Genomic DNA, 102,322 nt, shown 5'->3' on the forward strand with positions numbered 1-102,322 from the left:
AATCCTCTTCGCGGAGCCATTTTTAGTCTTACAAAGTAAGGCTTTTTTTATTTTTTGATAATATATTTGAAAAGTATGCAACATAGCTATTAATTAAATATTAGCTATGTTGCATACTTTTAATATTAGCTACCTTCATGTTCAGTAGATATCATTATTTGTTTTTATTATAATGTTTCCATTTATATCAGTCCTAAGTATTTTAGAATTTAGATTTTCCAATGCTTTTAAAGTATTTTTATGAGGATGACCAAAATCATTTCCCATGCCACAACTTATTACAGCTATTCTAGGGTTTACTTTAGATAAAAATCCTTTGGAAGATGAAGTCTTACTTCCATGGTGTGCTACTTTTAATACAGTAGATTCTAAAGATTTTTTACTAGCTAATAAAATATTTTCAACTTCTTCTTCCATATCTCCAGTAAACAAAAATGAGGTATTTTTATTTATATATTTTATTACTATAGAATGATTGTTTAAATTATCATCGGAGATATCACCGGTCCATAGAAAATCTATATAATTATCCTCTGAAAGTTGAATTTTAAGATCGTCATTAATATTTCTAATTGTAAGTCCTTTACTTTTAAGTGCGTTTACTAAGTTAGAAAAATTCTTATCTGTGGATAAAACTTTAGGCATAATAAACTCTTCTATATAAAAATTATTAACTATATCATCCATAGAACCAATATGATCTTCGTGAGGATGAGATGCAATAAGGTAATCTAATTTTTTAATTTTATATTTTTTAAGATAAGAAATTAAAGTGTCTTTAGCGCTATTTGGTCCACTATCTATTAAAACATTAAAATTATTATTCTCAATAAGAATAGAATCTCCTTGGCCAACATTTATAAAATGTATCCTAGTTTCTGAATCCTTCAATTTAGTATTAATACTATTTTTGCTAGTATAACCTAGTAAGAAAAAGGAGACAAAAAATATTATAGATAATATAAATAGAGTTCTATTACTTTTATAAAATTTTTTCATGAGACCTCCTTAAGTAGTACATGTAATATATAAAGTATTGACAAAATTTCAATATATACTTCACCAGAATAAATATTATTGATATAATTAAATGTAAACATTAAAAAAGGACGTGAATTATTTGAGAAAATTAAGATTTGGAATAAAATTTTCTTTTAAAATGCTTGAAATTGCCATTAAAAGAATTACATATTCAATATGTAAAAATAAATTAACAGAAGAAAAAAGGGAAGAATACTTATATAATTTAGAGAAGGACTGGGCTGCTGCTACAATTAAATATTCTGAATTAAAAGTTCATGTTGTAGGTAGTGAAAACTTATTAAATCAAACATGTGTTTATGTTTCAAATCACCAAAGTATGCTAGATATACCTGTAATAATGATGAATATAAAAGATACTGCAGGAGCTGTGGCTAAAATCGAAATGAAGAAAGTACCGGTTATATCCTATTGGATGAAGGAATTAGGATGTGTATTTTTAGATAGAGAAAATGGACGGGAAGGTTTAAAGGCAATCCTTCAAGCTATAGAAATAATAAAAAGTGGCAGATCTATGCTTATATTTCCAGAAGGTACAAGAAATAGAGACAAAGGTGTAGGTGATTTTAAAAAGGGAAGCCTAAAACTTGCAGTTAAGGCTAATGTACCAGTGATACCAATTACGGTAAATGGAACCTATAAGGGATTAGAGGGAGATCCAGAAGATTTAAAAGCTCAAATTATTTTTCATAAACCAATTTATATGGAGGACTTAAGTAAAGAGGAAAAAGCTAATTTATCTGAGATATGTAGAGAGATAATAGCAAGATCACAAGATGAGAATATATAATATATAAATAAAAAGCTTCAAGGAAAATTTCTTTGAAGCTTTTCTATTAAATTTAATTTAGTCTATGGTTAATACTATGGATTTAAGTCTAGTCATAGCTTCAATACTATATTTTATGCCTTGAGTACCCATACCTGAAGCTTTAACACCGGAGAATGGGAAGTGATCTGGTCCTCTTTCAGACTTATTATTTATTTGAACAGCCCCCACTTCTAATTTGTTAGCTACATAGAAGGCATCATTAATATTTCTTGTAAATACACTGGATTGAAGTCCATATTGAGACTTATTAGCAATTTCAATTGCTTCATCTTTATCCTTTACTCTAATTATAGGTAGTACAGGACCAAAAGGCTCTTCCCATGCAATACGCATATCACTAGTTACCATATCAAAAAGAGTTGGGTGTAGTAAGTTACCCTCTCGCTTATTACCATATAGTAATTTTGCACCTTTACTTAAGGCATCTTGAATAAGCTCTTCAACAAAATCAGCAGATTTTTTATCAATTAAAGGAGTAATTTTAGCTCCAGATTCAGGAGTGCCTATAGTGAGTTTTTTTACTTGTTCCAAGATTTTAGAGGATAATTCATCGGCAACATCTTCTGTAACTAATACACGTTTAATAGCTGTACATCTTTGGCCAGAATAACTATATGCACCTGAAACAATTTCTCTAGCTGTGTCATCTAAATCAGCATCTTTTAGTACAATGGCAGCATCCTTTCCACCCAGTTCCATAATCATAGGTACCATACCAGCAATTTTAGCTATATGTTTACCTACTTCTGTAGAACCAGTAAAGTTGATAAAGTTTATATTGTCGTTAGTAACTAGATAGTCACCTATTTCAGAAGATTTACCAGTAACAGAGTTTATTACCCCATCAGGAACACCTGCTTCTTGAAATATCCTAATAAGATGAAGAGCACTTACAGCACCCTGTGTTGGAGGTTTAAGAATAACACTGTTACCACCAACTAAGGCAGGAGCAATCTTGGAAGCTGATAGGTTAATTGGATAGTTAAAAGGTGATATAGCAAGGACTAAGCCTATAGGTACTCTTTGAACTAGACTCATCTTATTTTTTTTAAATCCTGGGAAAGTATCAGCAGCTATTGTTTCTCCTTCTAGATTTTTACCAGCATCTGCAGTAAATCTTATAAAATCTGCAGTACGCTTTACTTCAGAAATAGAGGAATTAATATCTTTGCCTATTTCCATCATAAGAACTTTAGATAATTCATCACAATTTTCTTCAAGCAAAGTTGCTGCTTTATGTAAGATTTCAGAACGTTTACTTACAGGTACATCACTCCAGGAATTTTGGCTTTCTTTAGCAAAACTTATTATCTTATCCACATCATCTTGACTCATTTGAGGTATAGTACCTATTAATGAGTTATCACTAGGAGAAAAAATATCTATAGTATTTTCAGTTGTCATCCATTGACCATTTACTAAATTACAGTAATGATTTTCTTTCTTTACACATTTGAACAAAGAAAAACCACCTCTTTCATATTTTTATTTATTAATAATATTATTATCAAAGAGGTAAGTTTAAATACTAGAAATAGAATATTAAGTTTTAATTACTATGCAATATTTGCAAAATTTTATCTTCAGAAATATCTAAATTGGAAAGTAATCCAGATACGCAGGTTAGATATTCTGGTGTTGAGTTACTGCTCCATTGAATTTTATCATTAATAATATTTTCCACTATTCCACATACATCAAAACCAAGACCTTCTAATGAATATCTTAATTTCCTTGGGAATATACAAGGCATGTTATTACTACGAGAGCAGTTGTTGCAAATTAGGCATCTTCCAGAAAATAGTGCAATGCTGTCATTATAATAAGATTCTAAGGAGAGTATTTTATTATCATTAAATTCTCTAAAACTATAATAAAGACCATTAAAAGTATTAGTAAATTCATCAGTGCTATTACTTATATCACTATATTTACTTAGAGAGTAGGTAACAATATTATTTAGTTCTTCCTTTGGAATTTGGTTTATATAGGTTTTACCACTAATTACATAACAATATTTGAACTTAGAAACATATTCTAAATCACTAAAAGAGAGTGGAGGACAAGACCATACCTTATTAAATTTATTACAACTTTCGCAGTATTTATTTACTATCTCAGGAGTATAATACTTTAATAATTCATCAATACTACACTTTTTAACATTATAAGAAATATATTTTATCATTTTTAACACCTCAGCTAAGTTTTTCATAGGATATTTAGGCATAGAGCATTTTTATATAAGTTAAAAAATTTATTTAAATTACATTATGCTATTGCCAACCTATCTAAACTATTATAAATTAAAAACAAAATAAATCCTATAAAATTATAAAATAAAAAAGCCGCAATTGCGGCTTTAGAAATTATTCCACATCAGTATATTTACTCTTTGCAAAGAATGATATAGCATAAAGACCTGCTAATCCTACTATGGCATAAACAATTCTACTAAATGTGCTTATAGCACCGAAGGCACTAGAACCTGCAAATAAAATTGCAACTAAGTCAAATTGGAATAATCCTATTAGGCCCCAGTTTACCGCACCAACAATAACTAAAATTAGTGCAATTGAGTCTAATACTTTCATAAAAACATCTCCTTTTAAATAGATTACAGTTGATAGTATTACCATTAGTTTTAAATTTTAAACAAAAAATCATAAAAAATCCTATTGTTAATATTTTGTGAACATATTAAAAATCTGTTATAGTAAGTACATTTTTATAGATATATATTATATAATACTATTTAGTTACAATATATTTGAAAGAAGGAATTTTATGAAAAATGTATTAATATTTTTAGGAAGTATTTTATTATTTTCAATTATAGTATTAGGTATATATGCTTTACTAAAGAAATTTGTATTTAATAAAATAAAAATAAACAAATGGTTAGTACTTATAATGGCTTTTATTGTGTTTGTAGTACCACCACTAGTATTTACAACATTACCAGTGTTAGTAACAAATTATGTAATACCAGGTATATTCGTTATATTATTTCTATGGTTTTGGGATTTGTGTGGCTTCATGTCTAAGACTCAAAATAAAATTGCCAAGGCTGCTTATAATAAACCTAAGAGTAAGAAAAATGATATAGTAATAAAACCAAAGGCAAAACCTAATAGAGTTAAAAATAATCCTAATAATAAATAAAAATATAGTTGAATTAGATAAAGAAAAGGATGCAAGTATAATTAAATACTTACATCCTTTTCTTTATTTTTTTATAAATATGCTATAAAACCTTTATTCCATTAACATAGGTTTCTAAAATTTTGGTTTCTTTAATTTTGTTTTTAGGTACAGCAGTTATATCTTGAGATAAAACTACAAAATCAGCTAGATAATTTACTTTAATTTTACCTTTTATATCTTCATCAAAGGACATGTAACTAGGTCCTGTAGTATAAGCTTTTAAAGCATCTAAAGGGGTAACACCTTCATCAATATTAAAGCCATCTACAGGTTTATTATTTAGATCTGTTCTATTTACAGCTCCATGGATTCCTTGGATTATATTAAAACTTTCAATAGGAGCATCAGAGCTAAAGGCTACAGGAATGCCTTTCTGTATCATAGAATTAAAGGCATAACTACTTTTAGTTCTAGCTTTGCCTACAGCTTTTTCAACTATAGGATAATCGCTCATAATAAAAGCTGGTTGTACATTAGCTATTACATTGAGCTCCTTGAATCTATTTAATAAATCCTCATTAGTAAATTGACAGTGAACTATAACAGGTCTAAGATTATCCTCAGTATCTTTAGAAATTTTTTCATAGGAGTTTAATATCATTTCACAAGCTCTATCTCCAATACCATGGATAATAATTTGAAATCCTTGTTTAAAACCCTTAGTAACAAAATTATCTAAATCCTCTTGAGAATAAATACTAATACCATTACCAGGAGTATCCTCATAGTTATCTATCATAGCTGCAGTACGAGCACCTAAAGAGCCATCTTGAAAAAGTTTAAGACCTCCAACCTTAAGAAAATCACTACCTACCTTTGACTTCAAACCAAAACTATTAGCTTCCTCTAATAATTCATCAGTATTAAGGCATAGCTGAAGAGTTATTCTTACAGGGAGGTTGCCTTCTTCTTCTAACTCTCTATAACTTTGAATTAAATTAGGTAAACTTCTACAGTGAGTTAAGTCTTCAGTTTGGACAGAGGTTATGCCACATTTAATTAAGTCATCAAAGGCGCTACGGAGTGAAGATTTTATCTCTTCTACAGAAGTGGTAGGAACCTTACTAAGTGCAATATTTAAAGCATTTTCACGAAGAATTCCAGTAGGAACTCCATTTTCTCTATCTATAGCACCGCCAGTAGGATTTTCTTTCATTTTATCTATACCTAAGAGTTCAATAGCTTTTGAGTTAATTACCCCTATGTGACCACATATTCTAGAAAATATAATTGGATGATCACAGGAGATTTTATCCAGATCATATCTATTAGGAAGTCGTTGTTCTTTAAAATAGTTATCATTCCAGCCTCTAGAAATTATGTATGTATCCTTTGGAATATTGTTTTTATTAAGATAAGACTTCACAACACTAATCATTTCATCTATGGAGGATAAGTTATTTAGCCTTACTGCAGTCTTTTGAAACCCATAATTAAGTAGATGCATATGAGCATCATTAAAACCTGGAACTACAGTATTGCCTTTTAAATCTGTAACTTTGTAGCCCTCTTTAGAAAATAATGACAGTAAGTCGTCATTACATCCTACCGCTAGAAATTTTCCATCTCTCACAGCAAAGGATTCATAAACCTTATTGTTATCCAAGGATATAACGTTTCCATTAACGTATATATCTATAGACATATAATCACCACCTATTATAATATAGTTAAATAATATATATAGTTATTCTTTAGAATAATATAAAATCCTCTTTAAAACTTGTAAAGGTTTTAGTTGTTGAGAAATTTTAAATAAATTGTAGTGTTATTTATACATATAACTTGTAAAATTATTATTATATGATAAAATTTAAATATAAATTATTTTAAAGGAGAGCATTATTATGTGTAGATGTTGTTGTTGCTGTTGTAACATATGTATAATTTAACAAGATACTACTGAGCTATAATAATGTAATTAATAATTGATATAAATTTTAATCGTTATTTAAGCTACAGTTGGTTCTGTAGTTTTTTATATTTTATACTAATATGATTTAGAATAAGAACAGTTTAATGTTATGTAAAGTATAAATATAGTTAAGCATATATTATATAGATAAGTTACAGAACAGTAATTATCATTAAAACATTAGTTATAAGAAATATGTAAAGGAGACATGAGATGAGTTTTTATTTATACAACACCATGACTAGAAATAAAGAAGAATTTATTCCTGCCAATAAAAATAAAGTTGGAATGTATACTTGTGGCCCTACTGTCTACAATTATGCCCATATAGGAAACTTAAGAACATATATATTTGAGGATGCATTAAAAAAATCCTTAGAGTATGTAGGTTATAAAGTTAAGCATGTTATGAATGTAACAGATGTAGGTCATCTTCAATCAGATGGAGATGAAGGTGAAGATAAAATGGCTCTAGGTGCAAGTCGTGAGCATAAAACAGTATGGGAAATCGCAAAATTTTATGAAGATGCTTTTTTTGAAGATTGTAAAAAGCTAAATGTAAAAAAACCAACAGTGGTATGTAGAGCAACAGAACACATAGAGGATATGATCAAATTTGTTCAAAAGCTTGAAGAACGTGGTTACACATATGAATCAAATGGAAATGTATATTTTGAAATAGATAAATTTGAAGATTATACAAAGCTTGCAAATCTCAGTATAGATGAGTTAGAAGCTGGTAGTAGAATAGAAATAGATCCAAATAAGAAGAATCCTTTAGATTTTGTACTATGGTTTACAAATTCTAAATTCTCCAATCAAATAATGCAATGGAATTCTCCTTGGGGTAGAGGATTTCCAGGATGGCACTTAGAGTGCTCAACCATGAGTATTAAATACTTAGGTGAGAATATTGATATTCACTGTGGTGGAATAGATCATATACCAGTTCATCATACAAATGAAATTGCTCAATCAGAAGCAGCTTTGGGTCATAAATGGGTAAATTACTGGGTTCATGGAGAATTTTTAGTGTTAGATGGAGGCAAAATGTCTAAATCAAGTGGAGACTTTTTAACAGTATCTAAACTTGAAGAAGAAGGATTTAGTCCATTAGATTATAGATATTTCTGCTTACAATCTAAGTATAGAAAACAACTGGTATTTAGTTTTGAAAGTCTAAAAGATGCCCAAAATGGCTATAAGGCATTAAAGAAAAAAATAGGGACTATATTAACTAATATTGATGAAACCAATAATATGAATAAGGAACTTATTAGCGGATATCAAGAAAAGTTTAAAACTCAAATAAGTGATGATTTAAATATAGCCAATGCATTTACAGTGCTTAATGAGGTTATAAAAGATGGTGAATTAAATAATAAAGAGAAAGCATTTTTAATTGAAGATTTTGATAAAGTTTTCTCACTTAATTTAATGACTATTGAAAAAGAGGCTATTGAAGTGGATGAGAAACTAATAAATCATCTTATTGAAGAAAGAAATATTGCAAGAAAAGAAAAAAACTATAAAAGATCAGATAAAATTAGAGCACAGTTATTAGAGATGAATATAGAGGTGCTAGATAGTAAAGAAGGAACTTCTTGGAGAGTAAAGTAAATAAAATAAAAACACATGGGGTGAATTTGAAAGTAACTCCATGTGTTTTTGTTAATCCTCACAATTGCATATGTTATTAATAAAGTTATATATTCTACATTCCAATACAGGATATATACAGTTAATTTGCTCAAGAATTTTATAGGCAGTTTTTTCAGCTTTTTTCAATTTAGAGGTTTTTCTTTTAGTGATAGTAGAATTATTTAATAATTGTGTTGTGCCCATAGTTAGATAAGAAGTATTAGAAAGCTGAATTAATATTTGAAGCAAAGGTGATATACAATTAGCTACATATAAAACTTCATAATCATTAAGAGATAATAAGTTAAGCTGAGTTTTTAGCACATTTAGGCTAGTAGTAATTTCAGTTAAAGAAAGCAACTCACTTTTAAGAGAAAGTAAAGTGCTGGGATCAGAAGCAGATTCTGAAGAACTTTCATTTATTTTATCTAGGCTAGATGATATTAGTGCTGTTAAATTGTCTATGCTAGTAGATATTTTGCTTATATCCTCCATAAAATACTCCTTGGAAATTTAAAATTCATATATTAAGTATATTAAATAGAGTATATATATATTCATTTTACATGTGATTTCAACTATGGCAAAATATATATAGGCAGAAAAATGTATAAAAATATAGATAATATTATTGACATGGGATAAATAATCGAGTAAAATAATAAAAGTCATTGAGAGTATTCGATGATAAAGAAAATAGTTATTTTCTTAACTGGGCGATGATATTGCAGACTTTTTCTATATGAGCAATATCCGTATATCAACAACTAAGTTAGTGGTATTATCGCAATGCTAATGAAAAATTAAAAAATTCTTCATTAAAGACAAACTTATTTAGTTTGTATAAGTACAAAGATAATTATAATTTCTATGTACTTATCTGGTAAGCATATCTTGAAGGTAACACCCGTAACCATGCCGAACACGACGGTTAAGCTTCAAAGAGCCAAAAGTACTGCACGGGAGGCTGTGTGGAAGGATAGGTTATTGCCAGGTAGTTTGGTTCACTAGCTCAGTCGGTAGAGCACATGACTTTTAATCATGGTGTCCGGGGTTCGATCCCCCGGTGAGCCACCAAAACACCTTATTTTATAAGGTGTTTTTTTTATAGGTTGATTACAAGGTCTTTACTCCTATGTCTTTCAAAGTGAGAGTAAAGAGGAGTTAAGTCCATAGATATCCATTGCTCCTAAAGGAGAACCAGTTCTAAGTATGGAAAAAGCTCTGTTGAAAATTACAGGGATAGAATATATTGCTTTTAAATTTTGAAATCGTATAGATAATCAATTTAGTATTTAATATTATAAAATGGCTTGATTTATATGAAAAATTCATATAAATTAAGTAAGGAAGAAAATTAAATTTAATATTGTATGGATGAATGTTATTGAAGATACTTAGTTTTTTAAAGACTAAGTAACCGTAGGAGAAAGAGTTAATTACAAGCTTTTAATTAACTTGAAACTTTCAGGTTGAATACAATAGCAGGACATAACCCTGGAGAGACTCTTTACATTAATAATTAAAGAGCATCAACGAAGCAACCTTTATAGGGAATCTTTCAGATAAAAGGACAGGGAGTAAAAAGCATTTATTAATTATGTTTTTTACTCCTTTTATAATGCAAAATATTAAATTGGAATATTATTACACATAAGTAGAGAGGAGAATATAATTATGCTATTAATTATTTTTGAAGTTGTTGGAACAGTGGCATTTGCATTTTCTGGAGCTTTAGTAGGGATGCAAAAAAAATTAGACTTATTTGGAGTTATATTTTTAGGAATTATTACAGCTATTGGGGGTGGAATATTTAGAGATATAACCTTAGGACAAACACCACCAACTGCTTTTATAAACCCTACTTATTTTATTATAAGTATAGTGGTATCTATTATGGCTTTTTACGGATATCCTAAATTATCTAGTATGTACACTACATCTAAAAGAAAAGAAATTATTTCTGAATCTCAGGGTAATAAATATATGAGTGAGGAACAAGTACTTAAAATAGCTAATAGGAGAAAGCAAATAGCTATCTTAAAAAAAGTAATATTAATTTTAGATTCAATTGGACTTGCTACATTTACAATATTAGGTGCAAATTTAGCTTTTAAGCAAGCTCATAGCAATATATTTTTAGTAGTTTGTATGGGATTAATTACAGGTGTTGGAGGCGGAATTTTAAGGGATACCTTTGTTCAGGATACTCCAATGATCTTTAAAAGGGAGATTTATGCAGTGGCATCAATACTTGGAGCATCGGTATTTTACTTATTTAACTATTATGAAGTGAATTACGATATAACTTTTTGGGTATGCTTCACAATAATATTATTATGCAGAGCTATATCTATAAGACTCAAATTAAATTTACCAATATCTAATTCTGACAAGTATGATATAAACTTATAGGGCCAATAATTAAGTAAAGAAAAAGCTCATATAGATTTTAATAGTACATTACGTGAATATATCTACTGGATATATTGCAAAAAGTAGTAACTTCTTATTTCTAATATTTTTTATAAATAAACATCACATAATTATTATGAGTACATATTATATTATTAGGAACAGCTATTGAAGCTAATTCTTAATGTAAATAAACATTAATATACTAGATCTAGACAGAAATATTTTATAGTATTATAGGTTCCTATAAAATGTTTAGTTGTTAGAAACTATTATAAAATTGATTAAAAAGTGGGGAGAAATATAATATGTTAAATAATAATGAATTCTTCTATTATGATGAAAATAATGAACAAGACTATTCAGCAGAAATGTTTGCTCAAGATTTCAGATATGGACAACCGGATGGAGTAGATTTTGAACAAGAGTCCTTTAGAGGCAAAGATGGAAATTGGGGACATGATTGTAAGCCATCACATCATAGACCATGTCCACCATGTCCAAGACCATGCCCACCATGTCCAAAACCATGCCCACCATGTCCAAAACCATGTCCACCATGTCCAAGACCATGCCCACCATGCCATTGTCAATGCTCAAGCGGAGATGATTGGTGGATAATTTTAATACTATTATTCTGCATATGCCCATTTGGTGGATTTTTCTGGTAAAATATAGTATTATCAATAACTTAAATGCAAATATTTATAGATAAAATATTAAAATAAACATGTATCAAATATAGAAATGGTCATCACTGTATATTAATATATATAGTGATGACTATTATTTTAGGAGGATTGTAAGATGACTAGACGAGAAAAATTGATAAAACTAATTGAAGAGAGGCTTAATAAAAATGAAGTTATAAATTATTATGTGGAAGGTGCTTTTGAAAGTACTGTAAATGGAAGACAAAATACAATGACAGGGATACTAGTAACCACTAATGAAAAAATCAGATTTTGTGGTAAAAGATTTTTCCTAGTTTATGATGACATTATAGAATATAAAGATATTGAATATGTAGAGGCTAATGAAGAAAAACTTGGCCATAAAATTTTTATAGCTGGAAAAGAAAAATCTTATTCAATGAAATTTATCATAAGCAAAGATGTACATAATTTTGTAGATAGTATAAATAAAAATTTATAATAAAATAAGTAGCCAAAAGAAACTTCAAGGTTTAATGATTATTATCTATAATAATAGTAAATAATAATAATAATTTAAATCTGGTGAGTATACTATTAGAGGCTACACCCGTATCCATTCCGAACACGTAAGTTAAGTTCTAATAGGCTATATATACTACATTAATGAAAATGTGGGAAAAGTAGTTATTGCCGGGTATAAAACAGAAGCTAAAAACTTTAAAGAAGCAAGATAAAAGGATGTATAATGGTTTATTATTAATATGCTTAACATATTTATTAATGAATCTATTAAAATCTTAAATTAACTAAAGATATAATATACGGTGACTTTAAAATATAAAGAAGAAGAGATAGTTTTTTATCTCTTCTTTTTTGTGCAAAATCAGCTATTATTAGCCAAGTTTATGTTATTAGACAATCATTTGTAAATAAAGATTAAAACTAAATATATAGGTAATGTAGATAAAAATAAATTTAAGATAAATTTAAGCTAAGTAATTTAGTATAGGATTGTACTAGATGACACAAGGAGGTGATTTATATGAAACAAGTTAAATTTAGACACGAGATAAAGCATTTAATAAATATTTCAGACTATTTGGCAATTAAAAACAGATTAAAAAATATTGCACAGTTAGATGAGAATGCAGGAGATAAGGGTACTTATACTGTAAAGAGTCTATATTTTGATAATATTAATAATAAGGCATTAATGGAAAAAATTAATGGAGTAAATAATAGAGAAAAATTTAGATTAAGAATTTATAATGATAACCATTCTTTTATAAAATTAGAGAAAAAAAGTAAAGTTAATGGATTATGCAGTAAGATTGCAACAAGTATATCTATGAATCAATGTGAAGATATAATAAAAAATAATATTGATGACATATTTAAATACAAGGAGCCTATTTTAACAGAGTTATACTCAAAGATGAAATATGATTTATTACGTCCTAAGACTATAGTTGAATATACAAGGGAAGCATATGTATTCAAGCCAGGAAACGTGAGAATTACCTTTGATAGTAACATTAAGAGTGGTTTATATTCACAAAATTTTTTTAATGATAACCTTGCTACCATAGGAATGCCAGGAAGGAGTCCTATAGTTTTAGAGGTTAAGTTTGATGAGTTTTTTCCTGAAATTATTAGAGATATGATTCAAAGAAAAGATAGAGAAAGTTCTGCTTTTTCAAAATATGCAGCTTGCAGAATTTATGAATAAAATTAAGTTATTTGGAGGAGATAAAAATGGATAAAGCATTAAGTTTTAATGATATTTTAAAATCAAGTTTTTTAGAAAAGGCATCAAGTTTTTCAATTGTAGATGTAGCTATAGCCCTAGGACTAGCTCTTGCTATTGGACTATTCATATTTTTAGTATATAAGAAAACTTTTAAAGGCGTAATGTACTCAGAAAGTTTTGGTATTTCACTTATTGCAATGAGTTTAGTTACAACATTAATTATTCTTGCAATTACTTCTAATGTAGTACTTTCACTTGGTATGGTTGGTGCTTTATCAATTGTAAGGTTTCGTACAGCAGTTAAAGAACCTATGGATATTGCATTTTTATTTTGGTCAATAAGTGTAGGAATTGTTGTAGGCGCAGGATTAATACCTCTTGCAGTATTTGGCTCAGCATTTATAGGAATTATGATTATGGTATTTGCAAATAAGAAAAGTATTGATAATCCTTATATCTTAGTTGTAAGTTGTAAGGGAGATAGAAGTGAAAATAATGCCATGGAGTATATTAATAAATATGTTAAAAAATATGTGGTGAAGTCTAAAACCGTTTCTGCAGGGAGCAATATTGAATTAACAGTAGAAATAAGATTAAAAGAAATGTCTACTCAATTTGTAAATGAAATTAGCAGTATATCAGGAGTAAACAATGCAGTGTTAGTAAGTTACAACGGAGAATACATGTCTTAATATTTAGGTGGTGTATGAAGTGATTTCAAATAAGTATATAAATATTTTTATAGCAATAATTATGGCATTAAGTCTGGCATTGGCTGGAGTAATGGCAACTATTGATATGTCTACGGTTGAAGCAAATGCTACAGAGAAAACAACCCGACCAGAGTATATAACAAATCTTTTTAACAAAGATGATATTATGGAAATTGATATAGATATAGATGAGAAACTTTGGAATGAACTAGCAGATAATGCTATGGAAGAAGAATATTATAGTGCCAATATAACTATTAACGGAGAAACTTACTATAATGTTGGGCTTAGAGCTAAGGGAAATACAACATTATCACAAATTGCTAATGATGATACTACGGATAGATATAGTTTTAAAGTTAAATTTGATGAATATATCGATGGACAAACTCTTAAAGGCCTTGAGAAATTAGCATTAAATAATATGATGCAGGATACAACTTATATGAAAGAATATCTTTCCTATGATCTATTAAACAAAATGGGAGTTTCTACTCCAGCGTTTCAGTATGCTAGCATCACCTTAAATGGAGAGCCTTGGGGTTTATACTTAGCCCTTGAGGTTATGGAAGAAAGCTATATTGAAAGATACTATGGAACAACAGGTGGAAATTTATATAAACCTGAAACTACTAATATGGCAAAAAACAATATGCCTATGGAAAAAGGCAAAGAAATCAATGGGCCTATGGGAAGAAATACTGGTGGAGCAGACTTAGTATATTCTGGAGATGAGCATTCTAATTATTCTACTATATTTGAAAATGCGATTTTTGATTATACAAATGAAGATGACTACGATAAAATAATAGCCATGATAAAAAGCCTTAATGAAGATATTGATGACATAGAAAAATATTTAGATGTAGATGAAGTATTAAGATATTTTGCAGTAAATACTTTTGTTGTAAATTTAGACAGTTATGCATCAAACATGAAACATAATTATTATCTATATGAACAAGATGGAATATGTTCAATACTTCCTTGGGATTATAATTTAGCCTTTGGAGCATTTCAAGGAGAAAGTGCAAGTAATGTTATAAACTTTTCCATTGATAATCCTGTAGCCGATAGTTTAGAAAGTAGTCCACTTATAGGAAAGCTTCTGGAAGTAGAAGAGTATAAAGAAAAATATCACGAGTACCTTAATGAAATAGTTCAGGATTATGTAAATAGTGGAGTATTTACTGAAACAATTAATAATATAGATAATTTAATTGGTGATTATGTGAAAAATGATGCTACAGCCTTTTATACTTACGAAGAATATGTAGCTTCTATTCCTGAGTTAATTACCTATGGAGTAGACAGAGCTAAGAGTATATCTGCTCAACTTTCTGGATCCCAGTCCTCTACTTCTACTGGAAATATGGCTACTAATTTAAATTTATCTGCCCTTGGTAGTCAAGGTGGTGGAGGTAATAGAGAGGGAAAGGATATTCCTCAAGATATAAAAGAGAATAATAATCCTGAAAAGGGAATGGGGATTGGAGAAAAATCCAACAATATGCAGAATAATCCTGAAAAAGGAGCTCCTCAGGGTACCTTTAAGCCAGGAAATAATCCAGGTGATATTAATAGAGAAAATTCTCTAAATAATATGAGGATAAATACGTCAAATGATACAAATATTAAATCTAATTTGATAATATATGGCATATGTCTCCTAGGAATTATTTCAGCAATAATAGTAGTGCTAAGGTTTAAAAGAAAAAAATATCATGTATAAAATACTAAAAGCTATCTAAGAGTATATATCTAAGATAGCTTTTAAACTTATATAATTTAGATTATAGTACTTTTCTGTGTTTAATTATAAATTCTCTTATTCTAAAATAGGAAGTTCAACAATAAAGGAAGTATCTTTTCCTGCATTACTTCTGGCATAAATCTTTCCTTTATGGCTTATTACTATAGAATTTGCAATAGCTAAGCCTAAACCATAACCACCAGTTTTCCGTTGTCTAGACTCATCAGAACGATAAAACCTTTCGAAAATTTTTTCTAGGTCTTTATCAGGAATTCCTTCTCCAGTATTAGTAATAATGATTTCCATCTTAGATTTTAATTTACTTGAAGTGATGGTAATAGTTCCATTTGGAAAAGTGTGTTTAATAGCATTATCCATTAGAATATTAAAAAGCTTTTTAATTTCTTCTAAGTCACCATTTATAAAAAAATTATCCTTTAAATTGTTTTGTAATTCTATTTTATTTTCAAAGAAAACTGCTTCAAAGGACATAAGTAAATTTTCTAGTATTTTATTTATATTTATAGGTTGTAGGTTAAGTACTTTTTTATCTTCATCAAGCTTTGCTAAGGAAAGCATATCATCTATAAGATGAGACATTCTATCAGTTTGTAGATCTATATAATTCATCCATTTGCCTTGACTTTCAATAGTTTTATCTTTATTAGATGAAACTAAAGCTAAATTAGTTTTAATAATAGCAATAGGTGTTCTAAGCTCATGGGAGGCATCTGCAATAAATTGTTTTTGTTTTTCGAATACCTCTTTAATTGGCACTATGGTTTTATAAGCTAGATAATAGCTTATAGTAAACAATATAATCAAACTGATAAAGCCAGTTATGAAAAAAGTCTTTAAAAGGTTTTTTAATAGATTTTGCTGAGGTGACTTATTTATTAAAGCAATTCTATTAATCTTACCATCTAAGCTTTTAAAGTATGCAAAATCAGTATTTTCAATTTTTATAACTCCTGATGAAGATTCTTTGGATAGAATATTAACTGCTAATTCAACAAGAATATCTTTATCAACATTATATGGAGTAATAATATTTATCACGTTTAAATTATGGTCAAGATTTATTAGTATACCATTGTTAAGAGGACCACCTTTACTGGGTCCACCATTGTTAGGTTCATGGATTAGTGCATTAAGAGAAAAGTTAATCTGTCTTTCTCCACTATTCCAAGTTATAAAGTATATGACTCCAAATATACAAAAAAATACAAAGGTTAAAAGAGACATATTTATAATAATAAATTTATATTTTAATTTTTTAAACATACTACTCCTCCAATTTATAACCAATACAACGAAGGGTAGATATTTTGGATTTAGAGCCCACATAGGATAATTTTTTTCTTAAAAAAGATATATAGACCTCGATATTATTATATTCAGCATCAGAGTCATAGCCCCAAACCTTTGTAATTAAATCATCTTTAGTAACTATTAAAATAGGTCTTTCCATAAAGTATTTTAGAATTTCGAATTCCTTTGAGGTAAGTCGGACAGAGTTACTATTTCCTTCAAGTTCATAAGTAGATAGATTTAAGGAAAAGTCACTAAAATGAAGAGCATTATCATTTATAAACTCAGCTTTTCTTCTACTAAGAGCTCTTAATCTAGCAAGAAGTTCTTCATGAGAGAAAGGTTTTACTAAGTAATCATCTGCTCCATAGTCTAATCCCTTAACTTTATCTTGAATTTCACCTTTAGCAGTGAGAAGAAGAATAGGAGTAGATACATTATTAGCTCTTAGCTCCTTTAGAATCTCTAATCCATTAACTTTGGGGAGCATTATGTCTAATATAATCAAATCATATATTCCTGTAAGACCATAATCAAGACCTGCTTCACCATTATAAATGCTATCTACTATATATTTATTTTTACTGAGAATTTCTTTTAGAGCTTCAGCAAGGTGTATTTCATCTTCAACTAATAATAATTTCATAATTCATCACCCTTTAATTACAAATTTTTAGATAATATTACGTTTTTTTATTTAATTTTATCATACAAATCTTAAATTCATATTAAAATTATTATTTATTTTTAGAAAATAGTAAAAGTACCATATCGTGTAGTAAAGGATATTATTTTTTGTTTCGATTATATCTATGTACAGAGTGTATATATAGCTGTAAATTTTTTTTGTATATAGTAAGGTGGGGAAGATATGAAGGTCAGGAAAAGGGCAAAGAATGAACTGAAAAGTAAGAAAATTAAAAATACTAAAAAAGGAAAACAGAAAAGGATTAGAGGAATAGGAATGCAACTTATGTTAAGTTTTACAGTAATCATAGTATTAGTTGCAGCATTTCTATCTGCTTTTTCTCTTTATATGAATAAAAAAATTATTACTGACAAATCTAAAAGTCTCCTAGAAAATGTAGCTACATCTATGGCAGGAGAAATAAATCAATTGACAGATAGTTATGGAGTTATAGTAAATCAAATAGCAATAAATGATTTTTTAATAGATGATACAGTAGATATGAAAGAAAAGTTAACAAAATTAAAGAATATAGCTGAAAAAATAGAGTTAAAAGAAATTGCTATAGTAGATGCTGAAGGGAATTGTGTAGATACTTCAGGAGAAAGTACTAATATTAGTGATAAGGACTATTTTTCAAATGGATTAAGTGGGCTTACATTTGTTAGTGAACCATACTTAGGTACAACTGATAGTATGTTAGAAATAGCTATAAGTACCCCAATAAAAGAAAATGGGAATATAAAAGGTGTTTTAATAGCTTATCTAGATGCTAATAAATTATCATCAATAATATCAAAGGTATCCATAGGTAAAAGTGGAAATGCTTATTTAATAAATAGGGAAGGAAATATAATAACTCATAATGATTCCTTGCTTATAGGAACTAAACTATTAGATACAGTTAAAGATAAAAATGGTTCTGAAAATATGAAACAGATTATAGGAAAGATGACATCGGGAGAAAGAGGAGCCAGTGAGTATAGACAAGGTGCAGATGAAAAATATATTGGATTCGCATTTATAGAATCAACAGGGTGGTCTGTAGGTGTAGAAGTAAGTGGAAGTGAGCTATTAGCAGAAATACCAGAACTTCAAATAAAAGTAGTAATTGTATGTATTATTTTTATAGTGTTAGGTCTAATATTTGGATACCTAGTAGCTAAATCTATGACTAAAAGATTAGGCAGAATAGGTACTATTGTAGAAGATATGGCAAAGGGTAATTTCACTAAATCCAATATAGGCAAAATGAACAATGATGAAATTAAAGATATATATACGGCTGTAGAAAAAAGCAAGGAAATTATAGGTGGAATGATTCTAAATGTTAAAGATAGTTCCATGGTTATTGAAAGCGAGGCTTCATCTCTAGCTGCTTTGGCAGAAGAATTTGTATCAGGAGCTCAAAGCATAAGTGAAAGTATAGAAGAAACTGCTACAAGCTCACAAAGGCAGGCAGAAGAATTGGAAGATGTAACTAAAGAACTAGAAGAATTCGATAATAAACTTTCTACTAATATTAGTAACATATATAATATTAGTGATATGGCGGAAAATATTAATAGCAAAGCGGATAAGAGTAATGAGGATATGGAAAAGTTAGCCATGGCCATGAATGAGTTAAGTAAATCCTTTAAAGAGTTTAATAGTTCTATATATAGTATGAAATCTAGTATGGAAACTGTAACAGAAATAACAGAAATTATTAATAGTATATCTGAACAGACAAATCTTCTAGCACTAAATGCGGCTATAGAGGCTGCAAGAGCTGGAGAAGCTGGAAGAGGTTTCTCAGTAGTAGCTGATGAAATTAGAAAGTTAGCAGAGCAAAGCAAGGAATCTACCCAAAATATTTATAATGTAATAAATAATGCTATTAAAGAGAGTGAAACTATAGAAATTAAAAGCAACAATATAAATGGTGAATTAAATAACGGACTAATTAGCGTAGATAATGCTATAGATTCATTTAAAAATATTGCAGCATTAGTTTTAGATATGGTACCTAAAATAGAACTTGTAGCAGTTAGCTCTAAAGAAATTATAGAAGATAAAAATTCTATTACTGAAAATATAGAAAATTCAACGCAAATATCTTCTGAGGTTTCAGGAAATACACAACTAATAGCTGCATCTACAGAAGAACTTACAGCTTCTAGTGATGAAGTTGCAAATGCAGCAGAAAAGTTACTTGGACTTACAGAAAATATGAAAGAGTTTATGGAACAATTTAAACTCTAGTATAAGGGTAGTCATCGGATAAACAGAGTTCTTAGCTTCTTTGAAGGTTAGAAATCGTTATCCAGGGACGTAGCAGCTCTTTACTCCCATTTTGAAGAAAATGGGGGGGTATTAGAGCTGGTAGTCATCGGATAAATTAAGACTTTAAAATAAATTAATTTTTATTTTAAAGTCTTTTTTGTTTATTTTATGAGAAAGGTGAAATACTAATTAATACATGAATTCTGATTTAAATAATAAAGTTATACATTGTTAGTGGAGGTATAATGGAAATATTAGAAGAAAAGCAGTTAAATCTTAAGTTTATTAGTATAACGGCTATTTTATTTATAGCAGGAATATGTATTAATTTATATTTTATGAATTTGCATGAAAATGAAAAAACTAAGGAAGTAGATAGTAATGAAAAAGATATAGTAGAGAATCATATACAAGTACCATATAGTGAAGAGATTGAAGCATATAGTGAAATCTATGGACTAGATCCTTATTTAGTTGCAGCTATAATCAAAACAGAAAGCGGGTTTGATAAGGATATTGTTTCATCTATGGGAGCTGTAGGATTAATGCAGATAATGCCAAGTACAGGAGAATGGATAGCCAGGCAACTAAATATAGAAAACTTCTCTATAGAAATGCTGAAGAATGAAGATGTGAATATAGAAATGGGGTGTTGGTATCTAAATTACTTAAAAAATCAACTTAAATATACAAATGAAATGCTAGCAGCTTATAATGGTGGCATAGGGAATGTATGTAAATGGCTTCAGGATCCTAGATATTCCAAGGATGGAGAAGTAGTTCATACAATACCATTTAAAGAAACCGTAAACTATATAGAAAAAGTAGCTGTAGTTTATAAAGAATATGTAGACTTGTATAAAAGTGAAAAGTAACTTTTATAAAGAACTATGCTGTAGTATTAAAATAAACCTCTGGAGATTATTAAAATAATTTCCAGAGGTTTATTGATTTTAGTTATAATATTTGAAAATGTGTATAGAATTATAGTAGGTTGATGTAAAATACTGTTAATGAGGTGATGAAATGAGTGATGACTTATTTTTACTTAACAAAGGAATAGGAAGAAAAAAATATAGTATCTATGTACTAGCTTTCTTAATAGGATTTATAATTTTAGAGATTATTGGAATATTTATTACTTTTAAACTTGAAAAAACTGATAATGGGTTGCTAATAGCGGCTTCCATGTCTTTTCAGATTACCCTGATAGTTTTTATAAATATAATGTTATTCATTTTAAGTTATAAAAGATTTAAGGATATAAATTTATCAGGTGTATTTGGAATACTTGCAGCTCTTATATTTGTTCAAATCCCAGTGATAATATTTCTAATGTTTTTTAGAGGAAAAGAAAAATGTGGAAAACAAAAGGAGGAAAGTATGGTAAATACCCTTGAGGAAAATGCAACAATAACGCTATGTGAGGGAGAAGAAATGGAAGTCAGAGAATCTAACTTAGGTCAATAATAAAAAGGGTTTTCACAAAATAAATTAATAAAAATAAATGTTGAGCATGTATTTAAATTATATAAGTACATGCTCAATATTCTATTCCAGATTAGTGATATATTTTGTGAAAGATCTTATTATTGTGATAATATAAAGATATAATATTTAGCAAAGGTGGAAATTGCATGCTTAATAACAGGGATGATTATTTTCTCAATATAAAATTACTTGGGCTCATATTTAGTATCTATGTATATATAAATTGTGGCGGCTTCCAAAGCTCTATAATTATAGGATTACTGTGTTTTATAATAATAAACATAGCTTTATATTACTTAGAGAATATTAAGATAAAGCTATGTTTATCAGCCATGTCTTTCTGTATTTCTTATGGACTAGGCATAAAATACAACAGTATATTTTTCGTATTAATACCATTTACTTTTTTTGATATAGGTATACTAATGAATATAAAGCTTATATATTCTTTTATAGGGAGTATCTTATTTATAACCATGATACCAAAAGACATAGTTATGAATTATTTATTGTTTGCAATATTTTACTATATAGCAGCAAAGATATTAATTAACAAAGTAAGTAAAATAGATAAAATATGGAAAGAAAACTTAATGTTAAGAGAAAAAATAGACAAGTATACTAAAGAGGTAGAAAAAGAAAAAAATTATTCAAAACAGATAATATATACCACAAAGTTGGAAGAAAGAAATAAGCTATCAAAGGAAATGCATGATAAAATTGGACATACTATAGCTTCTAGTTTAATGCATCTAGAAGCCACAAAGGTAGTAATAGATAAAGATAAAAATGAAGCTAAAAATATGATAAATACAACTATTCAAGTTCTAAGGGAAGGTATGGATGATATTAGAAAAACTTTAAAAATAATTAAGCCTTCCGAGGAACAATTAGGTATAAATAGAGTGAAATCTATAATGGATGATGCTTTTAGTCATAATAGTTATGGATATACCTTTAATTACTCTGGAAACATAGACAAGCTTACCTATAGTCATTGGAAGTGTATAATTAATAACCTAATGGAGGGAATCACAAACATAAAGAAACACTCTAGGGGTAACAGTGTTTATTTTAATATTGAAGTTCTAAATAAGATTGTAAGAGTATCTATAAAAGATAATGGTGATGGAGCAGTGAATATAAAAAAGAGCATTGGACTTAAGGCAATGGAGGAGAGAGTAATAGACATTGGAGGAAATATTAGTTTTAATGGAGAAGATGGATTTACTATAATAATGATTCTTCCTTTATCATAACAGAGCAATTAATAAGGGATTGCCTAAATAACTATTTAATTTATTTGGACAATCCTTATATTAATATTATATTTTTAATTGAGATCTTTCATTGAAGAAGCTTTTGTAGGAGATATAGGTTGCTATTAGAGTAGCAATGGAGGTTGAAGATAATATCATAAAGGTAACCATTATTTGAAATTTAATTGCCATAAGTGGAGATGATCCAGCTAAAATCAATCCAGTCATCATCCCAGGAAGAGATACAATGCCAAGGGTTTTAGCAGAGTCAATGGAAGGCATTATTGAGAGTTTTATACTATCTTTAAGAATCTCTTTAGATGCAACCTTAGATGTGGCTCCAAGAGCAAGTTTAACTTCAACTTCATTTCTCTTGCTACTAAAGGTAGTATTAAGGTTTTTGTAACTGAGATTTATAGCAACCATAGAATTACTCACAACCATACCGGCTACAGGTACTATTTCATTAGGAATAAAGTTAATAGCACCAGAAAGTACTAATATAGAAAGGGTTATAAAAGCACCTGAAAATAGAGCAATAAAGGATGTTCTAACAGGATTTTTTATGTTCTCACTACGCTTTTTGGTGTTAAGTGCTGCGTTGATAATCATTAGTGTAACTAATAAAATAGTGAATATAGGATTTTCTAAGCTAAATACAAATTGAAGTATATAGCCTACTATAACTAATTGTATTATGGCTCTAACCATACTAATAAGTATATCTTTACCTAGTCCTAAATCTTCTTTATAGGAGATGAAAATAGGAATACAAATTAATACTGAAGAAACTATAAGTGATAGAGTACTCATTAAAATCCCTCCTTAGAAATTATTGTTCCATCTTCTATAATAATCTTTTTATTGCTTAAGTCCTTTATTTGAGATAAATCATGGGTAATCCATAAGATTGTATGACCTTTATTATTCATATCCTTCATAATATGCTCAACTAAAAGTTTATTTTCTTTGTCTAGTGCTGAAGTAATCTCATCTAGTAGGAGAACAGGACCTGCATGGAGAAGAGAGCGAATAAGGGAAATTCTTTGTTTCTCGCCACCAGATAACTTGTTTATATCTTTAATTAAGTATTCCTTGTCTATATTAAACTTTTCTAAAAGCATATATATTTTCCTATCATCTATATTTTTCTTTCTAATTTCATAGGGAAAAGAAAGATTATCATAGACAGTATTACCAAACAAATAAGGTTGTTGGAAAAAATAATTTATTTCACTGCGCAGTTTAAGAGGGGGGATTTCAGAATAATCCTTATCTCTCAGGTATACATGACCAGAAGTTGGAGAAATTAAGTCCCCTAAAATTCTCAGTAAGGTTGATTTGCCACCACCAGAAGGACCTGTGATAGTTATAAAATCCCCTTCATTGATTTCTAAATTAATGTCCTTTAGAACTTTTGTATTAGCATCTTGAAAAGAAACATTTTTTAAAGATAATATACTCATTATATCCCTTCTTTCAAAGTAAAATTAAAAAATATTATTGCTTAATTATATCATTTAAAGATAAGAATACATATATAAACCCTCACTAATAAATTAAATTTCTTAGTGAGGGTTTATTATAATGGTCTTTAATACAGTATTTATAATACTTACATTAAATATAAAACTTTTATTGAAGTTTGAACTTAAGCTTATAGGCTGAAGCTAAAAATAGCGCAATGGAGAAGAGTAATAATATTCCCAAATTAATAATAATAGAATCTGTTCCCATACCCATCTGAAGTTTAGTTATCCCATTCATTACCCAGTACTGAGGAGTGAAGGGAGCTATAAATCTAACACTTTCAGGTAAAAAATTAATGGAAGTAAAAGCACCTGATACCATGGTAGTGATAGTAATTACAATGTTAGAAAACATACCGTATCCCTTAGAATTAAAAAATAAAGCTATGGAAAAAGTACCAAAGGCCACGGTAACTAGGGCTATTCCTAATAATAGAAGAAACAGAGGAATAAAGCTCACTCCGGTATATATATCTACAAAATAATTTAGAGTTATAAGGGTAATTAGAAGTTGAAAAGCTAAAAGTGAAAAGTTTGCTAAGATATTTCCTCCAATATATTGAAAGGAGGTAACTGGCGTAGTAAATATTCTATAGTAAGTTTTATTCCATCTTTCTGATAATACTATATAAGATATAGAAGATGCCCTCATCATGAGAAAGAAAATTACAAAGGCAATTGCAGTTTGAGTTAAATCAAAATCATTCTCTAAATCTGATAAGGTTTTAGAGGTTATTTTAACTGGATCATCACTATATTTTAATAAAAGTTTTTCATATTCATCATTGATTTTATTAGAATTAATGCCCAAGTTATATAAATCTTCTACTTGAAGATTTACTATGGAGGTAATAGCATCACCCATAGAACTGTCTTTTTCAGAAAGTACATTAATCTTTTTAGGAGTTCCATTTATAATACTTTCTTCAAAGTCTTTAGGGATTTCAATGGTGACAGGAATAGATGTCTCCATCATAGTTGATTCAACAGTAGAACTTTCAAGAGGTACTGTACTAATTGAAGAATTATTACTTAAACTACTTATTAAAAGCTTTGATGAATCAGAGCAATCTTCATCTATAATCCCGATTTTTACAGTTCCATTGCTGAAACTAAATAATTTTATACTAATCATTATTATTATTATAGGAATAAAAAGTTGTATTATAGAAAGCTTATCTTTAAATATAAGCCTTAGATTTTTTTCCGCCATAACTAATAAAATCTTCATTAATAAGCCTCCTGTTTATTTGATATAGAGAAAGTAAAAGCTAAAAATAAAATTCCCAGTGCTACAGAGTAAAGAATACTTATATAAAACTTAGAATAGTCCTCATAAAAAGCTATGGAAAGAATAGATTTATTTATTAAGGTTAAAGGTGAAATATAGCGTACTATATCAAGCAGCTTATTACCATCTTCTAAATATATATATCCTCCACCTAAAAATGTCATAACAGGTATAATTAAGGTATTAAGAAAGAAGGAACCATGTTTTTCTTCCTTAAAAATATATCCAAGTAAAATCCCAAGGGTAGTGCCAAAGAAATTTAAAGATAAAAGGAGTGCTATAACAGAGAAGTAATCCTCACCCCAATAAGCTTTTAAAACAAATATGGAGTAAAGCATTGCAGGAATTAGTGATATCGCTGTTACAATAAAAGTTGAAGTAACTTTAGTTATTATATAGGAATTTTTAGAAAGGTTCCCTTGAAAGCACCTAGCTTCTATTTTGTTTCTTCTATTATTATAAATGGTATAAAACCCATAGCCCGAACCATAAAGGACCATCATAGTTATTTCCACGATGCCATAATAATCATAGGAGGTAAACCCTTTTTTAGGCTGAAATTCAGTAGCAGTAGTAAAGCCTTCTTCTAAGGTTTCAATATTACCATTGGTGATACTTTTTAGAGTGACTTTTTTAGATATGGAAGTTAGCATACTTATAACTATATTTGTGGAATATTTATTCTTAGAATTTTTATAAACTATAATATTTTTATCCTTAAGTTCTAGGAATATAGAATTAGCGGTTTGAACTTCTTTTTGACCTTCTTCTACAGATGAAATTTCTTTAAAGGTTATATTATTATTTTTCCCCAGTTCTAAGAAATTGTTTAATATAAGTTTTTCTTCACTATAATCAGAAGTGGTAGAAAGATTGTTCACATATATCACTGTTTTAGGTTTAAATTCATAGCTTGAAGAAAAGGCTCCACTTAAAGTTATTCCAAGGGTAGTCATAAATAATATAGGGAAAATTATCATGGATAACATGGAGGTCTTATCCCTAACTAGGTCTAATATATCATAATAAACAACATTTAAAAATTTCATAATTTCCTCCTAATCCCTAAGCTTTTTGCCAGTTAAAGTTAAGAATACATCTTCTAAATCTAAGGTTTTATAACCCATATTTCTAATTTCTATATTATTAGAAGTAAAAAAGTTAATAATGGAACTTAAATTTGATACATCTTTACTGGAGGTTATCAGTACTTTATTTTCATTTAAGGAATAACTTTTTACTCCCTTTATTTCCAAAAGCTTTTCTAAAACAGATTCATTAATATCATAGCCTTCAATTTCTAAAGTGGAGTTATCAGAAATTAAAGAGATTAAATCATCCTTAGTTCCCTTTGCTATTAGCTTTCCATTATCCATAATAACAATTTTATTACACAGCTGTTGAACTTCTTCCATGTAGTGAGAAGTATAAATAATAGTGCAACCTTCTTTATTAAGCTCTTTTGCCATATTTAATATATGATTTCTAGATTGAGGATCTATTCCCACGGTTGGTTCGTCCATAATTATAATTTCTGGCTTATGAGCTATGGCGCAACCAATATTTAATCGACGCTGCATTCCACCAGATAGATTTTTACACTTAGTTTTTTTATGATCCTGTAAAGAGATAAAATCTAGAGCATAGTTTAAACCCTCTCTCAAAGAAGCTCCCCTTAACCCATAAAGTTTTGCAAAAAAACTTATATTTTCTTCTACTGTAAGGTTTTCGTATAAAGATATGTATTGAGGTACAATACCCATACGAGCCTTAATTTCTGATCCATACTTATAAAGAGACTTTCCAAAGATTTCTACATTACCTTTAGTAGGCTTTAGTATGGAGGTGATTATATTTATAGTAGTAGTTTTACCTGCACCGTTAGGACCTAAAAGACCTAGAATTTCACCTTTTTCAATGGAAAGAGTTAAGTTATCTACAGCAATATTATCACCAAAGTTTTTAGTCAGGTTTTCCATATTTATTAACATTATAACAACCCCTTTTTTAAGCTAAAAAATTATTAAGTATTTTCTAAAAATCATATTGATATTTCTTAGCTGAAATTTAAATATAATTAGAATATCCTATAATTAAATTATATAAAAAACCTTTCCCACTAATAAGTGGAAAAGGTCATAACTTTATATGACTTTAGTCATACCTAAATTTTTCCTTTTAAATAACAAACTGCAATTTGGGTTCTATGCTTTAAATTAGTTTTAGTTAATATGTTTGTAATATAATTTTTCACAGTACCTTCAGAGATATATAGCTTTTCAGAAATTTCCTTATTACTTAAACCTTCAGCAATAGATTCTATAATTTCCACTTCTCTTTTAGAAAAATTATTCATATTAGGGTTAGGACATACTGGAGAAGTTTTAGAAAGAAGCTTATCTATAATTCCATTTTCCACTACGTCACTTCCATTATGAACTACTTTTATGGTGTTAATAATAGTATTAGGAGAATTGCTTTTTAACAAATAACCCTTTGCTCCATTCCTTAATGAAGAAGAAATATATTCATCCTCATCAAAGGTGGTTAATATAATGACTTTAGTTGATGTGACTTTACAAATCTCCTTAGTTGCCTCTACACCATTTAATTTAGGCATACGAACATCTAAAAGTGCCACGTCCACAGAGTTATTACAGCAATATTTAACAGCTTCCAAACCATTTTCACAAACATGTACAACATTTAACTCCTCATCCATGGATAATATAATCTTTAAACTTTCTCTTATCAGTGCATCATCATCACAAATTAAAATTTTAATACTCATAATAACTCCTATAATAAAAAAATATAAACTTTTAATAAAAAACATGATATCTTCAATTAATGTATAATAGAAGATCAAAATTAATATGTATAAATTTAGCTCCATAGTATATAAATTAAATATTTCTATAAAAATCATTAAAAACCTTTATATTATAAAAATAAAATAGCGAGATTACCCTGGGGGTGGGTATCTACGCTATTTTAAGGCATTTATCCGATGACTACCAGCTCTAATACTCCAGTCTTCTTAAAAGAGGGAGTAAAGAGCTGTTACGTCCCTGGATAACGATTTCTAATCTTCGAAGAAGCTAAGAACTCTGTTTATTCTAGAGGGTTACAATATGGCTCAAACCATCCTTGAGGGAATTTACAAAGAGGACATACTTTAGGTGCAGTGTCACCTTCATGTATATATCCACAGTTAGTACATTGCCATAGAGAATCAGAATCTCCTTTATACAAGGTACAGCTAAGTAATCGGTTGTAAAGAGCACGGAATCTTAAATCATGCTCAGCTTCCACTTCTGCAAGTTCTTTATAGAAGTCTGCGATTTCTTCGAACCCTTCCCTTCTTGCGACTTCTTCATATTCTTTATAAATTGCAGTTGCTTCAGCAGTTTCGCCCATAAAGGCATTCATTAAGTTTTCTTCTGTAGAGTTTACTTCACCTAAAAATTCTCCAAATACCCTTCTAGCATGGGCAAGTTCATTAAATGCAGTTTCATCAAAAACTTGGGCTACATAGTGAAGACCTTCACTTCTAGCTTTTTCTGCATATAATGTATATTTAGTGTTAGCCTTACTCTCACCAGTAAAAGTCTTTTTCAGATTTTTTTCAGTTTGACTTCCGTAAAATTCCATATAAATCTCCCAAAAAGTACTATCTATATATAATATATTAGTAGGTACTTTAAAGGTTACAAAAAATAGACTATGAAACATGAAATTAAGTTTCATAGTCTATTTTTTATTTATGCACTCATCAATATCCATAATAAATCCTTACATAGAAATTTTACTCTTCATAGTAACTAAAACAATAAAATAAGCAATTTTTATAATGTGGTAGATCACTTTCAAGGATAACATGACCATTGTCAGGCATCTTTGAATAGAATTTCTTAGTACCATCTTCAAATCTAATTTCTATAGTTCTAAGTCTTTTGAAAAGTTCATTAGCTAGTTCATAATCAATAGGCTTAATTATTCTCCATGTATCATTAAGACTTACATGCTTATCTTTTGCAAGTTTTACACGTCTGTGAATGATAAATTTTTCTGGACCTCTAAGTTCTAAAGTATGACCTTCAGAATTAATAGCTCTGTAAGTAGGATGAGAATCTAAAACTTGAAAAGCTTCTAAAGTTGATAAATTGTATTCCATAATGTAATAACCTCCTTTAAACCATTTTTATTATATTAAGTTTACTCTTAATATATGAGTATAATACTATAATTATATCATAATATGATTATAAGTGCAGGTAAATATTAGAAAATATCTTATATTTAAATTTAAGAAACTTTAAAAAGTATAAACTAAAGATTTGTGGTTACTCTAATATTACAAAGGGGTGATACCGTGACAAATATGAAAAAAACACAAAATAATAAAAAAGAAGATGGACATTTTAAGAAAAAAAATATAAATCATGATCCACAAGTAGAAAGTGCTAAAGCTGTATTTAATGGACCTAAGGCTGAATACAATGGTCCTAAAGCAAAGGAGCATAATCCAAAGGATTTTATTATTTAAAGTAAGAATTAAAAGGTATATCATAGTGATGAAAGTCATTAGGATATACCTTTTATAAGTTATAGCTCTAATTAAATCCATTACTACTAGCTTTAATACTCCATCTGAAGCTAAAAACTCTGTTTACCAAAATTTAAATTCATATTAATTATTGCATGAGGAAGCTATATTATAAAAGTTTACAAATTACTCCCAATTTATATGTTATAATGTATAAGTAACACTGTAAAAGTAAAAATTCCACATAATTTATCAAAAATCAAAAGGATATGAATGATATATGTAGAATAAAATTAATGGTGACTATATTTTAGTGATAAAATGTATAATTATGTATAATAGGGGGAAAGAAGAGTGAAAAGAAGTAAAAGTCGTATTAGAAAGCTACTATGTGCAATAACTGCAATGTTAACAATTACTATGGTATCTCCAGTTAGTAGATTAGCTGCAGCAGAAGATGGTGGTATAAGTAATACAGAAAGTCAATTAAAAACTATACTAAGTGAAAATGAAGGGGCTAATGTACAAGTGAAAAATGGATTATCCATTGATGTTGGACAAGCAATTGACCATACTAGCCTTTTAGTAGAAGAAGAAGCTTCAATTCCTTTTAAATTAAGTTCTAGAGATGAAAGTATAGTCAAAGTAGACAAAAATGGAAAATTTGTGGGTGTAGCTACAGGGGAAACCTTTATAACCCTTGAAAGTGAAGGCGGTACTTATGTTTATGAAGTATTAGTAAAGGAGCCAACTAAAGAAGTAGCATCAGCTAGAACTTTAACAGCAACCACTGCAAAAGCTATAACAACTAACAGTAACTATAGAGTATTTATTGATGCAGGACATGGTGGTGATCCGAGATATGGTGGTGATCCAGGAGCTTGTGCGAATGGATTAGAAGAAAGACATTTAACTTTAGCGATAGCTCTTAAGGTTCAAAGAATTCTTCAATCTCAAGGAATAGAAGTAGTAATGAGTAGAACTACGGATAAGTTTTTGGAGCTTAGAGAAATTAGTTCCCTTGCTAATAATTCAGGAGCTGATGCCTTTGCATCAATTCATATAAATTCAGCAACTACAACTGCTGCATATGGAATAGAAACTTATTATTATCCTAATAGAATGGATTCAAAGCCACTTGCAGATTCTGTGCAAAAACAATTAATAAGCAGTACAGGAGCTTATGATAGAAAAGTAAAGACTGCTGATTTTCATGTGGTTAGAGAAACTAAAATGCCATCAATTTTAGCAGAATGTGGTTTTATAAGTAATAAAAGTGAAGCAATTAAAATGAGCACTAATTCTTATCAAGAATTATTAGCTAGTGGTATAGCTAATGGTATAAATAATTATTTAAAGGCTAATGTAACCCTTTCTTCAACCCCTGGTGAGAGAATATATGGAGCTACAAGATATGAAACTTCTTATTTAGTGGCAAAGAAGGGGTGGTCTTCTTCTGATACAGTTGTAATAGCACCTGGAACAGATTATCCAGATGCTCTATGTGCAGGTCCGTTGGCTGCTAAAAATAAAGCACCAATACTATTAGCTAGGAATCAATCTTTAAATGAACAACAAGAACTTAAAAATTTATTATCTAACCTAAAGGTTAAGAATGTATATATAGTAGGAGGAACTGGTGTTCTTTCATCTGCTTTTGAAAATCAAATTAAAGCAATGAATATAACTACAAAAAGGTTAGGTGGAGCAGATAGATATGAAACTTCTTTAAAAATTGCACAGCAGATTGGAATTCAAAGTGAAGTTGTAGTTACAACTGGGGAAAACTTTGCAGATAGTCTTTCCATATCATCCATTGCAGGTATTAAAGCCATGCCGATACTTTTAACTAGAGACAGCACTATACCAACTAATATAAAAAGCTATTTAAGTAATAAAAATATTACTAAAACTTATGTAATAGGTGGTTCTGGTGTTATATCAGATTACACAGCGAAAACTTTAATTAATTATGAAAGAATTGGTGGAGTAGATAGATATGATACAAATCAAAAAATATTTAATAGATTTAAAAGCATATTAAATATTAGTGAGATGTATACTGCTCTAGGAACTGATTTTCCAGATGCTCTTTCAGTATCAGCTTTAGCAGCACAAAGAAAATCTTTTGTACTATTGATGGATCCAACTGAGGTGAATATATCAGTAATGAATTTAGTTACGCAAAATAGAAATACTATAAATAAAATGTATATATTAGGTGGACCACAGGTAATAACAAGTACTATATTAAATAAATTAAGAATTAAATTATAAAAAATTAATTTGAAAAAATGTCTTAACTAAAGGTTAAGGCATTTTTTTATTAAAAATTAACAGGTGTACACAAGATTTATATGGGCAAACTAATATAAAGTTATTTTATTTAAAATATATTTTATAGAAGGGAGAAATGTTATGAAGAAAGTTATATATTTAATTTTAGTTTTATTATTAACTACTAATTTTCATGGAGCATTTGCCGTAGATACACACAGTGATCCTGATTCCGTAGAGATATCTTTACCAAGAATGGTTAATAATATACTGAAAGATGAAGAAGGTGCCACAATAGAAAACGAGGAAAAGGTATATTCTAATAAGTATGTATCTGTAAATATCAATAGGCCCATTGTAAAGATTGTTAAAAATAAAGAAGCAGAAGGGATTATAAATAATAAGATATCAAAAAGAATTAATGACTTTGAAGAATATATAACAAAGCTATCTATTAGAGACAATGAATATAATATAAAAGTTGGGTTAGAAACAAAACCCTATGTAATTAATGTAAACAATAATGTGACTTATAATAAGAATAATATCCTTTCAATAACACTAAACCTATATAGTTATACAGGTGGAGCTCATGGATCATCAGTAGATGAGTCTTTTAACTTTGATATAAATACAGGAAATAGAGGAGTCATTGAAGATTTCTTGGGTAATAATAGGAATTATAATAAAATTATTTTAGACAATGTGAAAGCTACTATAAATAAAAATCCTGAATTATATTTCAAAGAAGCTGTAGATAAACTAAATGTAATCCCTTATAATCAAAAGTTTTTCTTAACAGATAAAGGCTTAGTTATATATTTTGATGAATATGAAATTGCTCCCTACGTAGCAGGAATTCCTAAATTTTATATACCTCTAAGTAAATTTCCTAAAGGTTTAAATAAAGTAAATATTCAAGTGGAAGCCCCAATAATAAAAACAATAAATTATGAAGAAAGTAGTGAAGATTTTAATCAGTATTTATCTTATCCTAAAATTGAAAATATGATAAACAAGGATATAGAGATGAAAATTAATAACTATATTAAAGATGAAGTTTTTAAATTTATAAAAGATATAAAGGCATCAAACACTCAAAATAAAGATTCCGATAAATATGTAAAAGGAGTTACCACATACTACAAGAGCTTATTTAAAGATAAAAATAGCATAATTTTCTATATAACCTATTCAGGAAATAATAGAAGGGATGAAAATATTTTCTTAAACAATAAAATATATGAGGTAAACTTACAGAGTGGAGAAATTAAAGTAAAGAATCAGTAGATAATTAGGTTCTATATATTAAAATCTAATGAGAGTAATTTTAAAAAAATCATATAAATTCAAATAAAAATGTTGTAACACATTGGATATATGACTAGTAATATAATAAGTGAAGCATTCAATTTCGGAGGAGAGTATGCAAAATAAAACTAGTCGTAACATAATAGGTCCTGATTTAAATGAATATAGGGGCGATGTAAATTATACTCTACTTGCAACACAAACCCCATATGCTTATTTACGTGGTTCTGGTTATGGTACTGGTAGATTTAGAATAGACAGAAAATTTATTGAGTATGTAAACGGATTAAGAAATGTGGGAGTAAAAACAGGAGCATATCACTATGCAGTACCTTCCACAGATTTAACTACCGCAGATGTTCAATGTGATGGATTTATAGACATATTACAACAAGCTTATGGACCAGGAAGATATGGAGATCTATTCCCTGTAATTGACATTGAAGCACCACTAGATAAATCTATATCTACAGATGCATTACTAGATTGGGTAGACAGATTTAGAAAGAGATTTGAAAGAAAAACTAGAAGAAAAATGATGTTATATACTGGAGCATTTTTTATTGATTTATATAATAATTTCTACCATACTAAGAAAGGCTTTATTCTAGCAGATATGCCTCTTTGGATTGCTATGTATCCAGAATTACCAACAAATCCTCCATATCCAAGGGATCAAGGTGGATGGACTAGATGGAGAATGTGGCAATTTACTGAGAATGGAACCATGCCTGGAGTAAATCCACCAGTAGACTTAAACTATGGACCAGAAAATTTAGATTTATTAACGCAACCTAGAAGTGTAAGAGACTTTAGAGCAGTAGCAACAGGCCAAGAAATAAGAATGAATTGGACTAAAAATACTGATATAGATTTAGGTGGATATAATATATTCATAAACTCCAACTATGTAACTACATTAGGCAGAGATGCTAACTCCTATGTTTTAAAACTAGCTAACAAACCAAGTCTAGGAGAAAGGTATATAATGTCTATTGAAGCCTTTGATACCGACGGAGATTTTTCACAAGAGAGAGCTAGTGCTAATGTTACTTTTGGTAGGGAGATAGTATTTAATAATGAAAATTCCCATGAATGTCAATGTAATAACAGATGGAATGTAGATGATTATACTGATGTAAAATCTGTAGAATTTAAGGATCCTGTAGATGGTTTAGCAAAAAGATTTATTAAATCTGTTGAAAGAAAAGAAGATTTTGATATGTATGATGATTTTGTAGAAACAGATGATGAATTTGATGATATTTTATATATGAAGAGATTAGAAGCTGAAAGAGCATATAAAAAATATTATGATAATAGAGAATCTAGGAATAAATTTGGTCTTAATGAAGTTAATAGGGATTATAGATGTGAAGATGATTGTGAATACTTAGAAGAAAAATCTAAGTACATTTGTCCAAAATGTAAGAAGTGCAATGAAGAACACCATGAACACCATGACGAACATCATGAACACCATGAAGATGATCACGACCACCATCATGAACACCATGAAGAGCATTGTGATCACCATCATGAACACCATGACGAACATGATAAGTGGAATAAGGATGATTACCATTGCAAGAAAGAGTACTATAATGGCCAAAATAATTATAAAGATGATGATTATCTAGAAAATCATAACTTCCATAATAATGATGAGCTATATGAACACCATGAGGATAAATCAGAATTTATAAAGGAATGGGAGAAAAAACCTATAAAATGCAAATGTGAAAGAGAAGAAGATAATCAAGACATAGTTTTAAATGATGATTGTAATAGGTATGAAAAACCAGTATATGATGACATCCTAAGAGAAGAATATGAAGGAGACCGTCGTAGATTAGAAAATCGTGATCCAATAAGTTATAAGGTATGTGAGGAATGTGTGCAGCCTAAGAGCAACTGCATGAAGTGTGAATATTTACTTCAAAACATGTATCTAAATAATTGTGATTATGGACACAAACATCATAAAAAGAAATACTATGATTATAAAGAATATGATGAATGTTATCCAAGTAAGAAGAAGAGCAAGAAGAACAAAAAACATCATAAAAAACATCACAGATAATTAAAAAGTCCACTTTCTTTTAAGGAAGGTGGACTTTAATACATATTATACTTCTTTTGGTGTATCCGTAATAGGTTCAGTTTTTATAGCATACTGAAAAGCACCTTCGTCACTATCTTCATATTGTTTTATGTCAGGGAAAGCTTCATAATCAATTTCAGAATCTTCACCACAGTGACAAGCATTTAGATTTTCTTCATAGTCATCATCTAAGAAGCTACATTGACATAGGTCTGATTCTTCATCTCTATCTTCATCTTCATTTAAATCACCCTTCATAAGAGCCTCACTTATAGACTTTATGCTCTTGTTTGAAACGGCATTTACAATTTTATCTACAACCACAACAGCACCTACAATAGCTAAAGTATTTGTTATTAATTTTTTTAAATTCATAATATCATTCCTTTCTTAAGATTCCCATTTAGTTTATGTATAATATGAGAAATTATATCTAAATATTTATTAAAATATTTTTTATTGCATTATATTAGTTTTTTGTGCCCTTATTTTTTTCATAATAGACTCTAGATTAAACATATGGCTTTGAAGTATGTTAAGATTCTTACCTAAAATCATGCTTCTAGTTATTATTCCATCAAATAGATCTGATTCCTTTTGAGTAAGAGAATCCTTAAACCTTCCTCGTTGTTCAAAGTTAAGTTTTTCAAATTCTACAACAATGTGATAACAATACTCTAATAAGTTGCCATTAATATGACTAGCTCTATTTTTATAATTTCTCTTACAAACTAAAAATCCAATAATAATTATAATAATTACAACAACAAATGAATACATGAGCATAAAGCCTCCTTTTTAGCACACATTAATAAGTATAGGTTAAGGATAAGTTCCTGTAAAGAAAATTATTCCTAATATATAAAATATTTAATATTAGAATAGTTGTAATAACATTTTTATAGATACCGCAAGGGACATAGTAACAAAAATAGGCTTAATAACCTTTGAACCCTTATTAATAGCTAACTTTGTTCCAAGCTTAGCTCCTAATATCATAAATACACAAACAGGTATACCAATTAGATAATTTATGTTACCACTAAAGGCAAAGGTAACAAGAGCAGCAATATTACTAACAAAATTTAAAACTCTAGCATTTGCTGAAGCTTTAAGAAAATTAAAACCTAAAATATTAATAAGACCAAAGATTAAAAAGGAGCCTGTACCAGGTCCAAAGAATCCGTCATAGAATCCTAGTGAAAAAGCAAAGATTATAGAAATAGTCATATTCCTTTTATTTAATCCCTTAAAATTATCCTTTTCCCCAATGGATTTAGAAAAGAATGTATAAACACCTATGGCAAGAACCAGCACAAGAACTAAAGGTTGAAGAAAACTTTCATCCAATAGAAGTACAGCCTTAACTCCTAAAATAGAGCCTATTAAAGTGAAAGGTGCCACTATTTTAAGAAACTTAAAATTGCAGTTACCTGACTTTATAAAATTAATAGAACTAGTAAGCGAGGCCATAGAAGCTGTAAACTTGTTAGTTCCAAGAACCACGTGAGGAGGCAAACCAGCTATCATATAAGCAGGAACGCTTATTATCCCACCACCACCAGCAATGGAATCTACAAAGGCTGCCAGAAAACCTGCAAAGCATAAAAAAATAAAAGTAAGTGTATTCATAATTCCTCCAGAAATTTAATTTTTACAAGCTTCATATTAAAGAATATATTATAAATTTATGAAGCATAATCTACTCTTATATTATAAGGGGAAAAGGAAGAAAAAGAAACAGAATAGAATTTAAATTAATAACGAATATCTAGAAGCTTTTTCTTAAGCTCTCCTTCCATACGTCCAATTTCAAGTTCAGCCTCTTGACGTTTTTGACGGCCTCGCTCTTGGATTTTAACTACTTCATCTAGGGTAGATATAAGAGTTTGGTTAGTGTGTTTTAAAGTTTCAATATCTACAATTCCACGTTCACTTTCTTTTACAGTTTCAATAGTAGCTGTTTTTAATGATTCAGCATTCTTACGTAATAGTTCATTAGTCATATTTGTAACTTCTCTTTGAGCTGCCATTGCTTGTTGAGAATGAGCAACACCTAAGGCAATAACCATTTGACTCTTCCATAGAGGAATAGTATTGACTAAGGTAGATTGTATCTTTTCTGCCATAAGAGTATCATTATTTTGAACTAATCTAATTTGAGGAGCCATCTGAATAGATATTACACGAGTAAGTTCTAAATCATGAATTTTTTTCTCAAAACGATCACAAAGATTAGCCATGTCATTAGTAGCTTGAGAATCTTCAGGTAGATTAGATGTATTAGCCTTTGCAACTAATTGGGGTAACACTACTTTACGAACTTCCTCAAGTTTTTTCTTGCCAGCAAGGATATACATAGAAAGTTCTTTAAAATATACTAGATTTATACTATACATTTCATCTAACATGGCAATATCCTTTAATAGCTGAATTTGATGTCCTTCTAAAACATTACATATTTTATCTACATTTACTTCTGCCTTATTATATTTAGTTTTAAGATTTGATATATTATTAGCTACTTTTTTAAATATTCCAAAGATACCCTTTGGTTTTTCTTCAGTATTAAAGTCTTTAAGTTCACCAATTAAATTAGTTATCATATCTCCAACTTCACCTAAGTCCTTTGTTCGAACATTTTTAAGAGCACTTTCAGAGAATCCAGCTATTTTTTTTTGAGATGCAGCTCCATATTGAAGGATCATATTTGTATTAGTAATATCAATTTTTTCTGCAAAATCACTTACAATTTTCTTTTCATCATCACTTAATGAGCTATCATCAAGAACTTCAGGTTCCATATCTGGAGCTAGTTGTGGTTTAACTTCAGGAGTTGCCTCAGTAAAAGTATCTAAGGTAAGTGAAGGAACTATATTTGATGTATTAGAATTTGTATATAATATATCTTTGTTTTCAGTATTTGTCATTTAATTATCCTCCTTGATATTAAAATAAATATATTTCTCTATACTTAAGTAAGCATAAAATTTAAACACGTATAATTTGAAAAAATTTATATGAAACAAATTATTTCATAAAACCATCACTAGTTAGACCTTCTTGGACAAGCATAGCCTCTAGTACTTTAATGTCAGTAGATATATCTAGAGCATCATCAGCAAATAGATTATCTAATTGTTTTTCAAAGGCATCCGCTATAGTAGAAAGAATGCCTTCAATGTTTTCTATGGTAGTAGATATGTTACCACCTTTAATACATTGTCCATTTAAATTTATATATGAATTCAATAGTTTTAAAAGTGTAGGTAAATAATAGCTCATAAATTTACTTATTTGAGATGCATCTTCAGGATGTTTTGCAATGTATCTAAAAATCTTGTCAGTAGCTACTTCCATACGTGTAATTTGATTAGTAATCTTCTCATCAGGAATTTCATCATTTGCCTTTTTAATTTGATTAAGATAAGCAAGTCCTTCAGCAATAATAACATCTACAGCTTCATCACCAGAAGAGATTATTTCATCGGTAGAAGAAGGCAATTCTTTAGCAGAAGAAGTTGTTTTAACATTGTTCTTTTTCCTATAATTTTTATAAATAGAAGATTTAGAAACACGTTTTAAAAAATAAAAAAATAAAAATAAAAAAAGTAAAAATGCAAAAAGTAAAATTATTCCTAAATATTTCATAAAAGGTACGCCTGAGTTATCAGAATTACTTTTATTATAAGTATTATTTATATCATAAGAATTATTTTTATCAATAGTATCAATCTTAGTAGCTAAGCTTGATACCACATTGCTAAGATTGTACTTATTATTATGGGTACTTAGGGATGTAGCAAACTTTTTTTCTATAGATTTATAGACTGTTGAATCCGTTAAAGCACTTTTTAAACCAGTACCTGTAGCAATGAAAGTCTTATTTTCACCAGAAACAATAAGAAGTAATACTGCATTATTTTTTTCTTTTAAGTCCATATCCCATTCATCAAAAACTTTATAAGCATAGGTTTCTATGTCATTACCTTCTGGTAAATTTTCAATAGTTAACACTGAGATTTCAGCATCACTAGTTTCAGTAAACTTCTTGTTTCTTGTGATTATATATTTTATACTACTATCAGGCAATACATCAGCATTATCCGTTACCCACATAAGCTGAGAACGGGTAGGAATTAGTGAATCACTAGAACTCTTTTTAGATGTATTTATATCATTTTTAGCATCATTAGTTGCATATAAAAGTTCAGGGGAGTCAAGTATATTGGATTCAGCATTAGCAGATGTGTTAAAGAAACTTGTGGTAAATGCTAATACAATAACAAGTATTAAGGATTTTAAGTTTAAAAATTTTCGTTTCATAAATATCTCCTTTAAATAAAGATTAAAATAAATATAATATAGTTTATTAGTTATGTATTCACAACCTTTGTAAAATATATATTATAGATACTATAATTGTAAATACATTTAGAATTAGTGTCAATGAATATTGGGATTATAAGAATTTTACTAAATTAAAAATAAAAAAAGATTTTCGCAAATATATTACTAATCTTATATAGAATGCTGAGCTTGCACTTTATATTATTGTTTGCGCATGCTCAACACTTATCTTAGATTAGTTTATTAGCGAAAATCTATTTTATATAGTTGTTTTTATTTATTTTTACACATTAATTTTCTTCCCATAGTGGTTCTGCTCTCTTAGCCCAAGTTTCACCATAGTCTATAGTTTTAGCTACTAAATCTTCTACATTTTCAGGATCTACATACTCTGTAGACTTAGCCCCAGAAGCCTTAACCATTTCTGCAATCTTTGGAGCATTATCAAGAATTGGGCAAGGTCTAAATTGATTATTGTTAAAAGGTTGATTCTTTTGATATTCCATAAACAGTGGCTGTCCTAAAGCTTCAATTAAAGGAACTTCCTTTATATTAGCACTGGAGTAGTGGCAGAATACACAAGGTTCCACATCACCATTAGCATTAATATGGCAGTATCGTCTTCCACCAGCCACACAACCACCAACATATTCAGCATCGTGCCAGAAATCCATATTAAAGATTGGTTTAGTTGAGCGCCAACCTCTTATAGTACGATAAAGTTTTTCTCTTTGATCAGGATTAGCCATTAAGGAAGTATCTGTTTTGCATCCTATAGGCATAAAGGTGAAGTACCAAGAGAAATAAGCACCCATATCTATCATCATATCTATAAATTCTTCAGATAAAACGCTATCACAGTTATTAGTTGTAAAGCAAGTTGAGAATCCAAAAGGAACTCTATTTTCTTTCATAAGAGCCATAGCACGAGTAATATCCTTCCAGGAACCATTACCACGTCTTGCATCAGTAGCATCATCAAAACCTTCAACACTAATAGTAGGAACTATATTTCCAACTTCACATAGGTCTTCACAGAAAGCCTGGTCAATTAATGTTCCATTAGTAAATATCATAAACACACAATCATTATGTTTCTTAGCTAGTTTTAAAATATCATTCTTTCTAACTAAAGGCTCACCACCAGTCATTATATAAAAGAAGATACCCAAATCCTTACCTTGAATAAGTAAACTATCTAATTCATCATAGCTTAAATTTAAAGCCTTGTTATAATCAGCAGCCCAACAACCAATACATTTCTTATTACAAGCAGTAGTAGGGTCTATAAGTAAAGTAAAGGGAATTTCATATCCATATTCCTTAGATTTTTTCCTAGATTCACTCCAACCTCTAATAGAAGAATTAAGAAGAAAGTTACTAAACACAGTCTCTAAAATATGAGGATTCACTTCTTTGGCTAATTTAGTCATAAGCTCTACCCAGTTATTATCCTTCTCCTTTAAAAATCCTTCAACGGCATCATATTGAGGAGTATATAAATTTTCTGTATCAAACTTCCTTAACCAATGAACAATTTTCTCAAAGTTTTTCTCAGGATTTTTCTTTAAGTATCCAAGTCCCTGCTTTAAAGCAGCCTTTTCAATTTTATATTTTACATTTAACATAAGCCAACCCCCATTTTAAATAATTTTAAAGTAAGAAAGTATCATTTTTACTCCCATAATAAGTAATATAACGCTACCACAGATATTAACTGCAACTCTGTACTTATCACCCACACGGTAGCCTACCCTTAGTCCAATAATAGATGAAATCCCTGTTATTACAAATATGATAAACATATCTATAATAATTTCAGTGCGCAGTAGAGCAAAGCCAATTCCTAATACTAAAGCATCCAAACTAGTTGCAAAGGCTAAGGAAAAAATATTTCTATAATTAAAACTTTCCCTTTGCTCATTGATGGATTTAATAGTAAGTGCATTTTTTATCATCTTCAGTCCTAAGAAAATAAAAATAATTGCAGAAAACCATTGATTGATGGATTTAAAAGTTTCAGAATAAATTGAGCTTACTGGAAACTTGGTAATCATCATTCCAATAGTAAGCATAATAGCTTGTATTCCCCCAAATGCAAGGCCAACAATAAAATCCATACGCTTTTTAAGATAAGGTTGAGTTGCACCTGTACATACTGTCACTGTAAATGCATCTAAAGATAATCCTATTGATACTATGATTACTTCCAGAACACTCATAAGCATCTTCCTTTCATAATCTGTTTTCTTAAATTATAGCCAATGTAGATTTTTATGTAAAAATACACTTCGCCCTAAATGTATATCAAAAAAAACAAAAAGCAACTTATGTAGTTGCTTTAAAACAAATCTATTTAATTGTTTTATGATAGGTTAAGTAGGGGCTTTAACAAAATAAGCTAATCTAAATAAATATTGAATAAGCACTTATATTATTAACGCTCAGCCGTTTCGGAATATTGATTTACTAAAGCATTTATTCAAGGTAAAATCTACAACACAACAACTCGTATACACTCAAACAAGTTGTGTTGCTTAACGATTTTACCATTCATAAATACTAAGTAAATCTAATATCCCTGCAAATGGCATTCGCTAACAATAATATTAAAGTGCATCTTCAATATTTTATATAAGATTAGTAAGATATTTTGTTAAAGCCCATAACTTTTTATAATGGCTTGAATACAATATCTTCTAAGGAATTAGAAAGTAGTAAATAATATTTTTCAGCTAACTCATGAGCAGGAACTTGTACACCTTTTTTAAGCCAAGTAATTAAAAAATAGGTTAGACCTCTAGAATAGTAATTAGCAATTTCAGAAGCGGTGAGAATTCCTTCAAAATTCATATTTTCTATATCTAGCACAGAAAATAATTCTTCAAACATCTTAAGAAGAAATTTATATATTATACTCTCAAAGGAATTTTGTCCTTCTATTTTCATAGCTTTAACATAAAACTCTTTATTATTTTCTATCCTAGTAAGAATAAAAAGAATTGTCTCATTAAACATTTTATTATCTATAAGAAGGGTTGCACCTTCAAATATATCCTTATAACAAATCCATTCAAGTAATTCATACTTATCAGCAAAGTGGTTATAAAAGGAGGGTCTTATTAACTTTGCCTCATCAGTAATCATTTTTATAGTTATCTTATCAAAGGAATGTTGAGTCATTAACTTTTTAAAGCTATCAACTATTAGTGCCTTAGTATTTTCTTTTTTAGATCTCACAGTATAACCTCACCCCTTTAAAGATATTCTAAAAGTTAACTCAAAGTTTTCCACAGTTTTAACCATTATATCAACTTCCTATATTTTATGTCAATTAAGCCACATATATACCACAATACTAAGAGTTGCCACATTGAGTGTAAGGAGAAGCTTTAAAATTCCTAGGGATATACCATAAAAGCCTAGATAAAATCTGGGGGATAATATATAATAAACTAGGTAATTTCAAATAAACATATACCTATTTAACTAGGAAACAATATATCTAGAAAACTATGAACCTATAGATATAGTAAAATAGTTAAATAGGGAACAATAAAACAATATACCTATATAACTATATAACTAGGAAACTATATAACTAGTTAACTATTTGTTCTGTTCATGCGGGTTTCAGAGGTTTTTGTGATTTTCTGAGTTATATTTGGAACCCCCAAATAGAGGGTAAAATTACTTTAATAAAACTTAAAAGTATACCTAATAAATGAAATTATTTTAAAATAAAAAATTAAAATTAACATAGAATTTTATTAGATAAGGAGATAAAAATGAGAAAGAGAAAAGAATATGAATTTATCATAGAGGGTACAGAATTTCCAGGAAAGGGAGTTGCCTTCCATGAAGGAGAAAAAGTAGCTATAAAAAGTGCATTGCCCGGGCAAAAGGTTAGAGCAAGAGTAACTAAAAAAAATTCCAATGGAGTAGAAGCTAAACTTCTTGAAGTTTTAGAAGATGTAGATTACAAGGTAAAGCCAGCCTGCGATATCTTTGGAATTTGTGGAGGATGTAGCCAAGGAGACTTATCACTAGACACTCAACTTAAATTTAAAGAAGAACAAGTAAAGGCACTTTTAGCAAATAAGGGTATAACAGATTATGAGTACCTAGGAATAGAAAGCAGCCCACTTCACTATGAATACAGAAATAAAATGGAATTTACCTTTGGAGACTTTGAAAAAGGTGGAGAACTAACCCTAGGAATGCATGCTAAAGGAAAAAGCTTTGCCATAGTATCAGTACATAACTGTCAAATAGTAGACGAAGACTTCAGAGCTATAATAAATGCAACCATAAACCACTTCAGAGGAGAAAACCTTCCTTATTATAGAATCTTAAAACATGAAGGCTTTTTAAGAAATCTAGTAGTAAGAAAGGCTATAAACACAGGAGAAATATTAGTTAACATAGTTACAACTACCCAAGTAGAATATGACTTCACAGCCTTTGTAGATGCTTTAAAAGGATTAAATCTAAAAGGAGAGCTCACAGGAATAATCCATACTTTAAATGACTCTCTATCAGATGTAGTGCAAGCAGACTCTGTAGAAATACTACATGGAAAAGACTATATAATAGAAGAGCTTCTAGGATTAAAATTTAAAATAAATCCCTTTGCCTTCTTCCAAACTAACACAAAAGGAGCGGAGAAGCTTTACTCTATAGTAAGAGACTTCATAGGTGAATCAGAAGACAAAGTAGTATTTGACCTATACTGCGGAACAGGAACCATAGGACAAATAGTAGCTCCAAAAGCAAAAAAAGTAGTAGGCATAGAACTAATAGAAGAAGCCGTAGAAGCTGCAAAAGAAAATGCTAAAATCAACGGCCTAAACAACTGTGAATTCATAGCAGGAGACGTAGCAGTAACCATAAAAAACGTAACCGAAAAACCAGACATAATAATCCTAGACCCACCAAGACCAGGAGTACACCCAGTAGCCCTAGACTACGTAATAAAATTTGATGCCAAAGAAATAATCTACGTATCCTGTAACCCTAAAACACTAGCAGTAGATTTAGAGGTATTAACTGCTAATGGATATAAAGTGGAAAAGGTGAAAGTTATGGATATGTTCCCGCATACGCCGCATGTTGAGACCGTGGTGAAGCTGTTGAAGAAATAGACTGATATCAAAGGCTTTGAAGGTTTTTGAGTAAATATTGAAGTGTGTTTTATGTTCCCTCAGACTAATGGTTTGAGGGGATTTTGTTTTAGGGGGTCTAATAAATACACAGAACTAAAGAATTTGATTATTTGTATAGGTTTTGCAAATTTATATAAGTTGTAAGGGAAGGTGGTTTTCTATAATATATAATGTTTAGAATAATATTGGTTCAATATGTTAATAATTGTAATATTAATTGATTTAGGAGATTGATAAATTGTATTACAAGGGGATTAACTTAACAAATTTAGATGACTATGATATATATGATTTAGTACTTGAAAGGGAGATACCTAATTTTCCACCCGGATATTGGTGTTCAATATCAAAAGAGGAAGGAAAAAAAATATCTTTACAGTTACTAAGGTATCTTATTGAAACAAGATTAAACTTAAGTAGATATGAAATAATAAATAACTTATCTAAGGAGTTTATTTTAAATAATAAGCTCTGGACACCATGTAAACTTTATTTTGGAAGATCTGCCATTAAATATTTAATGGAATTGTATCCTAATGAATACAAGGCTTTTGAGTTTATTAAATGTAGAATACCTCAGGGTCATTGGTGTAAGAAGGAGAATAGAGTTGATGCTATAAAGTGGCTAATAGAAGAAAAACTAAAATGGAGATTAGATGATATAAAAGAAAAGTTTAGTAGAAAGTTATTGCTTGAGTATCGTTTAGCTACACTGATGAGATATTATTATAGTAGTTTTGATATTATAGATGAAATCTATCCTAATAAAGTCTACCCTTGGGAATTGAAAATGAGTTCTGTTTCATCAAGTTATTGGAGTGTTAAGGAAAACAGGATAATAGCTGTTAGATGGCTAATAAGAGATAAATTAAAGTTTTCTCACGATGAAGTATTAAATATTCTTTCACTTGAACATTTCTATGATAGTAAATTAAGTACATTAATATGTGATTGTTATAATAAATCAATTGCTAGTGCTATTACTGAAGCATTTGGAGATGAATTTATGCCTTGGGAATTTGGTTACCATCGATGGAATATAAATGATGCTAAGAAAGCTACAAATTGGCTTATTGATAAATTAAATAGAGAGGAAGGAAAACTTCCATTAGAAATAGATTATTATGATTTTATAAATAATAAGCTAAAAACTGTTATTGATAAGTTTTATGGGAGATCCCCTAAAAAAGCTATACTAGATGCAATTATTGTTTCATCTAATACTAAATAAAATGATTATTTTTAGTGAATTTTGAAAGATATATTCCCAAGCACTTATCATGTGGAGACGGTAGTATTGATGTCAAAAGTAAAATAGAAAAAGCCAGAAAGCCTGTAAATAAAAACGTCTAGAGGATTAGTGCTATTATAATAATAGCGATAGTCCTCTTATTTTATGTTCATGCTGTCAAAAAAATTGGAGGGGTTATGTAGATATGTGTGTTAATTATTAGGTTGTGTTGATAGGTTGTGTAGATAAATAGGCTGATTTTAAAAAGTATAAATAAAGTCATCAACTCAATATGTTGACAATATAATCTTATTTGTGCTATTATATTAAACAGATTTATAATCTACAGTACGTAAAGAACGGAGGCGGTTCTATGATAAAAAACAATATTGAAAAAGATATTAAAATAAAATGTGTGGAAGCTGATACAACACAAGCAGCTTTAGCTGAAAAAATAGGAAAAACCGTACAGTATGTAAATCGTATTGTAAAGAAAGATAATGGCGTTATAAATAAAACCTTTATTCAAATGATGGAAGGATTAGGTTATGACATTAGACTTACCTACGAAAAACGGGAGGAGAATGACGATGAATAAACAACAATTGGCTTCTACAATTTGGCAATCAGCAAATCAGATGCGTTCCAAGATAGAAGCAAACGAATACAAGGATTACATCCTCGGTTTTATGTTTTATAAGTACCTTTCAGAACGTGAAATTCAGTTTTTGATAGACGAAGGATATAAAGATGTCGATATAAAAAAAGTCAGTGAGGAGGATGTTCAACTAGCAAAGCACATTCGCCAGAATATCGGATATTTTATCTCATATAACAATCTGTTCTCCGCATGGCTTGAGAAGGGCGATGATTTTAATATCGCCAATGTTCGTGATGCTCTAAATGCATTTGACTTAAACATAGAGGAGACCTATAAGAAGATTTTTGAGAACATCTTTAAGACTCTGCAGTCTGGTCTTTCTAAATTGGGTGATACAGCTCAAAAACAGACTAAGTCAGTAAAGAGCTTGTTAAAGCTAATTAGACGAATTCCTATGGATGGGAAGCAGGATTATGATATTCTAGGATTTATTTATGAATATCTTATCAGCATGTTTGCAGCCAATGCAGGAAAAAAGGCTGGAGAATTCTACACCCCGCATGAGGTGTCAATTCTGATGTCTGAAATTATAGCTGAAAACTTAAAGAACAAAGAGCACATTAGAATCTATGATCCAACATCTGGCTCTGGATCTCTACTCATCAATATAGGTACATCAATTAGTCGATTTATCTCCGGTGAGAATAAGGTCGATTACTATGCGCAGGAGTTGAAGGAAAACACATATAACCTTACTCGTATGAATTTGGTTATGCGTGGTATCAACCCTCAAAACATTAATGTACGAAATGGCGATACCTTAGAGGATGATTGGCCTTTCTTTGAAAATGACCAAAATAGAGAGCGGACTTATCAGCTAGTCAAGGTGGATGCTGTAGTTTCTAATCCACCGTACTCTCAAAAATGGGACCCAAAAGATAAAGAATATGACCCTCGTTATAAAGAGTTTGGCGTAGCTCCAAAAGCAAAAGCAGACTATGCATTCTTGCTGCATGAGCTATATCATTTAGAAGATGATGGTATTATGACCATCGTTTTACCACATGGTGTATTATTCCGTGGTGGTGAAGAAGGTAAGATCAGAGAAACGCTTATCGAAAGAAATCACATAGAGGCCATCATCGGTTTGCCTGCAAACATATTCTTTGGAACATCTATTCCTACGGTTGTTATGGTGTTGAAAAGAACACGTAAGGATTCTGATGTGTTGATTATTGACGCTTCAAAAGGATTTGAAAAAGCAGGGAAAAATAACAAACTTCGTGCCTGTGATATTAAAAAGATTGCAGATGCTGTGAGACTCAGACTGCCTGTTGAAAAATATGCAGCTCTTGTGACCAAAAAGAAAATTCGTGAAAATGAATATAACCTAAATATTCCTAGATATGTGGATTCTTCTGATGATCCAGAAACTTGGGATATTCGAGCGACTATGTTTGGTGGCATTCCGATGCACGAAGCCGCATTACTTAAGGAGTATTGGGATACATTCCCTGGTCTTTTTGATGCGCTATTCAAAGAGATGTCTGAAGGGTATTTAATAATTCCACACGAGGACATCCAAGCTGTCACCCTAGAGGTTCCTTCCATTGAAGAATACAGACAGGTTTTTGCTTCGAGTTTTGATGGTTTTTATAAATCCTTGCATGATTCTCTCATCGAAGATATTTTGGATGTAAATGCGCAAGGCAAAAAGGATGAAGTGTGTCAAGAGATTTTCAATCGTATTTCAAAGGTCAAACTCTTGGATAAATATAAAGCCTACCAAATCTTATCGGAAAATTGGGACGTTATTGCGGCTGATTTAGAAATGATACAGAGTGAAGGGTTTGAAGCAATTTTCCAAGTTGACCCCAATATGGTTATTAAAAAGAAATCAGATGACGATGAAGAAGTGCCAGAAGTACAGGAAGGCTGGAAAGGTCGTATTCTTCCTTTTGAATTGGTGCAGCAAGAAATACACGCAGGTGAACTGAATGAGATTATCGATCTTGAAAATCGTTTGCGTGAAATCGCTTCTATCTATACTGAAGTTTTAGAGTCATTGGAAGATGACGAACTTGAAGGAAGCACAGTGACTGAAGAAAAGGATTCTTTTGTTGCGAAGGAAGTTAAAATTTTTGTCGCTGAGGCATTAAAAGACGTAAATAGCCCGGAAATTACAGCTCTTCAAAAATATACAATGCTTTCAAAAAAGAAGGATAAGTTGGATTATATTGCCACAACCAATCAAGTTATGTGGGATAAGATGAATGCAAATAATGATGGAACTTATGGCAAACCCGCTATTAATAGTCGCATTGCACAATTGCAGATGGAATATGATTTCCCGGCGAATTCTTTTGAGGCAAAAATGAAGCAAGTATTTATGTTGATGGAGGAAGAAACACAGAGCAAGCGTGAACTTCGAATCAAAAAGGATGAACTCCATCTAAAAACAAAAGAAACCATTGAACATATGGATGAAGATACTGCATTGCGACTTTTGGATTTGAAATGGATTGAACCGTTTGTAAGTGGAGTATTCCAGTTGCCAGAAGACATGATTAATCAGATGATTTCCAAAATCATCACACTGAACAATAAATATGCCACTACATTTGCAGATATTGAAGAAGGTATAACTGATACGAGCAAAACCTTGTATAAGATGCTTGGTGATCTTACCGGAAGTGTATCTGATATGGAAGGATTGGAAGAGTTTAGAAAGAGTCTGGAGGTTTAAGTATGGACGAAGAAAAATTAATACCAAGCCTTAGATTTTCTGGATATAAAGATGTTTGGGAAAGACATAAGTTGGAACATTATCTTAATGTTTCCACTGAAAAAAATACCGAAGAATCTTTTGGAAAAGAGGATGTCTTATCTGTATCTGGTGATTTTGGTATCATAAATCAAATAAAATTTCACGGCAGATCATTTGCAGGAGTTTCAACAGCTAATTATGGAGTGGTTAACACAGGTGATGTCGTATATACCAAATCTCCACTGAAAGCAAATCCTTTTGGTATTATCAAAACAAATAAAGGTCCTAGTGGAATTGTTTCTACACTTTATGCCGTTTATCATCCAAATGAAAATGTTTGTCCGGATTTCATCCAGGTTTATTTTGAACAACACGCTAGGATGAATCAATATATGCATCCTTTAGTTAATAAAGGTGCAAAAAATGATATGAAAGTATCAGATGCAAATGCGTTAAAAGGGCATGTCATATTTCCAAAAGTGGATGAAGAAGAAAACATTGTGGAGTATTTCTCAAATGTTGATCAACTTATTGCACTTCATCAGCGTGAGTATGATAAGTTGCATATCCTGAAAAAAGCTATGCTGGAAAAAATGTTCCCCGAAAAAGGGATGGATGTTCCTCAAATTCGATTTAAAGGATTTGCAGAATCGTGGGAACAGTGTAGTGCGAAAATTATATTTAGACCTGTTGTAGATAAAGGACATCCTGAGCTTCCTGTTTTATCTGCATCTCAAGAATATGGGATGATTAATAGAACAGAAACAGGACTAAATATTCATCACGATATAGAAAATGAGAGCGGATATAAAAGAGTTTTGCCAGGACAATTTGTTATTCACCTAAGATCATTTCAAGGTGGATTTGCTCATTCCAATATAGAGGGCATAACATCTCCTGCCTATACAGTTTTGTGCTTTCATGACCAAGAAAAACATTATGATTATTTTTGGAAATATGTTTTTAGTTCAGAAAGTTTTATAAGAAGGCTTAAGTTAATAACATATGGTATTCGTGACGGAAGAAGTATTAGCTATGAGGATTTTTCATCACTAGAATTTTTATATCCATCTTATAAAGAACAAAAGCAAATAGGAGTATATTTTCAAGAAATTGATCGTCTTATTATTCTTCATCAGCGTAAGCTTGAAAAGCTAAAAAATATCAAAGCCGGTTGCTTAGAAAAAATGTTTGTGTAAATTAGGGAGGTGAGTTATATGTCTGAAATTATATATACAGAAGAAAAAGACTTTGAAGATGCCGTCATTAAAGCCTTGATTGAATATGGCTGGGAACCGGATGTTATACGATATCCTACAGAAGAAGATTTGATTCAAAACTGGGCAGATATTCTTTTTAATAATAACAAGCAGAATACACGTTTGAATGATTGTCCTCTGACCGCAGGTGAAATGGATCAGATTATAAATCAGGTAAAGGCGCTACAGTCCCCACTTCTACTGAATGAATTTATCAACGGTAGAAGTATTTCAATCACTCGCGATAACCCAGAAGATCAACTACATCTTGGAAAAGAAGTTAGTTTGAAAATTTATGACCGTCAAGAAATTGCTTTAGGCCAAAGCCGATACCAAATTGTACAACAGCCACAATTTAAGACCAAGTCGCCTATTCTTAACAATAGACGAGGAGATTTAATGTTGCTTATCAATGGTATGCCAGTAATCCACCTAGAATTAAAACGCAGTGGTATACCGGTCAGCGAAGCGTATAACCAGATAGAGAAATATTCCCACGAAGGTGTATTCCGTGGAATTTTTTCAATGGTTCAGATTTTTGTGGCAATGCAGCCAAAGGAATCAGTTTATTTTGCCAATCCGGGTGAAGGTGGCATGTTTAATAAGGCGTTCTACTTTCATTGGGCTGACGTTAATAATAATCCCATCAATGATTGGCATACTTTCATGCAAAGGTTTTTGTATATACCTATGGCACACAAGTTAATCGGTTTTTATACGATTGCAGATACTGATGATGGAATTCTTAAGGTAATGCGAAGCTATCAGTATTATGCTGCTGTAGGCATTGCTGACATTGTGGCAGATAAGAAAAGCCACTGGGATGACGGTAACCAGTTGGGAGGCCATATTTGGCATACAACGGGCAGTGGTAAAACTATGACCAGCTTTAAGGCGGCGCAGCTTATTGCCAGTAACCATGATGCAGAGAAGGTAGTATTCTTGGTTGACCGTAAAGAACTAGGTATTCAATCCTTAAAAGAATACCGTTCTTTTGCATCTGAAAGTGAATCAGTACAGGCAACTGAAAATACGACGATTCTGACTTCTAAATTGAAAAGTGATGATCTTGATAATACGCTAATTGTTACCTCTATTCAGAAACTCAGTAATATTACTGCTGAGGATTCTGGATTAAATGATGCAGACCTCAAAGCAATCCAGCGTAAGCGCATGGTTATCATTATTGATGAATGTCATCGTTCTACATTCGGAGATATGCTGATTGACATTAAGAATACCTTTAAGAATGCTATTATTTTTGGTTTCACCGGAACACCAATACAGGATTTAAATGCGAAGAAAGACAGTACCACACCTACTATTTTTGGAGATGAAATTCATAGATATACTTTAGGAGATGGAATAAGAGACAAGAATGTACTTGGGTTTGATCCATACCTTGTTCGTATCTATGATGACAACGATTTGAGGGAACAAATTGCATTAGAAAAAGCAAAAGCATTTTCTCAGCAGGAAGCCATGAGTGACCCCAAAAAGAAGAAAATGTTTCTCAAATATATGGATTCATCACAGGTGAAAATGTACGGAGAGCTTGTTAATGGTAAATGGATCAGTGGTATAGAGGATTACATTCCAAACGAGCAGTATCAAACACCTGAATATAAGATGGGAATTATTACTGATATTAAAAAGAAATGGCCCCTTTACAGCCGAGACAGACAATTTCATGCTATTTTTGCAACCAGCAGTATTACAGAAGCAGTAGAGTACTATCGTCTGATGGTAAAGGAAATGTCAGAACTAACGATTACGGCTATGTTCGAGCCGTCAATTGATAACGAGGGTGGTGGCTCTCTGGAAAAGGAAGATGGCATTGTAGAAATGTTGGATGCCTATAACAGTAAGTTCTCTCAATCTTTTTCCATTGCTTCATACGATAAATTTCGTAAAGATATTAGTTTGCGCATGTCACATAAAAAGCCTTATGAACGCTTAGGCAAAGATGAGCAAATTGATATTTTGATTGTTGTAAATCAAATGTTAACTGGCTTTGATTCTAAGTGGGTGAATACATTATATCTGGATAAAGTCATGGAATACGAGAATCTTATCCAGGCATTTTCTAGAACCAACCGTCTTTATGATATGGCAGAGAAACCTTTCGGAATCATAAAATACTACCGACGTCCTAACACTATGGAGAAGAATATTGAAGCAGCAGTAAAAGCTTATTCAGGAGATGTTCCTACTGGACTTTTTGTAGACAAGCTCCCAAACAACCTCAGACATATGAATACTCTGTATTTGGGTATTGAGCAGCTCTTCAAAAATGCTGGTATTGAGAGCTATGAAAAGTTACCAGAGGATTCAGCTACAATAGCAAAATTTGCTAAAGATTTTAAATTGTTTGTAACGCATTTGGAAGCTGCATTGATTCAGGGATTTGTATGGTCTAGAAAATTTTATCCAGATGAGAATCAGGTTGAGGATGCTATTGAAGTAGCACTTGATGAGATGACATATTTGACCCTCCTTGCCAGATACAAAGAACTTTCAAGAGGCAGTGGCGGAGGCCGAGGCGGAGATGTTCCATACGAGGTGGATATTCATATCACTGAATATGATACTGGTAAAATTGACGCTAACTATATGAATTCCAATTTTGATAAGTATGTCACATTGATACAGGGCGATACCGACCCTGAAATTGTGGCTGCGGCATTAAAAGAACTACATAGATCTTTTTCCATGCTATCTCAAGAAGAACAACGCTACGCTGAACGATTTGTACATGCTGTAGAGAATGGAAAAGCTTATTTAGTTCCTGGAAAAACTTTCAGGCAGTATATTGCAGATTACATGAAGGCAGACGAATATGCCAGAATTAATCGTGTTGTTAGGAGAGTAGGTTGTAGCTTTAATCTTCTTCGTGAACTATTGGAGAGAAAAGTTAATAGTAGCACTCTTGATAATTATGGTAAATTTACAGAACTTAAAAATTCGGTAAATAAGATTAAAGCTAGAAAGTTTTTTAAGCTTGTTCTCCGAAATGAGTATGTTGAACTTAGATTAACATTATATAGTGAAGAGTATCTCCGTTTCTTCTTGTTAAGTGGAGGACAAGATCCATACCTAAATGTTAGTGACGAAGAAATGCCTACGCAGCCAAAGGATAAAGGATCAGAATCGGACGTACCAAATGTTGGAGTTGTTCTTACAGAAAATGATTATGTTGGAAAAAAGATAGTTTCAACGGTAAAAAGTAAAACACTGCAAAACTGGTATTCAGAAAGCAAAGCTGTTGCGAGTGCAGTAAAAACAGATTGTTTTGCTTATGTAGATGATAAAGTTTGTTTAGCTTCTTCTCAATATATCAAGCGAACTGACGAAGGAAAACTGGAATTAACAGAATATGCAAAAACCCATGAGAATGAGTGTTTCCTTCAGTTTATCGTGGACGAAAATGACGGGAAATTACACTATGTAAAACTTCCAGATGCAAAAGCAGATGTCACATTCAACTATAACGATTCGATTAGCGAAGATCTGCTTAATCAATATGGCCTTGTAAATGAAATGTCCAGAGAAATGCTTAAGGCAATTGATGGTGCAGAGTTTGGAGATGCCCTAACAAAGTTGATGGATAAGCATATTTGTAATTTCTCAGGTAGACTTTTGAAGAGTGTCACAGGTTTGGATATTAGAACTATTAGCAACATGAAAAAGGGTGAAAATCTTACCAAGGTAAATGTAGTTACTGCGTGTCTTGGAATACATATTCCATATAGGGTCAGTGATAAAATGATACAATTGGCAGATTTGAGCTTGAATATGACTTCACCGGGAAAAATAGGTGCAGATAATGAAGCCTATGATATTTTATTACATCTTAAATGGGCTACAGATTATGGTGATGTATTTGATGAACTGAAAGAGCAGAATTTAGAGTATCTTATCCATCAACCGCCATTATAAGTTAAGAGTTTTCCTTTAGGCCGGATTTTTTATCCGGTCTAAAATTTTTTTTGATGAACATTATTCATCGGTGATTATAACGATTTTGTTATTTTCACAAGTCATATAATGAAATAAGGAGCAGCGCATATGAAAATATGTGCTACTCCTTATTTTTTTGCGCAAAAAATGAAGTTCATATGGGGATTAGGTGTTGAAGTTCCTTCATCGGGCAAAAAAGCACTTTGCAGTAAACTATAGACAAGAAGCAAGAGAAGATATATGAAACAAAACCCACCTATTTGACAGTGTCATTTTCAGAGCGGATTTCTTTGAAAATATCCAGGATGTGATCATGGAAATCCTTGAGTGATTCAGGAGAAACAGATGCAGCGCCAAAGTAATGATTGTAAGCGCCTTGAATTGCAGAATCCCATCCAAAGTAAGGAATTTGTGAATACTTCTCGATGCAGTCTTCGCACCACGTTGTGTAAACATTTGTGGGTGCAGTAACCGTTCCGCCCCAGACGCTGATAATTGAACCTATGATTTTGTCGTTCATAAGCAACGACTGTGTGTTGGATAAGGTAACGTTATTTCCATGAATATCTATAAATGATTCCGGAATGGCCTGAATTCCATGCTGGTAAAGAAGAAATGAAAGCACCTTGAAGATATCACCATATGTTATTTCATTATCCGAGGAGTGTACTGTTGGGGCAGTCTTCTCATTAGTGCGACCAAGTATCCAGTCAGCAGAAACATCAAAGGCGTCTGCGAGTTTAAGTAAATTATCAGCTGAGAGCCTTTGCTGATTATTGATGATTTTGCTGTATGAGGGTTGTGATATACCAGTTTTCTCTTCAATTTCTTTTTGAGTCATACCCTTTGTTAATTCAAGCATACGAGCAATTTCTATACGCTTTATTCCGTTAGACAACTTTATCAATCCTTTCAGTACAGTTTTTTCTTTTAGTTTATCACATTTGAAATTATTCCAAAAGGAATATTTTTGTGAAGCCAAAGAATAAAAGAGTGCATCGACGGTATTGGAATATGCCAAGGAACCAGCTTTAAAATAATAATTGTCCTGAGTACGACATAAAAAGACTTACGTCAAAGATGTGAGGTGCGTCATGAACACCTGCCTTAACGCATCGATGATGGACAACTAAATATATGTCAGTTCTTTAAGGCGTGCTGACCACATAACCAAGCGGAGGTTACTCAGCTGGGGTGGTCGAGTGCGTCTTTTTTAGAGCTTTACTGTCTTAGTCATGCGGTTTCCTCCGCAGAAAATCAATGGAGGAAATCACATGAAAAAAACAGACAAGTATTACAAAGATTTTAGTAACCGCAAACCTTATAACGACATTTCTTGTAAACCTGGGGAGGTTCTTGTACCATTCGTGGTTGACTGGAAAATGGTGAAGCATTTTAAGATGAATAAGGACAACCTAGAGACGTGGAATTTTCATGGTAAGAAGGTTCTTGTAGCATTTACCCATGTTACAGAAGATGGAAAAGACAACGCCATGAAAATTTTTAATCGTCAGGTACATGAGTTTTTAAATCAGTATGCAGAGCAGGCTGATGACCTTTCCTTAGATAAGATGCTTGATGATATGCTGGGTGAAGATGGAAAAGGTAAGGATCCTACAAGAACTACGGCCCTAGAAGATACTGCTTTTTTAGGTATGGTGATTAAGGACCTTATTACTGAAGCATGTCAGAAAAATTCAAAATACGGACGTATCTTAGAATTAATAGCCCAAGATTTCGATAAGAGTGAAATCATGGCAAAGTTGCATCTGGGGAAATCTCAAGGATACGAAGATATAAAAAGAGCGCAGAAATTAGCAAAAGAGTTATTCTATAAGTAAAAATGAAGGCAACAGCACCGGTTCATTTAATCGATGTTGTTGCCTTTTTTCTTAATCTTTCTTATAAAACTTACTTTCGTACCCATCGGCCTTGAGTAAGATATCAGGCATCCAAGAAGGGCTTTTTCCCATTTGGTCACAGATGGAGTTGAGGTCAGTGCTTTTGCTACATTCTATAATTAGTTCATCATGAACATGCCCTACAATAAAACAGTCAGAGAGTGTACGGATTACATTCATCAAAATATCACGGCTGAGCGCTTGGACAATATTCTCCACAAACTTCGGGCCATAGCTCTCTAGGCGTTCCCATTTTTTTGTGACGCCGATACCTTCATATGTTACAGACTCACCACCAAACATATTCTCGCCTATCTTGGGTTTTACATAGCAGAGATTTCTACCAGAAGGAAGGTGGATAAATAACATACCGCTTTTGTATTTGAACTTAATACCATGAGTTTCTGTAAGGCTTCTTGTTTTAATAGCAATTTTTACAGCGGAATCGACTGCCCACCAGAACTGTACGATATTAGGGTTAGATGTACGCCATGCATCTACCAGCGGTTGAAGCTCATTTTCAGCTAGACCCATTTCAGGAGCACCCATCGCTCTTAAAGCACCAACACTGCCACCATATCCAAGCGCCAATTCAGCAATTTTACCTTTTTGTCGAAGGTGCGAATTAACACCATGCTTCTCAACAGGAACATGAAACATCTGACTAGCACTGGCGCAATAGATATCTTTTCCTCCACTGAAGATATTAGCACGCCAGGTTTCCCCAGCTAGATGTGAAAGTACTCTGGCTTCGATTGATGAAAAGTCACTAACGATAAATTTATATCCTGATTTTGCAACAAAAGCAGTTCGTATTAACTGAGATAAAGTGTCAGGAATATCATCATATAAAGTTTCCAGCATGTTGTAGTCGCCGCTTCGCACCAGATCTCTCGCCTGCTCTAAGTCAGACATATGATTTTGAGGTAGATTCTGTAACTGGATGATACGCCCTGCCCAGCGTCCGGTGCGATTAGCACCATAGAACATGAACATCCCACGTGCGCGACCATCTAAGCAAATAGCATTTTTCATAGCTTGGTATTTTTTAACGCTACTTTTAGCAAGTTGCTGACGAAGGGATAATACTTGGGCTAAGGTATCAGGTGCTGTTTTAATCATTTCTGCAACAGCCTTTTTGCCAAGAGTATCAGTTTCTATACCGTTATCAGAAAGCCACTGTTTCATTTGCATGACTGAGTTTGGATTGTCAAGGTCTGTAATATTTTTCATTAGTTCTGCAATTTCACCCTTGGAACGTTCATCAAATGCAATCGCATGAGTAACCACATCCATATCAATTGCTATCCCGCGGTCGTTTATTTCTTGATCTAGGTGATATTCCTCCCAGATAAATTCTGGTACTGGAAACTTGGCGAGCTTTTGTTTTATAGATATTTCTACTTCAACGTCACGAATGTTATAGGATTTAAAAAGCTCCCACTTATCAGGTGCGTGTTGTGGAAGGTTACGAGTCCTACCACCATTTGTTTTTGTAGGTTTGCATGGAATACAGAAGTAACGGATAAGGTCTTTACCTTCTTTCATTTTCTGTTCTTCTAAACCAAGTACAGCACCAACACCATCCAGTGAAAGTGGTAATCCCATATAAGCGGACCAAACAAGAGTGCAGCGCCATGATGAAGGGTTCAGGTAATTTGTAACGGTATCCTCTGGTATGCTGTAGCTTCTGAAATATTTAGGGCAGTGCCTTCTTAACCAGTTAGATAAACAGATACGTTCAAAGGAAGCATCGAAGGCCCATTTGATTACGTTGTCGTCAACAATAGCAGCAATGATTTCTTGAGGCAACCTTTCACCAGAAGCCAAATCATAAACGGTTACAGGTGCAGAGTTAACTGACACTGCAAATAATAATATTTCAAAATTATTTGATTCGGAGTATTTGTATACCCCAGATTTTTTTATATCCACATCAGAATATGTTTCTAAATCAATTGAGAGTTCTTTGATTTCCATGTGATTGTCTCCTTATATAAAAATGTGGCAGCAGCAATAGCGCTACCGCCAAGTATGTTAGTTGTTGTTAGCTTTTTTAAGAGCTTTTTTTCTTTCTTTTTCACGTCTGTAGTCATCCCTGATGCTTGTATAAAACATATATCCAAAGCCGATAAATACAAGCACTAACCATGCAAATGCGCCGATTTTAAGAAGTAAATTTGCCATATTATTGTCCTCACTTTCTTATATTTTCGCAGATGGCAGCTTGGCCACCTGCATAATTGTCATTGAATACTTTGAATTAGCTTAAGAAATCCTCATCTGCATCAGATACGAAGTCATCTTCAGCTCTAGACTTACCGCCAAGAGGTTCTCCATCACGAATCTTTTGAAGATTGTTAAGACCGCATGCAATTCCTTTATTACCATTGCTGTTAAAAGCGTAAAGGTTAATAGAAGCTCTACCATAAACGCCGCTATAAACTTCGGAACGTTCCATGATTGGATTGCGGTCAGCGTCAACAATACCAGGTGCAGAAGCAGAGTTGGCGTTGATGAAGTAGCTGTTTGCGTAAGCAGGGTCATCGGGTCTTTCAATATCACCATCTCTCATAGGGATTTTGATAATGGAAAGTGAAGGTACGCTCTTTCCGTTACCTTTAAGCTTAGACTTGCCTTCTTCGTATGCAGCTTCTATAGCAGCATTGATTTTTGCAACAGTTGTAGTATCTGATTTTGGAATAATAAGAGATACGCTGTATTTAGGGGCTCCTCCGTTAATGGATTTTGCATCCCAGACATTTGCATAGCTCCAACGTGTATTTACTCCTGTGATTACTTTTGTAAGGTTTTGAATCTTTGTCATATTATATTTCCTCCTTAAAATTTTCATTGAAATCATTTTGTGCTGTATTCATAACCGGTCTTTTATCAGATTCTGGTACGAGAGCAGGTTTCCCAGGCGGTTTATATATGAGCTCGCCCAGTAGCTCTTCGAAACGTTTTTTACCAAGAAGTGTAGTCATAGCAGTAACGCCAAGAACTTTCTTTTCATAAGGAGCGAAGCCAGCTTTAGTAATAGATTCGGCAACTACAACTTCGTCTGTATATTTGCGATTGCTACGGCCTTCAACAACTTTGAATCCTTCATAATGAGTTCCAGATTGTGCCTGTTGCAGTGCATAATCCTTGATGTCGTTACCCCAGGAAATTAACTGGTCAATCTTTGGTAGAATTGCTGCTATTTCAATATCATCCAAGGTCGCAGGCATTTCAAAGTCATATTTTGCAAGAGCCAGATTATGTTCTGCACGTTTGCGGCAGGTAGCTTTTACTTTGCAAAATTGGCAGTGGTCACCTGCATTAAATTCACCTTTGCCTTCATAGGCAAGTTTTGCTGTTGGTGCAAGGACTTCATTGGCCCAAGTTAAAAGCTCGTCTTTATTAATAGCAAAGGTATCGACGTTGTTTCTACGTGGTTGGAAGATACTCATTTTTACTTCGTTGATATCATAGAGACTATCAAAGATTTCTAAAGCACCGATGGCATAGCAGAAAAGTTGTGAATTGTTTTCCGCTTCTACAAGTACCCCAAGACCATGTTTGTAGTCGATTATATGAAGAACATCATCTGCAACAATGACGCAGTCACCGGTTCCAAATCCGTTCTCAACAAAACGAGAGAAGTCCAGCTTTTGCTCTACAATAACTTGTGGATATTTGCAGTGAGATTTCGCTTCCTGCAGCTGCTCCATAACAAAGTTACAATATTCCTCTGCACAATTTTGCATTTCTGCATTATAGTAGGAGAGGTTTGGCGTTGGGTCTTTCACATCTCGTCCTAGCGCTTTCTCTACAAGGTAGGCACATAATTCATGACAGTCGGTACCTTCTTGTGCATAGGTCGAGGTATGATCCGGAAGTGCTTCACATAGCTTTGCGCTAGGCGGACAGTTTATCCACCTATGGCTAGCGGAAGCAGATAAGAAAGCATGTTTAGCCATTTCCAATTACCTCCGCTTCAGCTACAACAGCTGCATAATTTTCTGGTTCTAAGGCACTTAACTTATCAGCTCCATACTTTGAAAGTAAGGATTTTACTTCTTTACCATAACCACTTGCTGATTTTCCAGATAAGATACCACGTACGTCCTCCTTAGAGTAGGTCTTCATTTTAGACTGTTCCTCTATTACAGGAAGTGCTTTTGTTTTAGTCATGGTTACAGCTTTTGGTTCGGGTAGATTCTCTGTAGAAAACATATCCTTTAGTTGTTTAGCAGCTTTAATCATACCTTCGCCACAGACTGTTAAATCTTGAACAGCCTTCAGTATTCCTTCTCCGCAGCTAATCATTTCGTCGATTACCATTGATAATTCACTCATCTTACTCACTTGGATTTTCCTCCTTTTTCACATTTTGTTGTCTGAGCTTAGTAGCCAGTCTTTTTGATACAACACTGATTGCGATAAGTACATCGATAAGCTCCTCGTCGGTAGCATCATCAAACTGACTATTGTCATTCATGTCTGCCTGCATCTGCAGCACCTCCATTTCCGAAAGGCTTTGTTCCTTTCTAACTTCCTAAGTAGGTTTGAGAGATTATTTTCCGGTTTCATAGAAAATTTTCTTGAATTTTTTGTGGACCAGATTTCTTGTTTTCATCTCTTACACCTTTCTAAGTAGATTGGAGGAGCAGTTTTCCGGTGACAAATAAAAAAAGTCCGAGTCTGTTTTCGCTTATATAAGGAAGCGATAGCAGCTCGGATTATTTTTGATGAATACAAAGAAAAGGACCAGCAAGTTCCGGCCCCTAAAGGTTTATTAATACATAATGCTATGAGGTTTATTTGGAAGTATATTTATGGTTCCGTCTATACATTTCATACAACTAATATTGCCTGAGATTCTTTGCTTAGTTGTACTAAAAGCATTAGCAAATGTAGCGATAATGAATCGCGTATCTTGTTTTCCAAATCGTTTGATGTACTTACGAATGATTCTTCTTATCATCTTGTTACTCATTGTTGTTCCCTCCTTATTTTAATTTGTAAGTGGCTCTGCGTCCGTATTTACCCATATTTACAAATTCGATTCCTAGGTCTGGATTATCTTCGATGTAGTTATAGAAGTTTTTTCCAAAGACGCCAGCTGGTCCACGTTCGATTGTCCACTCATCGCCATATACATCGGGGAGAGTGAACTCTTTGTTTTTGAAATCTCCTTGCTGGATTCTTTTTACAGCCTCTTCAGGTGTGAAGATGGTGTTTATTTGGAATAGAGTATTGCGAATATAATCCTGAATACTCAAATTTTCATATTCAGCCATTTGCTTCAGTTTTTGATAATATTCTTCGTTTAATGCAAATCTGATTGTTGGCATAACGCACCTCCGTATAATTCATTACATTAAGAGCACTGCTCTATGATAACAATATAACATGCAGTGCTTTCAATGTAAAATGGTTTTTTGAAAAAAATTTATTTGGACCGGAAAAAGTTTCACCACCTGTACTTAGGAAGTTAGAAGGAGTTTATCTTCTTACTTTCTATAGAAACGAGGTGAAGTTTTATGGGATAAGTTTTAAAAATCAGGAAGGCTATGCAGATCCAACAGCATACCAGGCGCTTACACAGATAGAAAATGAAGCGAGAAAGTATCAACCGCTCGTATATATCTGTTCACCGTTCTCTGGTGATATCAAAGGTAATACAGAAAAAGCCAAGAAGTACAGTAGATTTGCAGTTGATGCAGGAGCTATAGCATTTGCACCGCACCTTTTGTTGCCTTTGTACATGAGGGAGGATACAGAACGTGAACTTGCTATGTTTATAGATATGGTCTTTCTGGGAAAATGCGATGAACTTTGGGCCTTTGGTGATGTGATATCGGAAGGTATGCAAGTAGAGATTAACAAAGCAAAAAAGAAGAACATGACAATCCGTTATTTTACGGAAGATTTAGTGGAGGCATAAGAGATGCAACTAACATTATTTACAGCAAACTGTGCCGGCAATAAAGCAAATTGCAGTTATCCCAATCAGATGCATGTCACATGTGCAAAGGAGATGCAAAAAGCAGTAAGGGCCGACCACGTATGCGCAATGTACAAAGAGAATTACAGAAGCATTGATAATTTTATAAGCTCAGATTGTATGGTTATGGATATTGATAATGACCATTCGGAAAATCCGGCAGATTGGATTACAGCAGAAAAAATTGAATCTCTTTTTGAAGATGTGGACTACGTGCTCACGACAAGCCGCCACCACATGATTTCAAAAGAAGGAAAAACTGCAAGACCGAAGTACCATATTTATTTTCCTATTGAGGAGTGCAGTAATGCAAATGCCTATGGTGCTATGAAGGTTTCACTTCAAAAGAAATATACTTTCTTTGACGATAACGCACTGGATGCAGCCAGATTCCTATTTGGTGCAGAAAGTGATGATGTTGTTTGGTATGAAGGCTGGCTAACAGTAGATGACTTGGTGGAACCGGAGGCGGATTTTGATGAAGAGGATACTTCATCAAGTGGTCCTATTTTAGAAGGAAGCCGCAACAATACCATGTCTCGCTTTGCGGGAAGAGTGCTAAAACGTTACGGAATTACAGAAAAAGCTCGTGACGCATTTTTGGAACACGCAAAGAAATGTGATCCACCACTGCCAGATGAGGAGCTAGATACCATTTGGGCCAGCGCAGTTCGTTTCTTTAATAAGAAGGTCGTAAGTCAGGATGGATATGTTCCACCTGAAGAGTACAATGCAGATTTTGAAGGTTCTTCTTTGAAACCAGAGGATTACTCTGATATTGGAGAAGCCAAAGTGCTGGTGCGTGAGTATGGAAATGAACTGAAATATACCAATGCTACGGACTATCTTCGTTATGACGGAGATTGCTGGCAGGAGGATAAACAGTTAGCTATCGGTGCAGTTGAGGAGTTTTTAGATTTGCAGCTGGCGGATGCTCAGGATGAACTTCAAAAGGCAACTGAAGCACTAATTGGTGCTGGGGTTCCTGAAGAAATCGTAAAAGCTGGTGGAGCTACACTCTCAAAAGAAGTATCAGGTAATCAGATGGGACCATATTTTAGGTTTATTGGCGCCCAGACTTATTTAAAATTCGTATTAAAGCGTCGTGATTATAAGTTTATTATGGCAACAGCAAATACTGCCAAGCCAATGCTGTCTATTTCAGTATCGGATTTAGATAAGGATGAGATCCTCTTAAATACACCAGTAGCAACATACAACCTAAAAAAAGGACTTGCTGGTGAGCAGCCACATGATCCGCATGACTTAATTACCAAGATAACTACCTGCTCTCCAGGAGAGGAAGGTAAACAGTTATGGCTGGATACCTTAAATTTAATCTTTTGTAAAGACCAAGAGCTTATTGATTACGTGCAGCAGGTTGTTGGAATGGCGTCAATCGGAAAAGTATATCAGGAGCACATGATTATTGCTTATGGCGGCGGTGCTAATGGTAAGTCTACCTTCTGGAATACAATCTCACGTATCCTTGGTAGCTATAGTGGAAAGATTTCTGCGGAAGCCCTCACTATGAACTGCAAACGCAATATAAAGCCTGAAATGGCCGAGCTTAAGGGAAAGAGACTTATCATCGCATCAGAAATGGAAGAAGGAACTCGCCTAAATACCGGTGTGGTAAAGCAGCTTTCATCAACTGATGAAATTCAGGCTGAGAAAAAGTATAAGGATCCTTTTAAGTTTGTGCCTTCGCATACACTTGTACTTTATACCAACCACCTGCCAAAGGTTGGGGCCAATGATGATGGTATCTGGAGACGTTTAATTGTCATTCCGTTTAATGCCAAGATTATCGGTAAAAGCGACATCAAAAATTTTGCAGACTACTTATTTGAACACGCCGGTCCGAGCATTATGAGTTGGATAATTGAAGGCGCTGAAAAAGCAATCGCAGCAAATTTTAAGACGGAGCTTCCAAGTGTTGTGAAGGATGCGATAAAAGCATACCGCGAGGATAACGACTGGCTTGGGAAGTTTATAAATGAATGTTGTGAGCTCGACCCATCATATATGGAAAAGTCCGGTGAAGTGTATCAGGCCTATCGTGCCCACTGCATGCAAAACGGTGAATTCATACGTTCAACCTCTGATTTTTACTCAGCGATGGATAAGGCTGGTTATGAAAGACGCAGAGGTGCAAAAGGCGTGCAGGTTAATGGATTGAAATTAAAAGAAGGACAAGACTTCTTGGATTAACAGTGTAGGTCGTTGTAGTTTGTTTCATAAGAATACAACGCAAATTTTCAGAAATAACCTACATTGACTTGCATTTATTCCTTTTGTGTAGGTCTATGTACCTCATATATAAAAAGTCCCTATAGCAAGATTTATAGATAAAAAATAGTTCTAAAGGGGTTTTATGAAAAGACATTCATAGACCTACACAATTGAATTTGATGGGAGGGTACCATGCGAGAGGAAAACATTGAACAGAAGTTAGTTTCTGAAGTGAAAAAGCGTGGTGGCATCTGTCCTAAATGGGTGGCCCAAGGTTACTCAGGCATGCCAGATAGATTGGTATTTATGCCCGGACGAAAGTTTGGCTTGGTGGAAGTAAAATCCCCTGGTGAAAAGCCACGCCCGCTTCAAATATCTAGACATAAATTGTTAAAGTGTCTAGGATTTCATGTTTACGTCCTAGACCAAATAGAGCAAATCGGAGGAATACTTGATGAAATACAATCCACATGATTATCAGAAGTTTGCAATTGAATATATAAAGGAACATCCGGTAGCAGCAGTCATTCTTGCGATGGGTATGGGTAAAACTTCAATTACCCTTACCGCCATCGAAGATTTAATGTATGACAGATTCAATATTAGCAAGGTGTTGATTGTTGCACCACTACGTGTTGCCAGCACTGTATGGAGTGATGAGATAAAGCAGTGGGACCATTTGAAGCACCTGCGTTATTCTAAGATTCTTGGTACAGAAAAAGAACGTCTTGCTGGAATAAAAAAGGATGCAGATATTTATCTGATTAACCGCGAAAATCTACAGTGGCTGATTGAAAAAAGCGGAGCTCCTTTTGATTATGATATGGTTGTAATTGATGAGTTATCATCTTTTAAGAACTGGAGCAGCAAGCGCTTTAAAGCATTCATGAAAGTACGACCGAAGGTAAAAAGAGTGGTAGGTCTTACAGGTACGCCTTCTTCCAATGGACTGATGGATTTGTTTGCAGAATTTAAGGTGCTAGATATGGGAGAGCGCCTTGGAAGATTTATTACACAGTACCGAAGTAATTACTTTAGGCCCGATCGTATGAACGGACATGTTGTTTATAACTATAAGTTACTGACTGGAGCTGAAGAAAGAATTTACGAAAAAATATCGGATATCACAATCTCCATGAAAGCAATGGACCATTTGAAAATGCCAGAACTTATTAACAACAGCTACCCGGTGTATATGGATGAAAAGGAAGAGCGGTATTACGAAGATATGAAAAAGGATCTGGTGATTCCCTATATTGGTGAAGATGAGATTACTGCAGCAAATGCAGCGGTGCTTTCAAATAAATTATGCCAAATGGCAAATGGTGCAGTGTATTTGGATAATCAGCAAATTGGTCATATACATGATAGGAAGCTAGATGCCCTAGAAGATATTATCGAAGCTGCAAATGGAAATCCAATCTTGGTTGCATATTGGTTCCAGCATGACCTTGAAAGAATTATAAAAAGGCTGGAAGCGTTAAAAGTTGATTATGCACGATTAACAAAAGAAGATAGTATCCGCAGATGGAATAACGGTGAACTTCAAGTAGCTTTAATACATCCTGCATCAGCAGGACATGGACTAAATCTTCAAGCAGGAGGTTCAACTCTTATATGGTTTGGGCTTACTTGGAGTTTAGAACTTTATCAGCAAACTAATGCAAGACTATGGAGACAGGGACAAACAGAAACAGTAGTTATACACCATATTATTACTAAAGGAACAATTGATGAAGACATTATAAAAGCTTTAAAGAGAAAAGAAAAAGTACAATTAGATTTAATAAATGCAGTAAAAGCAAGGGTTGGAGGGGTTAGTAATGAAGATTTATAGAAATAGCATAATAATGGTTGACTTTGGGGAAACACAAGGTTCTGTTCAAAAAGGAATAAGACCAGCAGTAGTAATTCAAAATAACATAGGTAATAAATATTCAACTACAACTATAGTAGTGCCTATAACAGGTAAAATTAAAAAGGTACTCCCAACACACCATGAATTACAAGCTAAAAATTATTGTTGTTTAAAATGTGATAGTACAGTATTAGCAGAGCAAGTATTAACTATATCAAAGAATCAAATTTTAGATGTACTTGGTCATCTAAATGAAGAAGATAGTAAAAAACTTAATAAAATTTTAGCAGTGAGTATAAGTTTAACTAATTTAGCAGGCTAGTATGTGGAGGTGCAATTAATGACTAAACAAGAACTATCCCAGTTATATTATTTAAACAGAGAAATAGAGCATTTGAAAGATAGAATAACAGAGTTAGAGTGTATTGCAACTTCTTCCACTTCAAGAATAACAGGTATGCCACATGCTACAGATATTTCAGATAAAGTTGGTAAATATGCAGCAGAGATTGCAGATCTCAAGGAGTTATTAGATTTAAACTTAAAGAAATGTTTCTATGAACTTAATAGACTAAATAGATATATAGAAAGTATTGAGGACAGTGAGATGAGGATGATTTTAAGTTTAAGATATATTAATGGTTTAAGTTGGGAGCAGGTAGCAGCAAGTATTAGTCCATATGCATCAGGAGAGAGTGTAAGAAAATCACATGAGAGATTCTTAAAAATGAAAAAGTGACGATTTGATAATATTAATCTTATATGATAAAATCTGACGTGTAATACAGATTATACACACTAAATACAAAAATATTAAAATTAATATAATAAAAGGTAGGTTCTTTAGAATGGATAATAAAAAGTTATTGAAGAAATATTCTTTAATAAAAACAATAACAATAATACCTTGTTCAATTATTGCAATTATTTCATGTGTAATATTAGTCATATCTATAATATTCTATAGTTTTAGTACAAGTTGGCAAAATATTAGAATTATTTTAGGTGTTTTTATGATGTTAGGAATAATTATACCTTTGATTATTTTATTTTATTCAGAGAGAGATCGAAAAATTCTTTTAAATGTAGATATAATGGAGTATATTGAGTTAATAAAGAAAAATAATATAAATTCTAATTTTTTATATTATGATTTAATAGATATTATATTCTCTATAATTAGAATGAAATATTTATACAATGATTATAAAGATAGTAATAAAGTTACAATTATAAATTCATTGCATAGGATTCTTCAAGAAAATAGTCATAATGGTTTGGCAAATAGTTTTGTTTATAAAGATAAAGAAGGATTTGCAGAATTATGCGACTATATAATTCAATGTTATATTTCAGAGAATAAATTATTAGTACAAGAAGGATGTATATATAATAAGTATCTTGAATTAGAAAATAAGGCTGAAAATAAGAAAACTAAAAATAATATAGCATTTAAATTGAAAACTATTTTACCAAAAACAAAAATAATATTACTTTTTACATGCATTATTTTTTGCCCATTTTATAAGATTAATTCATGGATCTTTAATTTTGTTACTATAATATTGCTATCGATTGATATATTTCAACAGAAGGATATAAATCGATAAATATAATTACAAAATTATTGGAAAAATTAATTGTTGGGAATTATAACAAATTTATGAAAATAAATAATTTAATAAAATTTGACCGTTTTGTCCGTTTAACATATGTTATTATAATATTATAGAAAATAAAGATAAAAGCATCTTCCATAAAACTGCTGGTGCTTTTCTTGCATGTATGTGGGTGAATAAAATGCCAAGAAAACCATTAAACCATTGTAAATATATTAACTGTCCTAAACTTACAGAAAAAAACTATTGTGAAGAACATAAAAAACTTTATGCAAATGATAGAGCTGATGCGTCAAGCAGAGGTTATGATAGCAGATGGAGAATAGCTAGAAAAAGATTTTTAAAAGCTAATCCTCTGTGTGTTAGATGCAAGGGAAAAGGTAAGCTTACTAAAGCAACTGTTGTAGATCATATTAAACCACATAGAGGTGACAAGGTATTGTTTTGGGACGAGAGCAATTGGCAGCCACTTTGTAAGAGGTGTCATGATACAAAGACAATGACTGAAGATAGATTGGTAATTTATAAATATTAAAAAATATGACGTCTACTTTGGAAAGCACTTGCTCTACCTTCTGAGCTATCTCATTAATTCCCATAGAAACAAAAATGTAAAACATACTGCCTATAAATTTCATAAGCATCCCTCCTTGTAATAATAAAACAGTTGAAGTCAAATACAATGAGGATAACAGAAGTATTGGGAATATAATATGAGAACTGGATTTGAACCAGTGACCAAGTGCATGCCAAAATAGACGTCTTAAATTAATTATATTATATATGTAACATTTATACAAGAAGTATTATAGGTATAATTGTACTAGGGGGGTATCAAATCTTAAATGAAGGACGAGCTGACGACCGCCACCCAGTCACGTGTGAATTTTCGCAGAATTAACTAAGGGGGGTACTAAAAAATCTCAAAATAAGAACTGCAAATTAAGTAACTGCAAAGAGTTGTGGTTGCTTTTTTTATTGCGTAAATATTTATTGAAGGGAGTAGCTTATATGACCAGGGATGAAAAAGAAAAAAATAAAGAATTGAGATTAAAAGGTATGGGGTATAAAGCAATTGCTAATCTTCTAGGGTTAACTAGAGATAGTGTTAGAGGATTTTGTAAGCGTAATAGTCTTTCTGGAGATTCCTGTGTTGTTGCTCTTAATGTTGAAGAAAAAGTTAAAAGAAATATACTTTGTGCTTATTGTGAAAATCCATTAAAACAAAAATCCACAGGTAGAATAAGAAGATTTTGTTGTGATGACTGTAGGAGAAAATGGTGGAAAGAGCATGAAGCTGAGAGAAAGAAAAATAAGGAACATATTTATCATTATGTGTGCCCTTATTGTGGAAAAGAATTCAGTGTTTATGGCAATAAGAAGCGTAAGTATTGTAGCCATAACTGTTATATAAAAGATAGATTTTGGAGGGAAGAGGATGGAGTTTAAAAAGTTAAAAATAGATTCACTGGTGCCTGCTGGGTATAATCCAAGGAAAAAACTAAAGCCAGGAGATAGTGAATTTGAGAAAATAAAAAATAGTATTAATGAATTTGGATATGTTGACCCTGTTATTGTAAATAAGGATATGACAGTAATAGGAGGTCACCAAAGAATATCTGTATTAAAGACATTAGGATTTGAAGAAATAGATTGTGTAGTTATTGATGTTGATAAGACTAAAGAAAAGGCTTTAAACATTGCTCTTAATAAAATAAGTGGTGAATGGAATAAGGAACTACTTGCTGACTTAATTCAGGATTTACAATCTTTAGACTATGATACTACTTTTACAGGTTTTGAGCCTCCAGAGATTGATGCTCTGTTTAATGAACTTCATCCAAAGGGTGTTAAAGAAGATAACTTTGATGAAGCTCCACCAGAAGTACCAATTACAAAACAAGGTGATATTTGGATACTAGGAAGGCATCGTTTAATATGTGGAGATAGTACAAAGCTTGAGACTTATAAAAAGCTTATGGAAGATAAGAAAGCAAATTTAGTTGTAACTGATCCACCATACAATGTTGCTTATGAAGGAACAGCTGGAACAATTCAAAATGATAATATGGATGATAAGAAGTTTTATGAATTTCTTCTTAATGCTTATAAAGGTATGTATGAAAGTCTTGCAGATGGTGGTTCAATTTATGTATTCCATGCTGATAGGGAAACTGTTAACTTTAGGTTAGCTTTTAAAGATGCTGGTTTCTTTTGTCATCAAACCTGTATTTGGATTAAAAATTCTCCGGTTCTTGGCCGCTGTGATTATCAATATAACCATGAACCTGTACTTGTAGGATGGAAACCTACTTCAGGTCATAAGTTTTATGGAGATAGAAAACAAAGAACTACTTGGAATTTTGATAGACCTACAAAATCAAAATATCATCCTACTATGAAACCTATTGCTTTAGTAGCTTATCCTATTACAAATTCAAGCTTAACTAACTCTATTGTATTAGATCCTTTTGGAGGAAGTGGTTCAACTCTTATAGCTTGTGAGCAGACCGATAGAATTTGCCATACCATAGAGCTTGATGAAAAGTATGCTGATGTCATAGTAAAAAGATATATTGAGCAAGTGAACTCTGATGAAGGTGTATTTTTAATAAGAGATGGAGAAAAAATTAGCTTTAAAAATATCAGCAATATTAAATAAATGACTTGCTATATGTGTGCTTTAGAGTGATATATAGTATAACAAAAAACACACATGGAGGTTAAAGCAATGAAAGCATTATTTGGAAGAAAGGTTTTAAACCTTAAGGAACTAAAGGAACTTACCAAGGAATCAAAGGAAGACGGGATAAAAGGAACAGAATATCAAGTCACAAGAGAAATTAAATTAAGTGATGAGGAGTTTAAAGAATTTGCAAAAGACTTTTTTGAAGACCAGCCTTGGATAACAAAAGAAGATGGAGGTTACAACGATAAGGGAGAATTAAGGTGCATAAGAGTTAGAAATACAAAAACAAATAAAAGCATTTTAGTAGATTCGGAGGGTTATAACTACCCAAGATACACAGCAATTGAAAAGTAAAAGTCAAGCCACCAAGAGGTGGTTTTTCTTTTGTCTTAAAGTTGTAAAAATTGTCGTTCAAATTATGAGTTTTTGTTGATAGAAATTATCAATTATAACTGGATATATACTTCTTTCAGAGGTAATATGTACACTACCAAAAGGTAATAAACACACTTTGAAAGGAGAGAAAACATTGAAAAATCAAACAATCGGAGTAGAGATTGAAATGACAGGAATTACAAGAGAAAAAGCTGCAGAGATTACTGCAAAGGTTTTAGAAGGAAATATCGGAAGAACTTATGATGGTTACGATACATACCTTATAAAAGCAGCAGAAGGAAGAACATGGAAGGTAATGAGTGATGCAAGTATTCAAACAATGAAAAAAGAAAAAGGTAGATTAGTTTCAGCAGACAGAAGTTACAGTGTTGAACTAGTAACACCAATTCTAAGGTATGATGAGGACATTGAAAAGCTTCAAGAACTAGTAAGACAACTTAGACATGCAGGTGCAGTTAGTGAAAGTAGATTACAATGTGGGATCCATATACACATAGGAGCAAAAGAACATACACCAAACACTTTAAAAAACTTAGTAAATCTAATGGCTGCCAAGGAGGATTTAATTTACAAGAGTCTTGAGATAGACCCAGCAAGGGTTAGATATTGCAGAAAAGTTAATGAAAATTTGATAGAAACAATTAATAAGAAAAAACCTAAAACGTTAAAAGAACTTGCTGATGCTTGGTATAGAGGTTATGGAATTGAAAATAGAGAGCGCCATTACCATACAAGCAGATATCATGGACTAAACCTGCATAGCACTTTTACCAAAGGAACAATTGAATTTAGACTTTTCAATGGGACCATGCACGCAGGCAAAATTAGAAGTTACATAGTTTTCTGCCTAGCCATTAGCCATCAAGCCTTAAAGCAAAAGAGTGCTAGTGCAAAACGTACCCATACAGACAATGAAAAATATACCTTTAGGTGTTGGCTTCTTAGACTAGGGCTTATAGGAGATGAATTTAAAAATTGTAGACAACATCTCATGAGGGCACTTGACGGAGATTGTGCCTTTAGAAGACCAAGGGTTGCTTGAAGGTAAAGCACAGTTACAAAGGGGCAGAAATGCCCTCTGTGGCAAATAAATTTATATAAAGGAGAAATGATAAAATGACTAGAAATATAAAATTATATGGAGCTTATGGTTCTAATATGAACCTAGAGCAAATGAGGCATAGATGTCCAAAGGCTAAGATTGCAGGTACAGGAACACTTGAAGGGTATAAATTAACCTTTAGAGGTAGGTATAAAGGGGTTGCAAATATTGAGCCTTGTAAGAACAAAGAAGTACCAATTGTTTTATGGGAAATAACTGAGGATTGTGAAACAGCATTGGATCTATATGAAGGGTATCCTAATCTATATGTAAAAAAGGAAGTTCAAGTTAAGGTGAAAGGTAAACCCAAAACTGTGATGGTTTATATTATGGCTAAACAATATACCCATATGGTAGCAGCTCCTACAGAATATTATTTCAATGTGATTTCTAGAGGATACTCGGACAATGATATTGATTTAAAATCTCTACAAATTGCATATTCAGAATGTTTATCTCAAATAAACAATCAAGATAAAATGAACGATAAAATAAAAATATAATTTTATCTAAAATTATCTTGAATTTATCTAAAGTGGTGATATAATGAAATTAAGAAGAATTTAAGGAGAGATTTAGATGAATTATGAAAAGATAGTTTTAGAATTATTTGCTAGGGTGAAAGAATTAGAGGAAAAGGTAGAAGAATTGGAAGATAAAACATCGTTAAATAATAATGCTATATCGAAAGATATGGAATCAGAAGATGAAGATATAAAGATAACAAGGAATTATTCAAGGCAGTATGTTATAGAGAAGTTCAGGGAAAATAACCCAAATGTTCTAGTAGATAAGGCTAATAGGTCTATGGGTGGGGGTATTGTAATAAAAGATAAGAGTTCAAGAAAAATAATAAAAGCTAAATTCTATCATAGTAAGAGCTATAATGATGAATGTCCATCAGGTTGGCATACAGTAAATGAAGAAGAATTGTTAAATAGCGATATAGATAGTTTTATTTTTAATCTTGAATATCAAAAGAAGTTTTATACTTTTATTTTTACAACTGATGAACTTAGAGGGTACGTGAAAGATAAAGATAAAGATCAAAATAATAATTACTATTTCTATTTTAATATCAAAGACCAAAAAGCACTTGAATATAGAGATGGAGAAAAAGATGTTACAAAATATCTAAATAGATGGGGTATAGTTTCTCAAATAATTTAGTTATAAAATAAAATTGTTAAGAGCCGAAAGGCTCTTTTCTTATGATAAATTTTAAAGATGGGAGGTGAAATCTATGGCACAAAGAGGAAGAAAACCAAAACCTACTGCAGTAAAAGAACTTGAAGGTAATCCAGGAAAAAGAGCACTTAATGAATTTGAACCAAAGCCTAAAAAGAAAGCACCAAAGTGTCCTACTTGGCTTGATGCTGAAGCTAAAAAGGAGTGGAGAAGAGTTGCTAAGCAGCTTGAAGAGCTTGGAGTATTAACAGAAGTTGATATGGCTGCTTTTGCTGGATATTGTGAAGCTTATGCTCGCTGGAAAGAAGCAGAAGAGTTTATATCAAAACATGGAACAATTGTAAAAACACCAAGTGGATATTGGCAACAAGTGCCACAGGTATCTATTGCCCAAACTTATCTTAAGATTATGATTAAGTTCTGTGAGCAGTTTGGACTAACACCTTCTTCAAGAAGTAGAATTGTTGCAGATAAAGGTTCTAATGATTGTTTAGATCCTATGGAAATGATGCTAAGGGGTGAGATGAAATAATGTATGATGAAGCAAAAGCACAGAGAGCTGTAAATTTCATTAATTGCTTAAAGCATACAAAAGGTCAGTGGAGAGGTGTTCTTTTCGATTTACTTCCGTGGCAAGATAAAATTATTAAAGATATATTTGGAAATGTTAAAGAAAATGGATATCGTCAGTATAATACTGCATATGTTGAAATTCCAAAAAAGAATGGGAAATCAGAACTTGCAGCAGCAGTAGCACTACTCATGACTTGCGGAGATAATGAATGGGGAGCAGAGGTTTATGGTTGTGCTTCTGATAGGCAACAAGCTTCTATAGTATTTGATGTTGCAGTTGAAATGGTAGAACAATGCCCAGCACTTAAAAAAAGAATTAAGCCTATAATGTCAATGAAAAGACTGGTATATAAACCTACAAATAGCTTTTACCAGGTTCTTTCAGCTGAAGCCTATACAAAACATGGACTTAATGTACATTCAGTTATTTTCGATGAACTTCATGCACAACCCAATAGAGAGTTATTTGATGTAATGACTAAAGGTTCAGGAGATGCAAGACTACAGCCATTATTTTTCCTAATAACTACAGCTGGTACAGATAGAAATTCTATATGCTTTGAACAACACCAAAAGGCCCAGGACATAATTGAAGGTAGAAAGATAGATAAAACCTTTTATCCAGTTATATATGGTATAGATGATAATGTTGATTGGGGAGATGAAAAGAACTGGTATAAAGCTAATCCATCTTTAGGTCATACTATTGATATAGAAAAGGTTAGAAATGCTTATAATAGTGCAAAGGAAAACTCAGCAGAAGAAAATATATTTAGACAGTTAAGATTAAATCAATGGGTAAAACAATCTACTCGTTGGATGCAGATGGATAAGTGGGACGAGTGTGATTTTAATATAGATATAGATTCATTAAGAGGCAGAGAATGTTATGGAGGACTTGACCTTTCAAGTACCACTGACGTTACTGCTTTTGTTTTAGTTTTTCCTCCAAGAACACCTGAGGAAAGATATATAGTAATTCCTTACTTTTGGATACCGGAAGATAATTTAAAGCTTAGGGTGAGAAGGGATCATGTGCCTTATGATGTGTGGGAGAAACAAGGATTTATAAAAACCACAGAAGGAAATGTGGTTCACTATGGATTTATAGAAACATTTATAGAAGAACTTCATACTAAGTATAATATTAGAGAAATAGCCTTTGACCGTTGGGGAGCAGTGCAAATGGTACAAAATCTTGAAGGCATGGGATTTACAGTAGTACCATTTGGACAAGGATACAAAGATATGTCACCATCTTCTAAGGAATTAATGAAGCTAACACTTGAAAAGAAAATAGCACATGGAGGAAACCCAGTGCTTAGGTGGATGATGGATAACATTTATGTTAAAACAGACCCAGCGGGAAATATTAAGCCTGATAAAGAAAAAAGTACAGAGAAAATTGATGGTGCTGTAGCTCTGATAATGGCACTTGATAGAGCCATTAGGAATCAAGGAAGTTGTGGAAGTGTTTATGATGATAGAGGGATTTTGATATTATAGAACACAAAGCTAATTATGAAAAGTTTCATATAAAATGCGTAAATAATGCAATTCTAGTAAAGAGATCTATTATTTTTAAATTTGTAAATATGTTATATAATATACTTATAAATTTATAGAAGGTAGGTAAAAATATGGGAGCAAATGTAATTTCAATTATAAATTATAAAGGTGGTGTCGGCAAAACTACTAGTACTTATAATATTGCTTTGGGTTTATCTTTTTTGAATAATCACAAAGTTCTTATTGTTGACTTAGATCCACAGTGTTCTTTAAGTACTATTTGCATGAAAGCTTTATCAGATACAAAAGGAAAAGCTATGAATGTATCTGATTTACAACCAGAACAGACAATTAATTCAGTAATCAAGGATTACTTAACATGTGAAAATAATAATCCAAACATTAACTTGAATACGCTTATTACAAAAAATTTCTATACAAAATATGATGGTGAAGTGTTAGAAAATGTTGATTTTATACCTGCAACTATGTATGAAAAACGTGATAGTGAGTATGATAAAGGATTAGATGATTTAGAAATTGATATAATAAGAAATTTCTCCAATAAAGTTTCACAATTAGATCTAGTTACAATATTTTCAAAGTTTTTTGTTGATACTAAAATTAATGAAAAATATGATTTTATTCTATTTGACTGTCCCCCAGCTAATAATATAATTACTCAAAATGCGTTATTAGTTTCAGATCATTATTTAATTCCAACAATTATGGATGATATGAGTAGTAACGGAATAAATCACCTTATAAATGTTATTAATAATTCAGTTTATCAAGAAATTTATAATAATAATAGGCGCGTAATAGACAGATGTAGTAGTGGAAGTTATCTTGAATTTTTAAAAAAAAGAGCTAATTTTCTAGGCGTTTTTGAAACAATGAGAAAAACACAGATCCGTTATAACTATAGAGATTTAGTAGAAACTAAATTTGACAAGAAGCTTTTTGGAGAGATTATTTATCATCATAAAGGTACTGCCGATGGAGTTTCATCTGGAAAAGCTTGTTTTTCTTTAAATATTAACCCGGATAATTCTGAATATTCACCACATAATACGTATGGAAATTTAGTACTAAGTATTTTAGAACGCTTAAATATTAAAAAGGTAACAAATACTAAAATTAATGAATGGTTATAATACAGATGGTAATGAATGGAGATTAAAAATAATGCAAATTTCAAGTAAAGAATTATTACAATATTTGAATATTTCATATAAAATTTTAACGGTAGCTAAAACAGAATTAGATACTGAGCGATTAAAGGATATAATTAATGCTATAAAAAATAATGAATATGAACTAAATAATGTAGAAAGTGAAAAAAAGGTAAAAACAAAGATAAATGATGAAGTGATATTAGATTGTTTAGTTAAACTAAAGAATGGATTTAAATTAAATGATAAAGAATTTAAAATATTTAGTGAATACTGCAGTCAAAATATAATGATGAAATTTATAGTAGATGAGGAATATGGGAAATTATTTGAGTATTTATCTAAAAATAAGCAAATTTTAAAAAAAGATTTATCAGTAATATATCAGTACCTTACTAGTAAAAAAACTAAATCAATTAAGATAGATCAAATGATTTATGAAATAAAGAATCATATTTATAAAGTGAAAAATTTTGAGGATATGGATGAAAATTTCAAACAATTAACTAAAAATAAGAAAAACAATATATATTAGTAAGAGAAAAGCACTTATATTAAAGTGCTTTTTTTATACCTATTTTTAGGAGGTAAATAAAGTGAAAATACCATTTATGTCAAGTTTAATAAAATCTAGAGCAGGCCCTAAAAATAGTTTTTGGAGTAGCACTTATAGTTTCTTCTCTGGAAGTACTACAAGTGGTAAAACAGTAAATGAAAGAACAGCAATGCAAACTACTGCAGTTTATGCTTGTGTTAGAATACTTGCTGAAACAATAGCTTCATTGCCACTTCATACCTATAGATACACTGAAACAGGTAAAGAGAAATCCATGGAACATTCAATATATCATTTCCTAGCAGATGAACCAAACCCAGAGATGACCTCATTTGTGTTTAGAGAAACACTTATGGGTCATCTTTTATTATGGGGAAATGCTTATGCTCAGATTATAAGGGATGGTAGGGGCAAAGTTATAGCTCTATATCCACTAATGCCTAATATAATGTCTGTAAAAAGAGCTGATAATGGTGAAATATACTATGTTTATTGCAAAGAAGGACAGGATTATACTCTCAGGAGTGATGAAGTTTTGCACATTCCTGGTCTTGGATTTGATGGTTTAATTGGTTATTCCCCAATAGCTATGGCTAAAAATGCAATAGGTATGGCAATAGCAACTGAAGAGTATGGAGCTAGTTTCTTTGCAAATGGAGCAAATCCAGGGGGAGTTCTTGAACATCCTGGAATAGTAAAGGACCCAGCTAGGGTTAGAGAAAGTTGGAATAGTGTATACCAAGGAACTAAAAATGCACATAGAGTTGCAGTATTAGAAGAAGGAATGAAGTTTCAAAGTATAGGTATTCCGCCAGAACAAGCACAGTTCTTACAAACTAGAAAATTTCAATTAAACGAGATAGCAAGGATATTTAGAATTCCACCTCATATGATTGGAGATTTAGATAAATCAAGTTTTTCTAATATTGAACAGCAATCACTTGAGTTTGTTATGTACACCCTTGATCCTTGGGTTGTTAGATGGGAGCAGGCTATTAAAAGAGCATTGTTTACTGAAAGTGAAAAGAAGCAGTATTTTGTTAAATTCAATGTAGATGGATTACTTAGAGGAGACTATCAAAGCCGAATGAATGGGTATGCAGTTGGAAGACAGAATGGGTGGTTATCAAGTAATGATATAAGAGAACTTGAAAATCTTAATAGGATACCAGAGGAACTAGGAGGAGATTTATATTTAATCAATGGAAACATGACAAAACTTGCTGATGCAGGTGCATTTGCTAATAAAAATAATGGAGGTGATGTCAAACTTGAAAATAGAGGTAATTGATGATTATACGAAATGCACATTAGAAAAAGGTCAATCATTTATTATTGATATTGAAGATACTTCAATTTTATATAAATATAAATGGAGAATGAATGCTTTAGGATATGTTTTTTATGGACACTCGGGTTTATTACATCGGCTAATAATGAAACCACCAGCAAAAGAAGTAGTTGATCATATTAATGGTAGGCCCTGGGATTGTAGAAGAAAAAATATGAGAATTGCATCACAAAAACAGAATAGCTATAATTGTAGAATTGGTAAAAATAATAAAACTGGATTTAAAGGTGTTAGTTTTTCTGCTTCTAGACAGCTGTATGAAGCTTGTATTTGTGTAGATAGAAAAACAAGACATCTTGGAAGATATAAAACTGCTATTGAAGCTGCTCATGCATATAATCGAGCGGCTTCTTTTTATTTCGGAGAGTATGCAAAGTTAAATATTATTGGAGGTGAAGTAGATGAAACGGAAGTTTTGGAATTGGCTTAACAATGATGATAGCAGAACTATTTTTCTTAATGGAGAAATATCGGATGAAACCTGGTATGGAGATGAAGTTACCCCAAAACTATTTAAACAAGAACTGTATTCAGGAGATGGGGACATTATAGTTTGGGTCAACTCTCCAGGTGGATGTGTATTTGCAGCAAGTCAAATTTATAATATGCTGATGGACTATAAAGGAAAAGTCACAGTGAAAATTGATGGAATAGCAGCTAGTGCAGCTTCAGTTATTGCTATGGCAGGTGAAGAAGTACTGATATCACCAACTGGACTAATTATGATTCATAATCCAATGACTATTGCTTTTGGTGATGCTGTGGAGATGGGAAAAGCAGTTACAATGCTTAGTGAAGTTAAAGAAAGTATTATAAATGCTTATGAGATAAAAACAGGGCTTTCAAGAGAAAAATTAGCTAGTTTTATGGACAATGAAACTTGGTTTAATGCTAAAAAAGCTGTTGAACTTGGGTTTGCTGATAAAATCCTATTTTCTGAAAATCGTACAGATTCTCCTGAAAGTGAGGGAGCATCTTTTAGCAATATGTCAATCACTAACTCACTTTTAAATAAATTGCCTAATAAAAAGAAAAACGAACCAAATGGAATTCAAATTGAAAATCTTTATAAGAGATTAAATTTAATAAAATAATGGAGGAATGTATATGAGTAAAATATTAGAGCTTAGAGAAAAAAGAGCAAAATTATGGGATAGCACAAAGTCTTTTCTAGATAGTAAAAGAAATGACAATGGATTATTATCAGCAGAGGATACTGAGACTTATGAGAAGATGGAAGCTGATGTTGTAAACTTAGGAAAGGAAATAGACAGACTTGAAAGGCAAGCAGCTTTAGATTTAGAGCTATCAAGGGCAACTTCTAATGCAATTAGAAATAACCCTAATGCTAATATTCATGAAGAAAAGACAGGAAGAGCATCAAATGAATATGTGAAAGCCTTTTGGAATGCTATGAGAAATAAGAATGGCTTTGAGATTAATAATGCTTTGCAGGTTGGTACTGATAGTGAAGGTGGATTCCTTGCACCAGATGAGTTTGAAAAGATATTAATTGAAAGCTTAGAAGAACAAAATATATTTAGACAACTTGCTAATATAATTACTACATCTTCTGGAGATAAGAAGATACCTGTAGTTGCTGGAAAAGGAACAGCATCTTGGGTTGACGAAGAGGGTATTATAACAGAATCAGATGATTCATTTGGACAAGTGTCTATAGGAGCATATAAACTTGCCACTATGATTAAGGTTTCTGAGGAACTTCTTAATGATAGTGTTTTTAATTTGGAGAGTTATATAGCAAAAGAATTTGCAAGACGTATTGGTGCAAAGGAAGAAGAGGCTTTCTTTATTGGTGACGGAACAGGAAAACCTACTGGTGTTTTTAACGCTACTGGAGGAGCACAACTTGGAGTTACTACTGCAAGTGCAACAGCTATAACCCTAGATGAGATTATGGACTTGTTCTATAGCTTAAAATCTACTTATAGAAAAAATTCTGTGTTTGTAATGAATGATGCAACAGTAAAGGCAATAAGAAAACTTAAGGATGGAAATGGTCAATATATATGGCAACCATCTATCACAGCTGGAACTCCTGATACTATTTTAAATAGACCAGTAAAGACTTCTGCATATGTTCCTACTATTGCATCAGCAGCGAAGAGTATTGCCTTTGGTGATTTCTCATACTATTGGGTTGCAGATCGTCAAGGTAGGGCTTTTAAGAGATTGAATGAATTATACGCAGCAACAGGTCAAGTTGGATTTATGGCAACTCAAAGAGTAGATGGAAAGCTAATACTTCCTGAAGCAATTAAAGTATTACAACACAAAGTATAGAAAAAATATTGGAGGTGAGTGTATGGTTCTAACGCTTGAAGAAGTTAAGTTATATTTAAGGGTAGATGGTGATGAGGAAAATACACTCATCACTAAATTTATTTTGACGTCACAGGAATTATGTGAAGAAATACTTAGGTTTGAGCTTGCAGAATATGAAGTTGTTCCTGAACTCGTACGACAAGCAATATTATATGCAGTAGTAAATATGTATGAGCAACGTGAAACCTTTGATGTAAAATCAGTTATAGAAACAATTACAAGACTTTTATTTTCTTACAGAAGAGAAAGTTGGTGATACTGTGGAAATAGGAGACTTAAGACATAGAATTACTTTTCAAAAGTTAATCACAGCAGTTAATGAAAATGGGTTTGAAGTTGAGACTTATCAGAATTATAAAACAGTATGGTCAGCAGTTTCTAATTTATCAGGCAGGGAATATTATCAAGCTGCAGCAATAAAAGGTGAGAAAACTGTTAAGTTTTTAATAAGGTATATGGAAGGTATAGATGAATCTATGAGAATTTTATTTAGGGATAAGCAGTATAACATATCCTTCATAGATAATATGAAATATATAAATAAGTACATTGAAATAAAAGCTGTGGAGGTGGAGGAGGATGGCTAAATTTGAACTTGAGGGTATGGAAGAACTTATTGATAAAGTTAATAAATTAGGAGAAAAAGGTGAAGTTATTAAAAAGAAAGCATTGGATAAAGCAGGAGAACTTGTAAAGTCAACCATGGAAACACGAGCACCAAAATCTGAAGAAACTAAAAGGCACATGGCTGAAAATATACAAGTGTCAGAAATACAAAATGATAATGGTGTGGATTTTATTAAAGTTGGACCTAATAAAGGTGATAACTCAGAGTTCTTTTACAGTAAGTTTACTGAATGGGGTACAAGTAAAATACCAGCACAGCACTGGGCAGAGAAATCAGTCCTTGAAAACAAAAGAGAAATAAATGACACTATTAAGGAAGAATTACAAAGAGGTATTGAGGAATGATAAGTAAAATATTATTAGATGCATTAACGCCACTTAAGATTCCAGTATCCTTTCAAAGGTATAGTGGCAAAGCTAAAACCTATATAACTTTTCATGAATATTTAGTTTCAGGAGAAGAATATGAGGATGATGAGGAAAGCTTAACAGCACACTATATTCAGGTAGATATTTGGTCAAAGGATGATTATACAGCTATAGTTAAAAATGTAAAAGAACTTTTGCTTAAGGTAGGATTTAAAAGATTAAATGAAATAGACCTTTATGAAGAAGATACTAGAATCTATCATAAAGGTCTTAAATTTTATTATTTAGAAGAACGGGAGAGTGATATAAATGGCTAGACAAGTAGGTCTTAAAGATATTCATATTGCAATACTAAAAACAGATGATGCTACAGCAACAACCTATGATCCACCACTAAAACTTGAAAGAGCAATAAGTGCAAAGCTTTCACCAAAATCAAATTCAGATAATATATACTCTGATGACGCAGTGGAAGATATTATCACTGCATTTGAGGGTATAGATGTTGAAATAGAAGTAAACCAATTATCACTTACAAGTAGAGCAAAGCTTCAAGGTTCAAAAGTGGTGAAGGGTGTACTTATAGAAAATAAGGACGACATACCACCAACTTTAGCTTTGGGATTTAAATCAAAGAAAAATAGTGGAAAATATAGATTTGTGTGGCTCCTGAAAGGTAAGTTTGAACTTGCCACAGATGAGTATGATACTGAAGCAGAAAAACCAAAGGCTCAAAGTGCAAAACTTAAAGGTAAATTCTATTCTAGAGATTTTGATGGTAATTATAGATTTATCTGTGATGAGGATATTGAAGGAGTAGATGCAACAATTATTAGCTCTTGGTTTACTGCTGTGCCTAGTGAGCCATTATCAAATATGTAAAATAGTAATTACCACAATTTCGAATAAATATAGAATATTATGCTATATTTTGATATAATTTTACCTAATATAAGTTATTTATAAAATAAAGGGAAAAGGTGAAAATTATGGGGATACGAATTGATAATAGTTCTTTATTTAAACAAACTTTATTAAATGGAATTAATTTATTTACTGGTGCTGGTTTCTCTGTTTTATCAGATAAAAATATAAGAAAACTTCCAACTGCAGAAGAACTATGCATTGAAATTTGTAAAAAATTTAAAATTTCGGAGAAATATGTTGGTAATTTAGAAACCTTGTCGTCACTTGTTGAGGCTCGAGCAGCACAGCAGTATCAAAATTTTTTAAGAGAAAGATTTACTGTAACTAATTATAATAGTAAATATGATTTGCTAAATAGAATTAACTTAAAATCATATATTACTACAAATATAGATAACATAATACATTGTGTTATGGATAATAGTAAAAGATATTATTTAAATAGTGTTATGTATTATGGTGCATCTAAAAGAAATCCATCACAGTTAGAATATATTCCATTACATGGTGAGGTTAAAAATATAAATTCAAAATTATATTTTGGAAAATTTGATTTAGCCATGGTTGAATTAAATAATAGAGATTTATTTGAGATTATGTTTGCTAAACTGAAAGAAACACCAACTTTATTTTGGGGTTATGGGTTTCATGACAGCGGTGTAGTAAAAGTTATAAGTCGAATAATAAAAGAAAAAAAGCAAGATATTTGGATTCAGTGTATGGATGGCGATGATAATATAGAATTATTTAAAGAATTAGGATGCAACATAATTATAGGAGATACAGATGAACTTTTTGATTGGATTAAAAAGGAATTAGAAGAAGATATTAAGGTAGATTATGAATATTCTATAGAAGCAGAACTTAAAAAACAATATGGTATACCAACTATAAATAAAGTAGAATCAGTTCCAGTTAGTGAGTTTTATATTAATTCAAAAACACATTGGTACAATATAATTTCAGATCAAGCATTTGAAACTAAATGGATAAGTAATATTTATAATGAGTGTATAGAAAACAAAAATGTAATAGTAGTTGGAATGCAGTTTTCTGGTAAAACAACTACTTCAATGCAATTAGCCTTAAAAGTAGCTTCAAAAGTAAAATTATATGTTACTGATTTAACACCAGAAAAATCACAAAATATAATTAATAGATTAAGAGGCAAACAAGCTGTAATTTTTGTAGATAATTGTGCAGAAGATATGATTGCTTTTGCTTTATTAGGGAAGTGTGCCAATATTAGGATAATAGGTTTCACGGAGGAACATTCTTTTGAATCTGCTAAGCATTTATTAGAAGAAGTAGATTATAAAAGAATTGATTTGGATGAAATAACAGTAAGTGATGCTCAAAGTATATATGAAAAAATACCTGCTTCAATAAGAAATGAAAAGTTTTTATATAAAAAGTCAGAAGAAGAAAAGTTTTCTATGCTTGAGATGATGTCTTTAAATGTTAAAAATATAATTACAGAGGAAAAAATAAAATCTATATTATTAAATATAAATACTAAATTTAAAGAAGGATTTAATATAGTTGCGCTAACATCTTATTTAACGGTTAATAAATCCGTACTTTCAACAGATATCCTTATATCATATCTAGGTGTAAGCGATTATAACCAAATACGAGAGATAATATCAAGAATAAATAATTCTTTATCGACAGTTGATATAGAACTTGAGAATGATGAAAATGATCAAGATTATTATAGTTTAAGATCGAGCCTTTTTGCATATTACGTAAATAAAATACTAATTAAAGATTTTAGGAATGAGTATGGTAACATAATAAAAGATTTTATTTTTAAAGTACCTCCATTTAAGATATACAAGAATTATGTTTTTAAAAGAACTGCGTATGATGCGGAATTATTTTATAAACTTTATGGTAATAGTGCAAATGATATTTATAAAAGAATATATTCTTATGATGATAGTGCATATACACTTCAACAATGGGCATTGTATAGATCTAAAATGAAAAACTTTAAAGAAGCATTTGCAGATATTGATAAGGCAATGAATCTTCAAAAGAATAACTTTAGTATTAAAAATACAAGAGCAATCATTCTATTTGAAGCAAATAAAGATTTAAAAACTGGTATTGCTATTAATGGAATGTGTGAAGCTATGGAAATACTTGAAGATTGTTATAAAAGTGATAAGCGTAAAATTTATCATGCACAAAAATATGCAGAATTTGCAATACATTTATATGAGAATTTTAAAAGATATGACTATATAAATCAAGCTTTAAAATGGATTGATGACATTATGAAGTCAGGAGATTCAAAAACTGATAAGACAAGAAAATTAAAGAATTCTTTATTACAATATAAAAAGAATACAGATGATAAAGAAGCTATATAGATACTTAAGCAGGGATTAAAACTCCCTGTTTTTTTACACTTAAAATTTAAAAAGGAGTTGAAATTATGAAAGCATCAGAACTTAAAAATAAAGGAATAAAGTTTAAACTCAGTGATAAAGAATATGAACTCAAATTTGATATGAATACCTTCTGTGAGTTAGAAGAGATTTATGGTGATATTAACAAAGCATTTGAGGATTTAGAAAATAGAAAGATTAAAGCCATAAGAGCACTTATTTATTCAGCAATTAAGGCTGAGGATGAAGGTGTTACTCTTAAAGATGTAGGTAGAATGCTTACTTTAAGTGATATGGAGAGATTAGGCACTGCTATTAATGAAGCATTGGTGATAGCAATGCCTGAAGTAACTGAAAATATGGGGGAATAGAAAGCCACACCAATCAAGAAGGCTGGGATTGGGAGTGGCTTTTCTATTTGGGAACAAACCTATTGAAAATGACAGAAGAGCAGTTTTGGAGAAGTACACCTAAGAAATTGCAGGCACTTTTCAATGTATATAAAAGGGCAAATGGAATTGAAGAAGAAGAGGAGCTTGATTATATAGATAATATTATTTTCTAGAGGAGGTGAGTGTAATGGCAGCAAATTCAAGTACTGTTATAGCTAGAATAGGTCTTGATGATAGAGGATTTCAAGATGGTGTTGCAAAGATCCAAAGAGGTTTAAAGTTAGTTCAAAGTGAATTTGCTGTGGCTAGTTCTAAGCTTGGTGACTTTGGTAAGTCAACTGAAGGGTTAAAACTTAAATCAGATACCTTAAATAAGCAAATTGAAATACAAAAGGATAAAGTTTCTGCTTTAAATAAAAGTTATCAGGAAAGTGTAGAAAAAAAGGGTGCTGATGCAAAGGCAACTGAAAATCTTAAGATAAAGCTTAATTATGCAATAGCTGAACTTAATAAGATGGAAAATGAACTGAAAAGCACCACAAAGGAATTTAAAGAAAAAAGTTCTGCTTGGTATAAGCTTTCTGAAAGTATGGATAAAGCAGGAGAAAAAATGAAAGCCGTGGGAGATAAAATGTCTTCAGCGGGCAAGAAACTTACTACAGCGGTTTCACTTCCTCTTGTAGGAATAGGAACAGCTGCAACTAAAATGGCTATGGATGCAGAAGAGTCAGAAAACTTATTTGAAGTGGCCATGGGGACAATGGCTGGTGATGCTAGAAATTGGTCAGAGGAAACTTCAAAGGCTTTAGGACTCAATGCTTTTAATGTAAGAAAGAATGTAGCAACTTATAATTCTATGCTTACATCTATGGGACTTGCATCAGAAGAATCTTTAAAAATGTCAGAAGGACTAACTCAACTTTCTTATGATATGGCATCTTTTTATAACCTTAAACCTGAAGAGGCATTTGAAAAATTAAAGTCAGGTATTTCTGGTGAAGCAGAGCCACTTAAGGCTTTAGGTATTTTAGTTAATGATAATACCATTAAGACTTATGCCTATTCTAATGGAATTGCAAAGCAGGGAGAACAGCTAACAGAAGCACAAAAGGTTCAGGCTAGGTACGGAGCAATTTTAGATGCTACAAAAAATGCACAGGGAGACCTGGCAAGAACCATGGATAGTCCTACTAATAAGATAAGAGCTATGAAAGAGCAAGCTCAGCAGATAGGAATTCAGTTTGGACAAATACTAATACCTATTCTTGAAAAACTTATAGCGGTTATAAAACCTTTGATGGATAAATTTCAAGGGCTATCAAAAGAGCAACAAGAACAGATTGTAAAGATTGGTTTAATTGTAGCTGCTGTAGGCCCTATAATTTTAATAATAGGTAAAGTAGTTACAATTATAGGAACTCTATTTTCAATAGTAAGCACTGTATCAGGAGCAATTGCAGCAGCTGGAGGTGCATCAGCGGCCTTTGGAGCAGTACTTGGTGCATTAACTGGACCCGTTGCTATTGTAATAGGAGTAATAACAGGATTAATTACAGTGGGAGTACTTTTATATAAAAACTGGGATGCTATAAAAGAATTTATGGTAAAGATGTGGGAGCAGGTAAAAGTGAGTACATCTAATGCAGTAGTAGCCATCAAGACTGTTATAAGTTCTACATTTAACGCTATAAAGTCAGTAGTGTTAGCTATAACCAATGGAATATCTAATGCTATTAAAACTTCATGGAATGCAATAAAGACAATAACATCTACTGTATGGAATGGTATTAAAAATATAATAGTAGGTATTTTAAATGGTATAAAAGGAACTGTTCATGGTATTGTAAATATTATAAGTAGTATTATCTCAGGAGTTTGGAATGGAATTAAAACAGTTACAGTAGCAGTATGGGGAGGCATAAAAACAGCTATTACAACTCCAATTAATCTTGCAAGAGATGCTGTTAAAAATGCTGTAAATGCTATCGTTGGATTTTTTAGGAATATAAGACTTCCAGAGATAAGAATACCTAAGATTAAATTACCTCACTTTAGATTAAATGGAGAGTTTAATTTATTACCTCCTAGAGTACCAAGTTTATCTGTAGAATGGTATGCAAAGGGTGGTATTTTTAATAAACCAAGTGTTATAGGAGTAGGAGAAGCTGGAACGGAAGCAGTATTACCAATAGATAGATTAGATGATATTTTAGCAAAGGCATTAGAGAAGATAAAGGTAAAAGGGAATGGCAATGATAATGGATTGACACTTCATATAGAGAATTTTATAAACAACACAGATAAGGATATTGAACAAATTGCCTATGAACTTGAGTTTTATAGACAAAGAGTTGTGATGGGAAAGGGAGGTAATTAGCATGTTAAGTTTTAGCTTTGGTAATAAAGATAGCTATAAAGATTATGGTATTTTAATTGCTAAAAGACCTACAATTCCTTCACCAAAACGCAGAGTATCCTATGTTTCTATTCCTGGGAGAGATTCAAATATAAAGTTTGATGAAGAAACCTATGAGGATATAACCATTTTAGTGGAATGTACTTTAAAATCAAGAGAAGATTTAGCAGATAAAATAGATGAAATAAAGGGTTGGCTTTTTAATAGTGGTGAAGCAAATCTCATATTTAATTTTCAATCAAATAAAAAGTATATAGCACAAGTTGTAAATGCCATAGATTTTAAATCGGTCTATAGAGCTATAGGAGTTTTTCCTATAGTGTTTAATTGCAAGTCATTTAAATATGAAGTTAGTAATCAGGTTATAGAGGTAAATAAAACTGAAAGTATTATAAATAATATTGGAACTTTAGACAGTAGTCCTATCATAACTGTTTATGGAAGTGGAAATATTGAGCTATTAATAAATGATGCACTTATAAAATTAAAAGGAATTAATAATAGCATAATCATAAATAGTGATATAGAGGATTGTTATAATGAAGCTTTAGAAAATTTAAACTATAAAATGGAAGGAGATTTTCCAAAGCTAAAAATAGGAGAGAATAAGATAAGCTGGGTAGGAAGTGTTAGCAAAATAGATATTTTACCTAATTGGCGGTGGCTATAGTGATTTATATTTATGATAAGAAAACTAAAAAAGGTGAATTTAAAAATAATGGACTTGGTAAATTAAATGAAGCTATTAAAGCAGAAATTACCCAGGAATTAAATGGTGAATACAGCTTATATTTAGAGTATCCAGTTAAATCTAAAAAGGCATTGTACCTAGAACACTTCAATATTATAAAGGCCAACAATCAACTATTTAGAATATATAAGGTAGAGAAAAAGCAAGATAATAATAAAATAATTATGGTTTGGGCTAAGCACATTTTTTATGACTTGGCTTTTTATTTTATAGAGGATGAAAGAGCAGTACAGTGTAGTATAAAAACTGCCATGGAGAAAGCTTTAGTTTATGAACTAGCATCAACATATATAGTAGATAGTGATATCTTGATAAATAATACCTTATATATGGTAGAACTAAATCCCGTAGAAGCAATATTTAAAATCATTGAAAGATGGGGAACCGGTGAACTATATAGGGATAATTATAATATTAAAATACTAAAGCAAATTGGAAAAGAAACAGGTATGTTAATTAAGTATGGAAAAAATATTAGAGGTATTAAGGTTACCAGTGATACCACCGACTTAGCTACTAAGATTTATCCTAAAGGCTTCAATGGTATAACACTAGCTGAAAAATATATAACTATACCTAATTTTGATAGTTTAAAGTATCCACCTTTTCATATTATAAAGGCTGTGGAATTTAAGGATGCAGCTGATGAACCTACCTTAAGGATAATGGCAAAGGAGTATGCAAAGACTAAGGGATTTGCTAACGTGAACATAGAAGTAGACTTTATAGAGATTAGTAAATCAAAGGAATATGAAGATTTTAAAAGTCTTCAACAGGTTAATCTAGGGGATTGTGTTTTAGTAAAGTATGAAGAGTTTGATATAGATGTAATGGTAGAAGTAATTAAAATAAAACAGGATCTATTAAGTGGATGGAATACAAAAGTTGAGCTTGGTCAGCCTAAGTCTAAAGGTCAAAGTGATTTTACAGCAATGATTAGTACAGTAAGAGATGAACTAGGAAACAAGGTAGCACAGGCACTAACTAGTATGCTCTATTATGCTAACTCACAGGAGGTTATAGTTTCAACTACTGAGGTTCAACCAATATACCTAGGCATTACTGCAGTATCAAGTACAAATTTAAGTGTTAACTTATCTATAAGCTGTAATGTAAGTACAGCTAGCACCTTAACTATAAAGATACTTTTAGATAATTTAGAGATACCCTTTAAACCAAAACAGAAATTGCAACAGGGTGATAATGTTATAGGAATACCACTAGGGATACCACAGGTTGGACCAGGAAATCACTATATAGGAATAAGTCTAAAAACTGATAGTGGAACAGTGACAGTACCAATATATAATCTTCAATGTATGATTGATGGAAGAAATCTTCAAGGGGGTATGAGCGCAGAACCACCACATGCAGAAGTAGTTGAAAATATTAATATAATTAATCCTTCACAGATATTAGAAGAATATCAAACAGGTATAACTATTAATGAAGTTATAAGAGCAAGTGCAGTACAAGAAGTTAAGGTTACTGATAGTAGTATAGTAAATGTTGATAGTAGTGTCACAATAGAATTTGTCTAAAGTAAAGGAGTGTTGTTAATAAATATTAGGAGAGGAGCGGTGCTATGTATAGAGAAACTATATCTTTTAATGAAGATTTAGTAAATAATAATGTGACTACATTAAATAAGATAAAACCTATCTCTAATATGAGGGGAAGAGCTACAGTTGAACTTTTTGATTCAAAGACAGGAAGTAAGGTTTATCATGCAGAAACTGAAAACTTAATTAATGATTCAGTGGTAAAACTTATGTTTCTTGAATCTTTTTATAGAAGACTGATAGTTGGAGGAAATGTTCAAAGTGGTTATATTGATTTTCCTTTTAGAAGAATATATTTAACTGATTATGATGGCATAGAGAATGCTAGTGAAAAATATATGAAAGGGAATACCATAGGATGGTGTGATAAAAATGAAGCTTATTCGGGAACTAATACATTGCAAGGTACAATAAACTTATCTGAAAGTTATTATAAGCCAGAAGAAGATGGAAAAATAAAAATACATTTTGTATTTGATTTTCCTACTCATTCAGGAAATGGGACCTTTCAAACGATTTATTGGTATCAAGGAGATGGAAGGGAAACATTATATGCGCCTAATATAAATACTGCAGGTGGTAGTTCTACTATAGACAGTAAAAATACTACTATATGTAGCTTGAAATCAATAAGTTATTATTGTTCAGACTATGATAATATTGGATATGGTTTATACTCCACTACAATTTCATCTGTTACCTATAGAACCTTTAAAAGTTTCTTTCTAGATAGCTGTGGAAATAATCAAGATAACGATAACTATTTTTATAAAGCTGATGGTTCAAAGTTAACTACTAATGATTTTAGTATAAATGGAATATCTGCTGATTCTAATTATCTGTATTTATACTACAATAAAAATAGTAATATAGATATTTATAACTTTCAAAAGGACGGTACATGGGTAGGGAATACAAGTAAAAGTGCAAGTAGTTATAAAGATGCAACCGGGAAAATACCTACTATACAATCCTTTGAAGTAGTAGATGGAGTACCGTATATGACAGTATATTATTCTATAAATGGGGTTAATGTAAATCATCTTCTGAAGCTAAATAGTAGCTATAGCATAGAAACAGACTATATTATAGATACACCTAGTTATGCAGATAGTAGTTGGAATATAAGTATAGCAGGAAAAACAAAAGAATATTGGGTATTTAGTGATGCTAGTGGATTACTACACCTATATGATAACTCACTTAAACCTATATTTAATGGAATATCTGCAAGTAAGGCTATGACTTCAGTAAGTAGTAGAAAGTATTTCTTTAGCAAGAATCATAATTATGGATATTGTTTTGGAGTGTGGAGTGGATCAAGCTATTATTACTATGCATTTGGACCATCTCTTATAGGAGCGCAAACACTACTAGCAGCTCCGGTGACTAAAACACCAACTAACACCATGAAGATACAATACGATTTTATAATTGACAATATTCTAGACGGTATATTTTAGACTTCAATACAAAAAAATATATATAGAGGGGATGTATTTATGAAAGACATATTAAGTGTGTTTCAAGCTATCTTTGCAGCCATTGGAGCTTTTCTAGGAGGAATCTTAGGAGGTTTAGATGGCTTTCTTTATGCCTTAATTATATTTGTCATAATTGATTATGTCACAGGTGTAATGCGTGCAATATTAGAAAAAAAGTTATCTAGCAGCTTAGGTTTTAAGGGGATTTTTAAAAAGGTTCTTATTTTTGTATTAGTAGGTATATCACATATTGTAGACACTAAGATTTTAGGCAGTGGTAGTGCAATTCGCACCGCTGTTATTTTTTTCTACACTTCTAATGAAGGGATAAGTATTTTAGAAAACTCAGCAAAGATAGGACTACCAATACCAGAAAAATTAAAGCTTGTACTAAAACAATTAAATAAGGAGAGTGAAAATAATGGCTAGATTATGTTTTGATTATGGACATGGGGGACGAGATCCAGGAGCTTGCTATAAAGCAAGAAAAGAATCTAGTGATGTATTAAGCATTGGTAGAGAAGTAGCAGAAGAGATTAGAAGACATAGAGTTATTGTAGATGAGACGAGAATTTCTGATACTACAGTAAGTCTAAATGATAGAAGTAACTTTGAAAATAGAAACACTTATGATTACTTTATATCTTTTCATAGAAATGCCTGTAGTCCTGAGAAAGCAACTGGTGTTGAAACCCTTATTTATTTGAATCCAGGTGAAGCAGCAAAAGTAATGGCAGATAAAATTCAAAATTCAATGGTAGGCTTAGGATTTAAAAATAGAGGAGTTAAAAGAAAAAATCTCCATGTTCTTAGGGAAACAAAGGCTCCAGCAATATTAATTGAACTAGGCTTTATCGATAACACTATGGATAATAATTTGTTTGACAAAAAGAGAAATGAAATAATAAAAGCCTTAGTAAAAGCTATTCTTTCACAATTAGGCATTAATTATATAGAACCTTCACTGCCAACGCAACCAGGAAGTGTACAAACATTATATAGAGTTATGGCAGGTTCTTATATGCATAGAGAAAATGCTGAAAATCAAGTTAAGAAATTAATAGCGGCAGGCTTTGATGCTACAATTATGATATTTAACAAATAGCCATTGCTTAAAAATATTAAGTAGTGGTTTTAACTTTCATATAGGTTGACTTCTATTAACTTAAGAGTGATATATGTTAGTACCAATTTGATAGAAAGGAGTAATTAGAGTGCGTGTAAGAATTATTGAGCCTATATTAAAAGTGCAGCAGAAAAAGAAAAGAGTATGCGCTTATGCAAGAGTTTCTACTATTCATGATAAGCAAGGAGAATCTTTAGAAAATCAAGTACAGTATTATGAAAATATTATGTCTAGTAACCCAGAATATGAATATGTTGGAGTTTTTAAAGATAGAGGAATAACAGGGTTTACAGATAATAGACCAGAGTTTCAAAGAATGCTTCATCTATGTAGAGAAGGGAAAATTGATATAATAATTACAAAGTCTATATCTAGATTTGCAAGAAATACAGCCGTTGTTTTATACACTGTAAGAGAATTAAAAAATTTAGGTATAGAAGTTAGATTTGAAAAAGAAAATATAAATACCCTATCAGGGGACGGTGAGTTAATGCTTGCCGTCCTTTCTTCTTTTGCACAGGAAGAAAGCAGAAATGTAAGTGAAAACTTAAAATGGAGAGCTAGAAAGCAGTTTCAACAAGGTGAGTTAATGATTAATACTACAAGGTTCTTAGGGTATGACAAAAATGAATATGGAGAGTTGGTTATAAATATTGAAGAAGCAGAATTAGTAAATAGAATTTTTAATGATTACATTAGTGGAAAAAGTTCATCTAAAATAGCTAAGGAGTTAAATAAAGAAAACATTCCTACTGTAGGAAATAAGACTTGGCACAATAGTACAATTATAGGAATTTTAAAAAATGAGAAATACAAAGGAGATGCTATACTTCAAAAATACTATACACCAGAACATTTAAAGAAAACTTCAATTAGAAACAATGGAGTCATAGATAGTTACTATATAAAAGAAAATCATTCACCTATTATTTCAAGAGAAATGTGGGAACAGGTACAAGAGGAAATTAAGAGAAGAGGAAAAACAAAAGGAAACGTTTTAGGAGAGTCAGATAAGTACACTAAAAGGTATCCATTAACAGGAATGCTTTACTGCAGTAAATGTGGATCTACTTTAAGGAGAAGAACTTGGAACAGTAAAAACTCAAGTAAAAAGATAGTATGGCAATGTAGTAATTATATTAAAAACGGAAAAGATGCCTGCATAGGAACATCAATTGATGATGCTGTTATAAGTAGGCTTAATATAAAGAAAGCAACTATTGTAAAGGAGGAAATTAAGGATGGCAAGAAGTGTTACAGTTATACCAGCGAAAAAGGTTCAGGGGAATTCAGTTCAAAGGCAATCACAAACAAAAAAGAGAATGGCCGCCTATTGCAGAGTTTCAACAGACCAATTGGAGCAACTGTCTAGTTATGAAGCTCAGGTTAATTACTATAAAAACTATATAAATAGTCATTCAGAGTATGTTTTTGCAGGAATATATGCAGATGAAGGTATAAGTGGTACAAACACTAAGAAAAGGGAACAGTTTAATAAAATGATAGAGGATTGCAAAGTAGGAAAGATAGATATTATCATAACTAAATCTATATCAAGGTTTGCAAGGAATACCTTAGATTGCCTAAATTATGTAAGAATGCTTAAAGAGCTTGGCATTGAGATTATATTTGAAAAGGAGAATATAAGAACTTTAGATTCTAAAGGTGAGGTTCTTTTAACAATATTAAGTTCACTAGCTCAAGATGAAAGTAGAAGTATATCAGAAAACTCAACTTGGGGAATAAGAAGAAGATATGAGCAAGGGAAGGTTTCAGTTAACTTTACTAAGTTTCTAGGTTATGAAAAAGGAAAGGATGGAAACTTAGTTATAAATGAACAACAGGCTAAAATTGTAAGAAGAATCTATAGAGAATATCTTAATGGAAAAAGTGCTAATAGAATAGCAAGGGAACTTGAAAGAGATGGTATTTGTGGGTGGAATGGTAAGGCTAAGTGGTATGAAACTACAATAACTAAAATGCTACAAAATGAAAAGCATAAAGGGGAAGCACTTCTTCAAAAGAGTTATACTGTAGACTTTTTAACTAAGAAGAAAGCTATAAATAAAGGAGAAGTTCCACAATATTATGTTGAAGGCAGTCATCCAGCTATAATAGATAAGGATACATGGGAAGCTGCACAAATTGAAAGACAAAGAAGAAAAGAGTATGCAGCAAAGCATGGACTTCAGAAGATTGATTATGGTATTAGAGGTAATCCTTTAGCAGGAAAAATAATATGTGGTGAATGCGGTAAATACATGGGGAGAAGAACAAGGATATATAAAGGGAAAAAACTAGTATGGATATGTGCAAACAGATATGAAGAAAAAGGTGTTAGAGGGTGCAATAGCAAGCATGTTAATGATGAGGAGTTAAATGAAGTATTTACAATAGCCTTTAATGAAATAATAGAAAATAAAGATTATTATACTTCATTATGGAAGGAGAAAGCTAAGAGTGAAAATATTTTAATAGCATATAAAGCGAAGCAATTCATAAAGGAAATTAAAGAGCATAATGAGACAATAGAATATTATGGTGTTGATTTGTTTTACAAATGGGTAGCAAATATAAAAGTAAAGAATCCTAAAGAATTTATAGTAACTTTATTAGAAGGTACAAATATAAAAGTATTGATTGATTAATATAAATTACTGGTTTTGGTGAACTTCATCAAGACCAGTTTTTTATTATAAAATAGAGAAAATATAAAAATGGGTATAATTATACAATAAGTAGAAGTATAAATATTTAAAAGATAATAGTTGAAAGGGGTATAATTAATGCTTAGTTTAATAGAGTACATAACAAAAAGAAAAAATGGGGATAAAATTGATGAGTTTGATTTTAAAAAGCACTCAGAGAATATGGCAAGTGTTATAAAGTATGTAACTGATTATTTTAATAATTACTTAAATTTAGAGGATTATGACTATGAACAGATGAAAATTCAAGAAACAATAAATAAATTTAAGGGTAAGGTAATGAAAACATTTCCTCAAACAGGAGAGTACATTATTTCATATTATTTGAATAATAAAAAGCGTTTAGATAAATATGTAGGAAAGGCTTTTGAGGAAGTAAAAGATAGTGAGTTGTTCTATGAAAAACAAGATTTTGAGATGATAGCAAAGTATGTTATCGAGAAAAAGCTTGATGTTTCTTTTGAACAAGAATTATTTAACACATTAGTAATACTAGCACAAGAATACAGGGAAGCTAATAAAGAAAGTCCAGCTACTTCCGAAATGAGAGAGCTTGATAATGAATTAGTAGCTTGGGTAAAGGAGGTTTTTAGAAATTATAATGTTAATCTATTAAGCTATGCAAGTGAAATTTCATTTCATTACTATGAAACATACATAGACACAGAATATGATCGTTCTACAGAAACATTTTACCGTATAAATAGGTATGATTATAGGTATCAGGAAAATCCATTTAATATTAATGATATATATTTAAGAAATGAACACAGGGAGTTTATTAAGGGACGTAAAGGTGAGCTTGAAATGTTAATTATGTACTTTTGGCTAAATGATGAAGTTAAAGACATGGATTATTGGCCAGAATATGTTCAGCTTTGTATTTCTACAAATAGAGTAAAATTAGCCAAAAGTAAACGTATTTTAATACCAGTTAAAACAATGAAATTAAACTATCCAGGAGAAATAGAAAGCTCATTTAAATATATAGAAACAAGTAATGGCATTATTAAGGAAAATCCAGGGAATAACTATATTTTAAGATTATCCTACGGAAAAAGAAATGATGAGATATGGAAGGATAAAGACCTTTTAAAGAGCACTATTGAAAATATGAAAAGTAGTTTTGGAGAATATGGGGCCCCTAGTTTAGTTGAATTTCAATCACCATTTAAAACAGTTCAATATGGAGAAGAAGCATTCTTTAGAAATTATCAAGTGTTAGAAAAAGAATTGCGAAGATTTACTGACACTAAAATAGCAATTATTAATGGCTGCTTTAAATCTAATAAAGGAAAAGAATATCTATTTTCAACTATTGAAGATATTGTTAGATTAAGAAATACTTGCAAGGAGTTAAAGCTAAAGTTAAAGTTAACTATAGATTTTACAGACTTTAATAAAAAAAATATATTAAAAGAAAATATGGTTGATACAATAAACTCTTTAGCCACTATGAGAAATTTTGTTATTGGAATACATCTGGATAGTATAGACAAGTGGGGTGGATATAGAAGAATCTATAATAATGATAATAGGTATGAGTATATCAGTGTTTATGATTATCCAACAGTATCTGCTTTTGTTCAAGGATTAGCTACTATTATACAGGATAGTGTGCCAAGGTATTTTATACCGGAAAAGGTTAAGGATTCTGAAACATTAGAAGAATTAATAGACTTATTATATCGTGGTGGATTTACTTTTAAGAAGGAGGAAAATCTATGATGGAAAGTAAACAGGTAGATATCTATAATAATGTAGAATTTGATACATTAATTAAAAATATCCACGTTGAAGCCAATGAAAATATTTTCGATAGATTAATTGAGGAGCATAGGCAAGAAATAGATAAGAGAAAGGAAACAGAAAAAAATAAGTATGTTGAAAATTTGCCTATGAGTTTAAGATGGAACATGAAAAATAAAGTTAAGTTAAATCCATTTTATCACAAAGTAGCTGTACTGGATATTAACACATCTGATACAAAAAGGATTAAGGCATATAAACTAATGAATACATTTATATCTTATCTTTCAAAGTTTGGTGGAAGACTTTATGTAGAAAAGTTCGAAAATAGTGATAATACTAGATTTGATTTATTGGGAAGTATATATAAATGCTGCTTGTATGAAAAACACGTTAAGTTAAGAGATAAGCTAATAACAGAAGAAAGAAAAATGAAACCATTATATAATTTACAGTATATTGGGAATTTGTGTTTTGAAATTTATGTAAAAAATAAAAAACAAGATAAAAATAATGAATGGGAGTTAATAGATATAATTGAAATTGAAAAATCAGAGAGTATAGAAGTAAAATTAAAATGTATATTTGCTAAATTAAGAGAAGATGCAATAACTAGAAAGGTTGTTATTGATGAAGAAACAGCTAAGCTATATACAGAGAGAGAAAAGAAATTTAAGGAATGGGAAGAAAAGGAGAAACAAGACGAACAAGCCAAAATTGAAAAAGCAAAATTACAAGAGAAACAGCAGCTACAAGAAATGATTAGAAATCAAATGATTAAATGGGAAAATATCAAAAAAATAATTGAATATATAAATGAGTTACGTTCTGAGTCAAAGATAGGAGAATCCGAAAAAATTATTATCTCAAAATATTGCGATTATGTTGAAGAGGTATATTGCAAGTCAGTCTTCTTTAAAGAAATAATTGAGTTTACGCAAAAGGTTAAAAACTAAAGGAGAGGTAGAGATGGATATTATTATAGAAAATACAAGTTTATTTGATACGGAGCTAAATAAAAAAATTGAAGCTGAGATTAATAAAAAAATAGAAAGATTTAATAAACATATAAAATATAGATTAAGCTTTAAATTTTTTGAAGGATTGATCTATGAGGAGGCAATGATTGATTCATATGAAATACCAGAAGAATATTTATCACCATATCAAAGAGGAAAAGAGATCAAGGGAAAGGACAAAATGTATGAATTATTATCATATAGATTAAAATCCGCTTCTAATATAGTTGAAAAGTTTGAGGTAAAGTTAGAAAGTTCAGATATAAAAGGTGTTCCTTTTATAGATAATAATAAAATTGTTTTATGCCTTGAAGAAAAAGAGGATATACAGGAAGAGAGTAAAAATAAAGGGAAAAGAGAAAGTAAGATTAAAGTTTCAGTAATTATGCCAAGTTTTTCAGGATTTATTAAAAATTTAGCTTCAGCATGTAAGGATATAGAAAATAGTATAGATATGCAACTTCAAGAGATATTTAATAGTAAAGTAGAATATGATAATTATAAAAAAATGGTTGGGATATGGGAATTGTATAATATTTTAAACGATTTTAAAAAAGAATATGGTGATATGTGGATGTATTCAAAAGAATACGAATCTGAGCTAAAGAAAAAATTTATAGATACAATAAAAATTAAAGCGGGAATTATTTCTGATAAAAGTGTAAAAGAAGAAGTTTTACAGCCACTGGAATTCAAAAGTGTTTTAATATATGAAATACCTGTTTATAAAAAGATAAAGAGCAATAAGAGTGTACATAAGTATGTTGGACGTATAAGGTTATTGACTAATGGAAGAATTATTAAAGTTAAATATGAAGCTAACAGTAAATCTTATTTAATTCCAGATGAGGCTTTTGAGGAGTGCTTTGTTAGTGTAACATCTAATGATAGTAATAATAAGCTTATAAAAATGATAGTAGATATTACTAATAAAGCTAATGAAAGCTGTAAAAACTATGGATATGAAATTGAGATAGATATAATAAAAAATGTAGTATCTTACATGAATATAAAAGGAATTTTGAAAAAGGCTAGAGAAGCTTAATATTCAGATATTAAATATACATAAAGTAATAGTTACAAAGGAAAGTGAAAGAACTTTAGAAGAAATACACAAAAACTATAGAATGTTAAGAATATAGTTTGAGTAATGAATGGTGTAATACAGAATAATTTAATTGAAAATGAAGAGAAGATTTTTGGATAAATTAATCTTTTTTGTAAGAGGGGGTACACCTTTACGCAAAACAACTAATAAGTAAAATATTTCTGGAGGCTTGTCTACACACATGTTGAAAGCGTTGTTAAGTTGACTAGATAAATAGCGAGTTTAAGCTAATTTGATGTGAATAAAAATATGATTTGCCACCGATTTGCCACCATAAGTTTTGTAATGGTGGCAAATTATTTTTGTATAATTATATTTTCAAGAATATTAACAGTATCTTTTTTCATTTTGTTGGTTACATGAGAATAGGTATCCATAGTTGTAGCAAGTTTTGAGTGACCTAATCTCTCTTGAATATCTTTTATATTGGCTCCAGCTTCTAAAAGCATAGTAGCATGAGTATGTCTAAGTGAGTGAAAATTAAAGTTTATACCTAATTCATAATTTATTACCTTAGACAAATACTTAAGGCTATCAGTTGTTATATGTTCACCATTTTCTTTAGTACATATAAAATTAGAATCTGCATAATACTTACCATACTTTAACTTATTTTCTTTTTGATATAAGCTGTGTTTCTTTAATATATTTATTAAAGTATCTTCTATAACAATGGTTCTGTTAGAACTTTTAGTTTTAGGTGTACCTAGTTCAAAAATACCTTTTCCTTTACTTATTAGAGTATGATTAACTTTAATTGTTTTATTATTTAAATCTATATCACTCCATTGTAAGGTTGCTGAAATAGATAATCATTTAGGTATAGCATGGAGTTGTTCTGTAAATGGTGAGTTTAGTGTAGATAAACGGTCATATTTAAATGGATTAGTTGATATTAGTGGCTTTACTAGTATTTATAATGGGATGAATGTATCTTAGGAAAGGCTTTTTTATTTTATCTGAATTAATTGATTTGATAAAAAGTATAAGGTAATATTTATATATATAAATAGAAATAATTATATAGTTCGGATAGCTAATAATAATTGGAAAGGTATGTATCATGGGGAAAAGAAATAAAAATAATATTAAAAATATAGGTAAAGATAGACATTTAAAAAAGAATAAATTGAAAAATAAAAATAAGAAAGTACAAGTAAGAAAAACAACTTTACGTGAAAAAGTTGCTAGAGGATTTGCAATAAGTTTTTTACTATTATTAATTTTAAACTTAATAGCACGTAAAGCATTGGACCATAGTAATATAATACCAATAGAGTTTTATTTTATTATTAATTATTTATTTTTTTTGTATGTTCTAGTTATTTCATTATGCATATTGTACTTCTTTATATTTAAGGAGAAGATCTTGAATATAAAGAATACAAAAAATATAAAGGAGTTATTAACTAATTGTGGAATAATACTTTTGTTTTTAGTATTAGTGATTGTAAATTTGAGATATCAAGTAATTCCTATGTCAATGGACCTTCCAAGATTAATTACAGGAAGATATGAAGAAACAAATGGAACTATTGAATCAGTCACTTATATAAATCGCCATAGTTTCCGTGGTGGGAGTAATAAAGTTCAGTATGTTTATGTAAAAGAAGAAAAAATAAGTGAAGAATTAAAAATTGAATTTGAGGATGGTTACAATAGGATACCTCAAACAATAAAAAAAGTGTATTACTTACCTCATACATTATGGGGGATAAGTGCTGAATAGAATGATTAATAACATACAGGAGATTAGATTAAATTCTAGTCTTTTTTATTTTGAAAAAAAGGAAGGTGTAATATGAATAAAATATTAAACTACATTAAATTAATGGTATTGCAATAAAAATTGATTATTTTGGAA

General features: G+C 31.2%; 98 protein-coding genes, 1 tRNA gene, 2 rRNA genes, 2 pseudogenes and 1 riboswitch. Of the genes and pseudogenes, 69 read left to right on the forward strand and 34 right to left on the reverse strand.

The window, feature by feature from the left end:
* Positions 1-141: 141 nt before the first annotated feature.
* Positions 142-999 carry a ComEC/Rec2 family competence protein gene (locus B2S02_RS11780; RefSeq protein WP_346920743.1) on the reverse strand — a complete coding sequence of 286 codons (858 nt, stop codon included), beginning with the start codon at positions 997-999 and terminating at the stop codon, positions 142-144.
* Positions 1,000-1,120: 121 nt separating this feature from the next.
* Between B2S02_RS11780 and B2S02_RS11785 the strand changes: the two genes are divergently transcribed.
* Complete coding sequence (locus tag B2S02_RS11785; RefSeq protein WP_346846304.1) at positions 1,121-1,831, forward strand: lysophospholipid acyltransferase family protein; 711 nt, start codon at positions 1,121-1,123, stop codon at positions 1,829-1,831.
* Between the two features lie 57 nt (positions 1,832-1,888).
* Here B2S02_RS11785 and B2S02_RS11790 read toward each other — a convergent pair whose 3' ends face one another.
* From B2S02_RS11790 to B2S02_RS11800, 3 genes are all read right to left on the reverse strand, one after another.
* Positions 1,889-3,334 carry an NADP-dependent glyceraldehyde-3-phosphate dehydrogenase gene (locus tag B2S02_RS11790; protein ID WP_346920744.1) on the reverse strand — a complete coding sequence of 482 codons (1,446 nt, stop codon included), beginning with the start codon at positions 3,332-3,334 and terminating at the stop codon, positions 1,889-1,891.
* 88 nt (positions 3,335-3,422) lie between these two features.
* Complete coding sequence (locus tag B2S02_RS11795; protein ID WP_346920745.1) at positions 3,423-4,088, reverse strand: DUF2284 domain-containing protein; 666 nt, start codon at positions 4,086-4,088, stop codon at positions 3,423-3,425.
* A gap of 154 nt (positions 4,089-4,242) precedes the next feature.
* Positions 4,243-4,467 carry a DUF378 domain-containing protein gene (locus tag B2S02_RS11800; RefSeq protein WP_035134290.1) on the reverse strand — a complete coding sequence of 75 codons (225 nt, stop codon included), beginning with the start codon at positions 4,465-4,467 and terminating at the stop codon, positions 4,243-4,245.
* A gap of 193 nt (positions 4,468-4,660) precedes the next feature.
* Here B2S02_RS11800 and B2S02_RS11805 point away from each other — a divergent pair, with 193 nt between their 5' ends.
* Positions 4,661-5,038, forward strand: coding sequence for a hypothetical protein (locus B2S02_RS11805; protein ID WP_346877175.1), 378 nt, complete (start codon positions 4,661-4,663; stop codon positions 5,036-5,038).
* An 82-nt stretch (positions 5,039-5,120) separates the two neighbouring features.
* Here B2S02_RS11805 and B2S02_RS11810 read toward each other — a convergent pair whose 3' ends face one another.
* Complete coding sequence (locus B2S02_RS11810; RefSeq protein ID WP_346920746.1) at positions 5,121-6,725, reverse strand: amidohydrolase; 1,605 nt, start codon at positions 6,723-6,725, stop codon at positions 5,121-5,123.
* Between the two features lie 483 nt (positions 6,726-7,208).
* Here B2S02_RS11810 and cysS point away from each other — a divergent pair, with 483 nt between their 5' ends.
* Complete coding sequence (gene cysS / locus B2S02_RS11815; RefSeq protein WP_346877173.1) at positions 7,209-8,615, forward strand: cysteine--tRNA ligase; 1,407 nt, start codon at positions 7,209-7,211, stop codon at positions 8,613-8,615.
* A 51-nt stretch (positions 8,616-8,666) separates the two neighbouring features.
* Here the strand turns inward: cysS and B2S02_RS11820 are convergent, their stop codons facing one another.
* Positions 8,667-9,131, reverse strand: coding sequence for a hypothetical protein (locus B2S02_RS11820; protein ID WP_346846310.1), 465 nt, complete (start codon positions 9,129-9,131; stop codon positions 8,667-8,669).
* A 384-nt stretch (positions 9,132-9,515) separates the two neighbouring features.
* Here B2S02_RS11820 and rrf (B2S02_RS11825) point away from each other — a divergent pair.
* The 9 genes from rrf (B2S02_RS11825) to B2S02_RS11865 all read left to right on the forward strand — a co-directional run bounded on the left by rrf (B2S02_RS11825) (position 9,516) and on the right by B2S02_RS11865 (position 15,902).
* A 5S ribosomal RNA gene (gene rrf, locus B2S02_RS11825) occupies positions 9,516-9,632 on the forward strand.
* 5 nt (positions 9,633-9,637) lie between these two features.
* Positions 9,638-9,713: transfer RNA gene (locus B2S02_RS11830), tRNA-Lys, on the forward strand.
* A gap of 410 nt (positions 9,714-10,123) precedes the next feature.
* Positions 10,124-10,223: riboswitch (glycine riboswitch) on the forward strand.
* Positions 10,224-10,313: 90 nt separating this feature from the next.
* Positions 10,314-11,051, forward strand: a complete 738-nt coding sequence (locus B2S02_RS11835; RefSeq protein WP_346846311.1) for a trimeric intracellular cation channel family protein — start codon at positions 10,314-10,316, stop codon at positions 11,049-11,051.
* 308 nt (positions 11,052-11,359) lie between these two features.
* Positions 11,360-11,722, forward strand: coding sequence for a hypothetical protein (locus B2S02_RS11840; protein WP_346877172.1), 363 nt, complete (start codon positions 11,360-11,362; stop codon positions 11,720-11,722).
* A 136-nt stretch (positions 11,723-11,858) separates the two neighbouring features.
* Positions 11,859-12,206, forward strand: a complete 348-nt coding sequence (locus B2S02_RS11845) for a PH domain-containing protein (RefSeq protein ID WP_346846313.1) — start codon at positions 11,859-11,861, stop codon at positions 12,204-12,206.
* Between the two features lie 79 nt (positions 12,207-12,285).
* Positions 12,286-12,403, forward strand: a 5S ribosomal RNA gene (gene rrf / locus B2S02_RS11850).
* A gap of 346 nt (positions 12,404-12,749) precedes the next feature.
* A complete protein-coding gene (locus tag B2S02_RS11855; RefSeq protein ID WP_346846314.1) occupies positions 12,750-13,436 on the forward strand; it encodes a polyphosphate polymerase domain-containing protein in 687 nt (228 codons plus the stop codon).
* Positions 13,437-13,462: 26 nt separating this feature from the next.
* Positions 13,463-14,149 (forward strand): DUF4956 domain-containing protein, encoded by a 687-nt coding sequence (locus B2S02_RS11860; protein WP_346877171.1) that lies wholly within the window; start codon positions 13,463-13,465, stop codon positions 14,147-14,149.
* 19 nt (positions 14,150-14,168) lie between these two features.
* Positions 14,169-15,902: a CotH kinase family protein gene (locus B2S02_RS11865; protein ID WP_346879350.1), complete on the forward strand. Its 1,734-nt coding sequence runs from the start codon at positions 14,169-14,171 to the stop codon at positions 15,900-15,902.
* A gap of 96 nt (positions 15,903-15,998) precedes the next feature.
* On the opposite strand, the gene B2S02_RS11870 is transcribed toward B2S02_RS11865, so the two are convergent.
* Together B2S02_RS11870 and B2S02_RS11875 are read right to left on the reverse strand one after the other, a co-directional pair.
* Positions 15,999-17,207, reverse strand: a complete 1,209-nt coding sequence (locus tag B2S02_RS11870) for a HAMP domain-containing sensor histidine kinase (protein WP_346920747.1) — start codon at positions 17,205-17,207, stop codon at positions 15,999-16,001.
* 1 nt (position 17,208) lies between these two features.
* Positions 17,209-17,880: a response regulator transcription factor gene (locus B2S02_RS11875; protein WP_346877169.1), complete on the reverse strand. Its 672-nt coding sequence runs from the start codon at positions 17,878-17,880 to the stop codon at positions 17,209-17,211.
* Between the two features lie 225 nt (positions 17,881-18,105).
* Here B2S02_RS11875 and B2S02_RS11880 point away from each other — a divergent pair, with 225 nt between their 5' ends.
* The 4 genes from B2S02_RS11880 (at position 18,106) to B2S02_RS11895 (ending at position 22,937) form a co-directional block, all read left to right on the forward strand.
* Positions 18,106-20,166 carry a methyl-accepting chemotaxis protein gene (locus tag B2S02_RS11880; protein WP_346877168.1) on the forward strand — a complete coding sequence of 687 codons (2,061 nt, stop codon included), beginning with the start codon at positions 18,106-18,108 and terminating at the stop codon, positions 20,164-20,166.
* Positions 20,167-20,432: 266 nt separating this feature from the next.
* Positions 20,433-21,062, forward strand: coding sequence for a lytic transglycosylase domain-containing protein (locus B2S02_RS11885; RefSeq protein ID WP_346846320.1), 630 nt, complete (start codon positions 20,433-20,435; stop codon positions 21,060-21,062).
* A gap of 151 nt (positions 21,063-21,213) precedes the next feature.
* On the forward strand, positions 21,214-21,657 hold the full coding sequence (locus tag B2S02_RS11890; protein WP_346877167.1) for a DUF805 domain-containing protein: 444 nt from the start codon (positions 21,214-21,216) through the stop codon (positions 21,655-21,657).
* 167 nt (positions 21,658-21,824) lie between these two features.
* A complete protein-coding gene (locus B2S02_RS11895) occupies positions 21,825-22,937 on the forward strand; it encodes a sensor histidine kinase (protein ID WP_346920748.1) in 1,113 nt (370 codons plus the stop codon).
* Positions 22,938-23,003: 66 nt separating this feature from the next.
* Here B2S02_RS11895 and B2S02_RS11900 read toward each other — a convergent pair whose 3' ends face one another.
* The 8 genes from B2S02_RS11900 to B2S02_RS11935 all read right to left on the reverse strand — a co-directional run bounded on the left by B2S02_RS11900 (position 23,004) and on the right by B2S02_RS11935 (position 29,934).
* Positions 23,004-23,750 carry an ABC transporter permease gene (locus B2S02_RS11900; RefSeq protein ID WP_346877166.1) on the reverse strand — a complete coding sequence of 249 codons (747 nt, stop codon included), beginning with the start codon at positions 23,748-23,750 and terminating at the stop codon, positions 23,004-23,006.
* Complete coding sequence (locus B2S02_RS11905) at positions 23,750-24,403, reverse strand: ABC transporter ATP-binding protein (protein WP_346846324.1); 654 nt, start codon at positions 24,401-24,403, stop codon at positions 23,750-23,752. Before B2S02_RS11905 ends, B2S02_RS11900 begins: the two co-directional genes overlap by 1 nt.
* A gap of 169 nt (positions 24,404-24,572) precedes the next feature.
* Positions 24,573-25,697, reverse strand: coding sequence for an ABC transporter permease (locus B2S02_RS11910; RefSeq protein WP_346920749.1), 1,125 nt, complete (start codon positions 25,695-25,697; stop codon positions 24,573-24,575).
* Complete coding sequence (locus tag B2S02_RS11915) at positions 25,697-26,806, reverse strand: ABC transporter permease (RefSeq protein ID WP_346879345.1); 1,110 nt, start codon at positions 26,804-26,806, stop codon at positions 25,697-25,699. Before B2S02_RS11915 ends, B2S02_RS11910 begins: the two co-directional genes overlap by 1 nt.
* A 9-nt stretch (positions 26,807-26,815) precedes the next feature.
* Positions 26,816-27,748, reverse strand: a complete 933-nt coding sequence (locus B2S02_RS11920) for an ABC transporter ATP-binding protein (protein WP_346877163.1) — start codon at positions 27,746-27,748, stop codon at positions 26,816-26,818.
* A gap of 173 nt (positions 27,749-27,921) precedes the next feature.
* Positions 27,922-28,548 (reverse strand): response regulator transcription factor, encoded by a 627-nt coding sequence (locus B2S02_RS11925; protein ID WP_346877162.1) that lies wholly within the window; start codon positions 28,546-28,548, stop codon positions 27,922-27,924.
* A 323-nt stretch (positions 28,549-28,871) separates the two neighbouring features.
* Complete coding sequence (locus tag B2S02_RS11930; protein WP_346846329.1) at positions 28,872-29,411, reverse strand: rubrerythrin family protein; 540 nt, start codon at positions 29,409-29,411, stop codon at positions 28,872-28,874.
* A gap of 154 nt (positions 29,412-29,565) precedes the next feature.
* Complete coding sequence (locus B2S02_RS11935) at positions 29,566-29,934, reverse strand: hypothetical protein (RefSeq protein ID WP_346846330.1); 369 nt, start codon at positions 29,932-29,934, stop codon at positions 29,566-29,568.
* Positions 29,935-30,141: 207 nt separating this feature from the next.
* Here B2S02_RS11935 and B2S02_RS18250 point away from each other — a divergent pair.
* The 4 genes and pseudogenes from B2S02_RS18250 to B2S02_RS11955 form a co-directional block, all read left to right on the forward strand.
* A pseudogene (locus B2S02_RS18250) lies at positions 30,142-30,246 on the forward strand (CPC_1213 family protein); the annotation flags it as partial.
* A gap of 414 nt (positions 30,247-30,660) precedes the next feature.
* Entirely contained in the window at positions 30,661-32,583 is a 1,923-nt protein-coding gene (locus tag B2S02_RS11945; RefSeq protein ID WP_346920750.1) for a cell wall-binding repeat-containing protein, read from the forward strand.
* Between the two features lie 141 nt (positions 32,584-32,724).
* Positions 32,725-33,873 carry a PdaC/SigV domain-containing protein gene (locus B2S02_RS11950; protein ID WP_346920751.1) on the forward strand — a complete coding sequence of 383 codons (1,149 nt, stop codon included), beginning with the start codon at positions 32,725-32,727 and terminating at the stop codon, positions 33,871-33,873.
* A 136-nt stretch (positions 33,874-34,009) separates the two neighbouring features.
* On the forward strand, positions 34,010-35,977 hold the full coding sequence (locus B2S02_RS11955) for a glycoside hydrolase family 25 protein (RefSeq protein WP_346920752.1): 1,968 nt from the start codon (positions 34,010-34,012) through the stop codon (positions 35,975-35,977).
* Positions 35,978-36,022: 45 nt separating this feature from the next.
* On the opposite strand, the gene B2S02_RS11960 is transcribed toward B2S02_RS11955, so the two are convergent.
* From B2S02_RS11960 to B2S02_RS11995, 8 genes are all read right to left on the reverse strand, one after another.
* Positions 36,023-36,373, reverse strand: a complete 351-nt coding sequence (locus B2S02_RS11960; RefSeq protein WP_346846335.1) for a hypothetical protein — start codon at positions 36,371-36,373, stop codon at positions 36,023-36,025.
* 81 nt (positions 36,374-36,454) lie between these two features.
* Entirely contained in the window at positions 36,455-36,778 is a 324-nt protein-coding gene (locus B2S02_RS11965; RefSeq protein WP_346846336.1) for a hypothetical protein, read from the reverse strand.
* 96 nt (positions 36,779-36,874) lie between these two features.
* Positions 36,875-37,630, reverse strand: coding sequence for a TSUP family transporter (locus B2S02_RS11970; protein WP_346920753.1), 756 nt, complete (start codon positions 37,628-37,630; stop codon positions 36,875-36,877).
* 125 nt (positions 37,631-37,755) lie between these two features.
* Positions 37,756-38,928, reverse strand: a complete 1,173-nt coding sequence (locus B2S02_RS11975; RefSeq protein WP_346920754.1) for a toxic anion resistance protein — start codon at positions 38,926-38,928, stop codon at positions 37,756-37,758.
* A gap of 100 nt (positions 38,929-39,028) precedes the next feature.
* Positions 39,029-40,324: a 5-bromo-4-chloroindolyl phosphate hydrolysis family protein gene (locus B2S02_RS11980; protein WP_346879341.1), complete on the reverse strand. Its 1,296-nt coding sequence runs from the start codon at positions 40,322-40,324 to the stop codon at positions 39,029-39,031.
* Between the two features lie 314 nt (positions 40,325-40,638).
* Positions 40,639-41,976 (reverse strand): radical SAM protein, encoded by a 1,338-nt coding sequence (locus B2S02_RS11985; RefSeq protein WP_346920755.1) that lies wholly within the window; start codon positions 41,974-41,976, stop codon positions 40,639-40,641.
* Positions 41,977-41,991: 15 nt separating this feature from the next.
* Positions 41,992-42,570, reverse strand: a complete 579-nt coding sequence (locus tag B2S02_RS11990) for a manganese efflux pump MntP family protein (protein ID WP_346879339.1) — start codon at positions 42,568-42,570, stop codon at positions 41,992-41,994.
* A gap of 451 nt (positions 42,571-43,021) precedes the next feature.
* Positions 43,022-43,588: a TetR/AcrR family transcriptional regulator C-terminal domain-containing protein gene (locus B2S02_RS11995; RefSeq protein ID WP_346877154.1), complete on the reverse strand. Its 567-nt coding sequence runs from the start codon at positions 43,586-43,588 to the stop codon at positions 43,022-43,024.
* Positions 43,589-44,136: 548 nt separating this feature from the next.
* On the opposite strand from B2S02_RS11995, the gene rlmD reads away from it, so the two are divergent.
* From rlmD to B2S02_RS12025, 6 genes are all read left to right on the forward strand, one after another.
* Complete coding sequence (gene rlmD, locus B2S02_RS12000) at positions 44,137-45,492, forward strand: 23S rRNA (uracil(1939)-C(5))-methyltransferase RlmD (protein ID WP_346920756.1); 1,356 nt, start codon at positions 44,137-44,139, stop codon at positions 45,490-45,492.
* A 259-nt stretch (positions 45,493-45,751) separates the two neighbouring features.
* The gene (locus B2S02_RS12005; RefSeq protein WP_346920757.1) at positions 45,752-46,744 is read left to right on the forward strand and encodes a DUF4046 domain-containing protein; all 993 of its coding nucleotides are present in this window, start codon (positions 45,752-45,754) and stop codon (positions 46,742-46,744) included.
* A 373-nt stretch (positions 46,745-47,117) separates the two neighbouring features.
* Positions 47,118-47,342, forward strand: a complete 225-nt coding sequence (locus tag B2S02_RS12010; RefSeq protein ID WP_346920758.1) for a helix-turn-helix transcriptional regulator — start codon at positions 47,118-47,120, stop codon at positions 47,340-47,342.
* Entirely contained in the window at positions 47,335-50,091 is a 2,757-nt protein-coding gene (locus B2S02_RS12015) for a type I restriction-modification system subunit M (protein WP_346920759.1), read from the forward strand. The genes B2S02_RS12010 and B2S02_RS12015 overlap by 8 nt, the downstream gene beginning before the upstream one ends.
* Positions 50,092-50,093: 2 nt before the next feature.
* Positions 50,094-51,311 carry a hypothetical protein gene (locus tag B2S02_RS12020; RefSeq protein WP_346920760.1) on the forward strand — a complete coding sequence of 406 codons (1,218 nt, stop codon included), beginning with the start codon at positions 50,094-50,096 and terminating at the stop codon, positions 51,309-51,311.
* An 18-nt stretch (positions 51,312-51,329) separates the two neighbouring features.
* On the forward strand, positions 51,330-55,310 hold the full coding sequence (locus B2S02_RS12025; RefSeq protein WP_346920761.1) for a type I restriction endonuclease subunit R, EcoR124 family: 3,981 nt from the start codon (positions 51,330-51,332) through the stop codon (positions 55,308-55,310).
* A 277-nt stretch (positions 55,311-55,587) separates the two neighbouring features.
* Here B2S02_RS12025 and B2S02_RS12030 read toward each other — a convergent pair whose 3' ends face one another.
* A complete protein-coding gene (locus B2S02_RS12030; protein ID WP_346920762.1) occupies positions 55,588-56,313 on the reverse strand; it encodes a helix-turn-helix transcriptional regulator in 726 nt (241 codons plus the stop codon).
* Positions 56,314-56,566: 253 nt separating this feature from the next.
* On the opposite strand from B2S02_RS12030, the gene B2S02_RS12035 reads away from it, so the two are divergent.
* Complete coding sequence (locus tag B2S02_RS12035; protein ID WP_346920763.1) at positions 56,567-57,172, forward strand: hypothetical protein; 606 nt, start codon at positions 56,567-56,569, stop codon at positions 57,170-57,172.
* 51 nt (positions 57,173-57,223) lie between these two features.
* Here the strand turns inward: B2S02_RS12035 and B2S02_RS12040 are convergent, their stop codons facing one another.
* The 8 genes from B2S02_RS12040 to B2S02_RS12075 all read right to left on the reverse strand — a co-directional run bounded on the left by B2S02_RS12040 (position 57,224) and on the right by B2S02_RS12075 (position 62,574).
* A complete protein-coding gene (locus B2S02_RS12040; RefSeq protein WP_414632891.1) occupies positions 57,224-59,212 on the reverse strand; it encodes a DNA polymerase in 1,989 nt (662 codons plus the stop codon).
* Positions 59,182-59,358 carry a hypothetical protein gene (locus tag B2S02_RS12045; RefSeq protein WP_346920764.1) on the reverse strand — a complete coding sequence of 59 codons (177 nt, stop codon included), beginning with the start codon at positions 59,356-59,358 and terminating at the stop codon, positions 59,182-59,184. Before B2S02_RS12045 ends, B2S02_RS12040 begins: the two co-directional genes overlap by 31 nt.
* Positions 59,359-59,495: 137 nt before the next feature.
* Positions 59,496-60,059 (reverse strand): DUF2815 family protein, encoded by a 564-nt coding sequence (locus tag B2S02_RS12050; RefSeq protein ID WP_346920765.1) that lies wholly within the window; start codon positions 60,057-60,059, stop codon positions 59,496-59,498.
* A 1-nt stretch (position 60,060) separates the two neighbouring features.
* On the reverse strand, positions 60,061-61,197 hold the full coding sequence (locus B2S02_RS12055) for a DUF2800 domain-containing protein (protein WP_346920766.1): 1,137 nt from the start codon (positions 61,195-61,197) through the stop codon (positions 60,061-60,063).
* Positions 61,190-61,585, reverse strand: a complete 396-nt coding sequence (locus tag B2S02_RS12060) for a hypothetical protein (protein ID WP_346920767.1) — start codon at positions 61,583-61,585, stop codon at positions 61,190-61,192. Before B2S02_RS12060 ends, B2S02_RS12055 begins: the two co-directional genes overlap by 8 nt.
* Positions 61,578-61,730, reverse strand: coding sequence for a hypothetical protein (locus tag B2S02_RS12065; RefSeq protein WP_346920768.1), 153 nt, complete (start codon positions 61,728-61,730; stop codon positions 61,578-61,580). Before B2S02_RS12065 ends, B2S02_RS12060 begins: the two co-directional genes overlap by 8 nt.
* A gap of 285 nt (positions 61,731-62,015) precedes the next feature.
* Positions 62,016-62,216 (reverse strand): hypothetical protein, encoded by a 201-nt coding sequence (locus B2S02_RS12070; RefSeq protein WP_346920769.1) that lies wholly within the window; start codon positions 62,214-62,216, stop codon positions 62,016-62,018.
* Between the two features lie 13 nt (positions 62,217-62,229).
* A complete protein-coding gene (locus B2S02_RS12075; protein WP_346920770.1) occupies positions 62,230-62,574 on the reverse strand; it encodes a DUF1413 domain-containing protein in 345 nt (114 codons plus the stop codon).
* A 179-nt stretch (positions 62,575-62,753) separates the two neighbouring features.
* Here B2S02_RS12075 and B2S02_RS12080 point away from each other — a divergent pair, with 179 nt between their 5' ends.
* From B2S02_RS12080 to B2S02_RS12280, 41 genes are all read left to right on the forward strand, one after another.
* Positions 62,754-63,167, forward strand: coding sequence for a DUF4406 domain-containing protein (locus B2S02_RS12080; RefSeq protein ID WP_346920771.1), 414 nt, complete (start codon positions 62,754-62,756; stop codon positions 63,165-63,167).
* A 3-nt stretch (positions 63,168-63,170) separates the two neighbouring features.
* Positions 63,171-65,441: a phage/plasmid primase, P4 family gene (locus tag B2S02_RS12085; protein ID WP_346920772.1), complete on the forward strand. Its 2,271-nt coding sequence runs from the start codon at positions 63,171-63,173 to the stop codon at positions 65,439-65,441.
* A 213-nt stretch (positions 65,442-65,654) separates the two neighbouring features.
* Complete coding sequence (locus B2S02_RS12090; protein WP_346920773.1) at positions 65,655-65,936, forward strand: VRR-NUC domain-containing protein; 282 nt, start codon at positions 65,655-65,657, stop codon at positions 65,934-65,936.
* Positions 65,917-67,299, forward strand: a complete 1,383-nt coding sequence (locus tag B2S02_RS12095) for a DEAD/DEAH box helicase (RefSeq protein WP_346920774.1) — start codon at positions 65,917-65,919, stop codon at positions 67,297-67,299. Before B2S02_RS12090 ends, B2S02_RS12095 begins: the two co-directional genes overlap by 20 nt.
* Positions 67,286-67,642: a type II toxin-antitoxin system PemK/MazF family toxin gene (locus B2S02_RS12100; protein ID WP_346920775.1), complete on the forward strand. Its 357-nt coding sequence runs from the start codon at positions 67,286-67,288 to the stop codon at positions 67,640-67,642. Before B2S02_RS12095 ends, B2S02_RS12100 begins: the two co-directional genes overlap by 14 nt.
* A gap of 18 nt (positions 67,643-67,660) precedes the next feature.
* Positions 67,661-68,059, forward strand: coding sequence for an RNA polymerase subunit sigma-24 (locus tag B2S02_RS12105; RefSeq protein ID WP_346920776.1), 399 nt, complete (start codon positions 67,661-67,663; stop codon positions 68,057-68,059).
* A 109-nt stretch (positions 68,060-68,168) separates the two neighbouring features.
* A complete protein-coding gene (locus B2S02_RS12110; protein ID WP_346920777.1) occupies positions 68,169-68,930 on the forward strand; it encodes a hypothetical protein in 762 nt (253 codons plus the stop codon).
* A gap of 190 nt (positions 68,931-69,120) precedes the next feature.
* A complete protein-coding gene (locus B2S02_RS12115; RefSeq protein WP_346920778.1) occupies positions 69,121-69,474 on the forward strand; it encodes an HNH endonuclease signature motif containing protein in 354 nt (117 codons plus the stop codon).
* Between the two features lie 476 nt (positions 69,475-69,950).
* Positions 69,951-70,388: an RNA polymerase subunit sigma-70 gene (locus B2S02_RS12120; protein ID WP_346920779.1), complete on the forward strand. Its 438-nt coding sequence runs from the start codon at positions 69,951-69,953 to the stop codon at positions 70,386-70,388.
* Positions 70,378-71,601: a site-specific DNA-methyltransferase gene (locus B2S02_RS12125; protein WP_346920780.1), complete on the forward strand. Its 1,224-nt coding sequence runs from the start codon at positions 70,378-70,380 to the stop codon at positions 71,599-71,601. Before B2S02_RS12120 ends, B2S02_RS12125 begins: the two co-directional genes overlap by 11 nt.
* Positions 71,602-71,670: 69 nt before the next feature.
* Entirely contained in the window at positions 71,671-71,982 is a 312-nt protein-coding gene (locus B2S02_RS12130) for a DUF6329 domain-containing protein (protein ID WP_346920781.1), read from the forward strand.
* Between the two features lie 175 nt (positions 71,983-72,157).
* Positions 72,158-73,066, forward strand: coding sequence for an amidoligase family protein (locus B2S02_RS12135; protein ID WP_346920782.1), 909 nt, complete (start codon positions 72,158-72,160; stop codon positions 73,064-73,066).
* A gap of 74 nt (positions 73,067-73,140) precedes the next feature.
* Positions 73,141-73,629, forward strand: coding sequence for a gamma-glutamylcyclotransferase family protein (locus B2S02_RS12140; protein WP_346920783.1), 489 nt, complete (start codon positions 73,141-73,143; stop codon positions 73,627-73,629).
* A 76-nt stretch (positions 73,630-73,705) separates the two neighbouring features.
* Positions 73,706-74,296 carry a hypothetical protein gene (locus B2S02_RS12145; protein WP_346920784.1) on the forward strand — a complete coding sequence of 197 codons (591 nt, stop codon included), beginning with the start codon at positions 73,706-73,708 and terminating at the stop codon, positions 74,294-74,296.
* A 73-nt stretch (positions 74,297-74,369) separates the two neighbouring features.
* A complete protein-coding gene (locus B2S02_RS12150) occupies positions 74,370-74,846 on the forward strand; it encodes a phage terminase small subunit P27 family (RefSeq protein WP_147520369.1) in 477 nt (158 codons plus the stop codon).
* A complete protein-coding gene (locus B2S02_RS12155) occupies positions 74,846-76,393 on the forward strand; it encodes a terminase large subunit (protein ID WP_346920785.1) in 1,548 nt (515 codons plus the stop codon). Before B2S02_RS12150 ends, B2S02_RS12155 begins: the two co-directional genes overlap by 1 nt.
* A gap of 134 nt (positions 76,394-76,527) precedes the next feature.
* Entirely contained in the window at positions 76,528-77,553 is a 1,026-nt protein-coding gene (locus tag B2S02_RS12160; protein ID WP_346920786.1) for a ParA family protein, read from the forward strand.
* Positions 77,540-78,106: a hypothetical protein gene (locus B2S02_RS12165; RefSeq protein WP_346920787.1), complete on the forward strand. Its 567-nt coding sequence runs from the start codon at positions 77,540-77,542 to the stop codon at positions 78,104-78,106. The genes B2S02_RS12160 and B2S02_RS12165 overlap by 14 nt, the downstream gene beginning before the upstream one ends.
* Positions 78,107-78,182: 76 nt before the next feature.
* Positions 78,183-79,418 (forward strand): phage portal protein, encoded by a 1,236-nt coding sequence (locus B2S02_RS12170; RefSeq protein WP_414632895.1) that lies wholly within the window; start codon positions 78,183-78,185, stop codon positions 79,416-79,418.
* A complete protein-coding gene (locus B2S02_RS12175) occupies positions 79,390-79,908 on the forward strand; it encodes an HNH endonuclease (RefSeq protein ID WP_346920788.1) in 519 nt (172 codons plus the stop codon). The genes B2S02_RS12170 and B2S02_RS12175 overlap by 29 nt, the downstream gene beginning before the upstream one ends.
* Positions 79,880-80,572, forward strand: coding sequence for a head maturation protease, ClpP-related (locus tag B2S02_RS12180; protein ID WP_346920789.1), 693 nt, complete (start codon positions 79,880-79,882; stop codon positions 80,570-80,572). The genes B2S02_RS12175 and B2S02_RS12180 overlap by 29 nt, the downstream gene beginning before the upstream one ends.
* Before the next feature lie 13 nt (positions 80,573-80,585).
* Positions 80,586-81,782, forward strand: a complete 1,197-nt coding sequence (locus tag B2S02_RS12185; protein WP_346920790.1) for a phage major capsid protein — start codon at positions 80,586-80,588, stop codon at positions 81,780-81,782.
* Positions 81,783-81,804: 22 nt separating this feature from the next.
* Entirely contained in the window at positions 81,805-82,080 is a 276-nt protein-coding gene (locus B2S02_RS12190) for a head-tail connector protein (RefSeq protein WP_346920791.1), read from the forward strand.
* 4 nt (positions 82,081-82,084) lie between these two features.
* Positions 82,085-82,411 (forward strand): phage head closure protein, encoded by a 327-nt coding sequence (locus B2S02_RS12195; protein WP_346920792.1) that lies wholly within the window; start codon positions 82,085-82,087, stop codon positions 82,409-82,411.
* On the forward strand, positions 82,404-82,796 hold the full coding sequence (locus B2S02_RS12200; RefSeq protein ID WP_346920793.1) for an HK97-gp10 family putative phage morphogenesis protein: 393 nt from the start codon (positions 82,404-82,406) through the stop codon (positions 82,794-82,796). Before B2S02_RS12195 ends, B2S02_RS12200 begins: the two co-directional genes overlap by 8 nt.
* Positions 82,793-83,137 (forward strand): hypothetical protein, encoded by a 345-nt coding sequence (locus B2S02_RS12205; protein WP_346920794.1) that lies wholly within the window; start codon positions 82,793-82,795, stop codon positions 83,135-83,137. The genes B2S02_RS12200 and B2S02_RS12205 overlap by 4 nt, the downstream gene beginning before the upstream one ends.
* On the forward strand, positions 83,130-83,702 hold the full coding sequence (locus B2S02_RS12210; RefSeq protein ID WP_346920795.1) for a major tail protein: 573 nt from the start codon (positions 83,130-83,132) through the stop codon (positions 83,700-83,702). The genes B2S02_RS12205 and B2S02_RS12210 overlap by 8 nt, the downstream gene beginning before the upstream one ends.
* A gap of 107 nt (positions 83,703-83,809) precedes the next feature.
* Complete coding sequence (locus B2S02_RS12215; protein ID WP_346920796.1) at positions 83,810-86,125, forward strand: SIR2 family protein; 2,316 nt, start codon at positions 83,810-83,812, stop codon at positions 86,123-86,125.
* 65 nt (positions 86,126-86,190) lie between these two features.
* On the forward strand, positions 86,191-86,514 hold the full coding sequence (locus B2S02_RS12220) for a hypothetical protein (RefSeq protein ID WP_346920797.1): 324 nt from the start codon (positions 86,191-86,193) through the stop codon (positions 86,512-86,514).
* 47 nt (positions 86,515-86,561) lie between these two features.
* On the forward strand, positions 86,562-86,708 hold the full coding sequence (locus B2S02_RS12225; protein WP_414632892.1) for a hypothetical protein: 147 nt from the start codon (positions 86,562-86,564) through the stop codon (positions 86,706-86,708).
* A gap of 14 nt (positions 86,709-86,722) precedes the next feature.
* On the forward strand, positions 86,723-88,912 hold the full coding sequence (locus B2S02_RS12230; RefSeq protein WP_346920798.1) for a phage tail tape measure protein: 2,190 nt from the start codon (positions 86,723-86,725) through the stop codon (positions 88,910-88,912).
* Between the two features lies 1 nt (position 88,913).
* Positions 88,914-89,621: a distal tail protein Dit gene (locus B2S02_RS12235; protein WP_346920799.1), complete on the forward strand. Its 708-nt coding sequence runs from the start codon at positions 88,914-88,916 to the stop codon at positions 89,619-89,621.
* Positions 89,621-91,243, forward strand: coding sequence for a phage tail spike protein (locus tag B2S02_RS12240; protein WP_346920800.1), 1,623 nt, complete (start codon positions 89,621-89,623; stop codon positions 91,241-91,243). The genes B2S02_RS12235 and B2S02_RS12240 overlap by 1 nt, the downstream gene beginning before the upstream one ends.
* Positions 91,244-91,287: 44 nt before the next feature.
* Entirely contained in the window at positions 91,288-92,727 is a 1,440-nt protein-coding gene (locus B2S02_RS12245) for a hypothetical protein (protein ID WP_346920801.1), read from the forward strand.
* 39 nt (positions 92,728-92,766) lie between these two features.
* The gene (locus tag B2S02_RS12250) at positions 92,767-93,177 is read left to right on the forward strand and encodes a phage holin family protein (protein ID WP_346866672.1); all 411 of its coding nucleotides are present in this window, start codon (positions 92,767-92,769) and stop codon (positions 93,175-93,177) included.
* A complete protein-coding gene (locus B2S02_RS12255) occupies positions 93,170-93,853 on the forward strand; it encodes an N-acetylmuramoyl-L-alanine amidase (RefSeq protein ID WP_346920802.1) in 684 nt (227 codons plus the stop codon). The genes B2S02_RS12250 and B2S02_RS12255 overlap by 8 nt, the downstream gene beginning before the upstream one ends.
* A 109-nt stretch (positions 93,854-93,962) precedes the next feature.
* Positions 93,963-95,246: a recombinase family protein gene (locus B2S02_RS12260; protein WP_346920803.1), complete on the forward strand. Its 1,284-nt coding sequence runs from the start codon at positions 93,963-93,965 to the stop codon at positions 95,244-95,246.
* A complete protein-coding gene (locus B2S02_RS12265) occupies positions 95,197-96,522 on the forward strand; it encodes a recombinase family protein (protein WP_346920923.1) in 1,326 nt (441 codons plus the stop codon). Before B2S02_RS12260 ends, B2S02_RS12265 begins: the two co-directional genes overlap by 50 nt.
* Positions 96,523-96,660: 138 nt before the next feature.
* Positions 96,661-98,310, forward strand: a complete 1,650-nt coding sequence (locus tag B2S02_RS12270) for a hypothetical protein (RefSeq protein WP_346920804.1) — start codon at positions 96,661-96,663, stop codon at positions 98,308-98,310.
* The gene (locus B2S02_RS12275) at positions 98,307-99,287 is read left to right on the forward strand and encodes a hypothetical protein (RefSeq protein WP_346920805.1); all 981 of its coding nucleotides are present in this window, start codon (positions 98,307-98,309) and stop codon (positions 99,285-99,287) included. The genes B2S02_RS12270 and B2S02_RS12275 overlap by 4 nt, the downstream gene beginning before the upstream one ends.
* 13 nt (positions 99,288-99,300) lie before the next feature.
* The gene (locus B2S02_RS12280) at positions 99,301-100,395 is read left to right on the forward strand and encodes a hypothetical protein (RefSeq protein WP_346920806.1); all 1,095 of its coding nucleotides are present in this window, start codon (positions 99,301-99,303) and stop codon (positions 100,393-100,395) included.
* A gap of 359 nt (positions 100,396-100,754) precedes the next feature.
* Here B2S02_RS12280 and B2S02_RS12285 read toward each other — a convergent pair.
* Positions 100,755-101,252: pseudogene (locus tag B2S02_RS12285) on the reverse strand (site-specific integrase); the annotation flags it as partial.
* Positions 101,253-101,827: 575 nt separating this feature from the next.
* Between B2S02_RS12285 and B2S02_RS12290 the strand changes: the two are divergent.
* The gene (locus B2S02_RS12290; protein ID WP_346920807.1) at positions 101,828-102,187 is read left to right on the forward strand and encodes a hypothetical protein; all 360 of its coding nucleotides are present in this window, start codon (positions 101,828-101,830) and stop codon (positions 102,185-102,187) included.
* Positions 102,188-102,322: the final 135 nt, after the last annotated feature.

Origin of the sequence: Clostridium sp. UBA7339, from assembly GCF_002470865.1 — a bacterium.
In the GTDB taxonomy this organism is placed as follows: domain Bacteria; phylum Bacillota; class Clostridia; order Clostridiales; family Clostridiaceae; genus Clostridium_J; species Clostridium_J sulfidigenes.

Bases quoted from the DNA above. Each gene is read 5' to 3' on its own strand.
- B2S02_RS11780 (WP_346920743.1), bottom strand. From the start codon at position 999: ATGAAAAAATTTTATAAAAGTAATAGAACTCTATTTATATTATCTATA.
- B2S02_RS11795 (WP_346920745.1), bottom strand. From the start codon at position 4,088: ATGAAAAACTTAGCTGAGGTGTTAAAAATGATAAAATATATTTCTTAT.
- B2S02_RS11800 (WP_035134290.1), bottom strand. From the start codon at position 4,467: ATGAAAGTATTAGACTCAATTGCACTAATTTTAGTTATTGTTGGTGCG.
- B2S02_RS11805 (WP_346877175.1), top strand. From the start codon at position 4,661: ATGAAAAATGTATTAATATTTTTAGGAAGTATTTTATTATTTTCAATT.
- B2S02_RS11810 (WP_346920746.1), bottom strand. From the start codon at position 6,725: ATGTCTATAGATATATACGTTAATGGAAACGTTATATCCTTGGATAAC.
- cysS (WP_346877173.1), top strand. From the start codon at position 7,209: ATGAGTTTTTATTTATACAACACCATGACTAGAAATAAAGAAGAATTT.
- B2S02_RS11820 (WP_346846310.1), bottom strand. From the start codon at position 9,131: ATGGAGGATATAAGCAAAATATCTACTAGCATAGACAATTTAACAGCA.
- B2S02_RS11835 (WP_346846311.1), top strand. From the start codon at position 10,314: ATGCTATTAATTATTTTTGAAGTTGTTGGAACAGTGGCATTTGCATTT.
- B2S02_RS11840 (WP_346877172.1), top strand. From the start codon at position 11,360: ATGTTAAATAATAATGAATTCTTCTATTATGATGAAAATAATGAACAA.
- B2S02_RS11845 (WP_346846313.1), top strand. From the start codon at position 11,859: ATGACTAGACGAGAAAAATTGATAAAACTAATTGAAGAGAGGCTTAAT.
- B2S02_RS11855 (WP_346846314.1), top strand. From the start codon at position 12,750: ATGAAACAAGTTAAATTTAGACACGAGATAAAGCATTTAATAAATATT.
- B2S02_RS11860 (WP_346877171.1), top strand. From the start codon at position 13,463: ATGGATAAAGCATTAAGTTTTAATGATATTTTAAAATCAAGTTTTTTA.
- B2S02_RS11870 (WP_346920747.1), bottom strand. From the start codon at position 17,207: ATGTTTAAAAAATTAAAATATAAATTTATTATTATAAATATGTCTCTT.
- B2S02_RS11875 (WP_346877169.1), bottom strand. From the start codon at position 17,880: ATGAAATTATTATTAGTTGAAGATGAAATACACCTTGCTGAAGCTCTA.
- B2S02_RS11880 (WP_346877168.1), top strand. From the start codon at position 18,106: ATGAAGGTCAGGAAAAGGGCAAAGAATGAACTGAAAAGTAAGAAAATT.
- B2S02_RS11885 (WP_346846320.1), top strand. From the start codon at position 20,433: ATGGAAATATTAGAAGAAAAGCAGTTAAATCTTAAGTTTATTAGTATA.
- B2S02_RS11890 (WP_346877167.1), top strand. From the start codon at position 21,214: ATGAGTGATGACTTATTTTTACTTAACAAAGGAATAGGAAGAAAAAAA.
- B2S02_RS11895 (WP_346920748.1), top strand. From the start codon at position 21,825: ATGCTTAATAACAGGGATGATTATTTTCTCAATATAAAATTACTTGGG.
- B2S02_RS11900 (WP_346877166.1), bottom strand. From the start codon at position 23,750: ATGAGTACTCTATCACTTATAGTTTCTTCAGTATTAATTTGTATTCCT.
- B2S02_RS11905 (WP_346846324.1), bottom strand. From the start codon at position 24,403: ATGAGTATATTATCTTTAAAAAATGTTTCTTTTCAAGATGCTAATACA.
- B2S02_RS11910 (WP_346920749.1), bottom strand. From the start codon at position 25,697: ATGAAGATTTTATTAGTTATGGCGGAAAAAAATCTAAGGCTTATATTT.
- B2S02_RS11915 (WP_346879345.1), bottom strand. From the start codon at position 26,806: ATGAAATTTTTAAATGTTGTTTATTATGATATATTAGACCTAGTTAGG.
- B2S02_RS11920 (WP_346877163.1), bottom strand. From the start codon at position 27,748: ATGTTAATAAATATGGAAAACCTGACTAAAAACTTTGGTGATAATATT.
- B2S02_RS11925 (WP_346877162.1), bottom strand. From the start codon at position 28,548: ATGAGTATTAAAATTTTAATTTGTGATGATGATGCACTGATAAGAGAA.
- B2S02_RS11930 (WP_346846329.1), bottom strand. From the start codon at position 29,411: ATGGAATTTTACGGAAGTCAAACTGAAAAAAATCTGAAAAAGACTTTT.
- B2S02_RS11935 (WP_346846330.1), bottom strand. From the start codon at position 29,934: ATGGAATACAATTTATCAACTTTAGAAGCTTTTCAAGTTTTAGATTCT.
- B2S02_RS11950 (WP_346920751.1), top strand. From the start codon at position 32,725: ATGAAGAAAGTTATATATTTAATTTTAGTTTTATTATTAACTACTAAT.
- B2S02_RS11955 (WP_346920752.1), top strand. From the start codon at position 34,010: ATGCAAAATAAAACTAGTCGTAACATAATAGGTCCTGATTTAAATGAA.
- B2S02_RS11960 (WP_346846335.1), bottom strand. From the start codon at position 36,373: ATGAATTTAAAAAAATTAATAACAAATACTTTAGCTATTGTAGGTGCT.
- B2S02_RS11965 (WP_346846336.1), bottom strand. From the start codon at position 36,778: ATGTATTCATTTGTTGTTGTAATTATTATAATTATTATTGGATTTTTA.
- B2S02_RS11970 (WP_346920753.1), bottom strand. From the start codon at position 37,630: ATGAATACACTTACTTTTATTTTTTTATGCTTTGCAGGTTTTCTGGCA.
- B2S02_RS11975 (WP_346920754.1), bottom strand. From the start codon at position 38,928: ATGACAAATACTGAAAACAAAGATATATTATATACAAATTCTAATACA.
- B2S02_RS11980 (WP_346879341.1), bottom strand. From the start codon at position 40,324: ATGAAACGAAAATTTTTAAACTTAAAATCCTTAATACTTGTTATTGTA.
- B2S02_RS11985 (WP_346920755.1), bottom strand. From the start codon at position 41,976: ATGTTAAATGTAAAATATAAAATTGAAAAGGCTGCTTTAAAGCAGGGA.
- B2S02_RS11990 (WP_346879339.1), bottom strand. From the start codon at position 42,570: ATGAGTGTTCTGGAAGTAATCATAGTATCAATAGGATTATCTTTAGAT.
- rlmD (WP_346920756.1), top strand. From the start codon at position 44,137: ATGAGAAAGAGAAAAGAATATGAATTTATCATAGAGGGTACAGAATTT.
- B2S02_RS12010 (WP_346920758.1), top strand. From the start codon at position 47,118: ATGATAAAAAACAATATTGAAAAAGATATTAAAATAAAATGTGTGGAA.
- B2S02_RS12015 (WP_346920759.1), top strand. From the start codon at position 47,335: ATGAATAAACAACAATTGGCTTCTACAATTTGGCAATCAGCAAATCAG.
- B2S02_RS12020 (WP_346920760.1), top strand. From the start codon at position 50,094: ATGGACGAAGAAAAATTAATACCAAGCCTTAGATTTTCTGGATATAAA.
- B2S02_RS12025 (WP_346920761.1), top strand. From the start codon at position 51,330: ATGTCTGAAATTATATATACAGAAGAAAAAGACTTTGAAGATGCCGTC.
- B2S02_RS12035 (WP_346920763.1), top strand. From the start codon at position 56,567: ATGCGGTTTCCTCCGCAGAAAATCAATGGAGGAAATCACATGAAAAAA.
- B2S02_RS12040 (WP_414632891.1), bottom strand. From the start codon at position 59,212: ATGGAAATCAAAGAACTCTCAATTGATTTAGAAACATATTCTGATGTG.
- B2S02_RS12050 (WP_346920765.1), bottom strand. From the start codon at position 60,059: ATGACAAAGATTCAAAACCTTACAAAAGTAATCACAGGAGTAAATACA.
- B2S02_RS12055 (WP_346920766.1), bottom strand. From the start codon at position 61,197: ATGGCTAAACATGCTTTCTTATCTGCTTCCGCTAGCCATAGGTGGATA.
- B2S02_RS12065 (WP_346920768.1), bottom strand. From the start codon at position 61,730: ATGCAGGCAGACATGAATGACAATAGTCAGTTTGATGATGCTACCGAC.
- B2S02_RS12070 (WP_346920769.1), bottom strand. From the start codon at position 62,216: ATGAGTAACAAGATGATAAGAAGAATCATTCGTAAGTACATCAAACGA.
- B2S02_RS12075 (WP_346920770.1), bottom strand. From the start codon at position 62,574: ATGCCAACAATCAGATTTGCATTAAACGAAGAATATTATCAAAAACTG.
- B2S02_RS12085 (WP_346920772.1), top strand. From the start codon at position 63,171: ATGCAACTAACATTATTTACAGCAAACTGTGCCGGCAATAAAGCAAAT.
- B2S02_RS12090 (WP_346920773.1), top strand. From the start codon at position 65,655: ATGCGAGAGGAAAACATTGAACAGAAGTTAGTTTCTGAAGTGAAAAAG.
- B2S02_RS12095 (WP_346920774.1), top strand. From the start codon at position 65,917: ATGAAATACAATCCACATGATTATCAGAAGTTTGCAATTGAATATATA.
- B2S02_RS12100 (WP_346920775.1), top strand. From the start codon at position 67,286: ATGAAGATTTATAGAAATAGCATAATAATGGTTGACTTTGGGGAAACA.
- B2S02_RS12105 (WP_346920776.1), top strand. From the start codon at position 67,661: ATGACTAAACAAGAACTATCCCAGTTATATTATTTAAACAGAGAAATA.
- B2S02_RS12110 (WP_346920777.1), top strand. From the start codon at position 68,169: ATGGATAATAAAAAGTTATTGAAGAAATATTCTTTAATAAAAACAATA.
- B2S02_RS12115 (WP_346920778.1), top strand. From the start codon at position 69,121: ATGCCAAGAAAACCATTAAACCATTGTAAATATATTAACTGTCCTAAA.
- B2S02_RS12120 (WP_346920779.1), top strand. From the start codon at position 69,951: ATGACCAGGGATGAAAAAGAAAAAAATAAAGAATTGAGATTAAAAGGT.
- B2S02_RS12125 (WP_346920780.1), top strand. From the start codon at position 70,378: ATGGAGTTTAAAAAGTTAAAAATAGATTCACTGGTGCCTGCTGGGTAT.
- B2S02_RS12130 (WP_346920781.1), top strand. From the start codon at position 71,671: ATGAAAGCATTATTTGGAAGAAAGGTTTTAAACCTTAAGGAACTAAAG.
- B2S02_RS12140 (WP_346920783.1), top strand. From the start codon at position 73,141: ATGACTAGAAATATAAAATTATATGGAGCTTATGGTTCTAATATGAAC.
- B2S02_RS12145 (WP_346920784.1), top strand. From the start codon at position 73,706: ATGAATTATGAAAAGATAGTTTTAGAATTATTTGCTAGGGTGAAAGAA.
- B2S02_RS12150 (WP_147520369.1), top strand. From the start codon at position 74,370: ATGGCACAAAGAGGAAGAAAACCAAAACCTACTGCAGTAAAAGAACTT.
- B2S02_RS12155 (WP_346920785.1), top strand. From the start codon at position 74,846: ATGTATGATGAAGCAAAAGCACAGAGAGCTGTAAATTTCATTAATTGC.
- B2S02_RS12160 (WP_346920786.1), top strand. From the start codon at position 76,528: ATGGGAGCAAATGTAATTTCAATTATAAATTATAAAGGTGGTGTCGGC.
- B2S02_RS12165 (WP_346920787.1), top strand. From the start codon at position 77,540: ATGAATGGTTATAATACAGATGGTAATGAATGGAGATTAAAAATAATG.
- B2S02_RS12170 (WP_414632895.1), top strand. From the start codon at position 78,183: ATGTCAAGTTTAATAAAATCTAGAGCAGGCCCTAAAAATAGTTTTTGG.
- B2S02_RS12175 (WP_346920788.1), top strand. From the start codon at position 79,390: ATGTCAAACTTGAAAATAGAGGTAATTGATGATTATACGAAATGCACA.
- B2S02_RS12180 (WP_346920789.1), top strand. From the start codon at position 79,880: ATGAAACGGAAGTTTTGGAATTGGCTTAACAATGATGATAGCAGAACT.
- B2S02_RS12185 (WP_346920790.1), top strand. From the start codon at position 80,586: ATGAGTAAAATATTAGAGCTTAGAGAAAAAAGAGCAAAATTATGGGAT.
- B2S02_RS12190 (WP_346920791.1), top strand. From the start codon at position 81,805: ATGGTTCTAACGCTTGAAGAAGTTAAGTTATATTTAAGGGTAGATGGT.
- B2S02_RS12200 (WP_346920793.1), top strand. From the start codon at position 82,404: ATGGCTAAATTTGAACTTGAGGGTATGGAAGAACTTATTGATAAAGTT.
- B2S02_RS12205 (WP_346920794.1), top strand. From the start codon at position 82,793: ATGATAAGTAAAATATTATTAGATGCATTAACGCCACTTAAGATTCCA.
- B2S02_RS12210 (WP_346920795.1), top strand. From the start codon at position 83,130: ATGGCTAGACAAGTAGGTCTTAAAGATATTCATATTGCAATACTAAAA.
- B2S02_RS12215 (WP_346920796.1), top strand. From the start codon at position 83,810: ATGGGGATACGAATTGATAATAGTTCTTTATTTAAACAAACTTTATTA.
- B2S02_RS12220 (WP_346920797.1), top strand. From the start codon at position 86,191: ATGAAAGCATCAGAACTTAAAAATAAAGGAATAAAGTTTAAACTCAGT.
- B2S02_RS12230 (WP_346920798.1), top strand. From the start codon at position 86,723: ATGGCAGCAAATTCAAGTACTGTTATAGCTAGAATAGGTCTTGATGAT.
- B2S02_RS12235 (WP_346920799.1), top strand. From the start codon at position 88,914: ATGTTAAGTTTTAGCTTTGGTAATAAAGATAGCTATAAAGATTATGGT.
- B2S02_RS12245 (WP_346920801.1), top strand. From the start codon at position 91,288: ATGTATAGAGAAACTATATCTTTTAATGAAGATTTAGTAAATAATAAT.
- B2S02_RS12250 (WP_346866672.1), top strand. From the start codon at position 92,767: ATGAAAGACATATTAAGTGTGTTTCAAGCTATCTTTGCAGCCATTGGA.
- B2S02_RS12255 (WP_346920802.1), top strand. From the start codon at position 93,170: ATGGCTAGATTATGTTTTGATTATGGACATGGGGGACGAGATCCAGGA.
- B2S02_RS12265 (WP_346920923.1), top strand. From the start codon at position 95,197: ATGGCCGCCTATTGCAGAGTTTCAACAGACCAATTGGAGCAACTGTCT.
- B2S02_RS12270 (WP_346920804.1), top strand. From the start codon at position 96,661: ATGCTTAGTTTAATAGAGTACATAACAAAAAGAAAAAATGGGGATAAA.
- B2S02_RS12275 (WP_346920805.1), top strand. From the start codon at position 98,307: ATGATGGAAAGTAAACAGGTAGATATCTATAATAATGTAGAATTTGAT.
- B2S02_RS12280 (WP_346920806.1), top strand. From the start codon at position 99,301: ATGGATATTATTATAGAAAATACAAGTTTATTTGATACGGAGCTAAAT.